The sequence below is a fragment of the Phycisphaeraceae bacterium genome (genome assembly GCA_019636675.1).
Classification (GTDB): domain Bacteria; phylum Planctomycetota; class Phycisphaerae; order Phycisphaerales; family UBA1924; genus JAHBXC01.
Window position 1 is genome coordinate 1 of sequence record JAHBXC010000006.1, and the last position, 98243, is coordinate 98243.

A 98243-nucleotide genomic window follows, 5' to 3' on the forward strand; every position below is an offset into this window, starting at 1 on the left:
GCGCAGGGCGTGCACAACAACCAGTACCTGCAGTTCACGCAGGCCCACGGCATGACCTTCAGCACGATCCGCGGGCCGGTGAACCCGATCAGTCTGGAGCCGAATGTGCCGTTTATCGGCAACAGCGTCATCCGCAGCGTGGCGTACGACTACCGCATCTCGACCACCGAACTCACGGTGAGCCAGTACTTCCGGTTCGTCGAGGCCGTCGCGCCCCACATCCAGGCGCTGGGAGGGACCCCCGGTCGGCTCGCCGGCAGCAACACGCTGTTGTACCTGGGCATGTCGGGCGGCATCCCTCGCTACCAGATGCTCGCCGGCTCGGCGAACATCCCGGCCCGCAACACCATCGAGTACTTCGCGCTGATGGCCAACTGGATGCACAACGGCTCGCCCGGCGTGAACGAGGCGACGATGGCCGACTTTCAGAGCGGGGCGTACGCCGACTGGCGCAACCCCGTGCGCAGCGAGGGGGCGCAGGTCTGGATCCCCTCGCGCGACGAGTGGAACAAGGCGGTGTACTGGGACCCCAACCGCGACGGCCCGGGTCAGGGCGGGTACTGGCTGTATCCGAACGCGAGCAACGAGCCCCTGAACCCCGGCGATCCGGCGCTGGGGGGCGAGACCAACGCGGGGACGCAGCAGCAGTGGCCCGCGGGCCACGACCGCATGCCGTGGGATGTGGGCAGTTACCCGGATGTGCAGACGCCGTGGGGGCTCCTGGACGCGTCGGGGGGCGGGCGGGAATGGACGGACACGAAGCGCAGCCTCAACACCTATTTCGTGGAATCGACGGGGCGGGGGGAAACGGATTATTCGGGGACACCGATTCTCGGCTACGGCGACTCGGTGCTGGATGACAGGATGCACCGGCCCTTCACCAGCGGCTACGGGGGATTTGCACAGCCGATCACGGTCCGTTTCGCCGCGGCGATCCCCGCGCCGGGTGTTCCGGCGTTGCTTGGCGTCGCGGCGTTCACCTGTTTGCGAAGGAGACGATGATGCGAAAGACACTGGGGGCGTTATGCCCGCGTGTGCACGCGTGATCGCCTCGCACGGTCAGACCTCGTTTGACCATGCCACCCGCTGAGGAAGGTGAACGCAGCGCACCGGCAAGCGTTGCTTGCCGGCGCCACCCGAGAGATGTTGCGTGCAAATGAACGGTCGTTCGGAGAAGTCGCCGTTCAGCGCTGAATCACGCCGACGCGGGCGCCCCCGACGACGCGCCGACCAGGTCGGCGTTGGTCGGGAAGCGTTCGAGGGCTTTGAGCAGCTGCTCGACCTGCATGTGGGGCTGCATGCTCATCAGGCGCCGGCGCAGGGCGGTCACCGTCTTGAGCGTGGGGTCGTCCAGCAGCAGGTGCTCCTTGCGCGTGCCCGACGACGCGAGGTTGATCGCCGGGAACACGCGCCGCTCCGAGATCTTGCGATCCAGGATCAGTTCCATGTTGCCCGAGCCCTTGAACTCTTCGAAGATCACCTGATCGGCCGCCGAGCCCGTGTCGACCAGGCAGGTCGCGAGAATCGTCAGCGAGCCGGCCTCTTCGGTGTTGCGGGCGGCGCCGAAGATCTGTCGCGGCATCTCGAGAGCGCGCGAGTCGAGCCCGCCCGACATGGTGCGCCCCGACCCGGCGAAGCGGCGCGACGCGTTGAAGGCGCGACCGAGGCGCGTCAGCGAGTCGAGCAGGTACACGACATGCTTGCCCGTCTCGACCATGCGCTTGGCGCGCTCGAGGGCGTAGAGCGCCAGTTCGATGTGGCGCTCGTTGTCGTTGTCGTTGGAACTCGCGAGGACGCGCGCCGGGACATTGCGCTTGAAGTCGGTGACCTCTTCGGGGCGCTCGTCGATGAGGATCGCGAAGACCTCGAGCTCGGGGTGGTTGTGCTTGAGGCCCGAGGCGATGTCCTTGAGGAGCGTGGTCTTGCCGGCCTTGGGGGGCGAGACGATGAGGCCGCGCGTGCCGCGACCGATGGGGCAGAACAGGTCGATGAGGCGGCATGAGGGCGAGCAGCCCCGGTGCTCGAGAGTGAGCCGGGGCTGGGGGTCGAGACTGGTGAGCTCGTGGAAGGCCTTGGTCTTGGCGAAGTCGTCGGGGGGGAGGCCCTCGATGGAGAGGAAGCTGGAGACGACGGGCATGGGCTTGCCGCCGCGCCCGCCCTTGCGTTTGCGCGACTTCTTCTCGCCGATCTCGACGATGACCTCGAGCCCGTTGCGCAGGCGGTACTTGTCGGAGAGTTCTTCGGGGATGAGGGGCGAGTCGATCTTGCCGGTGGAGACGGCGCCCGGTGTGGGGAAGGGGTTGAAGGAGGGCGGCGCGCCGTCCGCGGTCTCGGGGACGATGCGGACGCGCCCGCGGAAGCCGCCTTCGGCGCGATCGGGCAGATCGAGGATGCCAATCTGGGTTGTCATGCGTTCACGGTGGTGCACGGCCCGCGCATGCGAAAGGCGCGAGGAACCGTTAAGGATCGGGCGATGCCAAGGCCGCTCGTTGCTGGCCGCGTCTCACGCGGCTGTGGCCGACGCCCCCTCGTACGCCTTGCACAGGCCGGAGGGGACATCCGCACGATTGGAGCATGCCGGGCCCGGGCGGTCAAGCGCCCCTGCGCACATCCCTTGCATGCCGCGTCGGTCGCATATGCAGGCCAGACGGGTCGGCGCGTGTTCGGCTAGTATCCGGCCCTCGTTCTCGGACGCGTCGGCGATCCCCTCCGACGGGCGTGAACGAGACCTCCTGCCCCGCGGCTCTGGTTCCGGGCTCGCCGCGGCTGTCACGAGAAGGGTTCGGATGGAGATCTTCAAAGGCATCCCGGTGTCGGCGGGCGTGGCGATCGGTCGCGTGCTCGTGCTCGACGACGCGCGCGTGCGCATCCCCCGACGCACCGTCGATTCCAACGAGGTGAAGGGCGAGCTGACCAAGCTCGAGAGCGCTCTCGAGATGTCCCGCGCCGAGCTGCTCGACCTTGAGAGCCGCGCCCACCAGCGCCTGGGCGACGACGCGGCCCAGATCTTCGCGTTCCACCGGGGCATGCTGGGCGACCCCTCGCTCACCGGCCCGATCCGCGAGCGCATCGAGCGCGAGCGCGTGACGGCGGAGTTCTCCGTCGTGCAGGCCTTCGGCGACCTGGCCGAGTGGTTCCGCTCTCTCGACGACCCGAGTTTCAGCGCCAAGGTCGACGACGTGTGGGACCTGGAGCGCCGCGTGCTGCGCCACCTCATCGGCGAGCAGAAGACACGCCTCGCGCGACTCACCGAGCCGGCCGTCGTCGTGAGCCACGAGCTGACCCCCAGCGAGGCGGCGTCGTTCACGCCCGAGACGGTGATGGCGTTCGTGACCGATGTGGGCGGGCGCACCAGCCACACCGCGATCATGGCGCACGCGATGGGCATCCCGGCGGTCGTCGGCGCGGGCCGGCTCACCGCCGCCGCCCAGGACGGGGACCTGATCATCGTCGACGGCGACCGGGGCGTGATCGTCCTGAACCCCGACGAGGAGACGGTCCAGGAGCATCGCGCGTACATCGAGCGCCAGCGCCTGTTCCGCACCTCGCTGGCCGATCTGGCCAGCGAAGAGGCCACGACGACCTGCGGCGAGCACATCACGCTGATGGGGAACATCGAGTTCCCGCGCGAGGCGGCGGCGGTCATCGAGATGGGCGGCGAGGGCGTGGGGTTGTACCGGACCGAGTTCCTGTTCCTCACCAAAGACGACGAGCCCACCGAGGAAGAACAGTTCGAGACCTACGCCGAGGCGGTGCGATCGCTGGGGGGCCGGCCCATCACCTTCCGCACCTTCGACCTGGGTGCCGACAAGTACACGAGCAAGCAGGCGAAGGACCCCGAGCGCAACCCGTTCCTGGGGCTGCGCAGCATCCGCTACTGCATGCAGAACCTCCCGATGTTCCGCACGCAGCTGCGAGCCATCCTTCGCGCCAGCGCGCTGGGGCCGGCGCGGATCATGTTCCCCCTCATCACGACCCTCACCGAGCTCCGCCAGGCGCGCATGGTGCTGCGCGATGTCATGGAGGACCTCGAGGACGAGGGCGTGCCCTTCGACCGGGGGCTGAAGGTCGGGATGATGGTCGAGTCCCCGGCGGCGGCGGTGATGGCGTCGGCCTTCGCGCGCGAGGTCGATTTCTTCTCGATCGGCACCAACGACCTGGTGCAGTATGTCCTGGCGGTCGATCGCACCAACGAGCACGTCGCGTCGCTCTATACCCCCAGCCACCCGGCGGTGCTGCGCCTGGTCAAGGACGTGATCCGGGCGGCGCGTCGCCAGGGGGTCGAGGTGTCGATCTGCGGCGAGATCGCCGGCGATGTCGAATACACCATGTTGCTGCTCGGGATGGGATTGCGTACCCTCTCAGCGTCGCCCGGCGCGATCCCCCAGCTCAAGAGGGTGATCCGCAGCGTCGATATTGAGACCTGCGAACGGCTCGCCCGAAAGGTCGGCTCGCTCGATTCCGAACGCCTCGTCGCGGCACAACTCCGCGATGCGGCGAGGAAAGTCATCCCCGAAGCGTTCGACGGTCGGTCCGTCGAAGACTGAACGGACAGCGGCGCAAACCCTGTCTGAACAGACACTTCGGAAAGAAATCACCCCCCGGACGCCTCGGTGCGCGCCCCTCACGGGCCGCCGCGACCGGACCCGGGGGATCGCCGCTCGCCGGTCGCACGGCAGCGCGCCGCTCGGAGAGCGTCCCTCTCCTGCGTGTCGAGAGAGCTTCCCCCCGGGGCGGCGCCGGACGCGCGGACGACGGACCCTCCGACCAGCCGCGGGTGCGACCCCACGACGCGCGCGACCCGCCTCGAGGGCGCTCCGGAGCGCCCCCGGGCGATCAGCCCATGGAAGGGGCTTGTGTGTCCGCCAAAGCCAAGATGATCGTGAACTATGTGCCCGGCGAGGAGTGCCGGGTCGCGGTTCTTCAGGACGGGGCGCTCGAAGAGCTCCACGCCGAGCGCTCCGACAGCGCCAGTCATGTCGGAAACATCTATCTCGGGCGCGTCCAGAACGTCGAGGCCGGCATCCAGGCCGCGTTCGTCGACTTCGGCCTGGGCGAGAACGGGTTCCTCCATGTCTCCGACCTGCACCCTCGCTACTTCCCGGGCGCTGACGACGACGAGGCCGAGCGCGTGGGCAAGAAGACGCCCCGGCGCGAGAGGCCCCCGATCCAGGCCTGCCTGAAGCGAGGCCAGGAAGTCATCGTGCAGGTCCTCAAGGAGGGCATCGGCACCAAGGGCCCCACGCTCACCAGCTACCTGTCCATCCCGGGCAAGTACCTCGTGATGATGCCCCACATGGACAACGTCGGCGTCTCGCGACGCATCGACGACGAGGAGACCCGGCGCACGATGCGCGCCACCCTCGACCAGCTCGACCTGCCCGAGGGGTTCGGCTTCATCCTGCGCACCGCCGGCTTCGAGCGCACCAAGATCGAACTGAAGCGCGACCTCGCGTATCTGCAGCGACTCTGGAAGGACATGGAGACCCGGCTCAAGAAGGGGGGCAAGCCGCGCCTGCTCTACGCCGAGTCCGACCTCCTCCTGCGCTGTCTGCGCGACGTGCCCACCACCGAGGTCGACGAGATCGTCATCGACGACGAGGCCGCCCTCCGGCGCGCCGCACGCTTCCTCAAGATCATCGCCCCGCGCAGCGCCACCAAACTCTTCAACTACAAGGACCCGGCGCCGATCTTCCACGCCTACGGCGTCGAGGACCAGATCAAGCAGATGCACTTGCGCGAGGTGCCCATGAAGTCCGGCGGGTCCATCGTCATCGACGAGGCCGAAGCCCTCGTCGCGATCGATGTCAACTCCGGCAAGATGCGCGACAACAAGGACGCCGAGACAACGGCGCTCAAGACCAACATCGAGGCCGCCGACGAGATCTGTCGCCAGCTCAAACTCCGTGAGCTGGGCGGCGTGGTCATCATCGACTTCATCGATATGCGCAAGATCCAGCACCGCAAGCAGCTGGAGCAGCGCGTCCGCGACAACCTCAAGCGCGACCGCGCCAACACCAAGACGCTGACCATCTCCGAGTTCGGCATCATGGAGATGACCCGCCAGCGCATGCGAGGGAGCCATCGCAAGACGCACTTCACCGGCTGCCCCACCTGCAGCGGGCGCGGGCTGGTTCAGCGCCCCGGCTCGGTCACGGGCGAGGCCCTGCGCGAGGTCGCCGCCCTCCTGGCGCGCGAGAAGATCGCCAAGGTCGAGATGGTCGTGTCCCCTCGCGTCGCGGGCGAATTGCTCAGCGCCGGGCGTCATCGCCTCTCGCGCATGGAGCGCATCTCGGGCAAGCAGGTGCTGGTGCGCGTCAGCAACAACATCGGCCTCGACGAGCTGCAGTTCTTCGTCTACGACCACATGGGCGCCGACCTCGAACTCGACCGCCTGCCGGCGCTGCGCCCCCCCGAGACGCTCGAGCCCTACACCGACACGGTCAAGGCCGGCGCCGAGTGGATGCTCGACCCGCTCGAAGAGGCCGCCGAGCTCGCCCGCCTCGAGGCGGACGCCGAGCACAAGGCGCTCGACGAGATGCGCCAGATGGAGCTCACCGCCGCCGAGGGCCCCATCGCCGGCATCGACGAGATGCCCTCCGAAGAGGGCGAGGGCGGCAAGAAGAAGCGCCGACGCCGCCGGCGTCGCAAGGGCAAGGGCGCCGACGCCGAGCAAGGCGCGCCCCAGCAGCGCCAGCAGCCCGGCTCGCAGCGCGACGAGGACGAGGACGACGACGACTCGGACGAACCCGCCGATCGCGAGCAGGGCGCCCAGGAAGGCGGCGCGCCCTCCGGCGAGGGCGGCAAGAAGAAGCGCCGACGCCGCCGGCGTCGCAAGGGCAAGTCGGGCGTCGGCCCCGACGGCGCGCCGTTCGAGGGCGACGAGCCCCGGCGCGACGAGACGCCGCACGTCGAGCCCAAGCCCGGCTCGCGCGACGATCACGACGGCGACGACGACGAGCCCGAGTCCCGCGAACCGGGCGAGAGCGCCGGCGTTGGTCCGAAGAAGAAGCGCCGTCGCCGCGGCAAGAAGGCCGCGTCGCCCAGCGCCGTCGTCGAGATCAACGCGACGCCCCGTCCGGCGCCGGCGGCCAAGCCCGCGCCGGCCCCAGCGCCGGCCCCGGTCGCGAAAGCGCCCGTGAAGAAGGCGCCTCGCACCCTCTACGCCAGCCACCGCAAGGTGAAGCCCTCCGAGGTCCCGCAGCGCGAGGATTGACGACCCGCGCCCTTTCGTGACGAAAGAGTGCTTTGCACCATGGCCCGTGCGACACGCGTGATTGTGTTGGGTTCGACCGGCTCCATCGGGCGTCAGACGCTCGAAGTGGTGTCGTCGCTCAACCGGCTCGCCTTCGAGGATCGCTTCCCCCGGCGCGTCGAGATCGTCGGCCTCGCCGCCGGCAACGACCTGAACCTGCTCGCCGAGCAGGCCGCGGCCCACGGGGTGGGCGATGTCGCCATCGCGCGCGACGACGATCAGGCGAAGGACCGGCTCGACCCCTTCCGCGCCCGCCACGGCGCCGACGCCGCCGAACGCCTCGTGCGCGAGGTCGACTGCGACATCGTCGTCTCGGCGATCGTCGGCTTCGCCGGGCTGCGCGCGACGCTCGCCGCCGTCGAGAAGGGCGCGCATGTCGCGCTGGCCAACAAAGAGACGCTCGTCGCCGCCGGCAGCGTGGTCACCGACGCGGCCCGACGCTCGGGCGCGCGGCTGCTCCCGGTCGACAGCGAGCACTCCGGCGTGTGGCAGTGCCTGATGGGCGTGCCTTTCGACACCCCTCCCGCGAGCGGGAGGGGGCAGGGGGAGGGCCTCGTCCCACCCTGCGCGCTGCCCGAGGCCGTGTCGCGCGTCACGCTCACCGCGTCGGGCGGCGCGCTGCGCGACTGGCCCCTCGAGAAACTCGAGCTCGCGACGGCGAAGGACGCGCTCGCGCACCCCACCTGGGCCATGGGGCCCAAGGTCACCATCGACTGCGCCTCGCTCATGAACAAGGCGTTCGAACTCATCGAGGCGCACTGGCTCTTCGGGCTGCGCTCCGACCGGCTGGGCGCGATCCTGCACCCTCAGTCGATCGTGCACGCGATGGTGGAGACCGCCGACGGCTCGGTGCTGGCGCAGATGGGCTCGCCCGACATGCGCACGCCCATCCAGATCGCGCTGACCTGGCCCGACCGCGCGCCCGTCGCGCACACGCCCCTCGACCTGGCGAAACTCTCGACGCTGGAGTTCCGCCCCATCGACGAGCGCCGCTACCCGGCCTACGCCCTCGCGCGCGAGGTCATGGACGCCCCCGAGGACAAGGGCACGCTGGGCGCGATCATGAACGCCGCTAACGAAGAGGCCGTCGCGGCGTTCATGGACGGGAAGATCCCCTTTGGCGCGATCGTCCGGCTGGTGCGCCAGGCGATGGACTCGGTCGGCGCCCGCCCGGCGCGCACCCTCGACGATGTGCTCGCCGCCGACGCGTCGGCGCGCATGTTCGTGCGCAAGGCGATGGGGTGAGGGAAGAAGGGAGTGGGGAGCAGGCAGCGGGAGCACGAAGAACAAAGCCGGGGTGGCGTGGTACGGCGTAGCCGTGCCACGGGATCTGACCGACCGCCTCGGGGGCGAGCGAGCGCACGCTTCCCCTAGAATCCCCCGATGCTCTCCACCCTCTCGTCCGCCTTCGATATGTTGCTCGTCATCCTCGGGTTCGGGTTCGTGATCCTCATTCACGAGCTGGGCCACTTCCTGGCGGCGCGCTGGGCGGGCATCCGCGTGCACGCGTTCGCGATCGGCTTCGGGCCGGCGATCTGCTCCTACCGCAAGGGGTTGGGCTTCCGCATGGGCTCGAGCGAGCAGGAGCTCGCGCGGCGCTACGGCGAGAAACGCGTCACCTCGCTCGACGACGCCGGCGCCGTCATCGGCGAGGACATCGAGACCGAGCCGCGCGTCCCCGACACCATCTCGCCCACCGAGTACCGGCTGAACTGGTTGCCCTTCGGGGGCTATGTGAAGATGCTGGGCCAGGACGACATGGACCCGCGCGGAGCGTCGAAGAAGTCCGCGCCCGATTCGTTCATGGCCAAGACCGTCCCCCAGCGCATGGTCGTCATCAGCGCCGGCGTGATCATGAATGTGATCCTCGCGGCGATCCTGTTCGTCATCGTCTTCATGGTGGGGCTGAAGCAGGAAGCGCCGGTCGTGGGCTACATCGCGCCGGGATCGCCCGCCGCCAGCGCGCAGACCGCCACCCCGGGCGTCGAGCCCGGCCTGAGAACCGGCGACCGGATCGTGTCGATCAACGGCGGCGCAACGCCTTCTTTCCAGTATGTCGCGACGAACGTCGCGATGGCCCGCGCGCACAAGCCCCTCACCATGGTCGTCGAGCGCGAGGGCGTCGACGAGGCGATGGTCTTCACCGCCACGCCACGCGTCGGCGCACAGACGCGCCTGCTCGAGGTCGGGCTCGCGCCCGCCTTCAGCACCACGCTCGCGCGCGTCAGCGAGTACGCCCCCGACATCCGCTCGCTCGTGCGCAACGAGCGCGACGCGAACGGGCTGGGCGACATCCCCGAGGGATCGGTCCTCCTGCGCGTCGACGGCGTCGACGCCGCCTCGCCCGACGCGATCAGCCGCGCCGCCAGACAGACCGGCGGCGCGCCCGTCGTCGCGACCTTCCGCCTCCCGGGCGGCGCGGAGCGCGACGCGACCATCATCCCCTCGGCGCGGTTCCCCGAGGTCGGCGTCCAGCCCGACAACGGCGGCCCGCCACGGGCAACGCCCCATGTCCTGGGCTTCACGCCCCCCATGCGCGTGCTCGACCCCGGCGTGCGCGGCGGGGCCGCGGGCCTGCGCGCCGGCGATGTCTTCGCGCGCATCGGCCCCACCGACTGGCCCGACATCGCCTCGGGCGTCAACGCCATCCGCGCCGCGTCCGGCAGCGCGATCGATCTGGTCGTCCTGCGCGACGGCGCGTTCGTGACCCTGCGCGCGCCCGTCTCGCGCGAGGGCTCGATCGGTTTCAGCATCGCGCCCGCCACCGAGACGAAGATCCTCGCCGCGACAGCGCCCGGCGCGCGCCCCGGCACGCGCCTGGCCCCGGTCGAGCGCGTCGAGGGCCAGCCCGAGCCCGCCCAGCCCGTCTTCGCCGCACGATCACTGAACCTCCCCCCCGGCGCGGTCCTCGAGTCGATCGACGCCCGGCCCATCGCGTCCTTCGTTGATATCCACCGGGCGCTCGCCGACGCGCGCGAGCGCAGCGAGGGCGAGACGATCACGCTCTCGCTCGTCGTGCGCCTGCCGCTGGGCGCGTCCTTCGGCGAGGGGCCGACCGAAACCCACGAGTGGACCGTGTCGCGCGCCGACCTGGCCCAGGCGGGCGCGCTGTCGTGGGCGTCGTCCATCAACGAGTTCCACTTCGAGCCCCTGATGGTCACGCGCAAGGCGGGCAACCCCATCAGCGCCATGGCGATGGGCGTGCAGGAAACCCATCGCGTGATGATGAGCGCCTACCTCACCATCGCGCGACTCTTCCAGGGCAGCGTCAAGGTCGAACACCTCAAGGGACCGGTCGGCATCGCGCACATCGGCGCCGTCGTCGCGAAGCGCGGCATCATCGATCTCATCTTCTTCATGGCGATCATCAGCGTGAACCTCGCGGTGCTGAATTTCCTGCCCCTGCCCATCGTCGACGGCGGGCTCTTCGTCTTCCTGCTGTGGGAGGGGATCACGGGCAAGCCCGTCTCGCCCACCGTGCAGGGCGCTACAGCGATGATCGGCCTGCTCCTCATCGGCGCGCTGTTCCTGCTGGTGACCTTCAACGACATCACCAACCTCTTCGGCGGGGGCTGATCGCTTGACGAGGAAGACCCTCCCCCCGCCCCCTCCCGGCCCCCGGCACGGGAGGGGTGACGCATGAACTGGCTCGGGCTCGCGACGATCCTTGCGCAGGGACTGGTCATCGCGTTCGCCCTGAGCGTGTGGTGGGTCGCGCGCCGCATACGAAGGCCGCCCAGGCGCACCTACGCGAGCGCGCTGGCGCGAGGGAAGCCGGGCGATCCGAGCGAACTCCTCTCGCCGCGTGAATTCACCGAGTGGTCCCTCGACTGGCGCGGCGTGCGCCTGCCGGTGTGGGATATCCCCGGCGACGCGCCCTCCGGCCCCGTCATCGTCTGCACGCCCGGCTGGGCCGATTCGCGACTCGGCGCGCTCTCGCGACTGCCGGCGCTCCTGCCCCACGCGTCACGCGTGATCGCGTGGGACCCGCCCGGTCTCGGTGACGCCCCCAACTGGCCGCGAGGCCCGCTTAGCGGCTGGCCCATGGGCACGCGCGAACACGAGATGATCCACGCGATGCTCGAACGCCTCGGCGACGAGCGACCCGTCGTCCTGTTCGGCTGGTCCGCGGGCGGCGGGATCAGCATCGTCGCCGCGGCGGATCACCCGTCGATCACCGGCGTCATCGCCGAAGCGCCCTACCGGCTCGCGTGGACACCCGCGTTCCGCGTGCTGCGCATGATGAAGCTGCCCTGGCGTGTCAACGGCCCCGTCGCCTTCGCGCTCATGGGCATACGCCTCGGCGTCGGCCCGCGCTGGCGCGCCTTCGATCGCGCCGAGCACGCGTCGCGACTGCGCTGCCCGCTGCTCGTCCTCCACGGCGATCAGGACGAGGTCTGCCCCATCGACGACGGCAGGGCCATCGCGAACGCGGCGCCGCGCGGCACACTCGCGATCATCGCCGGCGGCCATCACAACGATCTGTGGACAGACGAGACACTCGCGCAGCGATGCGCCGACGCGATCGACCGATTCCTTTCCGCCCCACTCTCCCCCGAGGGGAGAGCGCCGGAGTGAGGGGTTCGGAACCGGGAGATGCGCTGCGTGCGCCTCATCAACCGCGCATCAGCCAGCGCCCGTGGCACGGCGGCGCCGTACCACGCCACCCTTCTCGTTCTTGCTGTTCACCGCTCCCTATTCCCTGCTCCCATCCCACTTGTGCCTCTTGCCCCGTGCCCCGTGCCTTCCCCTTACATTCTCTCCAGCGCCGTGATGCCCAGCAGCGAGAGCCCGTCTTCGAGGATCTTGCCGGTGAGGGCGCAGAGGCGCAGGCGTGAATCGCGCGTCGCGTCGTCGGGCGCCTGCAGCACCGGGCACGCGGTGAAGAAGGTGCTGAACGCGCCGGCGAGTTCGGAGAGATAGCCGCAGAGACGGTGGGGCTCCAGCGCGTCGGCGGCGCTTTCGACCACCGACGGGTAGCGCAGGATCGCGAGGGCGAGGCGCTTCTCTTCGGGGGTGTCGACGCGGAAGGCGCTGTTCCCGCCCGTCGCGACGCCCTGCTCGCGCGCCTTGCGCAGGATGCTCTTCACGCGCACCAGCGCGTAGAGCAGGTAGGGGCCCGTGTCGCCCTCGAACGCGAGCATGCGATCGAAGGAGAACACATAGTCCTTCACCCGGTCGCCGCTGAGGTCGGCGTACTTGATCGCGCCGATGCCCACGGCGTGCGCGATCGTCTCGCGCTCCTCGCTCGAAAGGTCGGGGTTGCGCTCCGCGACGGCGCGACCGGCGCGCTCGACCGCCTCGTCCAGCAGCGCCGCAAGTTTCACATTCTCGCCCGAGCGCGTCTTGAAGGGCCTGCCGTCCTCGCCCAGGATCGTGCCGAACGCGGCGTGCTCGAGGCGCGCCGCGCTCCCGTCGGGGCGCTTCGTGTACCCCGCCTTGTGCGCGCCGGCGAAGACCTGCTTGAAGTGCAGCGACTGGCGCGCGTCCACGCAATAGACGACCTCGTCGGCGCCGAACTCCTGCACGCGCCGCCTGATCGCCGCGAGGTCGGTCGTCGCGTACAGGAAACCGCCGTCGGACTTGCGGATAAGCAGCGGCTCGCTGATCCCCGCGTCGCTGACATCAACGACGAGCGCGCCCTGGCTCTCGGTCGCGACCTTGCGAGATTCGAGATCGCGCACGACCCCGGCGAGTTCCTCGCGATACGACGACTCGCCCGCGGTGTGCTCGGGCAGCACGATCGCGCCCATGCGCGCGCAGATCCGCACGCACTCGTCGATGGTGATCTGGGCGATGCGCTCCCACGCAGCGACGGTCGCGCCGTCCCCCGACTGGAGTTTGATCAGCGTCTGCTTCGCGCGGGCGAGGGCGTCCTCGGCGCTGGCGACCTGCTCTTCGAGTTCCGCGAGCGCCTTGGGCCCCAGGCCGTATTTCTTCACGGCCGCAAGCCCGCGCGCGTCGGCCTTGCACTCGCGCTGCGCCGCCCGGTACGCGCTGTCGAGGTCGTCGAGCGTGAGCGTGTTCGGGTCCATACGACCCGCGGCGGTCTCGCGCATCACCAGTTCGGTCACCATCGCGATGGGCAGGCCCCAGTCGCCCAGGTGGTTCTGGCGGATGACGGTGTGCCCGAGGCGCGCGAAGAGACGCGAGATCGCGTCGCCGATGATCGTCGAGCGCAGATGCCCGACATGCATCTGCTTGGCGAGGTTCACGCCGCAGAGGTCGACGACGATGGTTTTGGGATCGGCGGCGGGTGCGATGCCCAGATACGCCCCCTCTCCCCTCTGGGGAGAGGGTGTCTGCGCAGCAGACGGGTGAGGGGAGGAAGTCTCTGCGTGATCGCCCGGACCCTCCCCCCGCCCCCTCCCGCGAGCGGGAGGGGAGGAATCCATCGCGTCGAGCGCGCTCGCGAGCGCGTCGCGCGAGAGGAACAGGTTGAGGAAGCCCGGGCCGGCGATGCTCTGCTCGTTGAGTGGCTCTGCGACGCCCGACACATCGAGGTGCTTCGCGATCGCCGCCGCCAGGTCGCGCGGGTTCTTCCCGGCCGCCTTCGCGAGGGGCATCGCCGCGTTGGACTGGAAGTCCCCGAGTTTCGGCTGGCGCGAGGGCGTCAGGATCGGGTCGATGGTCTCGGGCGCGTCGATGCCCAGGTCGGCGAGGGCCGAACGGATCGCGCTGACGAGGCGCTCGCGCAGGATGGCCGCGGGGTCGTGGGTCATGGGGGCGATGGTAGGGGAGCGGCGGGTGGGATTGTGCGCGTGTCAAAAACGGAAAGCCCGGGTCAGCGTCTCGCGCCGGCCCGGGCATTGGTTCATTGCAAACGCTCGGGGGAGCGGACTCAGAGCTTCAGATCGCCCAGCCCCATGCCGCCGATCTGGCCGAGGCCCGACTTCAGCGGCTTGGCGCCGTGCTTCTTCTTGGCTTCCTCGCGCATGCGGCGCAGGGCGGGGGTTTCCTTCTTGATCTCTTCCACCGTGGAGGCCATCTTCTTGTCGCGCTCCGTGACCGGGCGCTCGGTAGTCTGCTTGATCGACAGCGACACGCGGCGCTTGGCCTTGTCGACGCCCAGCACCATGACCTGCACGACCTGATCGACCTTGACGGCGTCGCCGACCTGGTTGATCCGCTTCCACGACAGTTCGCTGATGTGCGCCAGGCCCTCGACGCCCGGCGCGACCTCGATGAGCGCGCCGAAGTCGAGGAGTTTCGTGACGCGACCGCTCACGATCTCGCCTTCCTTCACCTCGGAGGCGGCGGTCGAGAACGGGTCGGACTGCGTCTGCTTCATGCCCAGGGAGATGCGATCCTTCTCCCAGTCGACCTTGAGCACCTTGACGGTGACGCTGTCGCCCGGCTTGACGACCTGCTCGGGGCGGTTGACGCGATCGTGCGACATGTCGGAGATGTGCACGAGACCGTCGACGCCGCCGATGTCGACGAACGCGCCGAACGGCATGAGTTTCTTGACGACGCCCTGCATGACGTCGCCTTCCTTGAGCGTTTCGCGGATCTTGCCGCGCTCGCGCTCGCGCTCCTCGGCGAGGATGTCGCGCCGGGAAAGGACGATGTTGCCCTTGCCCGAGCGGTCGATGCGCTGCACGACGCAGGTGAGCTTCTCGCCCACGAAGACCGAGAGGTCGTCGATGCGATGCAGGTCGACCTGGCTGGCGGGCATGAAGGCCTGATGGTGGGCGACCTCGAGCTCGAGCCCGCCCTTGTTCATGCCGGTGACGCGCGCCTCGACGACCTGGCCGGGCTGGAGGAGTTCCCACTCGGCCTTCTGCACCGCGCCGGGGCGCGAGCACAGGAAGAGCTGCTCTTCGGCGTTGAAGCGGTCGATGACGACCTCGAGTTCGCCGCCCACGACGGGCAGGTCGGCCTCGTCGGGGTACTGCGTGCGCGCGACGACGCCGAGCTCCTTGGGGCCGAACTCGACGAAGATGTCGGTGGGGCCGACGGAGACGACGCGTCCCTTGCGATGCTCGCGCCCGCCCTCGATGACGCGAGGCCCGCGGATCGCCGGCTTGGCGCCCGGGGCGGTTGCGCCCACGCCGCCAGCGGCGGCCTTGGCTTCGGCGCCGGCTTCGGCGAACGCGCCCGAGCGCATCGCCTTGTCGAGCTCCGCCTGCATCGTGTCGGGCATCTGCGCCTCGCTGCGCGACGGCGTCGCCGGCGTGCGCGTCTCGGTCGGCGCAGGCGAGGGCGAGCCCTGAACGGCCGCCTGCATCAGGCGCTCCGCGTCGTCGGGGCGCCGAGCGCCGGGGGAGTGAGTGTCGGCGTGACGGGCCTGCTGATCCATCGAATCCATCGCTACCGGTCCTTTGTCAACGGCACAACGCAGGAGGCGAACCCGCCTCGAGACGCGCTCCCGCGCGCGAACGCCCTTCGCGTGGCGGGAGACACGGGCAAGCCCAAGTGTACCGCGCCGCGACGCTCAGGCGACGCGCCCGCAGCGCCCTTGTGCGAGACGATCCGAACGCGCCCCGCGTCGCCCGACCACAACGCCCCGATGCCCCCGAAATCCCTGACGCCCCCGATGCCCCCGACCCGCTCGAAACCAGCGCCCCAGCGCGTGCGTACCCCACCGGTGCGGGACGCGTCTCCGACGCTATCCTTCCCGTCCCGCGAGCCGGCGAGCAGCGCCGGAGCGCGGCGATCGCGCCCGTCCAGGGCCCCGTCGCGCCGCGTCGCGGCGTGTCGTGTGTCGTTCACCTTTCTCTGATCGCGCCCGAGGAGCCCTATGCCCTCATCCAATCTTTGCTGGGGAATCGAGATCGGCGCAGGCGCCGTGAAGGCCCTGAAGCTCGAACGCGACGGCGACCAGGTCCGCCTGGTCGACTTCATCGTGATCCCGCACAAAAAGGTCCTCTCGACCCCCGACCTCGACCAGGCCGACGCGATCCGCGTCGCCCTGGGACAGCTCGTCAGCCAGCGAGACCTCTCCGGGGCGCGCGTCGCCGTCTCCATCCCCGGGCACCAGTCCTTCGCCCGGTTCGCGAAGCTCCCCCCGGTCGACCCCAAAAAGGCCCCCGACCTCATCAAGTTCGAGGCCGCCCAGCAGATCCCCTTCCCCATCGAACAGGTCGAGTGGGACTACCAGACCTTCGTGAGCGAGGACTCCCCCGAGGTCGAGGTCGGCATCTTCGCCGTCACCCGCGACAAGATCGGCGAACGCCTCGCCCTCCTGAGCGACGCTGGCATTTCCCCTGATCTGGTGACTGTCGGGCCCGTCGCGGTCTACAACGCCATCGCGTATGACCTGAACTTCACCGAGAAGGTCACCGGCGCGATCCTGCTCGACATCGGCACGGTCTCCTCGGACCTCATCATCGCCGACGCCGGTCGCGTCTGGATCCGAACCTTCCCACTGGGCGGGCACGCCTTCACCGACGCGATCGCCCGGGCCTTCAAGCTCGACTACACCAAGGCCGAGAAGCTGAAGCGCGATTTTGAGTCCAGCCAGCACCGCAAGCAGGTCTTCCAGGCCATGAAGCCGGCCTTCGAGGACCTGCTTCAGGACATCCAGCGCTCGATCCAGTACTACAAGCAGCTCCACCCCGAGGCGAACATCAGCCGCATGCTGGGCATCGGCGCGACCTTCCAGCTCCCCGGGCTGCGCAAGTTCCTCTCGCAGCGTCTGGGCATGGATGTCGTCCGGCTCGACCAGTTCCACAAGATCGGGGTCGAGGGCCCGATGGGCGCCGAGTTCGCCTCCGCCGCGATGCAGCTCACGACCGCTTACGGCCTGTCGCTCCAGGGGCTCGGGCAGGCCCCCATCAGCGCGAACATCATCCCCACAACCGTCGTGCGCGAGAAGGTCTGGAAGTCCAAGACCCCCTGGGTCGCCGCGGCGGCAGGGCTCTCGATCATCGCCGGGGCCGCGACCTTCGTCCGCCCGATCCTCGATCGCGGCGCGATCGTCCAGCCCAGCCAGCAGGCCAAGACCGCCGTCGCCAACGCCAAGCGCGAGGGCCAGGCCCTCAAGACCGCGTGGGAAGAGGTCGGTCGCTCGCAGCGCATCGGCGCGACCGTCGTGAACTTCCAGCGACTGCTCGAGGGACGCGAGTTCCTCCCCCAGCTCGTGCGAGACGTGGGCGACATGCTCGCGTCCGCCCAGCCCCAGCCCGAGATCCTCCGCGGCGACGCCTCGTCCATCCCGCCCTCCCAGTGGCGCGTCTTCGAGCTTCGCTCCATGCAGGTCGATTCCGTCTCCAGCGTCGCTGGGCCGCCCTCGTCCGCGACCACCGCCCAGCCGATCCCCGGGCGCGGCGGCGTGCAGCCCGGCGAACGACCCGGACGCGGCGCCCCGCCGCAACGCGGCGCCGCCGGCGGCTCCGGTGGCTCCTGGTCCGGCGGCGGCGGGGGCGACTCGGGCCTGCCCCCCATCGAGGTCACCCTCGTCGTCGACACCCCCAACGCCGAGGGCATCCCCTTTGTCACGCGCACCATCGGGCAGTGGCTCATCGCCAACGCCTCGCGACCGGGCGTGCCCTATCGCATCGCCGAGTTCAACCCGAGCGAGATCGTCAGCACTCAGGTCGTCGCGAGCCCCGCTGCCCTGGAGCGCGGCCAGACCGACGCCGCAGGGCGCGGGACCGGCGCCGCCACCGGCCCCTCGCCGCTGCTCACCCCCAACGCGCCGATCAACGAGATCGCCACGCTGCCCGGCGCCACGACGGCGTTCCCGCGCAACGCGTCGGTGAGCCGCTTCACCATCCGATTCCAACTGATCCCCTACGAGCCGGGGCGCGAGCCCGCCAACGAGCAGCAGGGCGACCAGGCCGCCGACGCACACCCACGCACCGGGCCGGCAGTCGCCCACGCTGGCATGGAGGGTCGCTGACATGAAGAAGGTACTCGCGTGGGTGCGCAAGCACCTCGTCATCGTCATCCTCGGGGTCGTCGCGGTCGTCGCGTTCCCCGTGATGTTCGTCATCAGCAGCGGCATGAACGCGAAGGTCCGCGCGACCGTCGAGAACGAGATCCGCACGCAGTCGCGCGATCTCAACGCGCTGTCGGTGAATTACGCCTTCGAGCCGGTGGTCCCCGGCTCGCAGGGGTTCAGCGCGTCGCGCGCCCCCAACGCCGCCACGACCGAGGCGCTGCGTGAGCTCATGCGCCGCTCCGCCGAGCAGGTCGCGTCCGGGCGCGAGGCGATCGTGCGGTTCAACCGAAACGAGTTCCAGCCCATCGTCGAGGGGTTGTTCCCTCGCCCCGCCAGCGAGCAGGATCGCATCGAGAAGTCGACGCGCCTGGCGCGCGAGTGGGTGCGATGGAACCAGGACATGCTGCGCGACAAGGGCGCCGGGTCTCCCCCTCGCGCCGAAGAGGTCGCGCGCCGGATCGAGGAGAAGCGCCTGCGCGAAGAGAGCCGCCTCCTGGGCGAGGGCGCCGACGCGTCGGCCCTCACCCCGGAGATCGAGGCCGAGTTCCGCGAGGCGCTCGTGCAGGAGCGCGTGCGCGCCTACGCCGCCCCAGCGCAGAACACGATCCTCTTCTATGCCTCCAACGACGCCCTCGCGAGCGTCGCGCCGTTCTCCGGCGCCGCCGTCCCGCCCATCGAGCTGTGCTGGGAATGGCAGTGGGTCTCGTGGACCAACCAGATGGTCCTCGAGGCGATCCGCAACGCCAACCTGCCCGATCTGGTCGTCGCCGACGCGCCCATCAAGCGCGTCGAGCGCCTCGAGATCGAGCCCTTCCCCTACCCCTCGCAGGGCAGGGAGCCCGTTTCGGACTACACCGCCGAGATCACGCGGAACTTCGCCGAGTCGCTCTCGGGCCGCGTCTTCAACCCCGAGCAGCCCAACGCGCTCTTCGACATCCGCTTCGCGCGCGTCACGATGATCGTCTCCAGCGCGCGCCTCACCGAGGTCCTCGACGCCTTCGCGCGTACCAACCTCATCACCGTCCTCGACCTCGACATCGCGTCGGTCGACGACCTGGGCGCCCTCGCCAACCAGGGCTTCTATTTCGGGCCCGAGCACGTGGTGCGAGTCGCCGTCCGGCTCGAGACGCTCTGGCTGCGCGACTGGACGCGCGAGTACATGCCCCCGACGGTCCGCGCCGCCCTGGGCGTCGCGCCCCCCGAGGGGCAGCAGAACGAAGACCCCGCCGCCGCCGGCGCCCCCGCGGGCCCGGGCGGCGCGCCCGGCTTCGGAGCGCCCCCCCAGGGGCGTCGCGGCGGACGCAACGACTGATCGCGCCGCTCGCGTGACACTCTCTCACCACCGACCAGATCCACTCGCAAAGGCCGAGACACAGTGAAGACCAAAGGCATCTCCATCATCGAGAAGCACGGCGAGAAGGCCGTCGTCGGCGCGTTCGCGCTCCTCGCGCTGGGCGTCGTCGCGTGGCAGTTCGTCGGTTCGGGCAACCGCGTCGCGGTCGAGTCCAACCAGCGCGTCGAGCCGGACCGCGCGTACGAGAGCATCGTCCGACGCGCCCAGCAGATCACCGGCCAGCTCAACGACCCCAACCCCGCCGCCGGCATCCCCGAAGAACTCCCCGACGCCGCCGAACTGGTGCGCCGCCGCATCGAGCAGGGGCTTCGCACGCCGGCCGATCGCGTGACCGCCTTCGGCCCGCTGGTCAGCCCCTTCGGACGCACCGATGATCGGACGCCCCCACCCGAAGACGCGCGCTACGCCGCCGTCCTGCCGCCGGCGCCCACCAACCCCGTCGTGGCGCAGTACCTTCTCACGCTCGACCCGCTCACCGTCGCGTCCGTGCCATCCCTCGCCGCCGTCGCCCCTGCGACGCAGCCCCACGACCTCCGCGCCGTCAGCGTGCAGGCCACCTTCCCGGCCAGCGCCTTCCGCGCCGCGCTCGAGAGCGACCCCGACGGTCCCGGCCCGCTCGCGGCCCTGCCCCGAACCTTCTGGCTCAACCGCACCGCGATCCTGGGCCTCAAACTCGAACGCCAGCGCCTCAACGCCGACGGCACGCTCGGACCCATCGAGCGCGTGCCCGAATCGCCCGGCTCCTTCTCTCTGCTCGAGCGACTCTCGCAGGGCATGAGCCCCGGAGAGTTCCAGACCGTCACGCGCGACGCGCGCCAGAACATCGCCGCGATCGTCCAGCCCGCGTTCCCGCCCTCCATCGCCGGCGACGCCTGGATCCCCCCGGCCCAGAAGGCCAGCGCCACCCCGGTCGCCGTCCAGAGCGACGAGATCAGCCGCCTCCTCAACCAGCGCACCAACCTCGAGCGAAACCTCGAGATCGAGAAGGGGCGCCAGTCCGCCGCCGTCAACGAGCAGGCGCGCCAGTCGATCACGACGCGCATCCAGCGACTCGAGGCCGACATCCAGACCATCAACCAGCGCCTCGCGGACCTGGGCTACGGCGGCGCGCCCGTCGTCGCGTCGCCGCAGACCACGCAGGCCACGCCCCTGCCCGAGGCCCGCAACATCGAGAGCGCCGACGCGATCGTTCTGCTCGCGCACGACATGACCGCGACGCCCGGCGAGACCTATCGCTATCGCGTCAGCGTGGGCGTCGCCAACCCGCTCTTCCCCTGGGCGTCCTCGATCCAGGAAGACCAGCGCGCCATCGCCGCCCAGCCCATCGCGTTCTCCGAGCCCTCGCCCTGGTCCGAGCCCATCCGCGTCGCCCCGGACGCGCAGGCCTTCGTGACCCGCGCAGGAGGCGGGCAGGAAGCCGCCGCCGTGGGCGGCTATCGCATCGGCGACATCACCGCCGAGGTCTTCGGGCTGTTTTATGGGCACTGGCGCGGCGCCAGCGTGCGCCTGAACCCCGGCGACGCCCTGGCCGCGACCGTCTCCATGCCGCAGGGCCTCCAACTCTTCGAGATCATCCAGGAAGAGGGTCAGGCCCCGGCACTGGGCGCTGCGAGCCCGGTGCCCGAGACGCTGCAGGTCGCGATGGGCGGCGCCATGCTGCTCGACGTCATCGACCGCTCGTCGGGCGCCGAGGGCCGGGCCTCGTACCTGGCCGTCCTGCGCCTGCCAGACGGCCGTCTGGTGCTGCGCGACCCTGCCGTCGACCTTCAGAGCCCTGCACTCCAGACCGCTCGCAGGTCGGCCCAGGCGGGCCAGAGCTCGACCCCGACAGCCCCGTCGGCAGGCGTGACCCCCCCGGGCGGCGCAACGCGACCGGCGGCCCCTGCGGCGCGTCCCCAGCAGCCGAGCGCCCCATCGGGAGGGATGCCCGGCGATCGCCGGGATTAACGCGGGAGTTGTTTCGCGCTAAACGCTTGTTTTCAAGGCGTTTAGAGGCCCTTTGGCGGCGTGTGTGAAGTTTCCGCGAGAATCTTGGAGGCCTCGGGCTTGACACCTCGGGGCGCCCCGCTAACCTTCCGCCACGTTGTCCGAAGGGCGTTTGGACAGCGGGCTGGTGAAAGCGACAAGCAGACAGCAGCAGGAGACCCAGACCTGACGGTCGACGGTATCCACGCTCTTTGGCATCCGAGAAGCACGCAAGCAAGGCGTTCGCCGCATGGGCCGGAATACCGGGATCATGCGGGGAACGAGCCGAGTGATCGAGCACCTAAAAGAAGATGGTGACGCAAGGAGCGTAGCGGGCATGGCCCGGCGTTCTGAAGCGTAAAAATCGTTCAAATCATTCGAGTTGATCGCAGCGGGTCGTCGTCCGAGGAATCGGCGTCGGGTCGGTGCGATCAAGCTACGAAGAGCACACGGCGGATGCCTTGGCGTCGAGAGGCGACGAAGGACGCGGATACCTGCGATAAGCCCAAGGGAGCCGGAATCAGGCAGCGATCTTGGGATCTCCGAATGGGGAAACCCGGCCAGCAATGGTCATCACACCCTGAATGTATAGGGGTGTGAAGCGAACCTGGGGAACTGAAACATCTCAGTACTCAGAGGAAAGGAAAGCAACAGCGACTCCGTAAGTAGCGGCGAGCGAAAGCGGATAAACTGGCAGTGTGGTGAACTACCTGGAAAGGTAGGCCGCAGAAGGTGATAGCCCTGTACTTACACAGCCAGCCAGCCCTCGAGTAGATTCGGGCTCGTGGAACCCGGATCGAACATGGGGGGACCACCCTCCAAGGCTAAGTACTCCTCGACGACCGATAGTGAATCAGTAAGGCGACTGAATGGTGAAAACCTCCGCGACGAGCGGAGTGAAAGAGAAGCTGAAACCGTGTGCTTACACAGCGGTCGGAGCCCCGCAAGGGGTGACGGCGTGCCTTTTGCATAATGAGCCGGCGAGTTACTCTGTGCGGCGAGGCTAAGGACTTACGGTCCGGAGCCGGAGCGAAAGCGAGTCTGAAGAGGGCGTGAAGTCGCACGGGGTAGACGCGAAACCTAAGTGATCTACCCATGGCCAGGTTGAAGGGCGGGTAACACCGCCTGGAGGACCGAACCCGTTAACGTTGAAAAGTTATGGGATGAGCTGTGGGGAGGAGTGAAAGTCTTATCAAACTGGGAGATAGCTCGTTCTCTCCGAAATGCCTTTAGGGGCAGCCTCGCGTGGCAGCTGTTGGGGGTAGAGCTACTGGATGAGGATGGGGCTCGCAAGGGTACCCACTTCAACCAAACTCCGAATACCAACAGCCAAGGCGCGGGAGTGAGACGGCGAGTGACAATATTCGTCGTCAAAAGGGAAAACAGCCCGAACCACCGGTTAAGGCCCCCAATCTACGCTGAGTTCAGAAGGAAGTTGAAGTGCCGTGACATCCAGGATGTTGGCTTAGAAGCAGCCACCATTTAAAGAGTGCGTAACAGCTCACTGGACGAGGACTTCAGCGCCGAAAATGATCGGGAATAAGCGTAGAGCCGAAGCCGTGGACTCGAAAGAGTGGTAGGAGAGCGTTCCTGTCAGCTGCGAAGCGGTTCCGGAAGGATCCGTGGAGCGTCAGGAAGTGAATATGCCGGCTTGAGTAACGATAAAGCAGGTGAGAATCCTGCTCGCCGTAAGCCCAAGGGTTCCTGGGGAAGGGAAATCCGCCCAGGGTTAGTCGGGACCTAAGGCGAGGCCGAAAGGCGTAGTCGATGGACAACAGGTGAATATTCCTGTACCCGTGTGGAGATCAATCCGTGGTGCGGCGAGGGTAGTTTCGCAGAAGCGTCAGCATGCTGAGGCCTTCGGGCCGACGCGAGACGAACCTCGTCCTAGAAAAGCCACGGTGGCAAGACACGGCCCGTACCACAACTGACACAGGTGGGCGAGGCGAATAGCCTCAGGCGCTCGAGATAACGGAAGCGAAGGAACTAGGCAAATTAACCCCGTACGTTCGCAATAAGGGGGCCCTACCCAGCAATGGGAGGGCGCAGAGAAAAGGCTCTGGGAACTGTTTATCAAAAACACAGCTCTGTGCTAACACGCAAGTGGATGTATACAGAGTGACGCTTGCCCGGTGCTGGAATGTCACGGAAGCGGGTCAGCTTCGGCGAAGCTCGCGACCTAAGCACCAGTAAACGGCGGCCGTAACTATGACGGTCCTAAGGTAGCGAAATTCCTTGTCGGGTAAGTTCCGACGCGCATGAATAGCGTAATCACTGGAGCACTGTCTCCGCTTCCGACTCGGTGAAATAGTAGTGGCGGTGAGGATGCCGCCTACCCGCGGCAAGACGGAAAGACCCCGTGGACCTTTACTGTAGGCATCCATTGGTCACGATCCTGAACTGCGTAGCATAGGTGGGAGGCTTTGAGTCCCCGGTTCCGGCCGGGGAGGAGCCATCGGTGAAATACCACCCTGTTCCGAGTTGTGGCCTAACCCAGACTCCCGTGAAACCGGGCTGGGGACCGTTGGTGCTGGGCAGTTTGACTGGGGCGGTCTCCTCCAAAAAAGTAACGGAGGAGTGCAAAGGTTGGCTCAACGCGGATGGAAACCGCGTGTCGAGTGCAAGAGCACAAGCCAGCTTTACTGCGAGTGCGACGGCACAAGCAGTCACGAAAGTGGGTTCTAGTGATCCTGCGATCCCGTGTGGAAGGGTCGTAGCTCATCGGATAAAAGGTACCCCGGGGATAACAGGCTGATCGCGCCCGAGCGTCCATAGCGGCGGCGCGGTTTGGCACCTCGATGTCGGCTCTTCGCATCCTGGGGCTGAAGGCGGTCCCAAGGGTTCGGCTGTTCGCCGATTAAAGCGGAACGCGAGCTGGGTTCAGACCGGCGTGAGCCAGGTCGGTCCCTATCTGCCGTGGGCGTTGCAAGCTTGAGAGGAGTTCTCCCTAGTACGAGAGGATTGGGAGGGACCCACCCCTGGTGCTCCTGTTGGCACGCTTGTGCCACCGCAGGGTAGCTAAGTGGGGCAGGGATAACCGCTGAAAGCATCTAAGCGGGAAGCCCCCCTCGAGATAAGGCTTGCTAGGACTTCGGTCCGGAAGACCCCTGGAAGACTACCAGGTTGATAGGCCGCATGTGTAAGGGCAGAGATGTCCTCAGCAGAGCGGTACTAACGGTCGAACGCTTGATCGCTCCGACCGGGCGCCGATCCAATCGGCTCCCCGTCGAGCAACTCGAATCGAATGATTCACATCATCCTCTTCTTGCCTCGACACAAGGCCTCGTCAAACGAGCGCCACTTGCGTGCTTCCGGCAACCCATTGCCGGGCTTCCGCGGAAACGCGGCCGCTCCGGTTTGTCGGTGACCATAGGTCTGGTGAAACACCTGTTCCCATCCCGAACACAGCAGTTAAGCCCAGGCCGCCGATGATACTGCTTTGCGGGAAAGTAGGTCGTCGCCGATTTCTTGAGCCCTGTCCAGGTAAACCCTGGCAGGGCTCTTTTCATTTTTGCTATACTCCTCTCCTCACCAACCACCAGATCTGGAGGAGCACATGAACGACCACCGAGCCCCAACCATCTACCAGGGCGACGGCGACCGCCTCATGGCTTCCCTCGACGCCGATCGCGTCACCCTCCTCCCCTCCGACAACCAACGCTCTGAGCAGCGCATCCGCATCATGTGGGGACACCCCATGCTCCCCGACATACTCGCGGGTCGCTACCGAACCGTCGTCTGCGGCGTCAACGCTCGCGACAACGCCAAGGGCATCATCGCCCAGATCGTCGAGCTCCTCCCCGCCTCCCAGTGGTCCGCAAAGACCGTTACCAACCACGCCCGCACCTTCGCCGAGTCCATTCTCGAGCGTGGCGGCGCCGGCGACACCACCGCCCCGGGCGACCGTGAGCCCTACGTCCTCAAGTACGACCTCGACACCGTTGAGGTCTTCGCGATGCTCCGCCCCCTCTCACGCGACCACTTCACCCTCAAGGACCTCTCCCGCGGCTTCAAGCAGGTCGCCCAGATGCTCGAGGGCCGGCGCGCCAGGCACCCTGTCGCGTCCGTCTCCTTCCTCGGCGCACGCAGCAACCGGCTCATCGATCCGTCCACAGGCCACGAGCCCACCCTCGAGGCCGTCCTCGCCACCATGTTCAAGGCCGGCTTCCGCGGCGATGTCTACCCGCCGCACGACCTCTGGCGCGCCGGCCAGGTCGGCGTCTTCCCCAGCTACCCCTTCCCCAGCGCCCTCGATCGCATGCGCGAGGGCGGGCACTGAAACGCGCCGACGCCCGCCGCCACCATGAACACCTCGGAGAGGCGCCCGTGACACCGCCGAACCATCCGGAACGTGTGTTCGATCGTCTCGCGGCGTTCCCGCCCGCGCTCCGTGCGGCGTGCGCGATCGTCACCGAGGACGACGCGCGATGGTCGCCACCGGGGGGCCCGGCCTGGTCGATCGCCCAGATCGCCCTGCACCTGCTCCTCGAAGAGCGCCAGGACTTCCGACCCCGCCTGCTCTCGACCCTCGCCGACCCGGACGGCGCCTGGGCGCCGATCGACCCAGAAGCCGCCGTCGCCGAGCGGTGGGGGACAGATGTGACGCTCGGCTCGATCCTCGACGACTTCGCGCGCGAGCGTGCGAACTCGATGGTGCTCCTGCGTGCGTTGCCTCGCGAGGACGAGTCGCTCTGGGCGCGCGCGCACCATCACCCGAAACTCGGCCCGATCAGCGCCGGGCAGCTGCTCTCGTGCTGGGCGGCGCACGACGCGCTGCACCTGCGTCAGATCGCGAAGCGCCTGCACCAGCTCACGGCGCGCGACGCGGCTGGGCTCGACCTGTCCTACGCCGGGTCGCTCTGACGAGCCGTCAGTTGCCCCCGCTGATCCGCAATGGCTGCACGGTCACGCGCGGGTTGCCGATTGTCCCGCGCACGCGATACGACGCGATTTGATCCGTGATCGCGCCCAGCGCCCGCCCGACGCCCCCGAGCATGCCCTGGATGCGTTCGAGGGGGCCCGCGTTGACCGTGAGGTCGAGCGCGCCGTCATAGCCGATGGTGCCCACGTTGTTGCGCCGGCCTCGCACCGTCGCGACCTGCGTGACCACGTCCAGGTTGGTCACGAAGATGTGCTCGGGTCGGACGTCGAACTCCATCGCCGCCTGATCGGTGAAGTCCGACCGGCCGGTGATGCGGTCGAGCACGCCGAAGGTGCTCATGATGCCCGTGATCAGCGGGATGGACACCAGCCGCCCGTCGCGGATCGAGACCACGCCCGAGCCGTGCAGCGTCTCGCGCATCGCGACGGTGCTGGCGCTGATGCTGCCGTGGCTTTCCAGGATCCCCGCCACCCGCGGCGGCCTCCCCTCCGTGGGTCGCGCGCGCAGCGCCTGCTGGATGTCGATCTTCTCGACTCGCCACTCCGCCTTCCCGGGGCGCGACTCGTTCGCGAAGTCCATCCACGCGTTCTCGACCGTGATGCGCCCGCCCAGTGTGTTCACGACGACGATGGGCAGCTCGCCGACCCCGTCGGCCAGGCGCGCGCCCAGCTGCGCGCTGCTGATGGGGAAGGTGTATTCGCCAAAGGCGATGTTGAACTTCTCGAGGTCCATGCGCCCGTTGAGGCGCGACGAGGCGAAGTCCCGGATCGGCACGAGCCCCGACGCGGTGATCTTCAGGTCGCCGCGCGCGTCGTACCTCCGAAGGAAGGTCTGGAGCTGCGGCGCCAGCGTCGGATAACTCTCGTCGTCCAGACGCGTCTCGAAGGTCAGCCGGCGGAAATCCGCGACGAAGTTGTCCAGGTCGAATCGCCCGTCGAGCGCGAGGTTGAACACCGGGGCGCGGTTCGCCTGCAGCGCGATGGCGTACCACGCTCCGGTCTCGCCCTCCTCGTTCGCCGGCTCGATGTCCAGGTCCATCGACAGCCCGCGCAGCTCCATCGGCGGGTCATCGCTCGCGGGCGTGAACAGCACGCTCCCGTTCTGCAGACGAAGCTCGCGCAGCCGGAGCACATTGCTCAGTTTCACCTCGCTCGGCGCGCTGTCCTGCTCCTGAATCCGCTGCTGTCGCACGAACGGAACCAGGCCCTTGAACCCGCCCGACTCGTCCTGCACCAGATTCAGTTCCGGATCGATCAGCGTGATGGTCGTGATCTCGAGGGGCTGGCCCATCCGGGGCGTGCGCGCCAGATCGATCTGGATCGTCGGCGCGTCCACCACGCGCGTCCCGTCGGGCGCCGTCAGCGTCGCCTGATGCAGGATCAGCGTGCCCGGCGCACGGAACTCGAACCGTCGGAACTCGATCCGCGGCACGAGGTAGTAGTTCGAGATCGTCACCACCTGCTGCGCGATCCAGTTGTCCAGCCCCGACCCGCCCCTCACCAGCAGGAACACCGCGGCGCCCACGCCGATCACCACGAGCAGCGCCACGGCGGCCAACGCTTTGAGCACGACTTTCATGCCGATGGGTCTCTCTCTCGCGAGTCGGGGGTCCGGGTCTCTCGTATTGAACGCGTGGGACGCCCCGCGGTTCGGGGGACGCGATCAACAGCCGCCCCCCGCTGCCCGGGGCGGAGAAAGACACTACGATCGGCCCATGTCACGCGGCCAGACCACCCCGACGATCGAACCCGCTCCCTCCGTCCCGAACGCGACGCGCAACGGCGCGCTCCACCGAGAGGCGCCCCTCGTCACCGTCACCACCGGAGCCACAGTGCCTACCCGATCCCGACTCCTCAAGAAGCCCGTGAAGCGAGCCAAGGCCGATCGGGCCGCCCTCGTCGTCAGCAAGCCACCCATGGCCGCCTCAGCAGACCGCCATGTCCTCTACGAGCACGCCGTCCAGTGCGTCGAGGCAGAGATCGACTTCGTCGACGACACCTTCAAGGACCTCCGCGGCCGACGCGCCAAGCTCATCCGCGAGGACTTCTGCGGCACCGCCAACACCTCCTGCGAATGGGTCCGCCGGCGCCCCACCAACCGCGCCATCGGCGTCGACCTCGACCAGAGCGTCCTCGAGTGGGGACTCGCCAACAAGGTCGGCAAACTCAAGCCAGCCCAGCGCGAACGCGTCGAGCTCATCCACGCCGATGTCCTCAGCGTCAAGACAGAGCCAGTCGACGCCGTCCTCGCCATGAACTTCTCCTACTGGCTCTTCACCACCCGCGACGCGCTCCGGGGCTATTTCAAAAAGGTCCGCGACTCCCTCGCCCCCGGCGGCATGTTCTTTCTCGACTGCTACGGCGGCTCCGACGCCCATAAAGAACTCCGCGAGAAGCGACCCATCGAGTATCCCGGCGGCGAATTCACCTACGTCTGGGACCAGGCGCGCTTCGACCCCATCACGCACCTGATGGAGTGCCACATCCACTTCCACTTCGCCGACGGCTCCAAGATGAACCGCGCCTTCTCCTACAAGTGGCGCCTCTGGAGTCTCCCCGAGCTCCGCGAACTCCTCGCCGAGGCCGGCTTTGCGCGCTCCACCGTCTACTGGGAAGGCACCGACGACGACACCGGCGAGGGCGACGGCAACTTCGAGCCCGCCGAGCGGGGCGACGCCGACCCGGCCTGGATCTGCTACCTCGTCGCCGAGCGTTAATCCGGCCCGAATCGCTCAAAAATCCCTTGCGTCGCCGCCGGGACCGGGTATTCTGGATTCTGGACTGTCCCGTCCACCAGCCGGAGGTTCCGCATGCGCATATCGACCAAGCCGTTCCTCGCCGCCCTCGCCCTCGCCGCGTGCACGAGCGCCGCGTTGTCGCAGGTCCGCGTGACCCTCGTTCGCATCGACAACGGCTACCTGGTGCCGGCGAACGATCCGGCCTTCAACCCCGCGCAGTGGGAAACTTACGAGGTCTGGTTCACCAGCGAGGAGCCCGGGCTGCGCCTGGTCGGCGTCCACCTCGACCTGAACGCGCAGTTCTACCAGCACCCCACGAACGACTCGATGTTCCCCCAGGACGAGACGGTGTACGCCGCCGTCCCGAGCGCGCGCTTCGACTCGTTCATCGACATCCCGGGCCTGACCCCGGCGCAGATCACCCCGGTCGGCCTCTTCTGGACGCCCACGGTGTTCAACGGCAGCTGGTTCGGCCTCGCGCCCGCGTCCTCGTACCCGCTCCTCACGCAGAGCCAGGTGCGCGTCGCGCAGTTCACCGTTGCGCCGGGCACGCTCAGCCGCATCGATGTCGTCACCCAGGGCAACGCGACGGTGCGCCGACAGGACAACTCGCAGACCATCTACTCCCTTGAGACCTCGCTCTCGCTCCCGCCCGGCTCGGTCGTCGTCCGCGAGACCGGCGATCACGCCGACTCCGCGCTGACCCTCGACGTGAACTGGCTCTGGGAGGGCGGGCCCCTCGGCTTCGACGGCGACGGCAGGCTCCGCGTCTTCTTCCCGGCGTCGCGCGTGCAGTCCATCGACGCCGTCACCGGCCCGTGGACCGCGCGAAAGGTCTATCTCAACGGCGTCTTCGGCGTCCTCGCCGAGTCCACCTTCACCATCGACGACGACGCCATCGGTTCATTCTCACTCGCCTTCACCAGCGGGTCGTCGCAGCGCGACCTCCGCTACACCAGCGGCCTGGGCGAGTCTGACTTCCGCCCCTTCGGATACTGGGCCCCCGTCGCCTCGGCGCTCCTCGCGGGCGACACCAACGACGACGGCGTCGTCGACTTCGCCGACCTCAACAACATCCTCTCCGATTTCGGCGCCGCCCCGTCCTCGTGGCGCACCGACTTCGACGCGTCAGGAACCGTCGATTTCGCCGACCTCAACGCGGTGCTCTCCGCGTTCGGGTCCTCGGACTGACCAGTACACACTCAGCAAAGTGCGGTTCGCTCCGGAGGTAGCACCATGAGGAAACCACTGTCACTCCCCGCTATCGCGGTGGGTCTGGGCTCGCTCGCGGCGCCCGCCACACTCGCCGGCGATCCGGACTTGTATCTGATTCCCACCTGGGTCTCGATCGACAACACCTTCCGCGTGCCCCAGGGCGCCGGCTTCGATCCGGCCGAATGGCGTACCGTCGAGTTCTTTATCTCCGGCGCTAACTGCTCGGTCACCGGACTGCAGTTCAATATCGCGAATGTGCCGACCTACCAATCGCCCGGCGGCAGTGCGTCGCCATTCCCGCTGCCAGTCAGCGGCTACGACGACAATCCGCTCTCTCGCTACGACAGCGCGCTGCGACTCCCCACCGTCAATCCCTCTAACACGCTGCTCGTCGGGTCCTTCAACTGGACCGCGACGAGCATCAACGGGTTCATGTCGATCGCTGTTCCCGTCGAGCCCCCGGCGCTCAACGGCGCCCGCTCGATCGGGCGCCTGACCATTCCCGCGCAGGGCAACGTGTTCAGTTACTTCTTCAACACCATCGAAGGCATCACCTGCTTCTGCGGGCTCGGCGGCGCAACGAGTCCGCTGTCTGTGCTGCTCATTCCGAACTACAGCATCTCGATGACGATGCGCGAGATCAACGACCAGCACGACGAGTTTATGGACCTCGAGCTCTCGTTCCAGGATTTCGTCAACGATCCCAAGTTCGTGCCGCAGGTCCCCGTCGATCTCTTCATCCCCGCCTCGCGCGTCGTCTCTGCCTCTATGCTCGCCGCCCCCGCCGGGTGGTCAGTCCAGAAGGTCTACCGCGAAGGCGAGTTCGGCCTGCGCCTCCGCTCCAGCGAGCCGGTCCCGAGCGCCCAGCCCGTGGTCGTCGTCCTCCGCGCGACCCTCGCCAACGCCGGCATCACGCGCGATGTCCGCTACCCCGACACGCTCAGCGACTTCGCGGTCTACGCACCCTCCTTCGGATACTGGGCGCCGGTCGCCGACTCGCTCCTCGCGGGCGACACCAACGACGACGGCGTCGTCGACTTCACCGACCTCAACAACATCCTGATCGACTTCGGGGGCCCCGCGTCCTCGTGGAGGACCGATTTCGACGCGTCCGGAACCGTGGACTTCGGCGATCTCAACGCCGTGCTCGCCGCCTTCGGGACCTCCGGCTGACCGGCGCCGACCGCGCTCTCGACCAGCCCCCAGCGCCCTCCCCATCCGGAGGGCGCTTTCGTTCCGGCATCGTTCGCCCGGCTCCGGGCTATGATGCCCCGGTCGCGGCACGAAACCCCTGATGACCGTCTCCACCAGCCCTTTCGACGCCTTCCATCACTTGCTCCGCCCCGAGCACGCCACTGTTGCCGCGCTCGTCCAGGACGCCCTCTCGCGCGTCGAAGACCTCTTCGCGAAGCAGATCTCCTCGCGCCTCGAGCCCGTCCAGACACTCTGCCGCCACGTCGAGCGGTACCGGGGCAAGATGCTCCGTCCCACGATGGTCATCCTCTCGGGCCTGGCCTGTCGCCCCGACGACGACGCCTCCCTCCCGGTCGGCGAGGTCCCACTCCCGGGGCGCGTGAGCGACGAGCACATCACCATCGCCGCCGTCGTCGAGATGATCCATGTCGCCACGCTCGTGCACGACGACGTACTCGACGAAGCGGCCACCCGTCGCGGCGGGCCCACGGTCAACAACCTGCGAGGCAACGAGGCCGCGGTGATCCTCGGGGATTACCTCATCTCCAACGCCTTCCACCTCTGCAGCCAGCTCGACTCGCAGACCAGCTCGCTGCTGATCGGCGCCGTCACCACGCGCCTCTGCGAGGGCGAGCTCCTCCAGCTCTACCACCGCGACGACTTCGCCCTCGACGAGAAGACCTATTACGAGATCGTCGAGCGCAAGACCGCGGAGCTGATCGGCGTGGCGACCGAGCTGGGCGCGAAGTTCGCCGGCGCCTCGGCGCGCACCCGTCGCCGGATGCGCGACTTCGGCATCAAGCTGGGCGTCGCGTTCCAGATCCAGGACGACCTCCTCGACCTCACCGGGCGCGAGGATGTCGTGGGCAAGTCCGTCGGCAAGGACCTCGAGAAGGGCAAGCTCACCCTGCCCCTCATCCACCACCTGACCGTCGCCGACGCGCCCACGCGCGAGCGGGCCCTCGCCAACCTCCGCTTCGCCGCCCGGGGCGACCACGACCAGGGCCGCGAGGCCGACCTGCTGGCAGCCCTCCACGCCACCGGGTCCATCGAGTACGCCCGCCAGACCGCCCAGCGACTCGTCGACGAGGCCAAGACCCTCCTCGAGGGCTCCGCGTTCGGTCCGGCGGCCACCCTGCTGGTCGCGATGGCCGATTCCGTCGTCGCTCGGGCCCGCTGAGCAACCCCTGCTCGCCCCCGACCACCCCCCCGGGGCCCCTTCGAACGAGACAACCGCCCCGGTCCGGGCCTATGCTCCGGCCCCTGTCGCCCGCCGGCTTGTCTCGCTCGGCGGGCCCAATGTCCACGACGGAGACACCAGCATGAGCCGTTTCTCCCGCTTCGGCGGCCCCTCGTCCAACAAGATCGTCCGCAAGTCCGGCAAGGGCAAGTTCTACGTCGACTACAAGGACGTCGACGAGCTCCGCCGCCTGATGTCCCCCAACGGCAAGATCCTGGCGCGCAAGCGCATCGGCGCGTCCGCCGCCGAGCAGCGCATGATCTCTCAGGCCATCAAGCGCGCCCGCTACGTCGGCCTCCTGCCCTACACCTCCGCGACGCTCTGATCTCCCGACGCGAACGCGTCTGACCGACAAACAACAACGCCCGGCCCCTTTCGAGGCCGGGCGTTTGTGCTTTTCAGCGTTGGATCCGCCGGCTCAGTTGCAGTCGACGCCGAAGTTGGAGAGGACCTCGTTGAGGTCGGAGAAGTTGACCACGCCGTCGCCGTTGAGGTCGCCCGCGAGGCCCATGCCCGACTGGCCGAACTGAGACAGGACGGTGTTGAGGTCGGTGAAGTTGATGACGCCGTCGCCGTTGGTGTCGCCGTCGCAGGGGGTCATCCCGGCGATGATCTCGAACGCCCCGACGAGACTCGCCGACCCGTCGAAGTTCGCGACGCTGATCGTGCGGAGCCCGACAGGGGCGCCCGGGGCGATGGTGAGCGACAGGCCCGTGACCGAGGTCCCGCGCGGGTTGGGGATCGGCGCGCCCGACACGGTGACGCCCGTGCCCGACACGGTGAACTCGCTGGGGCTGACGACGTTCTTGAGGTTCGTGCCCGTGATCGTGATCGGGACGACCATGCCCTGGCTGCCGCTGCCGGGCGTCACGCCGTCGAGGGTGGTGGTGGCGCCGAAGACCACGACGTTGATCGTGTCGGTCGCCGACTGCCCGTTCGAGTCGGTCAGGCGCATCGTGAGGGGGTAGGTGCCGTTGGACACATAGGTGAAGTTCGTCGACGCGGTCGCGAGCAGGTCATAGATCCCGTCGCCGTCGACGTCCCAGTCGTAGCCGGTGGTGAACAGCGTCGCGCCGACCTCGTTCGCGCGCGAGTTGACGTTGCCGATGAAGAAGCAGGGCTTGTTGGCCTCGCAGCGCTTGTTGATGCCGGCGATGGGGAAGGGGGGCGCCAGCGAGCTGGCGACGCGGATCGTCATGTCGTACAGCTGCACGACCTGGTTGACGAGCAGGTTGGGCCCGACGTCCACCACGCGAACCGTGTACTCACCGGCAGGCAGCGAGGGGATCGTGATGACCTCGGACTGGCCGGCCGGCTGCGAGTTCGCCTGGAACAGGATCGTGTTCCCCGTCGAGTCGCGCAGCTCGACGTCGAGGTTGCCCGCCTCGTTCGCGTTGACGCTCGAGGTGGAGCCGCTGCAGCCCGAGGACTGCTGGCCGTTGGTGTAGATGCCGCCGGTGGGCGTCACGGTGATCGTCACCGGCTGCGCCGACGAGAGCGTGAAGCGGAACCAGTCGTTGTTCGTGCCGTTGGCGATGTTGAAGCTGTTGGTCGACAGGCGGCGCTCGATGACCGAACGCAGCGCGGGCGAGGTGAGGTTGCCGAAGTTGCGCGCGTTGGCGGCGTTGATGTTGCCGGCGAAGCGGTCGCCGTAGTTGCGCTGCCCGAAGCGGATGTCGTCGATGAGCTGCTGGTCAGAGCCGGTGAAGATCGACGGCTCCATCAGCTTCGTGCTGTTGCAGGGCACGCTGTGGATGGCGCCCAGCCCGTGGCCGTGCTCGTGCGCCATCGTGTTGCGGAAGAAGCGCCAGTTGCTGCCCGAGTTGTTGAACGAGTTGATGAACGAGGTGTTGACCGCCATGTCGCCGCCGCCAACGCCCGCGAGGGCGGCGGTGGGGAAAGCGTTGTACGCGAGCACGCCGAAGGTCGTGCCGTAGGGGTACCCGCCGATGCGGATGTCGCCGCGCGTCGCCACGCGGAAGCTGGTCTGGTTCATCGCCACGTTGTCGTCAGCGACCTCGGTGTAGCGCAGACCCGTGTTCGCGCGCCACCCGGCGAGCGCCTGGCGGATGAGTTCGCGCCCGAAGTCGAGCCGGTTCGGGTTGCCCTGGCCGATCGTGCTCGCGTTGATGAGCATCGCGTTCAGCGCGTTGGGGCCCGTGCCGAAGCCGACCGACGAAAGCCCCCATGTCGTCCCGTCGGCAGGGAACGAGTACGTCAGGTTCGCAGGAACGGCCTGACGCGCCGGGCCCGTCACGCCCTCGCCGACCCACACCGTGTTGTCGGTGAAGAACTGGGGGATCGCGAAGCCCTGCTGCGTCGGGGGCAGCAGGCCCGTCATCTCGATGATGTCGTTGAGCTGCTCCTCCGTCACGTCCGGCGTGTAACAGAAGATCGTGTGCGCCGCGGCGTTCATCATGAGCGCGTTCTTGCGAAGCAGCACCCAGTCGCCCACGTTGGCGACATCCGCGACCGCCACCGGCGCGCTCCCGGTGACGGCGCCGGCCCCGGCGAGCCCGGCCGCCTGAGCCACGCCGACCGAGCCGCACGCGGCGAGAATCGCCAGAATCACGACACGACGCCCACCGGGGGCGGTATTCACGCACTGATTCATTGCTTTGCCGTTCCTTGCTTTGAGGCGGAGAGCCGGCGCCTTGGGGCACGGACGCACACTCCGCGCAGACAGAAAATCGAGACCTCCGCTCGGGCGGCTCGGTCGCCGCCCTCTCCAATCTAAATCATGCGCCAAGACTCGCCAAGCGAATTCCCGGGGAAATTCCGAGATTGCGAAGATCGCGCGTCAGATTCGGGTTATGGGCGGGTCCGGTCACGACGCCGCCGACACGCGATCGACCTCTTCCAGCGTCGTCGCCCCCCGCGCCACCAGCACCCAGCCCGACTGCGTCAGCGTCGTGAAGTGCCCCTGCTCAATGATCCGCTTGATGTCCGCGATCGTCGGCTTGGTCAGGATGATGTCGCGCAGCTCGTCGCTGACCTCCAGCACCTCGAAGATCGCGCGCCGCCCGCGGTACCCCGTCCGCAGGCACTTCGCGCACCCCGTCGCGCTGAAGATCTCGTTCTTGCCCTCGAGGTACTTGCCGATGCGCGTCGACTGCCCGGGCGTCACGCGCACCGGACGCTTGCAGTGGTCGCACAGCACGCGCACCAGACGCTGCGCCACGACCAGATCCAGCGCGTTCGCCACCAGATAGGGCTCCAGCCCGAGGTCGATAAGACGGAACACCGCGCCGATCGTGTCCTTGCTGTGCACCGTGCTGAACACCACGTGGCCCGTCATCGACGCCTGCATCGCCACGCGCGCCGTCTCTTCGTCGCGGATCTCGCCCACCAGGATCACGTCCGGGTCCTGGCGCAGCACGCTCCTCAGGATCGACCCGAACGTCGCGCCCTTGCCCATGTCCAGCGGGATCTGCGTCACCTTGTCGAGCTGGTACTCCACCGGGTCTTCGATCGTGATCACGTTCCGACGGTCGCGGTCGATCTCGCGCAACGCGTTGTACAGCGTCGTCGTCTTGCCCGAACCCGTCGGGCCGCACGCCAGCAGCAGCCCCGAATCCTGACGGCACACACGCTTCACACGCTCCAGCATGTAGGGCGGGATGCCCAGATCATCCAGCGACCGCGGCGTGTCGCGCGTGTCCAGCACGCGCAGCACGAGTTTCTGCCCGTGCACGCTCGGCGTCAGACTCGCGCGGTAATCCACGCGGCGATCCGGGAAACGCGCCGCGAAGTGGCCGTCGTGCACCGCGTCCCGACCCGCGGTCTTCATGTGGCACGCCGCCTTCACCACGCCCGTCGCCAGCTCGCCGATCTGGGGAGGCAGCGCCGCGATGTTCACCATCTGCCCGTCCACACGGAAACGCACCGAAGAGCTGTCGCCCTTGGGCTCGATGTGCACGTCCGTCGCGCGCGACTTGCTCACCGCCTGCAGGATCAGGCGAACCGCCAGAGACCCGCCCGTCTCGGTCTTCAGGGCGTCCGAGCCCTTGCCCCGCGCGTCGATGATCGCCACGCGCTCCATCGCGTTGGTGTTCCCGGTCAGCGTCTCGATCAGCTTCACCAGGTCCTTCGCCCACGCCGGCAGCATCCCCGGGCGCAGCAGCACGTCGTCGCCCGAACCGGACTCCGTCTCGGTCGCGACCACGCCCTCCGACGCGGCACGCTCCCGCTCGCGCGCCGCCTTCGCCGGGCGCACGGCCTCTCGCGCCGACTCTCGCAACGCCGGGGTGTGCGTCTCGTCCATCGACGAGGAGTCCAGCCCGCCAGCCGACTCCATCACGAAGACGTGCCGGCCGATCTGGATCCGGTCGCCCTGCTTCAGGGTCCGGTCCTCAGCCGGCTGGTCGTTCACGCGCGTCCCGTTCCGCGATCCCAGATCCCGGGCCCGGTACCCGCCCTTCCCGTCCGGCTCGACCGTGCAGTGGAAGCGGCTGGCCAGCTCGTCCTTGATGGGGACATCGTTGTCCGGGTGGCGACCGATGGTGATCGCCTTCGCCCCCAGACGCAGCCGCTGGGAGAGGGACCCGTTCGGATCGAAGATTGCCAGTTCGAAGCCAGACATACGCAAGCCCCCTCGCCCACAGGCCGGAGGGACCCGTCCCTCGTCGTTCGACCCTGAGCCGCAGGAAAAAACCGCCGACAACCGCCGGGCGACCGTGCCCGAGCATACTCCAGACTACCAGTACGCCCGGAAGGGTCAAGGCGATCCTCCGTCGAACCCAGTTTCTACATACCTGCGAGCATGCCGCGGGCCTCGGCTCAGACTCCACGGCGCCCTCGCCCCGGGAACTCGGTCCGTCCCGCGGCGGGGCCTCTGCCATTCCCGTGATCAGTGTGCGTCGTCGTTCCAACACAGCTCTGTGAACACGCTCGGAGGACGACGCCTTCGGATACCTTGAACGGATGAACACGATGACCAGGAGCCCCGGCAGCGCGGCGTCCGCCATGCTTCTCGTCGCATGCTGCGGGCTCGGCGCGTGCAGCGCCCCGCGCAGCTCGAATCATCAATGGCCCCAGCATCTGGACGCGGTTGTCGCGGCGCCGCGGCACCATCGCCTGCTGCTCGAGAACGATCGGGTGCGCGTACTCGACACGATCATCAACCCGGGCGAGGTCGTGCCGCTCCACACGCATCGCTGGCCGGCCGCGTACTACATCCTCTCCAGCGGAGACTTCGTGCGACGGGATGCATCGGGGGTGGTGACGCTCGATTCGCGCGAGTTGTCCGAGCAAGCAGCGCCGGGAAGCGCTCTCTGGTCGTCAGCGCTCGGTCCACACACGCTCGAGAACGTCGGACAGTCGGTGATCCATGTCATCAGCGTTGAAGTCAAGGATCCTGAGTGATCGGGACGCCGCACCCGCCGGGTGCAACTCAGAAACGACAACCCGCGTCGTGCGATCCGGGGGTTCTCGACGACCGGAGCACAGTGGCTGGTGATTCCGCGGCCGAAACCGTCCGTGCTATCGACAGGACACGTGGCGCAAGTCTTTGCTGACCAATCAGTGCGCGATGTCGCAGCCGGGTTGCCCTGACCCGTACGTTGGCGAAACGCCGCGAAGCGCCGCCGCGTCGTTCGCGCCTGCCGCTGGGATATACAGCAACCGTGAATACCGGGGAAACCCCTGAACGCATCGACGGTCAACGCCGCCGACCTGGAGTAACCCCGGGAAAGTGCTGGGTACGGCGACGCGCCGCGATAGTGACGCTGAGACTCACTCTCTCTTCTTGCAGAGCACCGAACAAACGCGTTCTTGTAGGTGCAGAATCGATACAATAAAGCGAGAAACGCTTCGGTGATATGAGCAATGTCTTTGCACATGGACACCCCTTTGAGAGGAAAAGCAATGCGCGCATTCAAGGCACTCATGTTGGTGACGCTCCTCCCGTTCCTGTCGCTGCAGTTCGGCTGCGCGTCGACGCCCGACCTGCCCCCGGCGGCGCGCGAAGGGCTCTCCGACATCTCCGGCTCGCTCGATGACGCGGGCGCGAGCGTCAGGGCCGTCGTCGACACGCTCCGCAGGATGGAGAACGCCAGCGGCGACGCGAGCGCGCTCCTCAAGGAGTACTCCGATCGAGTCGTGGCCATGGATCGCACGCTCGACGCGACCCGCTCGCGTCTCTCCAACATCCGCGGCCCGGAGAGCTTCTTCGAGTCGTGGAAGGCAGACATCGCCGCGATCTCGAACACGCAGCTCCGTCGTGAAGGCGAAGATCGATACGATGCCGTCCGCACCGAACTCGACCGGGTCAACGCCAAGATCGACGACCTGCGCGATTCCTTCGCCCCGATGCATCGCAACATCACCGAACTCGCCAAGTACCTGAAGGATGACCCGACTCTCTCAGGGCTCGAGCGCTCAGCGACCACCATCCGGCGCACGCTCGGCCAGCACCGCGAGGTCAAGGCCAAGTTCGACGATGTCCAGCGAACGATCGCCAGGCTGATGTAAACGAACCCGCAACCCATCCAGACTCGACCAGCGCCCGGCAAAGCCGGGCGTTTTTTTTCGGCTTCGTCGCCGCAGCCGTCGTCGCATTCCACAAGACTGAACCGAGGAGCGAAGACGCCGAGATGGCCGGTGAGGCCGCCCGCGCGAACCCCGGCGAGCGCCGCGAGGGCGCGCCGGCGCGCGGGCGTGTAGAACCCGCGCGTCCGATGAACAAGGCCCGCGTCCCAACGGGACCGGGCCTTGACATGCTGCGCAGATCTCATGAAAGCGGGTGACCGGAATCGAACCGGCGACATTCAGCTTGGGAACCAGAATGCACCCCCCAAAAAACCCTCAAGAAACGAGTGCTTCGTTACCACCCCCAGCAGTATTCCCAGCGGTCAGGCCGGGAACCCAGCCCACGACCTGCGCCGCTTGGCCGAGATTTGGCCCCATCTCTCCCCGGCCGTTCGAGCCGCCCTCTTGGGGGCAGCGGAGGCGGCCCAGCGAGTTCCATGACAAGTGCCGCTGCCCACCCATAACGAAAAGGCCGGTTCTCGGGGTCGCCTGCTCGGGTCTGAGTCCAGTCTGGCCCGATTCCGCTCCCGGTAAAGACGCAATCCAGGACGCGATGTCCGCGGGCCGAAGCTTGATGCCGCCGCGAGTCCCGCAGCGTTGGGAACTCTCGTTCGGGAGAGGACAAAGCCTTGAAACGGGGAACCTACGCCGACAACCACCGACGCCAAGCGTCACGGCGATCGATCCGTCTGTCGATATTGCCTGACTCTGCGAGAGGCTGCTCGTGGGGGTGGAGCGTGAGGATTAGAGCGGGAGAAGGGCGCACGTCCCGCTTCATCAGGGGGCACTGACTACCCCGTTTTGACAAACGCACGGCTATCGGAGTCGGCACCCCTCCGGCCTACGCCCGCCACTCCATCGAAGGTGCGGAGGGCGGGGGCATACCGAACAGGTCTCAAGGGTTGGACGCTGCGATACGGCGCTCATGGCAGCGTGTGAATGGATGTTGCACTGACGACGACCGCCTTCCCGTCGGCCGATGCGACCTTGCCCACCACGACCATTTCCGAAAGCTCCTTCAACCCGCGCCGCCCCTTCATGTCGGTGCGGAGGATCTGGCCCTTCGCGTCCACAACCTGCACCGTCACGGAGTTGGCGAGGATGTCGGTCTTGGTTTCGCAGCAGTAATCCCAGGGCTTGGAGCACTTATCGTCCGGGTTTTCGTTGCACGCCTTGAGGTCCCGGCCCATAAGCGTGAAGACCGCGCGGCCAACGACAAACGGCTCCTTGCTGCCGCCGACGCGCCCACGGAGCACGACCTCGTCACCGACCTTGAGGGTCCCGGCCTTGCGGGCCTCCGACACATCCTTGGCGGTCTCCGGCAGCTTCTCGACGAAGAAACCGCTCGGCAGCGGGGCCTTGGGCACATGCATCGAGACCGCCGTGAGCACCAGCGCGTCGTTCCCGTTGGCGGTCTCGACCTTGGCGGTCAGGAACACCTCGGCACCCGGCTTAAGTCCGTGCTGGCCGTTGAGCCCGGCGCGTAGGGGCCTGCCGTTGGCATCCACAATCTGCACCGTCGCCCGCCCTTCGGCTGGAATATCGCACGCGGTGTCGGGGAGTGTGTCCGAGGGTGGGCAGCAGCCCTTGCGGGTGGACTCGTCCACCAGCGTGAACATCGAGCGGTTCTCAACAAACGCGTCCTTGGACATCGCCACGTTGCCGCGGACCGTGATCGTCTCACCGACCTTTGCGGACTTCATCGCGGCGGTGATCTCCAGCGCGTTGGCAGGAAGTTCGGGCTTGAGCATCGTCTTCACGTCCGCGACGCTCTTGACCTGCGCCATCGCCGCCGCAGGCGTGAACACACCCAGCCCCGCCGCGCCGCCCAGCAGCATGGCCGCGAGCGACATCGCCCGCACAACACCCGTCACGTTCATCTTCGCCGTCTTCATATCAAAGCTCCTTGAACACACTGTTGCACTCTACTCGCCTCGCGACACGCGCCGCGCGGGCATCTCGCTTGCCATCACACCGCCTTGAGCGCGACGGGAATCGTCGGCTTCAGGCAACGGATCGCCGGGGGCAACGCACCCACGACGCCCAGGGCCAGGCCCGTCAGCAGCCCCAGCCCGATCACCGTCTCATCGATCATCAGCCCAAATGCCCCCATTGAGAACCGCACCGCCAGCCCGTCGAGCATGAACACACCCACCGCGCACGCGATCAGCCCGCCGGCCGCCGTCGCCAGAGTCGATTCCTGGATCATCGACCAGACGATCGCCAGCCGTCGGTAGCCGATGGATTGCAGCGTGCCCAGCTCGCGGATACGCGAAGCGAATGCGGCGTACATCGTGTTCAGCCCGCCAAAGAGCCCGCCCACGGCGATCAGCCCCGCCGTCACCCAAGCGACGATTTTGATCGGGCCGAAGAAGTTGGCGAGTTTGCCGTAGTACTCGCGCTCGGTCATGGGCACGAGTTCGAGGTCGGGCCGCGTTTTGGTGAAGGCCGCGATGTCCCCGAAATCCGCACCCTCGCCCGTCTCCTCGTTGTAGGGGTCGAGCGTGAGGACGACGCATGAGATGGTCTCTCGCTTGGTGGCCGTCATGAGATCCGCCAGCGGCAGCCACACCTCCGCCTCGACGACCGTCCCCGGCGCGCTGAAGCGCCCGACGACTTCCCACGGTCTGCCGTCGATCATCACTGCTTTGCCGACCTGCACGTCGATCTCGGCAACCCCAAGCACAGTCGCCGCCATCCGCCCAACCAAGACTTCATCGGCTCCGGATACGGGCCAGCGTCCCTCGGTGAGCGATACCGATTCGTGGACGAGGGCCGCGGCGGGGGTGACTCCACGCATCATGACTTGTCGTCCCTTCGGCCTGGGCATCGAGGATGTGTTCGAGCCCCGAGCGGCAGCAGACTGCTCGCCGCTTGATTGGGTCGTGGTGCTCGCCGCGGCACCCACTCGGACAGGCAGCATCACATGCACCTCGGGCGAGACATACGCCACACCCGCGCGGGTCCGCACGCCCGCGACGCTCGCCGCGAGCACCCCGGGCACGCCCGCCTCGATCTCGGAGCGCTCGACGCTCTCCTCGCTCCCCGCGCCCATGAGGATGACGTTGTGCTCGCCGCCGGTTGCCCGCAGCGCGCGGCTCATGCCGTTGACAAACCCGCCCGCGACCAGGATGAGCAGGACGACCATCGCAGCCCCGGCGACGGAGAGGAACAGCCGCGAGGGCGAGCGCCCCAGGTTGCGGACGGCATAGGCAAAGGGAAGAAGTCTCATGAAGTCCTTTCTCACACTGCCCGGAAGCAGGACGCGATCTCACGCCGTCCGGCTCGCCACGCGGGCACCAGGCCCGCCACGATGCCCACGCCCGCCGAGATGATGAGGCCCCAAACCAAGACTGACCACGACGCGCTCACGCCGATCGACAGTCCCTCCTGCGAGAGACTGAAGTTGCCGAAGTGGACCACCGACAGGGCGATGACTGTGCCGATCGCGCCCCCGAGCACGCCGATGAGCATTCCTTCGCTGACAATCAACCGGGCGATGAGGCTGGAGCGGAACCCCAGCGTCTGCAAGACCGCGTGCTCCTTGATGCGGTCCTGCACGCTGAGAACGATGGCGTTGGCCACCAGCGCGAGCACGGCGGCCAGGCACCCCCAGCCCAGCCACTGCGTGAACTTCACGATCTCCACGATGTCGGCCCCGGCCTGCGCGACAAAGGCCTTCTCGGGGCTGGTCATGGTCGGGTCGGCCTCAGTGCGGAACTCGGCGTCGATCGCCTCGGCCACCTGCTCCATCTTCGCCGGGTCATCGACGCGGACGGTGAACTGCGTGACGCTGCCAAGCCCGCCGCCCTTGCCCGCGGCCTGCTGGAGGAAGTCGAGATGGACGTAGGCGACGTTCTGGTCTTGTGCCTCGGGCGAGCGGATGATGCCCGCGACGGTGACGGTGATACCCGAGGCATCAAAGGACTGGCCGACCTGGAAGCCGCGTCGCGCGGCGAGCGTCTCGCCCACAAGGGCCGAGTCCGAGCGCTTCTCCCACTCGGCCACGGAGCCGGCGATGAGTTGCCACTTGCTGGCCCAGCCCTTCGGCCCGGCTAACTCTTCGCGTGGCACGCCCCGGAACGTGACGACATCCAGCGAGGCACGGCAATTGTTCACCACGATCTTGACCGGCACTGCGCTGACCACGCCCGGGATCTTCTCGATGCGGTCCACGTAGAACTGCGGCAGACGGCTGGCGGCGGGGCAGAAGCGGTTCTCGCGGTAGACCACCAGCGTGGTGTCCCCTGCGGCGGCCTGCGTCGAGCGGCGCACGCCTTCCTGCAGCGTCTGCACCGCGATGAACAGGAACATGGCGATGGCGACGCCGGAGAGCGTGAGCACGCTGCGGACGCGGTGCCGCCAGAGCTGCTTGACGACGACGGGGATGAACTTGGGCGCGATCATGGCTCAGGCCTCCTGCGGGACAAGGGGTGCGCGGCGGGCGGCGAGTTCGGCGGATTCAATGAGGCGGCCCTTCTCCAGGTGCAGCGTTCGCTTCGCGTACGCCGCACTCTTCGCGTCGTGGGTCACGATGATGAGTGTCTTGCCCAGGTCCTCGCAGAGCCGGACCATGAGGTCCATGATCGCCTGCGCCGACTCCTGGTCGAGGTCGCCGGTGGGTTCGTCGCCGACGATGATGGTAGGGTCGGTCACGATCGCACGGGCGATGGCGACGCGCTGCTCCTGGCCGCCCGAGAGTTGGCGCGGATAGTGGTCGTGCCGATCGGCGATGCCGACGAGTTGCAGCGCGGTCTGCACCTTCTCGTGGCGGTCTTTGGCGGACATGCTGTGCAGCAGCAGCGGCAGTTCGACGTTCTCGTAGGCCGTGAGCACGGGCACGAGGTTGTAGAGCTGAAAGACGTAGCCCACGTTCACGCTCCGCCAATCGGCGAGCTTCGACCGTGACAGCGTGGAGATGTCCGTGCCGCCGATGATGAGGTTGCCCCCGCTGGGACGGTCGATCCCGGCGATGAGGTTGAGGAGCGTGGTCTTGCCGCTGCCCGATGGTCCCATCAAGGCGAGAAAGTCGCCCGCGGGAACGTCGAGGTCGAGCTCCTGCAAGGGCGTGATGGTGTTGTCGCCCTTCTTGTACGTCTTGGTGAGCCGGCGGCACTGAATGAGTGGCGGGCCGGAGGCATTTGTTCGATGGTTCGTGTGGTTGGTGGTCATGGTCGGTTCTTTCGGGCGGCGAGCCAGTTGCCGGTGTGGTCGGGAGTGGTGCGTTACGGGGTGGTCGGACTGCGCGCCGCCGTCGCGCCGGTTCGTTCACCAAGCACCTTGAGGCGCGTCCCGTCTTGAATGGCGGGCGACGGAGGCGGGTCGAGGATGACGCGGTCGGTGAGGCGGAGCCCGCTGGTCACGACGACGAACTCCTCATCGGCCGAGGGTGCAGTGGAGATGTCCCGCCGTCTTGCGACGGAGCTGCCGCCGCTGATGTCCACCACCCAGACTTGGCCATTGCCCTCACCCGTTGTGGTAACGGCAGCAGTCGGCACCAGCAGCGTCATGTTGCCGCGGTCGCCGTGATTAGAGCCTGCACCGCCCCCTGCGCTCGAGCCCAGCCGCTGTGCGGCGGCGGCGGGCGCGTGGAGTTTGACGCGGGTAAGCATTTCCGGCTTGAGAATGGGCGAGGGATCATCAATCGCGACCTTAAACTGCACGGTGTTCCGCTGGATGTTGGCCTCGTGCACGACCCGCGACACCACGCCGCTGAACGTCTGGTCCGCCAATGCTTCGGTGCTGACCGTGGCCCGCGTGCCGACGTTCACCTTGGCAGCGTCCGCCAATGGCACATCCACACGCACCTGCAAATTCGCCGGGTCGTAGACGCGGAGTACCGCTCCCATCATGGCCCCGCTTGGCCCCGCGTCCCCGCCCTTGCCGCTCATGCTGATCCGCGAACCCGGCTCGACCAACCTGGCGAGCACCACGCCCGCGACGGGCGAAAGCACCTCCATCCGCGCCAGCCGCAGCTCGGCCTCGTCGCGCAGCACGTGGGCCGCGGCATGGGCCGCCTTCGCTTGCGCGAGGGCGGCTCGGGCCTCGCTCACCATCTTCTCCGCTGTGGCGACCTTGGCCTCCAACCCGCCCAAGCGGATCTCCATCCGGCGGAACGTGCCCTCGCTCAGTCCGCCGACCGGGACCAGCTCACGCTTGCGAGTTACCTCGTCGCGCAGTTCAGCGGCGGCAGTTCTCTCCACTTCGACCTGTGACTCAACGGTCGCGAGCGACGCGTGAGCGCGTGCAACGTCGGTGTCGCGCTCCGCGACGGTCGCCTCGGCGGCGCGGAGCAAGAGTCGGGCATCGTCGTCGATCAGCCGAGCGATTACCTGCCCGGCCTCGACACGCTCGCCCTCTAGAACCAGAACCTCCTTGACCACCCCCTCCGCGAGCGCAGGCACACTGACGGCATAGGGCGCGGGCTCGATCCACCCGGGTGCCTGCACTGCGACCGGCCCCAACGGTGCGTTGGCAGGCGCCTCCGCCAGCTCTGATGTTGCGTTCACGCCGTCAACGGGCGGGACTGCGACAGGGCCTTCCTTCGGGATGGTCGCGGCGACATACACCTCCAGCCGTGGCTGGATCGCATCGCGGGCGGCGTACGCGAGGAGCCCGCCGGTCGCGAGCAGCACGGCACCCGGAACCAGAAGTCTCGTGGCCCATCTCGCCTTTGGGCGCGCGATCACCGCGGTATTCCCGGGCGATGTGGCTGGCGATTGGCCTTGTTGTTGTTCTGTGGGCCGCGGAGCTCGACGGAGCGCCCGCAGATCGGTCTGCGCTGGAGTCATGGGTCTTCCCTGTAAAGCGGCGGGTGCCTGTGACGTACCCTCGCGCGCGTGCAACACTTAATCGCTCGCGCGGGGACAGTTCGGACGGCGTGCGTCCGTTGCAGGGATGTACTAGATGAGCAGCGCGCAGTGCCACCGCAGCGCTTCGCGGTTGGCCTTTACGAACGGCGGGTCCGCCGCCCAGCCGGGCGGTGCCGGCGCATCGTGAACTTCCCGCGGCGGCAGACTCCAGAGCACCGCGAGCGCGATCTTCGCCAACCCGTTCGAAAGCTCCTCAAACACCGGAAGGCTTGCTTCGGCCTTCGCGCCCGTGCCTACCGCTGTGCCCTGGCACGACGGGCACGAGGGACACTCATCGGGCGGCCCAGGATGATCGTTGGTTGGTGCGTCCTGCTGTTGATCGGGAGCCGGGTCGCCCGGGCATTCGTGGCAGCACGAATCCGCATTGGACACCGCTGAGTGGCGACCATCGCAGATGCTCCCCGCCAACGCCATCGCCTGGCAGCAGCACAGCGGCGTGACCACGCCGATGAGCAGGGCGACCAAGATGCGGAGCAGGGGGTGACGCATGGTGTCCATCAGTGTATCGGCCAAACGAACGCCAGATTCACTTTAGGCGGGGCTCCCACCTTTGTTCGACCCAAGAGTGTCCGCCAGACCCGTCCGCCACCCAAACAACCGCAGCCCGTTCCCGACGACCAGGAGGCTGGCCCCCACGTCCGCGATCACGGCCATCCACATCGTGCCCCACCCGGCCAGGGTGAGGGCGAAGAAGACCGCCTTGATTCCAATCGCGAGCGTGATGTTCTGAGTAAGGATCGCGCCCGTGCGGCGCGAGAGCGCGATGAACTCGGGCAGCCCGCGCAGGTCATCCTGCATGAGGGCTACGTCGGCGGTTTCGAGTGCGGTGTCGGTCCCCGCCGCGCCCATAGCAAAGCCAATGGTGGACTTGGCCAGTGCCGGGGCATCGTTCACCCCGTCGCCGACCATGCCGATGGCATCCCCATGCCCCTTCGTAAGACGCTCGATCTCGGCGAGTTTGTCTTCGGGAAGCATCCCGCCCTTGGCCTCGTCGATGCCAACCGCCTTGGCGATGGCCGAAGCGGTGGACTGATTGTCGCCCGAAAGCATGAGCGTCTTAATGCCCATGTCGTGCAGCGACTTGATCGCCTCCACGCTGCTTTCGCGGGGCGTGTCGGCGACCGCGATGACGCCCAGCACGCGCGAGACGGATGCGACCACCACCGCCGTCTTGCCCTGCACTTCGAACCCGCTCAGCACCGCCTCGACTTCGGGCGAGCAGACCCTCCGCTCTTCCGCGAGCCGGTGGTTGCCGACGAAGTACATCTCGCCCGCGATCATCCCCTCAACCCCCCGGCCCGTGAGCGACTTGAACCCCTCGACGCTCGCCCGCTCGCCGCTCCATGCGGCGACAACCGCAATCGCCACCGGGTGCTGCGAGAGCGCATCCAGATTCGCGGCGACCCGCAGCACTTCGTCCTCGCTCGCGCTGCCAACGGGCTGCACGTCCGTCACACGTGGCTCGCCCTCGGTGATGGTCCCCGTCTTGTCGAGCGCGACAACTTTGAGCTTGCGGCCGTTCTCCAGATACACGCCGCCCTTGATGAGAATCCCCCGCCGGGCCGCCGCCGTCAGGCCGCTCACCACCGTCACTGGCGTCGAGATCACCAGGGCGCACGGGCACGCGATCACCAGCAGCACCAGCGCCTTGTAGAGCCACGGGTAGAACGGCTGGTTGAACGCCAACCAAGGCACCACCGCGACCAGCACGGCGACGACGCAGACGATCGGCGTGTAGACCCGGGCGAAGTTGTCTACGAATCGCTGCGTCGGCGCGCGGCTTCCCTGTGCTTCTTGCACGGTCCGGATGATCTTGGCCAGCGTAGTCTCGTCCTTGCCGCCCGAAGTCTTGAACTCCAGCACGCCCGACTCGTTGATGGTCCCTGCGAAGACCTTGTCGCCGATCTTCTTCTCCACCGGCACGGATTCGCCCGTGACCGGAGCCTGGTTCACGCTCGACTCGCCCGCGACCACCACGCCGTCGAGCGCCAGCCGCTCACCGGGCTTCACCTGGACGACCGCGCCGACGGGCACCGCGCCCGCATTGGTTGTGCGCCACGAACCATCCGGCTGCTTGACGCTCACCTCGTCAGGGGCCATCGCCATCAGGCCGCGCACCGAATCGCGGGCGCGGTCCAGGGCCTTCTTCTCGATCAGTTCGGCGAGGCCGAAGAGGAATACCACCAGCGCGATCTCCGGCCACGCGCCGATCACCGCCCCGCCGATCACCGCCACGCACATCAGAAAATTGATGTTGAGCGTGAAGGTCTTGAGCGCGATCCAGCCCTTGAAGAACGTCTCGCGGCCCCCCAGAAGCATCGACGCGACCGATGCGGCGATGATCGGCCACGAGGTCTCCTCGACGCCCGCGAAGTACGCCGCTTCGCACCCCGCCGCGAGCACTCCCGAGAGGATGAACGGCCCGTACCTGATCCACCACGGTCGCGTGTCGTATGCCGGTCCCGCGTGCACGGCGTCGGACGCGCACGCGGCCCCTCCGCAGTCGGCCCCGGCGGTCGCGCCGTGCGCGTGTGTTCCCGAGCCGTGTGTGCCCGCCGCTTCGCCGTCCGCGCCCGAAGCCGTGATGATCGTCGGCGTCATCCCCACCGAGCGCACCCTCGCCGCGAGCGCCTCGCCCGTCACGCTCGCCGCATCGTGCGTCACGCTCATCCGACGCGTCACCACGTTGCACTCCACGATCGCGACCCCCGGCATCCCGCCCACCGCCTTCTGGAGCACCTGCTCCTCGGCGGCGCAGTCGAGTTGGTCAATGGCGAGGATGGTCTTGACGGTGGGCATGAACCAATCTTTCCCAGCGGCCCGCGCCGCCGTCTTTCAACTCAGCCCGGTGTGAGTCCAAGCCGTCGGGAACACATTCCAATCCGTCTGGAATGCGTTCCGAGTCGCCCGGAGCGTCTCCCAATCCCCCGGGAGCGTGTTCCCACGCGCCGGGAGTGCGCTTCAGAACATGCGCAACTGATTCCAACCGGTCTGGAATGAACTCCAGCCAGTTCGGAATCGAGCGGCGTGCTTCCCCTCCGGCCCGACGTCGCGCGCCGGCGGCGTGGAGCCGCGCCCACGCCCACCATTACTTCTTGATCGCGAACCCGCCGACGGACTTGTTGCCCTTGCCGTCGTCGATCTCGATCCAGAGCTGAGCGCCCGCGGGGATGGGGTTGGGCACGTCGGCGTGGGCGTGGAACTCCGCGCCGCCCCCGTCGGCCTTCTGCTTCATCGCCCCTTTGCCATCCTGTGAGCCGATCCACACGCGCACGGCTGCGGGGCGGGCCGTGCTCCCCGAAAGATTGATGTCCAGGTGGGCCTCGCTCCCGGCCTTCACTTCGCCCGAGACCGACACGGTCCACACGCCGATGGTGGCCGTGCCGATCGCGCCGCCTTCGCCATGCCCGTGATCGCCGTGGTCGTGCCCGGTGTTCCCGGCTCCGCCCGCGGGCGCTGCGGCGGCGGGCTTGGCGTGGTCGTGCCCGTCGCCCTCCTTGTGGTCGTGGTCGTCGTGGTCCTTGCCCTTGCACTCGCCGCACTCGCCGTGCGCGACGAACTTGAGGGTGTTGCCTTCGCGGAGCCACAGGTGCGCCTCGCCGTCGTCGGCGGTGACAAAGTACTGCGTGTCGGCGGGGGCGCGCTGCGCGGCCCCCTGGCCCATCATCGTTGCCGCGGCGGCGGTGAGCGCCGCGCCGGCGATGAGCCCAAGGACGATGGACGAGCGATTCGGATTCTTCATAGTGTTGCTCCAAAGCAAGGCGGCCGGGCGCGTGCCGCCGGGACGTGTCTTCGGTATTCCGCCCGGCCGCGCCGCCGGGACGGTGTGCGACGAGCGCACGGTCTACGACTTGAGGTCGAACCCGGTAACGTGCTTCTCACCCGTGGAGGTTTCGACCTCGACCCAGAGTTTGCTCCCGGAGGGCAGCGGCTTGGGCACCTCGGCGTGCGCGTGCCAGCCGTCACCCTCGGCCTCGGCCTTGGCTTTGATCGAGCCCTTGCCGTCCTCCGTGCCGACCCACACACGCACCGCCGCGGGTTTGCCCGCGCCGCCGGTGACGCCGATGTCGAACGTCGCCTCGCCGCCCGGGGTCACATCGCCCTCGCGTGCGGCCATGATGGTCATGCCGCCCGCCGACTGGCTGCCCAGTTCGGTCCTGGGTCCGTGCCCATGACCGTGGTCGTGGTCGTCACCGTCTTTGTGGTCGTGCCCGTCGGCCTTTGTAGTGCCGGTTGTTCCGGCGGCAGGCTTGGCGGGCGTCTCGGACTTCTTCTCGCACGCGCTCATCGACAGGGCAAGCGCGAAGGCGGGAAGGGCGAGCAGGAGTTGGATCGTGCGAACGGTGTTCATAGGAGATTCTCCGTGCGATCAGGTTGAGGGAACGGACTTCTTGGCGGAACGACGCAGCAGGCGGGCGAGCAGCCCCGGACGATCCGGCGCATCTCGCTTCACCCTGAACGCCAGCGCGTAGCCAGCGGGGACAACGAACAGGTTGAGGAACGTGGACGAGACCAGCCCGCCCAGCACGACGATCGCCAGCGGGGCGAGCAGTTCGCTGCCGGGCTTGCCCTTGGCGAGCGCGAGCGGCACCAGGCCGAGCATCGCGGCCAGAGCCGTCATCAGGATCGGGACCAAGCGTTCCAAGGACCCCTGGATGATCGAGTCCCCGATCGACTTGCCCTCGCGCTCCTGGAGATGGTCGTAGTGGTTGACGAGCAGGATGCCATTGCGGACGGCGATGCCAAAGAGCGTTACGAAGCCCACCATGCTGGCGATGGAGATAACCGGCGCGATGTAGCGTGAGGACGACAGCCCGAAGAGTGCCAAGGCGTTGCCCGCGATCGACGGGCTCTCGGTCAGAAAGATCGCGACGATGCCTCCAATGAGCGCCAGCGGCAGGTTGAGCATGACCAGCAGGGCCACGCGGGCCTTGCCCGTGGACAGTTGCAAGAGCAGGAACATGAACACGGCCACGCCCGCCCCCATGATGAGGATCGTGCGGCTGGCGGACTGCTGGGCCTCGAACTGCCCGCCGTAGTGGACGGTGTACCCCGCCTTCTGCACGATCGGGTCCACCTTGGCCTGCACCTGCGCCACCAGCTGCCCGAGGTTGTAGCCGTCGGCGACGTTGGTCGAGATCACGGCCTTGCGCTGGGCGTTCTCGCGGGCGATGAGGTTGCTGGTCTTCTCCGGCCCGATGTCGGCCACCTCGCGCAAGCGCACGATCGCACCGCCCGCGCCGCGCAGTTGCAGGTCCATGATCTGGTCGATCCGGTCCCGCTCGCTCTCGGCCAGGCGCACGACCATTTCGTACCTCCGCACGCCCTGGTTCACCTCCGCGACAGTCTCGCCGTAGAGCGCCTGCTGAACCTGCTCGGCCGCCGCCGCGGGAGAGAGCCCCGCGGCGACAAGGTCCTGCGGGCGGTAGCGGATCGGCAGCGAGGTAATCAGAATCTCGCGGTTGGCGGCGACATCGCGCGTGCCGGGGATCGGCTTGATCGCCGACTCGATCTCCTTGGCGAGCGAGCGCAGCACGTTGAGGTCTTCACCGTACACGTTGATCGCGATGGCCGCGGGCGTGCCCGACAAGACGTGACTGAGCCGGTGCTCAATGGGCTGGCCCACCATCGTGGTGATGCCGGGGATGTTGGCGATGATGCGGTCGATCGCGGCGCGGACCATGTCCTGGTCCACACCCGCCTTCATCGTCACCTCGATCTCGGAGCTGCTCACGGGCTCGGCATGCTCATCGCGCTCGGCCCGGCCCGTGCGCCGCGTGACGCTCGACACGCCCTCGATCTGGACGAACTGAGCCTCAACTCCCACGGCCAGGCGGTTGCTTTCGACCAGCGATGTGCCCGGGGGGGCGAGCAGGAAGACCGTAAACGTGCCCTCCTTGAATGCGGGCAGGAACGATGTGCCGAAGGTGGACATGAGCACCAGCGAGGCGACGGTGAGCAACCCCGCGCCCCCAAGCACCACGCCGCGATTGCGGACGCTCGCGCGTAGGGCCGGTTCGTAGCGGCGTTTGAGCTTGCGCACGAGCCACCCGTCATGCTCTCCGTGCCCGCCCGCGGCATGCCCGTCTTTGGACTTCTTGCCGAACGAGCCCGCAAAGAGCCACTTGCACAGCGCGGGCGTGACCGTGAGCGCCACCAGAAGCGACGCCATGATCGAGATGATGTAGGCGATACCCAGCGGCTGGAAGAAGCGTCCCTCAAGACCCTGCAGGAACAGCAGCGGGACGAACACCATGCAGATGATGATGGTTGCGAAGACCACCGAGGAGCGGATCTCGTTGCTGGCGTTGTAGATGACCTCCACCAGCCCCTTGCGCTCACCCTCGGGCAGCCCATCGTTCTCCTTGAGCCGCCGCAGGACGTTTTCCACGTCGATGATGGCGTCGTCCACCAGTTCGCCGATAGCGACCGCCAGTCCGCCCAGCGTCATGACATTGATCGACAGCCCCCACGCCCAGAGCAGCAGGATCGCCACGGCGAGCGAGAGTGGCAGGGCCGTGAGCGTCACAATCGTGGCCCGCACGTTGAGCAAGAAAAGGATGAGGATGACCCCGACGATGACGCTCGCCTCGATCAAGACCTTGACGACGTTGTTGATGCTCCGTTCGATGAAACGCGAGGCCCGGAAGGGGTCGCGGTTCAGGACCATCCCCTTGGGCATGGCCTTCTCCATCTGGTCCAGCACGCCGTCGATCTGCGTCGTCAGGTTGAGTGTGTTGGTCCCGGGGCTCTTCTGCACGCTGATGACTACGCCCGGCAGCGCCCGGTCGGACGCGGTACCGCGCTTGGGCGAGGGGCCGAGCTGCACGTCGGCCACCTGCCCGATCGTCACCGCGGCGCCGTTGTGAATCCGGACCAGCGTGTTCTTGATGTCCTCGGCGCTGGTCACGCGGGCGGTCTGGCGGATGGGCAGTTCCTGGTTCTCCCAGTTGGGGACGTACCCGGCGCTGGCCGTCGAGTGTGCCCCCTTGGCGGCGTCGACCACATCGGAGATAGTTAGGCCGTACAGGGCGAGCTGGTCCTGCTTCACGTTGATCTGGTACTGCGGCAGTTCGCCGCCGATGGCGACGACCTGGGCCACGCCCGGCACGGCGAGGATCTTGTTCCGCAGGTCAAACTCCGCGAACGAGCGCATGTCGAGGGGGCTGACCGAGCCGTCGGGCGACGACAAGGCCATGAGCATGATCTCGCCGGTGATGCTGGTGACGGGTGTAATCTCTGCGTGAGTGTCCGGCGGCAGGCTTTCCCGAACCGCGCTCAGCCGTTCCGATACCAGTTGCCTCGCGCGGTAGATGTCCGTGCCCCAGTCAAACTCGACCCACACGATCGACAGGCTGGTGGCCGATGCGCTTCGGACGCGCCGCGTGCCCGGCAGACCGTTGACAGCCGTCTCGATGGGAAAGGTGACGTTGAGCTCCACCTCGTCGGCGGCCAGGCCCCCGGCCTCAGTCATCACGACCACCGTGGGAGCGTTGAGTTCGGGGAAGACGTCCACCGGCATGTCCTTGACCTTGACGCCGGCGAACACAAGCAGCAATCCCGCCAGTACGACGACGAGCGATGACTGCCGCAGAGAGAATGCAATGAGTCTGGCGAGCATGGCTTAGTGGCTCCCCTCGTGAAAGGTCCCGTCGGAGTGGAAATGACCGGCTTTCTCCGACGCGCCGCTCGTCGCCAGCATCAACTGGAAGTTGCCGCCGAGCACGATCTCGTCACCCTCCTTGACTCCGCTGGCGATCACGACCCATCGGCCGTCGGAGAGGCCGAGGTCGGCCTCCATGCGGATCACCTTGTCGGGATCGGCCGGGTCGCGTCGGAAGATGATCCCCCGAGCGCCGTCGCGCACAACGGCCGATTGCGGGATCGCCAGCTCCTCAGTTCCTCCGGCGAGCGTCACCTCCAGGTGTGCCGACACTCCAGTGCGTGCCCACGGAGCGAGCGTCTCAGGGACCACGACAAGATCCACAGTTCGCTCGTCCGCATCAGCGGCGAGACCGATCTGAAGCACGCCGCTCATCGCGTCTTGCAGCGGCAGACTTCCGCCTTGCGGAGCCGCGATCCTGGCCGGCAGGCCGTCACGCAATCGTCCGAGGTCGGACTGCAAGCCGCGGGCGCGGAACCTGATTTGGTCCGGCTGCACCAGTGTCACGATGTGGCCGTTCTCTTCGGCCAGGCCACCCGGTGTGATGCCGACCGATTCAACGACTCCCTCAGCAACAGCGCACACCGTGTATCCGCTTCCTGCATCGAGGCCTTCGTGACGATCGCCGCAGTTGCCGCCCCGAACGAGGAGTTCATGCCGCGAGGTCAGCGACCGAAGCTCGGCCTCGGCCTGCTTCTTCTGTGCGGCGAGCTCCGCGCTCCTGCCGCGGGCAACGGACAGTTCACTCTGGCTCGCATTGAGCGTCGCCCGAGCTTCGGTGAACTGCGTCGCACTTCCACCTCCGGCGTCTCGGAGGGTGTCCAGTTGATCCAGCCGCTCCTGCCAGAGAGCCACTTTCTCGGTAAGACTTCTCTCGTGCTCAGCCTGCGCTGCCAAGAGCGGAGCCATTGACTCGACTCTTGCCGATGTTGCGGCAATCTGTTCATGCAGGTCACGCCACGCGGCGGCATCGACTCGGTAGAGCGGCGTTCCGGGTTCGACCTTCTGGTACTGGCTCACCAGGATGTCGACTCGGCCCGATAGCGGCGTGCGATACTCGCGCCGGGCCGTGGGCAAGAGCTCGAACCGTCCCGGGACGCGGAGCGTCTGCTCCACGTTCCGAGACTCGACCTTGGCGAACGTGATGCCGAGGTTCTGCCGGACCGAGGCGGGGATGTCGACCCGGTTGGAAGGAGCGGACTCGCCATCGGTGCTCGCGCCCGACCCCGTACCGCCTCCTTCGCTTCCGTGGTCGTGCCCGTCGTCCGTGCCGTGCGCCGTTTCCTTCTTCTCGCAGCCGGTGAGGGCAAATGCGAGCGGCATGGACAGGGCCAGCCCACCGACGAGCAGCATCTTCGAGAATGTGCAGAGTATGTTCTTCATGGTGTGTTCCTTGTGCGGAGGCGATCAGCGCGCGGCCGCGCCGGCGGGGTTCGTGGGGGTGCTTTCGGAAGCTGGCGTGCCGCCCGAAGGAGCAGCAGCTCCCGGAGCAACGGGAATCGCGGTCGGCCCACCCGGAGACGTCAACGCTTCGGGGCCGAGAAGCTCGTCCAGATCAACTCCGGCGAGCGCCTCATCGCGTACCGCTTCAACGAGCCCGACTTTGGCTTCTTGTTGCCGCGTCAGGCTCTCCAAAAGCACCAGAGTGTTCACTTCGCCCAGCCGGGCCACCTGGCGGGCATCGGCGTATTGCGCGTCGACAAGCGGGACGATCTCCGATTCCAGGGTCGAGCGGCGCTGCGCCGCAGCCATGAGCCGCACCTCGGCCGAGCGAACGGCAGCGATGGTCTGCTCCAGCGTGGCCTCGGCCGCGGCACGGGTGACTTCGCGCTGCGCTCGCGCCTCGGCGATGCCGCGACGGTTGGCGTTCAAGATCGGAATTGGCACGGACAGCCCCAGCAGCACCTGGTCTTGGCCGTCCTCGTTCCCATAGCCAGGACCGATGTGCAAGTCCGGGTACTGCTTGCGGACTTCGAGTTCGAGGGCCTTCTCGGCGGCCTCGTACTCGGCGGTCGCGACCAGCATCGCCGGGTTCCGGCGTTGGAGCTCGGCGGTGTCCGTCCCGGAGTGCACGCTCGACCGGGCCGGCCCGACGCCGTCGGCGTGCAACCGAAGCGGGGCGTCGGGTGACATCCCCATGAGCTGGCGTAGCCGAAGGTCCGCCTCGCGAACTCGGGACTCAAGAACGGCGAGGTCCGCTGCCTTGGTTGCCTTCTCGATACGGAAGAGCCGCGCCTCGGTCCTGGCCATCTCCCCCGCCTGCTCCATCTTGTCGACGACCGATAGGATCTGGTCCACGCGGGACAGGAAGTCGCGCGTGACCGCGAGCTGCGCGTCCAGCGCCGACCACTCGCTCCATGCTCGGCGGACCGACGTCCGCACCATCCACTCGCGCTGGGCAACCCGTGCGAGTTCTGCGGCGTGTTCCACGCCGGCCCGCTGCTTCTCGATCTCTAGCCGCCCTGAGATCGGAATCGTGAGTCCCACGCTCGTGAAGACCTTCCACGGCTCAGGAGTGCTCTCGATGATGCGAGTGAGGTCAACGCCGATCGTTGGGTCTTCCCAAAGCCCTGCGTTCTCCGCGTTCGCCTGCGTGACTCCCGCCCGGAGGCGAGCGACTCGGAGGTCGGCGTTGAACACGAGGGCGATGACCTCGGCTTCCTCGCACGTGATGCCGTCGCCGGGGTCGAACGCCACCATCCCGTCAGCGGGCGATGGTGACCTCGCCGCGAGGCTTTCCGCGAACGTCCTGACTTCTGGACTTTCCGGCGTGCGTGCCAGAAACGCGGCTTGGTGTCCGGTCATGTCGAGCGGCCGTCGCTCGTACGACTGGCAGCCTCCCGCGGCGAGAGCGACGAGTGCAGCCAGCGAAAGCCCCGCGAATCGCCGGCGCAGTCCGCCTTCGGACCGGTCTTCGTGTGATCTGACCATTAAGGAGTCTCCAAACAGGTGGAAGCTCTGCCCATCAGGACCGTCCGCAACGCGGAACCGCGGCGAACACCGCTAAGCGAGATCCAGCCCAAGTTGTGGTGGGAACAACGCCAAGACCTGCGTGGATGCCGAAAGGCCCACAGCAGGAAAGCGACATCGCCCGCCAATCGAGACAATCGTCCGAAAGGCGGCGGGCGGGAACGTCGGCGCTAGATGAGGAGACGGGTCGTCTTCAGTGCCAACACCTGATCGGAGGCGCTGAAATCGGGGGGCTGGACACGAGGCGGCACGGCAATCGGGGGATCGAAATCCCAAGCCATGACGACGGCAACAAGCAGGGGAACGACCAAAAGCCTCAGGTCTTGCCCATCTCCCTTGGGGTTGTTGGGAACCTGCTCTTCGCCCGGGACCGGCACATGAAGGTGGCAGCCGCACTCGTCGTCGGGGTGAAACGCGGTGCTGTACGGTCCCTCGTCGTGGCCCGGGGCGCCAACGCCGCTTCCCGCGTGAGCCATGCCCTGCGTGTCACAATGCGAGCACACTTCGGCAGTTTCCGATTCGTGCGTTCCGCAGTCTCCGACCGGAATGCAAAGCACCCGCCCCGAAGCCGACGCGATCACCCCCTGCACGACGAGCAGGAGCATGGCGACGAGTTTGACTAGGGCTGGGGACATCTGGTGTGGTGTATCGGCTGGGCAGAGTATACCGCTTCAGTCAGGCTTCGGTTCGCTCGTTTCCTGGGTTGCGCCGCGCGTTAACCGCCCAAGACTTGGCTGCTTGTGCTGCTGGACCGCCGAGAACCCGTTTGTCGGGGTTGCGGATACAAAGCTTGCCAGGCCCGTGCCCACAGCACTCGCGCCAGTTCACTTACTGGCTGGGAGACCGGATGGCACCGCTTGGGGCATCCGCAGCGGGGTGCGGCGATCTCGGGTTCGCCATCGCCCAAAGGCGGGTCATGGGGGGCAGCACGCACACGCGAGCCTCGGAAGAGTCGCTGATGCGGAGACTCTGCTTTCGACCGTCGCCGAGGCGCGTCCGGTCAAGGCTTGAGGGCAGGTGCTCTGAACGGGGAGTACTGATCCTCCAACCTGCCGTACTTCGTAGCCGCCATTACTCGACCGGAGGTGCCACGTGTGTCTGCTTGTCCAACATCGGCGCGAACATCCTTGTCGAACGCGATGAGACGTTGACGGCTCGCGTCTGTGCAGCACGATTGAGTGGCGCGGTCTAAGTGTCGACGATGATTGTGGTGAGTGGTTGGTTCTGGATGCACGACACTGAAGTGCGTCACAGCATCACCCGAAGCCGCGGCCGATGGCGGTTCAGTTCGCCGAGGGATGACTCCCTCACCTGCGTGCCGCGGAGATCCAGGACCCGCAGGGCGGGGAACATGTCCGGGAACAGCATCCTCCGAAGCACGTGGTCGGTCAGGTCGTTCCGCCGCAGCGAGAGGCGGGTGATCGCCGTCAGGTTCTGGCCTGGCCCCTCCAGCAGATCGAACATCTCGTCGCTGACGCGCGGCGAGTCGCTCACATCCAGGTGCGTGATTCGCTTCACCAACGGTGTGCCCGAGGCCGCGAAGCAGGCCAGGTCCTCGTCCGAGATCTGGTTGCCGGCCAGACCGATGCGGTGCAGGCTCGGGAGCGCCCGGTCGCCGTGCGCGAGGTCCATCAACGCCCGATGGTTGAGCCCGCAGAAGCCGAGGTTCAGGGCCTCAAGGTTGACCAATGCCGAGTCCTCGTGCCGCAGGAACTCGGTCGCGGCGGGGCCGAGGTAGTTCTGCGCGACACAGAGCCTGACGAGATGGCAGAGGCCCGTGCCGCGACCGAGCAGTAGGCGGAGTGATTCGCCCGAGAGCCAGTTTTGACGGAGGTTCAGGTCATTGAGGATCGGCATCGCGTCGGGCTCGCAGAGCATCCGAACGCCCTCGTCGGTGACCTCCGACCAGCGGACCCACAGCTTCATGAGCCGGCTCAGGTAGGAGTCCGGCCGCGTGATGATCTCGACCGCCGAGTCATCCAACAGGGCGCTGTCGATGACCAGAGACCGCAACGCTTCCAGCGGGCGTCCGTCGTTCAGGAGCCGGAGTGTCTGGTTGCCGACGGAGTAGAAGAAGTACGGATCGCAGAGCCGGAGATCCTCGACGAAGGCCCAGTGCTCCAACTCCCAGCTCTCATCGACAGCGAACCCCGCCGCCTCGCGGCCCATCCCCTCCAGGAATCCTTCATGAGTCCAGTACTGCTGGGGTTCCACGACCGCACCTCCCGTTCCACGCCCGCCCGGCCTCGTGCCGGGTTCCGGTCGTGCACTCGGTTCGCCGGCCGAGTGATGAGGGATCACTCCGCCGGCACACCTCGTGAAAAAATCCTCCGGAGCCCCTCGGACTCATGCCGTCCGGCGGGGTGTGTGGTGGGGGGCGGGGGAAGCCGGCCCGCAAGCACCGGGTGGGGGCAGCGTGCGGGCAGCCGGCGCTGCGCTCGTCATCGGGGGCCCCCTTGCGAGCCCCGACGACGACCGCCGAGCCGGCAGGAACACCCAGCGAGGGAATCCAACCCACTGGGGATCTGGTCCCTGGAATCGCCTATGAGCGTGTGCGTCGCACCCGGCCACTCCTCCCGTCCGTACCGCTGTACATGCTGGAGATCACCATCGACAAGCTCCCGGGCGGCGATTCGGGCCGCAGGCAGTGCCTCGCACGCGTCACGCTCACCAACACCGGCCAGGGAACCGGCGGCGTCAAGACCTACGACGTGCGCATCACGCACTCCGTTGGGCAAGACCGTGCGGGCCTCCCGACCGATTCGTGCCGCACCTTCGGGAACGACCACGAGGATGTGATCCGCCTCGTCCATCGGGCCCTCGGCCGGCTGCTGGGTCCGACCGACCAGGAGCGGTGAGACTCCCGCGGCTCGGGTCCACCGACGCGAGTGACCGCCGCACCAGCTCGCGGACCCGTTCGGCCGGGAGCTCCTCTTTGCGATCGTGTCGTCGTTGATCAGCTTCATCACCAGGCCGCGAGGCGGGTTGGCTGACCATCCGCCAGACCGCCCGGGCCGCTGCGCGGGCCCGGTTCTCATCCTCACCCGAAATGAACCGCCACAGCCCGCCCCGCACCACCGTGGCGAACAGCCCGCCCGCGTTGCTCGACGCCACCCGCCGGGCGTGGGCCGCGGCGGAGACGAACGCCATCGCTCCCGACTCGCTCCGCGTCGCGAGTCCCGCAGCCACAGCCCGCGAATACAACCGGGCCAGGCCCCCCACGCTCCGCAGGTCCTCGCCCCTCACGTGCCCGAGGCCCCGAGGATGTCCGCCCGCTCGCGGCCTGTCCCACGGCGAGGCACGAGCACCATCGGAGTTGCACCGCGTGCCCGGTCGCCGCACCGCGTTCGCCGTCGGTTGATGGTTTTCAGATCCCGCAAGGGAGTTGCACGTGTCTCTAAGGGGTGACACGCCGCCGCCGCCGGCGAGCACTGGGGGTGACAGGCGGAAGCACTGCACGCGAACACCAGCCCGCATTCGCACGAGTCCCGCCCCGGGCGTCGATTGCCACCGCAGGTTCCACGCCGACCACCCGCCGTGCCGGTTCATCACCCGCTGGGGTGCACGCTCACGCCGGAGCACGCCCGCCGTCGACAGCGTCGCCCGCGAACGCTTCACGCTCCGCCCGCTGATGCCGAACACCTCGGCCACCCAGGACGCCTTGCACAGCCCGCCCGAGGAGCACGCCTTCCGCCGGTTGAACAGGCACCGCAGCAGGTGCCCGAACGATGTCGCCAGCAGAGTCGGTGACTTCGACAAGCACAGCTCACGCACCAGCCGCCGCGGCACCGGCACTCGCCGCGACGGCGTCGCGACCTGTGCCATCGCATCGAGCATCGGCCCTGGCCTCGACAGCACGACCTCCTCGACCGCTCCCGCGAGGTGCAGACTCTCTCGCGACCAGGCGACCAATCCAACCCGGCTCAGCCGCCGCAGGCTCTCGCGGACCGACCGGTCCGACCCCGCCCCCGTCAACACCCGCAGCTCGCCTGTCGTGTACGCCGCACGGCACCCTTTGCGAGCGCCGCATCGCCTCGCCACGGCCTCGAAACTCGCCAGCCAGACCCGGACGTCCAGTGGCCGCAGATCACCCGTCCTGCAGGCCCACCACGCCGCCAGAAACGCCCACGCCGGAATCAACACGAACCCGCCCACCGGCTTCGTCGCCAGTTCCGGCGCCAGCCGCGTGCCGGTCCGCTCTTGAATGTTCGCTCCCATGCTCACCCTCCCGAACGCGGGCCATCCTCGGCGCCCGCGGGCCGGCAGTCGGGAGAACGGTGTTTCAGGCTGGCGGGCTGGCCCGCACACCGGAGCGTCAGCGGCTGTGCCAGCCCACGCTCCATTCCTCGCTCTGATTGGGGTTTGACTTGGGTGCTCGATCCGATCTAGGTTCGATGCACCACGGCCGCCGGACACGGCTCAGTGAACGCGTGCGCAGCACCCGTTCGACCAAGTCCGGCCGGTCCGTCCCGCGAATCGCCAAGACGCGGCACGAGGATTCACCCCCTCACGCCCGTCCGAATGACTCGCTGTTCCCCGTTCTCCTTCTGCTCCAGTCACAAGATGACCACGCCGCGGCCCGCGATTCGACGAATCGCGGCGGGTCATCGCTCCTGGACTTCCTCTCGCACAGGCGACGCAGTGCCGCAAGTTATGATCTCGGCCCGAGTGCCTGGACGCCAGTGCCTCGCCGGGAAACCGTGCCGCCGACCATCTGTGCCGGGCTCACGCCGATACAAGCGGCACTGCCAACCCGCTACATGCTCTGCCTAGTCAACGCTCGCGGCCGCAACGGGGCTGTGGTCGGAAGCCGAGAATGGGACGGTGGCGGCGTCGGGCGTTCTTTCCATTCACGCGGATGAACGGATGAAACACCGGCTTATGTTGTTGACACACCAGCGCGAGCCGATACACTCTCCGCCCCTCCAGTACCTTAACTATTCCCGTGGTGTTGCTCCGCGCGTCTGCCATTACGGCAGATCGGTTAGTGAGCGTTCACGCGCTGGCAGGGTTTTGGCAGGACGGGGCAGTCGCCACATGCCGTTTTGAGCCCGATGAGCCACATTTCTGGCTGCGCCGTTCGTTTGCGAAGTTTGGCATTCCCCTTGCCCAAACCCGGGGAATATGCCAAACCCCACCTCCACGCTCATCGACCCACCCATCGCCCACGCCGACGTCCGCCGCTTCGCGGAGGACAAGGTCAACCTGCCCGCTGACATCGCCAAGGAGCGCCGCCAGAAGGTCAACGACCTGCGCGAGCGCCTTGGGAAGTGGATGAAGGACCATCCCGATTGCGGTCTCGCCAAGTCGTATCTGTCCGGGAGCCTGGCAAAGGGCACGGCACTCCGCACCTCCAGCGATGTCGATATCGCGCTCTACATCACGTATGACGGGGAGCGAAAAGCCAACCGTCAACTCTCCAACTGGATTGCGGAACGCCTCCGGAAGGCCTATCCGCAGATGAGCCCTGACCAGATCGAGCCGCAGGAGTTCTCGGTCAAGATCAAGTTCAAGGAGGCCGGGGTGGACGTGGACATCGTCCCGGTGTTCTACGAGGGCGACCCGCAGGACAAGGGCTGGCTGGTGTCGAAGAAGACGGGCCGGTTGATGCTCACCAGCATCCCTATGCACATTGCGTTCACCCGCAAGCGCAAGGACGCCCAGCCGCAGCACTTCGCCCAGGTCGTGCGCCTCATCAAGTGGTGGGCCGCCGAGCAGAAGGCGAAGGATGCGAACTTCCGGTTCAAGTCGTTCATGGTCGAACTGATCTGCGCTCACCTCGCCGACGGCGGGCAGGACTTCTCCGATTACCGCAAGGGGATGGAGGCTTTCTTCAACTACATCGTCTCGACCGGCCTCAAGAGTCGGATCGCGTTCAAGGACTATTACCCCGCGTCGGACCTGCCGGGGTCGTTGCCGGACGTGGTGCAGATCTTCGACCCGGTGAACGCCAAGAACAACGTCGCTTCGCAGTACACCGAAGCCAATCGCAAACTCATCGTGGAAGCCGCGCAGGACGCGCTCAACGCCCTGATCGAAGCCCACACCGCCTCGACCAAAGCCGATGCCGTCGCCATGTGGCGGGTGGTGTTGGGGACTTCGTTCAGAGGGTAACTCATGACGCACAGTTACACGACCACTTCGACTTTCACCACCTCCGATGCCCGCCGGGTCGGCGGTAAGGTGGCCGCCGACCTCCGCCAGATGCAGATGGCGTACGGCTGCCCGTCGGATCAGGAGATTGAAAAGTACTTGGGCGAACTTGTCACGCTTCTGGGCGACGGCTACTTGGACACCGTCATGTACGGGTTCAAGAAGGACGGCGCGTGGCTGCCGGCGACGCTGAGGTACACCGCCCTGTCGCTTGGCACGACCGGCGAAGGCGACCGATCCGGCACGGTCAAGCGAGGAGTGGAGACCGCTGGTGCGTACTTCACGTCCTACCTCACGTACTCGCAGAAGTGGTGGAGCATCGGGGAAGACGCTCGCGCCCGGTACAAGGCGGGCTTGCCTATCCAGCGAGTGTCCGGCGAGGAACCGAAAGCCCCGGGTGGGTGGATCGAGGACAAGTCGTACATCTCGGGTGGGGGCGGCGTTCGCCGTGCCGTGCTCGGGGGTGTCTCTTGAATCAGACTGATCTGTTCGAGGATGTCATCACGCTCCCAGACCCTCGCGGGCAGACCGACTACGACCGGCTTGTCGGTCTGGATGAGCACAAGGCCCGGCTCGTCAAGGAGACCCTTCTTCTCGTCGATCCGGGACAGTTGCGTGACTGGAACAAGACGCACCACAAAGGCGAACTGGCCGCCGTGGAGTACTTCCACTCGCGCCCACCCCTCTTCCTTCTGGCCGGCGATGTGGGCACTGGCAAGACTGCTCTTGCTCGATCGTTCGGGAACGAAGTAGCAAAGCGAGCAAGGGTGCGGGTCGAGTTGTACGCCCTGAGCCTGAACACGCGCGGTAGCGGCGCGGTCGGCGAGATGACCCGGCTTATCTCCGGCGCGTTCAAGCAGGTTCGCGAAGCAGTCGGCAAGACCCGAGGCAGTGACGGCAAGGCAGGGCGCGGCATCATTCTTCTCATCGACGAGGCCGATGCGTTGGCTCAATCCCGCGAAGCGGCCCAAATGCACCACGAGGACCGCGCGGGCGTGAACGCCCTGATCCGCGGCGTCGACGACCTCGCCGCCGAGCGGCTTCCGGTTGCTGTGGTCATGTGTACGAATCGCTTGGATGCCATCGACCCCGCTATCCGCCGTCGCGCCGCCGCCGTATTCGAATTTGCACGTCCTAGCCGCGAGCAACGCCTGTATGTCCTCAAGGACGGCCTCGTGGGAAGCGGCATCACCGACCGCGAACTCGGTCACCTCGCCGACGCAACCGGCGAGGCAGACGGTCGCGCCTACGGCTTCACCTATTCCGACCTGACCCAACGCCTCATCCCGACGCTCGTGCTCGATGCGTTCCCAGAACGGGCCGTTATCGGCAAGCGAGCGGTTGAGATCGCGATGGGGTTGAAGCCCACGCCGCCGTTCCGGGAGCAAGCGCCCGCCGCACAGCATGGAGCTCATCATGGCCGGTAAACCCTGCCTGAACGATTTGTTCTTAGCCCTGCACGATCGGCTCGCGTGCGAACTGGGCATTACGCGCCGCACGGTGGGACATACCGGTACGATGGGCACCGTTTCCGAAGGCCAGTGGATCAAGATGCTCTACGAGCATCTACCCAAACGCTACAAGGTCAACCGTGCGTTCGTCATCGACTCGAAAGGCGCGTGCAGCGACCAGATTGACATCGTGATCCACGACCGGCAGTACTCGCCGTTCGTGCTGAACTATGGCGATGCCCTCTATGTACCGGCCGAGAGTGTGTACGCGGTGTTCGAGGTCAAGCAGGGAATGAACGCGGAGCAGGTGAGGTACGCGGCAAACAAGATTGCAAGCGTGAGAGTCTTGCACAGAACGAGCATCGACATTCCGACGGCAAGCGGGCTCCTGAAAGCAAAGCCGCTTCACGAGATCATCGGCGGATTGCTGACCGTGGACTGTGATTGGTGCCCACCGTTCGATTCCCCGTTCGCGTCGGCCATCAACACGACCTCCAAGGAAGGCCGGCTTGACATCGGATGCTCGGCCCAGCAGGGAATGTTCGAGGTCAGGTACACTGAGCCGGATTCCGCCGCGATCGATGCTCAGCACTCGAACGCCGCTCTCGCGTTGTTTCTCTTGCGGCTAATTGACCGGCTTCGCAGCATTGCGACCGTGCCCGCGATCGACATACTCGCATATGCGAAGAACGGGATCACAACCAGCCAAGCCTGAAGCGCCGGAGCTACCGCCCCCGGCACCCCCGCTCAAGGCAGTTGGAATGCACGATGATCGCGGCCGGCGGTTCCCTTCCGGGAAGTCATCGGTCGGCGACGAGACCGCCCACCGGTGCCAGCGGTCGGACGGCACGGGCCGTCCGGTGACTCCGAGCCGACGGTGCAAGTACCCGCTTGCGCGATGGCGGGAGATCGGCTATCGCTGCAGCGAGGCCACCAGCAGTGTGCCCATATCACGGAGGACTATGAACGTCACAGCACCAGCCGCCACCACCATCGCCATCGGCAACCAGAAGGGCGGCACCGGTAAGTCCACCATCACCGTTCACCTCGCCGCGGCACTCGGTCTCTCGGGCAAGCGGTGCCTGATCATCGACCTCGACCCGGCGGCCGGAGCGACCAAGCACCTCGGTGTTCCCACCGACCGATTCGCCGGCAGCCTGGAGCTCCTCACCACCGATGAGCCTGTGGAGGCGTTGGTCGTCCGCAAGGGCATGCCCAGCAACGTGGACCTCATCCCGTCGCGTCCGCAGTTGTCGGAGATCGAGACGTCGCTCTCCAGGTTCATCGACCGCAGCCGATTGCTCGAACGTCCGCTCGCGGAGGCGAGGGGCAGTTACGACTTCGTTCTGCTCGACACCGGCCCCTCCGCCGCGTTCGCGACAACCGTGTCGGCGTACTCCGAGGCGGAGTGGTTCCTGCTGAGTGCGTTCCCGCACCCGCTCTCACTCGCCGGGCTGGATGAAGCGCTCCGCGATATCGCGGATGTCCGCCGGCTCCGCAACCCGTCTCTGGAGGTTCTCGGCGTCGTCCTTACCAACGTCGACCGACGGGCTCGACGGCTCCGCTCGCAGGTTAAATCCTCGCTCGCCGCGACCGCCCCGGGCCGACTCTTCCAGACGTGCATCACCCAGGCGGTCGCGATCCCGGAGGCGTCGGGGCAAGGGTGCACGGTCTTCCAGCTTCCTCACGGCGAGCAACTTGTCCCCGCCGGCCAGTTCATCGGCCTCGCCGGAGAAGTAATGCACCGCATCAACCACCGCTCGGAGTTCCTCAGCGGCACGCTGCAGCCGGTTGCATCCACAGGCCATCTCGCCGAGTCTCATCTGCTTGTGGCGTGAGGGAGGACTCATGGCCAAACCCCTCCACACGACTCCGCCGACTTCATCAGTTGCCCGCTTGCTCGACCACTCCGGCACGGCCGCGGACACTGGTCCCGGACCGAAGGCCAGCGACGACCCGAACGCCCGCTCCGAACGGCCCGACGTTCGGCCGGTTCGGGGCAGGATGGTGAAACGCGAACTGGTCCTCACCCTGCAGGCCGAGGCGACATTCCAGGCCTTGGTCGACGCCCTTCGGAGCGGCACGGCGTGCAGGCTTACCGCAAGCCATGCTTTCCGAGCGCTGATGCGTGCCCTTGAGCCAGCGATGAAGCACATCAATCGGGCCGCCAGATCCCGCGGGCCGCTCTCGCTCCCAAGCAACGCACCGGGCTACGAGAAGGAGCGTTCGGAGTTCGAAGCCGCTCTCGCCGACATCCTGCGGACCGGGTGGACTCAGAGCAACTGACCGCTCACGTCCACGGACCGTCGTCGGGCATCAACTCAGACCCGGTGGGCCGTATGGTGCGTTTCGGCAGGAACGCTTCGGCGTCGAGCGGGAGACCGACAACCACCCGATCAGCGAGAAGCGGGAACAACTCCAGCACCTTCCAGCCGATGATGCGGTCGAAGCCACTCACCACACCAAGTTGCTCCCGTCGCTGCACGAGCCAGACCACCCAGCCCGCGAGCGTCGCGTCCGCGGTCACATCCCTGAGCAACCGGCGACCATCTTCCAGCGTGCCATCATCGAGCACGTGATCGATGGCCGCGAGTGTCCATCCCGAGCGTGAAGCAGGCAGCTCCGACATGGCCCATCCTACGCATGATCCTGTTTCCGGATCACGGAATGGAATCGGCGACTTGCCGCCGCGGGCAGGCCTTGGAGCACACGGCCAGCCGGGATCGCCATAACCGACTTCGTCGGCAGGGACACTGAAGGTTCCGAAACACAAAGGAGGTTCGCATGCAGAACGGAAGACACGGCGGCACGGCCGCCAACGCATCCAGCAACGGTCAGGCCCAGCAGAACAAGCAGGCCGGGAAGAGACCCATCCACACTGTCCGGTTCGGGGCTCTCAAGGCCGCGGTCTGGCTCAACGAGACGTCGGTGGGCCCCATCCACAACGTCACGGTCAGCCGGTCGTACAAGGATGGCGACAGTTGGAAAGACTCGGGGAGCTTCGGGTACGACGACCTGCTCCCCTTGGCCAAGGCCCTCAACGCCGCTCACTCGTTCATCAACGAGCAGCGGCAGCGATCGACCGAGGCCAGGAACGAGGACGCGATGAACGAGGACCAGACCCCTGTCTGAGCCCGTTCCCCCGCGTAGCGTTCAATGATGTCACCAGGAAGGTTCCGCGTTCGTAGGGTGTGTCCCCGCCGACACCCTTTGTCGTGAGTAAGTGTCTCCCGGAGTGTGGACCATGAACGACCCGACGCTGGGCCCTCGACACGCCGCACATCCGGACCGGCCCAACGGCGGCGAGCCCGCGACCTCATTCCCGGCCCACACGCACCGGGCCAATGCACCAATCATCATCGCCATCGACGGGCCCTCGGGCTCCGGCAAGTCCACGCTGGCTCGCACGCTTGCCGAACGCCTCGGCGGCGTTGCACTGCACACTGGACGGCACTACCGAGCCGTTGCACTGATGGTCGCTATGGCCGGCGTAGATGCTGACAACCCGAGCGAGGTCGAAGCACTGCTCGTTACCGAGTCTCCGAGGCTTGACGACGCGGGCAATCTGGTTGTGAGCGGCCGCTCCTTTAGTCTGTATGAACTGGAGTCGGCGGTGGTGGACAGGGCCGTCAGCGCCGTCAGCAACAACGACGCTGTTCGATGGCAGCTGCTGAACCTGCAACGTGCTTGGATCGAGGCACAAGTCCAGACGGGCCTGTCCGTGATCGTGGAGGGACGTGACGCCTGCACTCAAGTCGCTCCCGCGGCCCGTCACCGGTTCTACCTCAATGCCTCGATTGAAGAGCGTGCAGCCCGTCGCTGCAACCAACGCGACAGCTCGTCCATGACCCGCCCAGAAACCCGTGCAGACATCATCCGTCGCGATACCGCCGACCAGGGCCACGGCCGGACGACCCCCGACACCCCGGGTATCACGATCGTTGACACCGACCACATCACCCAGTCTGAGGTGCTGGAGCGGCTCTGGCAGAGCCTCGCATCCGATGGGCCCGTCCCCACCATCGTCACGATGCAAGGTCACACACCGGCCCCTCCGAGCCATAACAGGGGCTGACACGACTGGTCAGGGGTAGACGCTCACTCTTCCGGTCACTCGCCGGCGGCGACCCATGCCGCGGGCGAGAGACCGGTGGTGCAATCGAGAAGGTTCTCTCGTTTACGAAGTGCTGTGCGCGTTGCACAGCTGGTTTTTCCATGCAATCCATTTCACGAGGTATCCCATGACCAAGCAGGTTCTGACCCGCGGACACCGCGAACTGTTCCGCCGCACGCCCGATGAATCCTTCGACTCGCTCGACGCTCTGTGGCAGCACTGCCAGAGGCAGAAGTCCGAGTCTCAGGACATCTGGGAGCAGCCCGAGGCCCTCCGTCCCGTTGTCGTCGACAATCGGTTGGAGCTTGGTGTCGCTGGCGGCTCGACGCGGAGGCTGAACAGCTGGAGTTTTACGCAGCTCTGCCAGCTCGCCGGCGTGAGCCGCGAGACGGTGAATCGACTGACGCCGCAGACGGCGGCCACGGTGTTCGAGGAGACCATGCCCCCCAAGGGCAAGCCTCTTCAGGTCCACGTCCAGGGGCCGCTTGCCCGTTCGGTGCACGCCGCCTCATACACGAGGCTGCACAACATCGAGCTGCTCTCGGTCGTCCGCGAGTTCGCGACGGACTTCCAGCCTCCCCAGCAGGCGGGAGGCGAGGAGAGCTCCGGCGGCACCGGTCTGTACTGCGGAGAGCAGGACATGTTCTGCTTCCTGGTGGACCCGGCCGGCTGGACGGAGATCGGCGGCGAAGCGTTCGCCCCCGGCCTCTTCCTGTGGAACTCAGAGGTCGGCAAACGATCCGTCGGCATCCAGACGTTCTGGTTCCAGGCGATCTGCCGCAACCACATCGTCTGGGATGCGGTGGAGGTCATCGACTTCTCCCGCAAGCACACGGCCAACGTGGGTGAGGCGGTCGGCGAGATCCGCCGGCTCATCCATCGGCTCGTGGAGCGACGCGACGAACGCCGCGACCGATTCGCGGAAGTTCTGGCGAAGGCCATGCAGTCCTCACTCGGTCATGACGAGGAGGAGGTGTCGAAGGTGCTCAGCCGCCACGGCATCACCAGAGCACTGGCCAAGGAAGCCCTCACGATCGCGAGGCAGTCCGGACGCTTCACCATCTTCTCGGTGGTGGACGCTCTGACCCGTCTCTCCGGGCAGATCGTCAACGCCGGCGACCGCACGGAGGCTGACCAGGCCGCATCGAGCCTGCTCGCACTCGCCAAGTGAAGCGAGGTTTGTTCCCAAGGTTGAGAGACAAGCACCACCGGCTCTCAACCCTCACCACTTCGTCTACCGCATGCCTTGAACGCCACGCCTGCACTCACGCACCCGCTCAAGACGCACCGGACCGGCATCGTTGCATGGCCGCATTCAGAAGACTCAATAAGCACTCGACATCTTCGACGTTTCGTGCGAGTCTCGGGCTCATCGCCGTACGGCGCAAGCGACTTCTGCGGGAGGTAGGTCAGCAATGGTCAACACACTTAGCCATAACCACGAACCACTGTCCGAGCGTGACACCGAGTCGCTCGTAGACGAACGACCAGAAGCACGCGTGTCCTTCACACGCCGCGCGAACTTGCGGCTTGAATACGTCGCCAACAACATGGACCTCGAGCTCATGGCCCACATCCAGATCGAGACACTGCTCCCAGTCTTCCACCGTCGGCCATTGCTGCACAAGCTGCTGCTCCGGTTTGGATACAGCACGACGCTGGTCGCTCGATTCAGAGACCCGGGCATCGACGTGCAGTACATCGAGGTGGACGGACGATTCCTGGTCCTGGACGTGTGGAGCGTCGGAAGCACCCGCGGCCGCCCCGTAACGTGCGTGATCCCACTGGTGGAACTGCCATGGACACACATCCCGCTGTATCGGACTCACGACAACTAACCGCTGCGGTTCCTGAGGGTCTGGCCTTGCCGAGAGTCCAAAAGAGCAACGACCTCACACGGAGACTGAAAGGCCGGTGCCTCCGGCAGGGTTCGCCGGACGACCACTAAAGCAGCTTTGCTGGGACAGAGTATCGTGGGTCCCAAACAGTGCGTACTGAGGTGTAGCTCGGCGAGTCCGAGCTCCGGAGAGAGCGATACGCCTCTCTTGGAATGGCTCTAGAATGACCGCAGAAGAAGCGAGCCAGAGGCACCGTGAGCGCAAAGTACCCTGCCATCCTGGGTGACCGTGACACGGCGATCCTCACGGTCCTGACGCGACGTGTCCGGGTGCTCGCGGAGTTTCAGCTTGCCAGACAGTGGTGGTCGCACGCCACCAACCCACCCGCGAGTGCGAGGAAGAGCTTGCGTCGTTTGGTTGATGCCCAACTGCTAGCGGAGGGGATCGGAATGGCCCATCCGATGCTGCCGATGAACTCCCCCGTGCTCTCATGGTCACCGGGAACTCCGATGCCGGATGCGGAGTCAGGTTCGTACCGTCTGCAATCGCGGTGGACACTTCGCCCTCGGAGTATCCGCTGGTACACCGCCACGCAGTCCGCCGGCTCATTGATGGGCGGGTTTGGGGGCAGAGCTCCCAGGGACAGTGAACTCACCCACGACATCCATCTCGCGGAACTCTACTTACGGCTCTGTGCACGGGACGCCGCACAGGCCGCATCCTGGGCCAGCGAAACCGACCTCTTCAAGATCGGTCTCGGCCGGAGTCAGCGGTTGCCCGATGCCATTGTCCGGAACGGCGATTCGTGGCTGGTGTTGGAGTTCGGCGGGGCCTACCCGGCACCAAAGCTGCGAGAGTTTCACGGGTTCTGCGAGTACCATGGGCTCGCGTACGAGATCTGGTAATGACCGAGCGGGACCTTCGAATCCTGAAGCACATCGGGCTCTACCGGATCACGCTCCGGCCGGTTCTCGCGCGGCTGTACTTCGACGACAACGAGTCGGCGATGGCGAATGTCCTCAAACGGCTCAAGGGCCCGGGGCCCCGCAAGACGAGCAACGGTGATGCCTCCGTTAAGAAGTCCGGACTCATCGAGATCCAAAGCGGGCTTCCGGGGAATGTCAGCTATTACCAGCTCACAAAGCTCGGGACCAGAGAGGCCGGTGTTCCCGAGGATCGGTCCGAGGCTTTCGGCAACCAGGCGCTCAACCTCCATCTCGCCATGCTTTGGTTCTGCTGCGCTCAACGCAAGCGACGGTTCAGAGTCTCGTCGGAGGACTTCCCGGCAGTTCCAACGGGCGACTACTGCGTTCTCGGTGAGGGGCAGAAGCGTTTGCTTCGCGTCTACTCCCCGGCGGAGACAGCTAAACGGTCCAGCATCCACCGGGCCATTGCTGAGCATGTGGACTTGCTCACGTCCCACCCCGGCACAACCCAGGCGGTGACTGACCGCTGCGTCGGCCTGGCCATCTTGGTTCACAGCGAAGGGCAAGCCCGAGAGCTCAAGCAGGCCATGCGGTCGGGAAAGGGCTCGTTCGGAAAGCTGCACTCAAGAGTCTTTTTGGTGATCGAAGTTGTTCCGTCCATTTCCACCCTCAGCCGGATGATCTATGAACTCAGGAACGGCAGTCCAGTCTGAACCATCCTCCGGAGTCACGACGCTCGCCTTTCGCTCGCAGAATCTGAGCCACTCAGAGAGAGAGCTGCTGGAGGCGGCCCAACGACGCCAGGTTTACTTGCTCATGGCCGTGCCCGTGACTCTGGGTATCGGGTACCTCCTGAGCATCTTCTCGCTCGGCATGGTCATGCCGATCCTGACGCTGCTCTCGATTGTCGCGATCGCAATGGGCGTTCTGTTCTTCAAGCGGTGGACGCTTTGGCTCGTCATCCTGCCGCTCTGGCTCATCGGCGGCGTTCTGTTATCGAGCATCGCGGCTTGGCTTTTCGTCAGCCGCACAACAACGACCTCAGTGCTCTCCGTCGTGGTGATCTTGCTCTTCGCGGCCCAAGGGTCCATGCCACTTGCGTTCTACCGGGAGTGGCTGCTCACCGACCCCCGGATGGATGACCAAGCCAGACAGGACGGCTCGCTTCCGCGCCCACATCCGCAGTGGCTCGTGCTCTTGGGCGTGCTCGCTTTGGTGCTCTTCGTGCCGCTTCGGCACTCGACCTCGCTGGCGATCATACTCGTCATCGTGCTGAGCCTTGGTGTCCTTGCATACACGTCCATCAGGCACCCGCTCGGCGTGCGTGCCGGATTTCGTGCGTTGGTAGGCGAAGGGAGGTTCATGCAGCACTTGTTCCTCGCCTACCCCGATGCATCCGACACCGAGCCCGGCTGCTGGAAGCCCCGATGGAGCCGCACCAGACGCAAGGTCTGGTCCACTCTGTTCATGGGTTCAACTGCGATGGTCCTCATCGTCGGTCTGTCGTTCTGCTGTCCCTGGGAACTAGTGGCTTCGCTCACGTCAGGTGAGGAATGGTGGCAGGTTCCGCCCGAGGCGGAACGTCGCCACGGCTGGCTCACGCTGCCGTTCTGGCCGCTTGGTGACGGGGGTGCCCCGTACGTGTGGGTCTTCGTGGTGGGATTTGTCCTGATCTTCACTCTCCCGTCCCTAGTGCTCCTTGCCGTGTACGCGCCGGCACTACTTCGTTTGCGGCAGGCCTTCGAGGAGACTGTGGGCTCGGGGGACAGGGACCGCACCGACTGGGATGTTTACGTCGACCGCCTTCGCCACTCGACCCACGCCGTGGAGGATCCCGAGACCGGCGACGTTCTCCGCGAGTCGGACCATCTATTCATGGGCGTCTACAGGAGAACGAAGGGCCCCGTTCTGCTCCACAAGCGGATCCTCGACGAGCACATGTACATCGCCGGACAGACAGGTGCCGGGAAGACTTCGCTCGGGATCATCCCCATCCTCACCCAACTCATCCGTTCAGGCAGCGAGCGTCCGTGCCCGATTGTGATTCTGGACCTCAAGGGAGACTTGACACTATTCAACACGGCACGCGAGGAGGCGGCGACCCGCACCGCCAACGGACAGCCTGCGCCGCAGGAGCTCATGCTGTTCCGCACAGACCAGGGCTATGCGACGCACTACTTCAACCCGTTCCGCGACTTCGACAGCACGTCGCATCCCCGCAGGCCCATCGAGACCGCCGAGCTGTTCATCCAAGCGTTGAGCCTCTTCCACGGCGACTTCTACGGTGCCAGCTACTACTCCAAGCAGCACCGCGACGTTCTTCTTTCCGCTCTCCACGCCGCCAAGAAGCGGAAAGCCGAACTCAAGACGTTCGACGATCTCTACGAAGCCGTGAAAACCTACGTAGCGTCCGCCGGCGAACGGGGTCGAGACGCGGTCGAACTGCTCGCCACGATCCACGCTGTAGGACAATACGAGCAGCTTGGACCTGCTCCTGACGGAGTCGCCAGCATCCACATGCCCGAGCTCATCCGCAAGGGTCAGCTCGCGTATTTCTGGCTCCCGTCGCAGTTGACAGGCATGACCGTGCGAGAAACAGGCAAGCTTGCCCTGTACGCGTTTCTCACGGCGATGCAGGAGTATCGGCAGTCCGGCGACGCCGCAGGCGACGAGCGAAGGGGCTACCTGATCATCGACGAGTTCCAGCGGATCGCCGCCGAGAACATCCGCGTCATCCTCCAGCAGGCCCGCAGCTTCGGGATCTCGGTAATCCTCGCCAATCAGGACCCCTCCGACCTGAAACTCCCAAGCGTCGACCTTCGGTCCACGGTGTACACGAACACCCGCGTGAAGCAGTTCTTTTCACTCACCGACCCGCGCGAGCTCGAAACTCTCTCAAAGCTCTCAGGCGAGGAGACGGATTGGCTTGATCAAGAGTCGGAAACGTCGGACGGCACTTGGCGGAACACCATGCTCACCAAGACCACTGGCCGCAAGCAGATCCTTCGCGCCCGTTTCCGAGCTGACGAAGCACGACTCGCAACCGACGCCCCGAATGACTCGGTGCTGTACGTTTCGCGAGGTCGCGGCTACACGCAGCTCCAAGGAGTTCCACAGTCCATCACCACTCCTTGGCCCACGACGCATGAGGTATACGTCCGTCGGCTGGAGACGCCGTGGCCACGCGTCGAGAAGATGCCGGGCACGGCGGCCAACACGTCCTCACCGGATGACCACGAGGTCAAGGCGGCGAAGCGGAGCAGTGAGTTCATGACACAACTCGAAGCGGTGGTCGGCCGCCTTGAACAGGAGCTGTTCGGCACCCAGCCAGGAGGACCGCCACCTCGACCGGGTTCGAAGGCACGGGATCGCGGACGGGGTAAACGGGACAACTCTGGTACTCAGCCACCACCGGAGCAGGAGGATGACCGCGATGAGCCATAGATTCAGTTCGTCCCAAAAAAGACAACAGGCCCAAGGGCCCGTGTCTTCCGAACATCTCGGAACATACACGCCTCCATCAATACTCCCTCTCGTCTTGAGAGGTACGGTTGTTTGTCGCTCAATGTCCTGTCGGACAATCAGAGACAGACACTCCGTGCGAGGGTGCACGTCTCGGGATGTGGGCCGCCACTTTGACCTGACGGGCGGCTGGAAGGGTTTGACAGATTATACGTCTCCGAATGCGCCGAGGTTGCCGAAGGAGCCCACCGCATGAGCACCGACCTCGCGTCGAGCCAGCCCGTCCCCGATCCGTCGGAGCCCAAGCCGGACACGGCGACACCGGATCGCAACCGGCGGAACTGGGTGGGTTGGCTTCTTGCCGCCACGTTCGTCGCCCTGTTGTTTGTGGAACTGGGCCCATGGCCGGGGTTGATCACCAATACGCTTGGCCTGTCAGTGTCATCGCGAACAGCGTGGAGAGACGACGCCGGCGTCTCCGTACCGACGAGCCCCAGGGCTCCGACCTACCGAACCGGTCGCAGACTCTCGTTCAACGACGCTGAGCTGGCCGAGTTTGCCCGGCACTGCGACGCGGTCCTGCAGACCTTCCAGCATCTTGACAACCAGAACGCCGGCGACTATTCGGCCGTCCGGAGGTTCTATGGCGATCGGGTGCCGGAGCTGTTCACTTCCCTGACGGCACAGCTGTTCCCAGAGGCGAACGCCATCCGCTGGAAGACGTTTTTGGAGCTTGACGTTCCACCTCGCATGAAGAGACCGTCTGATTTCATCCCCTTCTACGAGGACCTCATGCTCGCCGGTGTGACACGGCAGCTCACCACGGGACACCTGTCCGAAGTGGTTCGGTACATCGATTGGTGGAAAGCGGCCGCAGTCAAAGAGGACGCCTATCGACGGTCGGCACTCTCACTGGCCGACTACATGCCTGTTGGGCTTCGTCCCCAGACGGATCTCCGGCCACGTTGGCAACTGTCAGGACTCGACGGAGCCCGGCAGTTCATGGTCGACAAGCTGGAACGGGGCAACGTCGCGGGGCCAGGCCTAGGGGAGGATGCACAGAGAGTCCCGACTCCAGGTGAACCAAGTGGCTCGCAGTCTCCGCCTTGAACCGCCCACGGTACGAGCTGATCCCCGAATCGCAGACTACGGGCCTCCAGCCGGAGGAGTGTGGACGGCGGTTCGGAGGCAAGTCGCTTGCACAAGGGACGACGAAGTGCCGTCCGCTACCCACTCGACGACCCACCTGACCGTTGGGTCGGGCCAGGTCGACCGCCGGGTGGGTCAGATCGCTCGCAAGTGCCGGAAGAGCCATTGGTTAGAACGCGACGTCTGGCGCACTCCGCATCCCTTCCAAGACAGCTCCCTTGTGCCCCGGGCACGCATCCACCACACGACTCAGGCTCATGGTCAAGCGGCTTCCGTGGCTAGGAGCGGAGAGTCGGAAGCGCTCTTGAGACGGGAGTTGTGCAACGCGGAGGATGGGTCCATAAAGGACGTTATGGTGCACCAGAGGGAGGGGGTCGCGGGTCCGGTGGGTCCGTCGCCGTCCGGAGACCTGATACGTCTTGACAACCGTGCCGAATCGTGTGTCGGGGAGCCCGGGATGCGGCCGCGGGCGGAGTTGCCCGTGGCGATTCGATCCGCCGGGCCAGCCGCCGCGACCCGGTTCGTCGAGTTCTTTGTGGCGACTATCCGAAATCCAAACACTCGCGAGGCGTATGCCCGGGCCGTGAGGTCGTTTTTCGGGTGGGCTGAGTGCCTCGGAATCGCCCGACTAGACCAGATCCAGCCCCTCACCGTGGCCGCCTATATCGAGTCGACGGGGAAGACTCACTCTCGCCCTACGGTCAAGCAGCACCTCGCCGCGCTGACTGGACTGTTTGATTGGCTGGTCGTCGGTGGACACTTGTCGAGCAATCCGGCCGCGTCAGTCCGCGGACCGGCCCACGTCGTCCGCCGAGGTCTGACCCCGGTTCTCACCGCCGTCGAGGCCAGAAGTCTGCTCGACTCGATTCCCCTTAAGGGGGCTACGTCCATTCGGGACCGCGCCCTCATCGCAGTTATGGTCTTCAGCTTTGCCAGGGTCTCTGCCGCGGTAGGAATGCGCGTCGCCGACTACTTCCCGGAGGGAAAGCGATGGAAGCTCCGATTGCGAGAGAAGGGCGGCAAGCAGCACATCGTGCCATGCCATCACACCGCGGAGGCGTATGTGGACCAGTACATCGACGCGGCCGGAATCGCCGGTGAGCCCACGAGTCCGCTCTTCCGGACCACCGACCGGCGGGGTTGTTTCACCGACCGTTCGATGACGAGGAACGATGCGCTCAGGATGGTCAAGCGTCGAGCCCGAGCTGTTGGACTTCCGGCGTCAATTTGCTGCCACACCTTTCGGGCGACGGGCATCACGTCCTACCTGGAGAACGGCGGAACCATCGAGAACGCGCAGGCGATCGCGGCCCACGAATCTCCCCGCACCACCAAGCTGTACGACCGAAGGAATGACGAGATCACGCTCGACGAGATCGAGCGGATCCGGATTTGAGCGGAAGGAGAACGCCGTGGTGACCCACGGCGCCCTCGCGTGGGCCGCGGCTACTTCACTACGCCCTCTTCCTCGCTTTCATCTTGGGGGTGCTTACCGACGTCCCAGCTCGAATCATCATCGTCCGGGCTGGATTCGGGTTCGGTGTTGTCGGCTTGGGCTGCGACTTGCACTGGCTTGAGGGATGATGCTTGCCGTTCGTCACTTTCAGACTCCTTCCGCATGGTGCCCAGGAGCAGAGTGCCCCCGTTGTAGTACTTCCGCAGGGCATCACGCGAGCCCGCGGCGAACACAACCGTCAGCGTGAGCAGCAGAGCCTCGACCCAGCCGAGTCCGGCAGAGGCCGCGTGCGGAGAACACCGCCACATGGCGTACGCGGCCGTAAGGGCGACAAGGCTGTTCCCGTAGAACTGGTAGTAGCGGTAGTGCTGCTCAACGAGGTAGTCGAAGGCGTCGAGCCGCTCCGTCAGGCGCGACTCGTCCAGTGTGGGGCGGACCAGCCCCGTGAAGTGATGGGCCGTATCCAGCACGGCCCAGCGGATGACGCTCGCGGTCATGCCCGACCCGATCGATGCGAGCCCGACGTACAGGACGCTCGCCACCGTCGGCCCATTCGTGCCGGAGTCGCCAGCACCAACAAGCCACACATGCACCGAGTCCGACAGGCTCCCCACTCCGAGCAGCACCACGAAGCCGGGCAAGACGTAGGCGATCAGCAGTCCAAAGTTGCGGGTGTTGAAGATGTCCATGCTCCCCCAAGGTCTTCCCGAAGACGACCAAGGGGGCGGGCCCGCACGCGGGACCCCGACCCCCTAGTATGTCCTGAAACTGAATCAGGATCAAGCAATCTGACACGGAAATCGGATCAATGCCCCAGAAGGCCCATCGCACCGACAACTACCAGCCCGTTCCCGAGCTCCTCCGGCACATGCGGTCAGAGGCCGGGCTCACCCAGCGTTCTCTCGCCGAGCTGCTGGACCGGCCGCAGTCCTGGGTTCACAACTGTGAAGCCGGCGACCGGCGTGTCGACTTGGCCGAGTTCGTCTCGTGGACCCGGGCGTGCGGCCGAACACCGCGTTCCGCACTGGAGCACTATCTCCGAGCGTTGGACCCTTGAGCCGACCGCTGCGTGCGTGAAGATCGGGCCGACCGTGCGTCTGAGCGTCAGGACCTCGTGTCCGATGGTCCTCTGTCCTCTGGCTTTGAGTTCTCGGTTCACCACGCGGAGCAGGTTGAGAAGCTGGCGACGGATCGGGGCGTACGGCTCGACCGCGACCGCCCGGAGTGCTTCACGAACGCCGGCCGGACCACGGTGCGCCGCCACATCGAGTAGCCAGGCACGGACCTCCAGGTACTCCCGCCGTTCGATGCGGACGTGCGGGTGGCCGTCCCGGTAGCTCACCGCATACCCCGCGTACTTCACCGGGACCCGCCGCACATCACGGATCACGTGACGTTCGTCTTCGAAGAAAGCATGACGGCCGTGCGTGGCCAGCAGCACAAAGAACCGCCCATGGCGGATGTACTGCATGTTCGCGATCCCCAGCTTCTTCCGTCGGGCCCTGGCCCACTTGGAGATATCGATCCCATACCGCTCCACAAGCTTGGCGTCCACGCGAAGTGGATCCTTGCCGTCCGGAACGCGGCCTGACACATAGAACCAGTAGCCCCGCCCGACATAGGACACGGCGAGTTGCTGGATGAACCCTGCGATACTTTTGGTCACACATCGGTACTCCGTCATGCTGCATCCGTTATGGAGCATCGGCCCACGCGTGTTGCACAAGGAAGCCGGGTGTTTGAGGGCACACCCGGCAAAGCCCGTCGAACCGTGCTCGTCCATGGTCGAACGGTGAGTGCAGCGGCCCTGGAGGGACGCATCACTCCCTTCTCGCCATGCACATCGTGAACCTTCGCCCGGTTCGCACCTTCGCCGCTCGAACCTCCTTTCCGCTCCCACCAGGGCACGGACGCTGGTTTCCCAGATCGTCCGTGCCCAATACATGGTGGTAGCGCAGCAACAACCTCGACTCGCACAGCGGCGTACTCCGGGTACACCTGTCCTGTGCATCGTCGAAACGCCGCCAAAGCGGGCCCGTCCTCCCGGACGAGTCCGCTTTGGCCGCTCATGCTTCCAACCAAGGAGCCGGAGCAAGGGCGGGAGAGTGCTCCCCCGCCCCCGCTCCGACGCGTGCATCCAGACGGGCGCCTCGTGTGAGGCTTCGGCCCGTCAGCCCTTTCGTCGTCTTCTGACCCGAAGGTCCGTGCCCGGCACCACCCGTCAGCACATGAAGAACGGGACGCGACGGCCTTGCCGCGTCTCCGCCCGGCTCCCGCCGGCTTCTACTCAGGCCACACTCCTCCTCTGCGAGGTTTGAATCACCGGAGCGTCGCCGCTCCGGCACCGGGGACCTACCCGGCCCACGCAGAGGTTCCCGCGTTAGCAATGGACTTCGCTCGACCGATCACGTCGGTAGCCGGTGTGACCCGGCGGTCCTGTCGTCGCACGTCTGACGCTTCCGCATCAGCGCAGTCACCGTGCCCCAGATGGAGCACGCTTTCGAGGGGTAGAAACCAGAAGCTCCCCTCTATCCATCGACGGCAGGCTTTCCCTGTTCGGCATCGTCTTCGGTCGAACTCACCGGCAAGCCCTTGACGCCATGACGGCTCGGGCCTCTCGTGGTTGAGCTTTTCGCGTTCCGAGTCTTGCTCGGATACCCGGTGCTGATAGGCACCGGCCTTGTGCGTCGCCGCACTCGGGCTCCCCACGCCGGGCAGGTTGAACGGGCCACGTCCTCACGGACGCTCGGCCACGGACCCCCTGCACGGGATTCGGACACGCTCGTGTCCACACCCGCTTTGAACCATTGCGGCTCGGCAGAACGCCGAGACTTTCCGCGTCGCCCGACTTCTGCCGGTGCGAAAAACCATCGGATAGAACGCACGGATTACTCACGGCCATCATGGCCGGTGGATTACTCGTGCGAGCCTCCGTCGAGCTGGGCGAGCCACTCTCATGGCAACCCAGCTCTACGGGCGTGACACTCGCCGGATGGTCAGTCCGGCCCCTTCGCCTGGTTGGTGGCCAGGCTCGGGGTGCATCACCCCATCTGGAGCACGCCGAGCACGCGTTGTGCGTGAGTCGACGACCGCAGGGCGGAGCCCTGCGGAATGTGTTATGGCATCCGAGCCATCGAGTGTGCTCTAGCCGTCGATGCCAAGGGCTTTGACTGTGACGAACATCCGTGATACTGCCCAGACATGCGATACCGCCCGTTCCTTGCGCCACACGAAGACCCCAATGACGGGGAGCCAGCCGCTCGGGGCGGGTGGCGCCTGTGGTTGGCCGAGGGTGGACCGCCATTCGTCGTGTGCACGGTCTTCGGTGTGTTCGCCGGCGGCGACCTGCGTGCCAAATACGGGGTGGAAGCAGATCACTTTCTCGACCAGGTGTTGCTGGTTGTGGGGGCGGTGCTCCTGGTGTGTGTGCTCATCGGAGCATGGTCTGCCAAAAAAAGAAAGGGACGGACTTGATCCGTCCCTTTGGCGGGTGCTTACTGGAGCAGGAACCAGAGTCTCGTTGCTCCGACTCCTACCCAGAAACCACCGAGGGCACCCACGATGGCTCGCCACGGCCCTTCGTAGATTCGTCTCTCGATATAGCGCTCGTACCGTTGCACGATCACTTCTCTCTCTCTTGCCGGCTTTTTCATACGTTTTCCTCCATCAAAATCCCAGTTTCGGTCCTCAAACGAACCGACACGGCCTTTGGATGGGGAGCCGGCCTGCGAGACGCGACAGGTCACCTCTTTGACGAGACGGGTGACGGAACGATTTGTTCTGGTAGCTGGGGGGCCCTCCGCGCGGAAGTGCTTCAATCCCACAAATTCTGCTGGACACCAACGGAACCGGCGTTAGCATATACGCGAACAGACTGGAGAGGTTTCGCGTGGCGAAGAAAAAAAACGGCTTGGACATCCCGATCGGTGAGAGGCTTCGCACGCAGCGGATCGAGGTCGTCAAGAAGGGCCTCCGCGAGATGGCCGGCCTGCTCGGCATCTCACCCCCGCACCTGACCGACATCGAAAAAGGCAATCGCTCCCCTTCCGAGGACCTACTCGTCAGGATCAGCAAGCTATACAACATGGATGAGATCGAACTACGCACCGCCTGGGAGAAGGTGGACACCGTGGTCAACAACGTCGCCAAGAAGAACTCGACGACGATGCGGCGGGTGCCGGAGTTCCTCCGTACCGCCAGCGACCTCACGGATGAACAGTGGCAGGATGCCATTCGGCACGTGCAGAACCTCAAACGCAAGAAGTGACGGAGTAACCCGTGGCGACTGGCGAGTCCCCCATCCTGAGGCTGCGGCCATCCGTCAAGCGAGTCGAGTCCGCCGCGTGGAGGACGCTGCAGGATTGCCGCGAGAGACTCGGGTTGGATCGATTGCCCGTACCAGTTCCGGTCGAGCATTGGATCGAGCACCCGCTTGGGTACCGGTTCGGCGTGGTCCGGCTGGAGAAGGGCATTCTCGGCCAGGCGTTCATCAAGGACCGCGAGATTCTGGTGAGCGATCGGATCTCTCATGAGGGGCGGTTTCGGTTCACTTGTGCGCACGAACTCGGCCATCAGGTGCTGCACCGAAGCAGACGCGGAGCGTACACGGACGCGAACGTCATGCACTCGGGCCCCAAGCAGCGTGTGGAGTGGGAAGCAGACCGGTTTGCTGCGGCGTTCCTGATGCCGATTCCGCTTGTCATTGAGCACTTGTTCCTTCTGCGCGATGAACTCGGGGTTCCGCGCGAGCAGATGGCCACGCTCCTTCAGTCCGGTGAGGCCTCGCTGTCATTGTGGCGTGACACGTTCCTGCCAGCGATTGCCGCTCGATTCGGCGTCTCACGCGAGTCGGCGGTGTATCGATTCGGTGAGATCGAACTGATCGACGGCTCGCCGTTCATGGTCCACGAACATCGGCCGCGGCTCTTGGCCGGCCGGCCAAGGCCCGGCGCGCGAGCCGGTGGCGAGCCGAGCCTGTTCCAATAGCCCCTTTTTCGGGAGTATGTTCGCATGCGTGCAAACAGGGTAACAACAGGGTTCTCGGCGCCAAATCCGCACCATCCACGCGCCCCCGCGACCCCGCCGCCATTCGCCGCTGCGTCAACTGCAGCGAGTAGCGACACGAGCACCACCCGATTCGCCCCCACGCCGTGGCCAGCATGAACGATCACTTGCCAACTCTGTTCGTCTCTGGCGCGGAGATCCATCGGTCCCGTCAGTCGCTGCAGTCGGATTCGCGGTCATCCCTCGTGCACCGACAAACCAAATCGCTTCTCGTGTCTGGAGGCGCAAGCCATGATGCCATCGCGTGACTGGTTCTCCGATGACGAAGTCTCAGCTCTGTTCGCCGCAGTCCGCACGCCGTGGTGGAAGGCGTTCCTCTCGCTCGGTGTCGATGTGGGGCTTCGACCGGTTGAGTCGCTCAACATGCTGTGGGAAGACATCGATCCGACCACGCTGAGTGTTCGTGTTCAGCCGAGGCGATCTGAAGAGCTCCGCTTGGATGATGGAGCGGTCGTCCCCGTGCTCGCGTTCTCTCCGAGCGTGAGCTGCAACCGTACCGTCCCGGCACCGTCGTACACCATCAACGCTCTGCGCCGCCTTCGACGAACGTGCGAGTGGGGATCTCCTTACGTGTTTGTCCCAGCTGAGAGGTTGTGCCGACTCTTCCCGCTATTGGACTCAGGCCGATCCGCCACCACTGACCTTGCGCCGGGAATTGGGCGGGTCTTCGTGTCTGTGCAGCGTGAGGCCCGCGTCGAGCTATCGAAGCGATTCCGGCGGTCGCTCGCCGAAACTCCTTGGCGACAGCGGACTCTCGCAGCACTCCGTAACACGTTCGCACAACGCGCCGCGGAAGCGATGCGTCCCGCGGATTTGGCGGCACACATGGGCTTTGCGCGCAGCACGGCCGTCCTGGCGCACTACGACCGCAACTTCCGTGACCGTCGAGGTGAGGCATGAACCCGGAACCTGGTACCAGACCGAACCGAGAAGCCCGCCTCACGGTCAATCGGCGAGAGGCGGCACAGATGCTCGGGATCAGCGAGCGGCTGCTCTGGACGCTGACGAACGCGGGTGAGGTCCCGCACATCCGGCTTGGTGCCCGGGTGCTCTATCCCGTGAAGGCTCTCAACGAGTGGATCGAAGAGCGCACCAGCGGCTCCGACCGCTGATCGACTTGGACTCGGCGGCAGGTATGATCGCGCCGCGGATTGGAGGCCACCATGGCGACCGTTTTCAAGCGTGGAGGCAAGGGACCATGGATCATCCAGTGGTATGACCACAAGGGTGACCGTCGCGAGATGTCCAGCCGAACCACGGACAAGCGACGCGCGGAGCAGCTCGCACAGAAGCTCGAATCCGACAAGCTGCTCCGCAAGACGGGCATCATCGACGCCGCCACAGATGGCTTCGTGCAGCACCGAAAGAGCCCCCTCGGCGAACACCTCACCGACTACCTCGCCGACCTGCGCCACCGTGGGTGCAATCCGCGTCACGTGCGGACCGTTGAGATCCAGCTCAACCGCATGATCGATGACATCAGTGCCAAGCACCTGACCGACCTTGAGCCCATCAAGGTCGCTCGCCATCTCCGTGCGCTCAGGTCGGTGCCCGTGAAGCAGTTGCGTGAGGAGGCGAGCGAGGAGAAGCAGCGGACGATCGGGCCCCGAACCGTGAACGCGGTCCGGTCCGCCGTCATCGCCTTCCTCAACTGGTGTGTGCGGACTGGGAGATTGCCCCACAACCCCTGCCAGTACCTGCCCAAAGTCGACGAGACCAAGGACCAGCGTGTGAAGCGCCGGGCGCTCACGACCGAGGAACTCACCCGGCTCGTGCAGACCTCGGACCGACGCGGGCTCGTCTACCTGGTGGCCGCTATGACCGGGCTTCGGATGAAGGAGATGCGATCGATCACCTGGGGCGATGTGGACCTTCACAACGCCGCGATGCTGGTCCGCGCGAGTATCGGCAAGGCCAAGCGGGACGACTGGATCGCGCTCACAGCGGAGGTGGTGCAGGCCCTGACAGCGGCCAAGCCCAAAGGCGCATCGCCCGCGGACACTGTCTTCCCGACGCTCCCCACAACCCGGACGTTCTCATCGGACTTGGCCGCTGCCAAGATTCCCGAGTACGACGCCGCCGGCCGGCGGGTGGACCGCCACGCCCTGCGGACAACCGCCGGCACGATGCTCGCCCGGGCGGGCGTCATGCCCCAGGAAGCTCAGCGGCAGATGCGGCACGCGGACATCAAGACCACGCTCCGCCACTACACCGACCTGCGACTTGCCGACCAGGCACGAGCGGTCGCGAAGCTTCCGACCATCACCCCAGTCGGGGTTGATCTGGCGGCCACGGGCACGTGCGGACCGACCCCCAGCACCTCCAGCAACCCCCAGCAGTATTCCCAGCAGTCGGTGCGCCAAACGGCACCAAACGACGCCTCGGCGTGCCAGCCGGTGCGAAAACCCGGCCGAGAGACCGGAGTCGCGAAACCCTCAAATTCTGCGGGAAAAAGCGCGTCTTTGCGAGGGCGTGCGACGCGTTACACGAAAGCGGGCGACCGGAATCGAACCGGCGACATTCAGCTTGGGAAGCTGACGTTCTACCGCTGAACTACACCCGCGTGAACAGGGGCTCGGGGGCCGCCCCGTGTCGGATCAGAATAGGCCGGTCGGGGCCCGTCGGCTCAGGCCTTGACCCACTGCCCGCGACCGACGGCCTTGGCCACCCCGTCGCGTTTGAGCATGTGGAGCTGCGTGGTGATGCTCACCTTCTGGCCGACCTTCTTGCTCACCTTGTCCGCCAGCTCGGCGGGGCTCTGGGGCGTCGAGGTCAGGGACTCCTGAAGCGTCTGCTTCACGCCCTGCACGCGCTGGCCGCCGGCCTTCTTGCCGCGAGCGGTGCGCTTCTTGGCGGTCTTCTTCTTCGAGGCCTTCTTCTTCGATCCGGCCTTCTTGCGACCGGGCTTCTTCTTGTTCTTCGAGCCGCGAGGGCGACCGGGCCCGCGACGGGCCTCGCCGCCGGTCTCGGGGTCGATGCCGAACCGGGCGAACACCGCGTCGATCTCGGAGACCGCGGCGAGATGATGATTACGCTCGGTGTGCAGCTTGCGCAGGAGCGACGACAACTGAACCATAGTTTCCTGTTTCATTGTCTGAACAGTAGTCGTGCTGAAACGCCCCCGCAAGGAAACTTCCAAAGACTGAATTCTCCTCTCCGAGTTGTATACCCGGTTCGGGCTGCGTTCGGAATGTTTCGTGACCGCAGAAACCGCGGCGTGCGGACGCGGTACCCTTTGCGCATGAGCATGATCCCCGCGAGAATCAACGCGCTCCGCGAGCGCATGAGAAACGCCGCGCACGCCCTGGGCGTGGGCGTCGACGCCTACATCGTTCCTTCCTCCGACGCGCACCAGAGCGAATACGTGCCCGAGTGCTGGCTTCGGCGCGAGTACCTCACCGGTTTCGACGGCTCCGCCGGCGACGCAGTGGTCACGCTCGATCGCGCCGGGCTCTGGACCGACGGGCGCTACTGGACCCAGGCCGGCGCGCAGCTCCGCGGGACCGGGGTCGAGCTCTTCCGCCAGGGCGCGCACGGCGTGCCCACCTGGCAGAAGTGGCTCAGCGAGCTGCCCGAGGGCGCTCGCGTCGGCGTCGACCCGCGCACGCTGACCGCCGGTGCGTTCGACGCGCTGCGCGCCGACCTCGCGCGCCGTCGTATCCACCTGCTCGAAGTCGATCGCAACCTCGTCGACGAGTCGCGCGACGATCGCCCCGCCCTGCCGCGAGAGCCGATCCGCGTCCACCCGCCAGAGTTCGCCGGTAAAGCCGCGTCCGACAAGCTCGCCGAGCTGCGCGCCGAGATGAAGAAGCACGGCGCCGACGCGCACCCCGTCGCGTCCCTCGACGCCGTCGCGTGGCTCTTCAACCTCCGCGGCGCCGACGTGCCCTGCAACCCCGTGTTCGTCGCCTACGCGCTCGTCACTCTCGACGGCGCGACCCTCTTCGTCGACGACTCCCGACTCGGCGCCGAGGCGAAGCGCGCCCTGCAGGGGGTGGCGCGCGTCATGCCCTACGACGCGTTCGAGGCCGAGGTGCGCCGGCTGAGCGCCGCCGGCGCACGATTCTGGATCGACGAGCAGTCCACCAGCGCCTGGATCGTCTCCCTCGCCGGCGATCGCGTCGTCGAGCGTTCGCGCAGCCCGATTTTCCTCGCCAAAGGCATCAAGAACGAGGCCGAGCTCCGCGGCATGCGCGACGCGCACCGGCGCGACGGCGTCGCCATGGTCCGGTTCCTCAAGTGGCTCGAGACCGCCTGCCGCGAAGGCAGGCACGACGAGGTCGCGGTCTCCGAGAAACTCCGCTCCATCCGCGCTCAGCAGGACCGTTTCGTCGGCGTGTCGTTCGAGAGCATCATCGGCTTCGGCCCGCACGGCGCGATCATCCACTACCGCCCTACGCCCGACGCCGCGCTCAAGGTCTCGGACACCGACATGCTTCTCATCGACTCCGGGGGTCAGTACCTCGACGGCACGACCGACATCACCCGAACCGTGCACCTCGGAGAGCCCACGCCCGAGCACCGGGCGCGCTTCACCGCGGTTCTCAAGGCCCATATCGCCCTCGACCTCCAGCGCTTCCCGCGCGGCGCGAAGGGCGTGGCCCTCGACGCGGTCGCGCGATCGCGGATGTGGGCGCTCGGGCTCGACTACCAGCACGGGACGGGCCACGGCGTGGGCGCCGCGATGAATGTGCACGAAGAGCCGCCGCGCATCAACGCGACGCCGACCGGCTTCTTCCCGCTCCACCCCGGCATGGTCTTCTCGAACGAGCCCGGCTTCTACGCCGAGGGCCGCTTCGGCGTACGCATCGAAAACCTCGTCGAGATCGTGCGCGACGACCGCCCCGTCGAGGGCGAGACCGAGTTCCTCTGCGTGCGATCGCTGACTCTCTGCCCGATACAGCTCAAGCTGGTCGACGGCGCGATGCTCGACGAGCGAGAGGTCGAATGGCTCGACGCCTACCACGCGAGGGTGCGCGACGAGCTCACGCCCCTGCTCGACGACGAGCACGCGCGGTGGCTCGCGAGCGCGACCGCGCCGCTGCGCGACGGCGCATCAGCCCGCTGACTCGCGCCGCTCGATCTCGCGCGCGAACGCGTCGAGCGTCGCCTTGCTGCAGTGGTGCTCGATGCCCTCGGCGTCCAGGTGCGCCTGTTCCTCGCGCACCCCGAGCATCATGAGAAACCGCACGACCAGGTCGTGGCGCGCGCGGCACGCCCGGGCCAGCGCCGCGCCCTTGGGCGTGAGCGTCACCGGCTGCTGGGGCTCGCTGTCGACCAGCCCGGCGTCGCGCAGGCGCGAGATCGTGCGGGAAACCGCCACATGGGTCACGCCCAGCGCCTGCGCCAACTCGCCCACGCGCGCCTCGCCGCGGCGCTCGATCAGGTCGGCGATCAGCTCGGCGTAATCCTCCGCGAGCTCGGTCTCGTGGTCGCGCCGCGTGCGCTCGAAGCGCCTGGTGTGTGCGTGCTGGGGCTGCATCGGGCGATCTTAGGGGATCGACGACCCGTGCGGGTCGGTCGGGGGCGAGCCGGTGCGTCTGGCGAGCTCGTCGCGCATCGCGTCGTCGGTGACGTGCTCGAGACGCTCGGCAGGGGAGTGCAGATGATCGGTGGGAAGATCGACGCGCTCCGCGAGGTAGGACTCCCACAGCCGGTGCGATCGCACGAGGTCGCGCGCCCGCGAGGCGCCCCGCTCGGTCAGCGAGAACCCGCTGTCAGACCCGTCGATCTCGGCGCGTGCGCGCATCGAGCGCAGCGCGAGACGCGCCCGCCACCCGTCGCCGGCGCGATCGATCAGCGCGCCGCGCGAGAGGGTCGCCTGGCCACGCTCGCCCGAGCGGTGCAGGGCCGCGAGCATGTCCTCGCGGCGCACGCGCACCGACAGGCGGGCCCGTCGCACGGCGCGAGACACCATCCCGCTGCGAGGCGAGAACGCGACTCCCGCCGCCAGCGCGAGCCCGAGCAGCACGCCGATCCCGCCCGCCGCCGACACCGAGTGCTCGAAGCCCATCGCCGCCGGCGCCGCGTGCGACGCGTACACGCCAAGCGCGCCCAGCGCGACAGCGATCAGCCCCGACAGCGCCAGCATCGGCGCGAGCCGGTCGGTGAGCAGCCGGGCGATCATCGCCGGCACGATGAGCATCGCGATGACTACGATCGACCCGACCGCCTCGAACGACGCGACGCAGACGATCGCCGTCATCGACATCAGCGCGTAACGAACCAGACCGCTGCGGAAACCCAGCGTCCGCGCCAGCGCAGGGTCGAAGGAGGTGATGCGGAGTTCCTTGAACAGCGCGACAACGAACCCGAGCGTCAGCGCGCTCACCAGCCCGAGCGTGCGCACCTCGCGGGGCAGGGTCGCGAGCGAGGGCGCGTCGAACCACAGGATCCCCTCGATCTGCCCGTACAGCACGCAGTCCGCGTCCAGATGGATCCTCGAACCGGCGTAGCGCTCGAGCAGCAGCACGCCGATCGCGAAGAGCGTGACGAAGACGACCCCCATCGCGGCGCTCTCCTCGACCCGCGCCGCTTTGTGCACCAGCTCGATCAGCGCCGTCGTGACCAGCGCCACGCACGCCGCGCCGGCGAGCATCGCGAGCGAGCTGGTCGTCCCCGTCACCAGGTACGCGAGCACGAGCCCCGGCAGCACGGCGTGGGCGATCGCGTCGCCCATCAGGCTCATCCGACGCAGCACCAGGAAGCACCCGATCAGCGCGCACGACAGCCCGGCGAGCGCGCCCGCCAGCATCGCCGGCAGCATGATGGCCAGGAACTCGTCGCCGATCACCGCGTTCCCTCCTCGGGGAGCGTGCGCAGCGCCAGGATCGCGCGCCTCGCGCTCGCGCGGCGCAGCGCGTCGGCCACGACGCCCCTGCGCGGCGCCAGCAGCGCGCTGACCACGAACAGCGCCGCTTCCGCCAGCACGATCGCCGGGCCCGTGGGCGTGTCGGGCGACGACGCGGACCACGACGCCCCGACCCACGCGCTCGCGAAGCCGAACACGCCCGCCAGCGCGAGAAGCACGCCGAAACGGTCGGTCCAGAACCGCGCCGCCGCCGCCGGGACGATGAGCATCGCGACGATCAGCAGCGCCCCGGCCGCCTGCAGGCCCAGCGCGACGACGACGCCCGTCGCCGTCAGCGCGAGCGAGTCGATCAGCCCGGCGCGCAGCCCGATGGAGCGAGCGAAGGGCTCGTCGAAGCACACGGCCCGGAGCGATCGCACGAACACGAACGACGCGCCCCCGATGATCGCGGCGGCCGCCAGCATCGCCCACGCGTCCGAGGGGCGCATCGCCGACGCCTGACCGAAGATGAAACGCGAGATCCCCGCCTGATTCCCACCGGGCAGGCGCTGGATCACGCTCAGGAGCACGATGCCGACCGCGAAGAACACCGCCAGCGTGGCGCCGATCGCGGCGTCGCGCCTGATGTGGGGCGTGCGCTCGAGCGCGCGCACGCAGGCCACGCTCAGCAGCCCCGTCGCGCCCGCGCCGATCACGAGCAGCGCCAGCGAGCGCTGATCAAGACCCAGCGCGCCGGCGAGCAGGAACGCGACGCACACGCCCGGCAGGGCCGCGTGGCTGATCGAGTCGCCCAGCAGCGCGCGCCGGCGCAGCAGCAGGTACACGCCGCACACCCCGGCGACGGCGCCCATGGCGCTCACGCCGGGCACGACGACGCGCGCCGTCGAACCGCCCTGCAGCGTGACGGCCTCGACGAACTCTCGCAGCGCGTCGATCACGAGGGCTGCCCCCGCGCCGCGACGCCCAGCCGCTCCGAGGCCTGATCCAGCAGCGTCAGACGCCCGCCGTAGGTGCGCCGGAGGTTCTCGTCGGTGAAGACCACGCTCGTCGGCCCGGCCGCGACGACGCGCGTGTTGAGCAGCAGCGCGTGGTCGAAGTACTCACGCACCGTCTGAACGTCGTGGTGCACCACGAGGCAGGTCTTGCCCTCGGCGCGCAGCGTGCGGAGCACGTCCACGATCGCCTTCTCGGTGGCGGCGTCGACGCTCGCGAACGGCTCGTCCATGAAATAGACCTCGGCGCGCTGCGCGAGCGCCCGCGCGAGGAAGACGCGCTGCTGCTGGCCTCCCGACAGGCGGCTGATCTGGCGCTGCGCGAAGTCCGCGAGGCCCACCCGCTCCAGGCATTCCATCGCATCACGCCTCTGCGCGCGGCCCACGGGGCGCAGCCACCCCAGCGCGCCATAGGTCCCCATCGTCACCACGTCGAGCGCGCTCACCGGGAAGTCCCAGTCCACGCTTTCCCGCTGGGGCACATAGCCGATCCGCTTCCGCTGCGCGCGGTACGGCCTGCCGAAGAACTGCACCTCGCCCGACAGGCGCGGCAGCAGGTCCAGGCACGCCTTGATGAAGGTCGACTTGCCCGCGCCGTTTGGCCCGACGATGCCCACCAGCGCGCCGCGCGGGGCCTCGAATTCCACATTCCACAGCACCGGCCTGCGATCGTACGCGACCGTCATGTCGTGCACCGACAGCGGCGCGTCGGGCGAGTGTTCGGCGCGACCGATCAGCGTCGTGTCGTCTCGAAGGGATGGGTTCACTCCCGGGCCCCGGCCCGCGGCGCGCCCAGACGCCCCGCCATGCCCCGCTCGGGCGCCGTCCCGCCCAGCGCTCGCGCGATGGTCGTCACGTTGTGGTCGATCATTCCAAGGTAGGTGCCCTCGTAGGTCCCGGCCGGGCCCATCGCGTCGGAGAAGAGCGTGCCCCCGATCGCGACGCTGTGGCCCTTCGCCCTGGCGCCCTCGATGATCGCGCGGATGCTCCGATCGCTCACGGTGCTCTCGGTGAACACCGCCGGGACCTTGCGCTCGACGATCATGTCGACGATGCGCTGGATGTCGCGAAGCCCGGCCTCGCTCTCGGTGCTGATGCCCTGGATGCCGACGACCTCGAAGCCGTACCGGGCGCCGAAGTACCCGAACGCGTCGTGCGAGGTGACCAGCACGCGCCGATCGGGGGGCACGGTGGAAAGCACGCCCTTCGCGTACTCGTGGAGCGCGCGCACCTTCTCGGTGTACTCGTCCGCGTGGCGCGTGTAGGTGGGGCTGCCGATGCGATCAAAATCGCCCAGCGCGTCGCGCGCCGCGGCGGTCACCGCGACCCACGCCAGCGGGTCCATCCACAGGTGCGGGTCGGGGGGCGAATCGGCCGACTCGCCGTCGCGCATCACGAGCGCCGGGTTCACGCGCTCCGCGAGGAAATAGACCTTCTTCCCGCTCTCGGCGATCTTCGCGAAGGTCTCGAGCATCTTGCCCTCGAGCTGCAGGCCGTTGGCGAACACCACGTCGGCGCGCAGCAGTCGCTGCATGTCGGTCGAGGTCGGGCGGAACAAGTGCGGATCGACGCCCGGGCCGATGAGGGACTCGACCTCGACGTCATCGCCGGCGACGGCGCGCACCGCGTCGCCGATCATCGCGACCGTCGCGACGGCGCGGAACCTCGGCTCGGCGGCGGCTGGCGCGTCGGAAGCGGGGGCGCCCGCACGCTCGCGCTCACCGCAGCCGACAAGCGCGGCCGCGAACAGGGTCAGTGCCAGCGATATTCGGAGAGTCTGTCGGAGCATGGTCGCCTCGCAGGGGGTCCGGTGACGGTGCGCATTGTAACCGGAGTTACATATCGGTCAAGCGAGGGCCCGCCCTGAGGGGCGTCCGGGGGTTATCCGCTCCGGGTGGGGGTCTGGTCGAAGACGCGCCGGCGCGCGGCACAGAGAGCGATCGCGATCGCGTCGGCGACGTCGGGGGGCTCGGGCATCGCGGGGAGTCGGAGCTGCCCCTGCACCGCCCGCTGGACCTGTTCCTTGCTGGCGCGTCCGGCGCCGGTCAGCGATTTCTTGACCGTTGCCGGTTCGAGTTCGTGCAGGGCGAGCCCGGCCCGCTGGATGGTCAGCAGGATGACGCCGCGCGCGTGCCCCATGACCACGGCGGTGGTGGGTCGCTTGTAATGCGAGAAGAGCGTTTCGACGGCGGCGGCGTCTGGTCGCAGGCGTTCGATCGCGTCGGCGAGGTCGTGCTCGAGCTCGACCAGGCGCTGCGCGACGCTGGCGCCGCGCGTCAGCCGGAACACGCCCGCTTCGATGACCGTGGGGGTGAGCGATCCGTCGGCGCAGTCGAGACAGGCGTAGCCGGTGCGCAGCAGTCCGGGATCGACGCCGAGGATCCGCATGGGCGGATGGTACTCGATCCCGAGGCGTGCGCTCAGGCGGCGCCGGGTTTGTTGTCGGGGTGCCCGCCGCCCTTGATGTCGTACTCGAGCACGCCGTCCTTGAGGCGGACGATGCGCTCGCAGCGGTTGGCGATCTTGTTGTCGTGGGTGACCATGACGATGGTCATGCCCTGCGCGTGGAGGTTCTCGATGATCTGGAGGATGGCCTCGCCGGTGGTCGAGTCGAGGTTGCCGGTGGGCTCGTCCGCCATGAGGATCACTGGCTCGGTGACGAGCGCACGCGCGATCGCGGCGCGCTGCTGCTGCCCGCCCGACAGTTCACTCGGGCGGTGCCCCACGCGGTTGCCCAGCCCGACGAGGTCGAGCTTCTGGAGCGAGCGCTCGCGACGGGTGATCTTGGGGATTCCCTGATAGAACAGCGGGACCTCGACGTTCTCTTCGATCGAGAGTTGCGGGATCAGGTTGAACGCCTGGAAGACGAAGCCGATCGTCTTGCCGCGAAACTCGGAGAGCTCGGTGTCGGAGAGTTCCTCGATGGGCGTGCCCGAGAGCAGGTACTGCCCCCCGGTGGGCTGGTCGAGGCAGCCCAGGATGTTCATGAGCGTGCTCTTGCCCGAGCCGGACGCGCCCATGATCGCGACATACTGGCCCTTGTAGATGGTCAGATCGAGGTCCTTGAGGGCCTCGACGAGGACCGAGCCGTCGGGCTTGTAATAGACCTTGCGGATCTGGCGCAGCTCGGCGACCGGGGTCGCGTTGGGGGGGACGGGGCAGGGCTCCCGCTGGGCGGTCGGCATGGCATCGAGCATGGTCATCGCGTCCGAGTCTACCGGCGCGACGCCCCCCGGTCGCATCGGAGCAACCCTCAGAACCGGCGCCCTCGCGAGGTCAGCGACGCCGGGAACCCGAACACGGGGATGAGCAGGCGCAGGATCGGCCCCGCCAGGAGCGCGAGAACCGCGGTGTAGACCGACGATCCCAGGCGCGCGCCCACCTCGTGAGAGAAAGTGATCAAAAGGTCGTCATAGCTCGCGCGCACACGCAGCAGCGTCACGACCACCGCGTGCATCACCACGCACAGCACCAGCGCGACGAAGCCGAACGACAGCGGGTTCTGCTTGATGAGCAGCCCGCGCGAGGTGACGGCGGCGTAGGCCCCGGCCAGGCACCCGAGCGCGTAGGGGCCGATCACCACCACCGACGACGCGCCGCTCGCCAGCATCGGGGGGTGCGTCAGGTCCAGCAGCACGCCCACCGTGATGGCCGCGACATACACCGCGACCGGGGCGGCCCACATCGCGACGAACGCCAGCAGGATCAGCGCGAACGACGGGGCCACGCTCGTCTGGCCCAGCGCGAGCGCCGGCTTCAGACCAAGCTCGGCGCCCAGGGCGATCCACGCGGCCAGCGCGAAGGCGATGCGGTTCATCGCTGGCCCTCCTGCGCGCCCGACGGCGCGTCGGCGATCCAGACATACACCTGGCTGACGCGCGTGGGATCGATCTTGGGCTTCACGGTGATCACGGTGCGCAGCGGCTGCGAGTCCTTCGGCGCGACCTCGACGATCTCGCCCAGCACCATGCTGCGCGCGCTCGCGGGCCAGGTGTCGTCCGCGAGGCGCACGACCTGCCCGACGCGCACCGGCGGCGAGTCGGCGTCGAGCTCGCCGCGAAGCATCCCGCGCGCGCTCGGGCCCGCCGGCTGGATCTGCGCGATCGGCAGCGCGCCCGGCTCGTCGGTGTCCACCACGACGCGAACCCAGCGCGTCGCCGGGTGGGTGATCGGCAGCACCTCGCAGGTGCGCGCGTTGACGGCGACCACGCGCCCCACCAGGTGCACGCCCGAGGCGCTCACGACCGCGCCGGGGTTGACGCCGCGATCGCGACCGCCGCGAACCACGAGCTGCCCCGACGACGGGTCGGTGGCGCGCCCGATGACCGGCGCCGCGAAGGGCGTGTACCCCACGTCGGCGATGAGCGCCCGCCCGCCCTGCAGCTCCGCGAGCAGACGCTCCAGCTCGCCCACGCGCTGCTCGGCGCTGCGCCACCGGCGCTGATACTCGTCGCGCGCGTTCTCGACCTCACGGATCGCCGGGTCGTCGGCCAGCCCTCGCACGCGCGTCGGACGCAGGAAATCCGCGACCAGCGTGAACACCCGCGAGGGCGGGGCCAGCGCGATCAGCGCCGGCTCCGCCGCGAACGAGGTCGCCACCCGCGTGAACCGCGAGGGCAGCAGCGCGAGCACAGCCAGCGCCGCGGCGGCGATGACAAGCGTTCGGCGGGGGTTGGTTCTTCCTCGTGCCATTCGTGAGAGGGAGCAGGGAGTGGGGAGCAGGGAGCAGGAAAGAAGTCAGAGTGCGGGGCGTTCGATGCTCCGGATCAGGCCGGCGAGAATGCGCTTGGTTTCTTCGATGGAGCGGAGGAGTTCATTCGTCGTCGATTCGGACGCGTACTTCAGTTCAATCGCGAAGAGCATCTGGGTTTCGAGTTCACACAAGGAGCCACGAGAGATCTTGAGGTACCGAAGGTACTCCACGCGGCTTCCCCGGCCATACCCCTCGGCGATGTTGCTCGGAACGGAGACCGCGCTGCGGCGCATCTGCTGGGTGAGCGAGAATCGCTCACGGTCGGGAAACATGTCGGTCACCCGGTACACATCCAACCCGACAGCGAACGCTTTCTGCCAGGCCAACAGATCGCGATAACTGGTGATCGTCGCGCCCATTGGCCCTTCTTCCTGTTCCCCTCTTCCTGCTCCCTGCTGCCCGCTCCCCACTGCCTTCCCAATCACATCTCCATATCCTGCTCCAGCGTGTGCTTCCATTCCTCGAGGTGTTCGAGGTAGATCGCCGTGCCGCGGGCCACGCAGGTGAGGGGGTCGTCGGCGATGCGGACCTCGAGGCCCGTCGCGTTGTGGATGACCTTGTCGATCCCGCGCAGCAGCGCGCCGCCGCCGGCGAGGCAGATGCCGTTGTCGACCAGGTCGGCCGCCAGTTCGGGCTCGGCGCGCTCGAGGGTGCGCGTGACCGCTTCGATGATCGCCGTCACCGGCTCCTGCAGCGCCTCGCGGATCTCTTCGCTGGTGATGCTGATCTTGCGCGGCAGGCCGCTGACCATGTCGCGCCCGCGCACATCCAGCGTCATCTCCTGCTCGAGGGGGAACGCGCTGCCGATGTCGATCTTGACGCGCTCGGCGGTCTGCTCGCCGACCATCAGGTTGTAGGTCTTCTTGAGGTAACTGATGATCGACTCGTCGAAGTCGTCGCCCGCGACGCGGATCGACTCGCAGGTCGCGATGTCGGCCAGCGACATGATCGCCACCTCGGTCGTGCCGCCCCCGATGTCCACGATCATGCTCGCCGTCGGCTCGACGATGGGCAGCCCGGCGCCGATGCCGGCGGCCATGGGCTCTTCGACCAGGAACACCTTGCGCGCGCCGGCGCGCTCGGCAGAGTCCAGCACGGCGCGCTTCTCGACCGCCGTGATGCCCGAGGGCACCGCGATGACCACGCGCGGCCCGTAGAACCGGGTCTTCCCGTTCACCTTGCGGATGAAGTACGCCAGCATCGCCTCGGTGATCTCGAAGTCGGAGATCACGCCGTCCTTCAGAGGACGCACGGCGGTGATGGTGCCGGGGGTCTTGCCCAGCATCTCCTTGGCCATCCAGCCCACGGCGTTGCCGTCGGCCAGCACCTGGTTCGTGCCCTTGCGCACCGCGACCACGGAGGGTTCATTCAGAACGATGCCCTCCCCGCGCACCGCAACAAGGGTGTTGCAGGTGCCCAGGTCGATTCCCATGTCAACGCTGAAAAGACTGAGGAGCGAGTCGAGAAGGGGCACGGTTGGCCCTCGCAGGCAGGGGAAGGGGCGGGTCGAGACGGACACGAGCGGGCGCGGCCTGGGCGCACGATCATGTCCGGCGGCAAGACGCCGCCGACGCTGGGCGACGCCCGGCAAGTCCGGACGCCGCAGAGGTTATCGGAAAGATAGGGGGCTCGCCTGACGCGAAGGGCCGAGAAAAATGGTCGGGGGAGGGAGCAGGGAGGGCTGAGCGGGCAGCAGGGGAGGGGCAATGGGCAGTCGGCAATGGGCAATGGGGGGAGAAGGGGAGCGTCGGGTGGCGTGGTGCACGCGCAACCGTGCCACGGCGAGAAGAGATTCAACGCTGAGGACGCAGCGTGCGCAGAGGGAAAAACGGGCAGGCGTGCTCCGGTCCCCCTCCCGCTCGCGGGAGGGGTTAGGGGAGGGTCTTCAGAAGGTTGACGCTTGCTCGTTCGCTCTCCCCCTGCCCCCTCCCGCGAGCGGGAGGGGGGGACGGGAGTTCAGCGCCGCCTGCGCGCCGCAAACACCATCGCGCCGACGATCACCGCGCCCGCCGGCGGGGCCGGGATGACGGTCGCGATGCGGAAACCAAACAGAGAGCCAGACGCTGCGCCTCCGCCCATCCAGCCGAGCCGGTCGAACTGCTCACTCCCGTTGGCCGATGAACCCGCCCAGCTGCCCGCGGCAGGCTTCAGATTGAAGGTCTCTGGCGGGAATTGATCACCGAGACGCTCCAGCCACTCGCGCGCCGCCTGACGCGTCGAGCAAACCCCACGGCGTCTCCACCCCGTAGGCCCCAACCGGGGGCGGCGCAATCCCGCCCCACGCGTAGCCCCCGCTCGTCTCGCCGTGGCCGTCCGGGGGAGGCGGGCCCTGCACCAGCGGCGTGTTGCTGCCGTCGGGGAAGGTCCAGTACCCACCCTGGCCCTCGCCGAAGCGGTTGGGGTCGTAGTACACCGCCTTGGTCCACTCGTCGTAGTCCATCATGAAGAAGCGCGCGCCCTCCTGACGGACCACCGGCGTCGTGGTGCCGAAGTCGTTCATGTTGTACGCGCCGGTGTGGAAGTCGTCGAAGGTCGCCTCGTGGATGGGCTTGGCGCCGTTGTGCATCCAGTTCATAAAGCGCGCGACATAAGTCCACGAGGGCGTCACCGGGAGGTTCGCGAGCTGTGGCGAGAGCACTTGATACTGCGGTAGGCCGTCGGGGCCGATCCCGGCGTACTGCGCGGCTCCGCCAGTGAACTGCATGCCGCCGAAGTCGCCGAGCGTCAAATGTGGCCGGTATGCGTCCATGAAGCCCAGCCACTGGCCGCGGGTCACCTCGTTGCGTGTGACGCGGAAGGCCCGATCGACGGCCCCGATGGGCGTCAGCGGCCCGATCCCGTTGATCTGCGGCAGAACGATCGCCGCGTTGCCCGGCGCGCCCACCGTGACGAACTCATGCCCGTGGATCGTGGTGACGGGGTGGGACGCGAGCGCGCTCGCGCACACCACCGCCGCGGCGGACAACGCGATGACACCTTCACGGATACGCATGCGGATCTCCTCCGGGACTTCGGCCCCTTGTGCTCAGAAGAAGGTACCGCAGGAACGGAGGATCTCCAAACACTTTCTGGGAAGGGAGTGGGGAGCAGGGAGTAGGGAGCAGGAAGATGGGAAGATGGGTGGCGTGGTACGGCGCAGCCGTGCCACGGGAGGTCCGATCGGAATCATCACACCAGTCAGTTCCGAACCCCTCACCCCAGCCCTCTCCCCTCAGGGGAGAGGGGGCCGGAAAGAGAGATGCGCATCGCTCCCGCCTCCTCGCCCCGCTCGCGGGGAGAGGACGGCGAGCAGCCCGCAGGGCTGCGAGCCA

General features: G+C 67.0%; 73 protein-coding genes, 1 tRNA gene, 2 rRNA genes and 1 pseudogene. 41 read left to right on the forward strand and 36 right to left on the reverse strand.

Annotated elements, in window-relative coordinates:
- On the forward strand, positions 1 to 1002 hold a 1002-nt coding region (locus tag KF684_13335; GenBank protein MBX3353910.1), incomplete at its 5' end, for an SUMF1/EgtB/PvdO family nonheme iron enzyme.
- A 193-nt stretch (positions 1003 to 1195) separates the two neighbouring features.
- On the opposite strand, the gene rho is transcribed toward KF684_13335, so the two are convergent.
- Positions 1196 to 2410 (reverse strand): transcription termination factor Rho, encoded by a 1215-nt coding sequence (rho, locus tag KF684_13340; GenBank protein ID MBX3353911.1) that lies wholly within the window; start codon positions 2408 to 2410, stop codon positions 1196 to 1198.
- Positions 2411 to 2786: 376 nt separating this feature from the next.
- On the opposite strand from rho, the gene ptsP reads away from it, so the two are divergent.
- The 5 genes from ptsP to KF684_13365 all read left to right on the forward strand — a co-directional run bounded on the left by ptsP (position 2787) and on the right by KF684_13365 (position 11833).
- A complete protein-coding gene (ptsP, locus tag KF684_13345) occupies positions 2787 to 4547 on the forward strand; it encodes a phosphoenolpyruvate--protein phosphotransferase (protein MBX3353912.1) in 1761 nt (586 codons plus the stop codon).
- Between the two features lie 311 nt (positions 4548 to 4858).
- A complete protein-coding gene (locus tag KF684_13350; protein MBX3353913.1) occupies positions 4859 to 7216 on the forward strand; it encodes an Rne/Rng family ribonuclease in 2358 nt (785 codons plus the stop codon).
- 39 nt (positions 7217 to 7255) lie between these two features.
- Positions 7256 to 8500, forward strand: coding sequence for a 1-deoxy-D-xylulose-5-phosphate reductoisomerase (gene dxr, locus KF684_13355; protein ID MBX3353914.1), 1245 nt, complete (start codon positions 7256 to 7258; stop codon positions 8498 to 8500).
- Positions 8501 to 8638: 138 nt separating this feature from the next.
- The gene (locus KF684_13360) at positions 8639 to 10831 is read left to right on the forward strand and encodes a site-2 protease family protein (GenBank protein ID MBX3353915.1); all 2193 of its coding nucleotides are present in this window, start codon (positions 8639 to 8641) and stop codon (positions 10829 to 10831) included.
- Between the two features lie 63 nt (positions 10832 to 10894).
- Entirely contained in the window at positions 10895 to 11833 is a 939-nt protein-coding gene (locus tag KF684_13365) for an alpha/beta fold hydrolase (protein MBX3353916.1), read from the forward strand.
- A 173-nt stretch (positions 11834 to 12006) separates the two neighbouring features.
- Here the strand turns inward: KF684_13365 and argS are convergent, their stop codons facing one another.
- Together argS and KF684_13375 are read right to left on the reverse strand one after the other, a co-directional pair.
- Positions 12007 to 13977, reverse strand: a complete 1971-nt coding sequence (gene argS, locus KF684_13370; GenBank protein ID MBX3353917.1) for an arginine--tRNA ligase — start codon at positions 13975 to 13977, stop codon at positions 12007 to 12009.
- A 119-nt stretch (positions 13978 to 14096) separates the two neighbouring features.
- Positions 14097 to 15566 carry a S1 RNA-binding domain-containing protein gene (locus KF684_13375; protein MBX3353918.1) on the reverse strand — a complete coding sequence of 490 codons (1470 nt, stop codon included), beginning with the start codon at positions 15564 to 15566 and terminating at the stop codon, positions 14097 to 14099.
- Between the two features lie 432 nt (positions 15567 to 15998).
- On the opposite strand from KF684_13375, the gene pilM reads away from it, so the two are divergent.
- The 7 genes from pilM to KF684_13410 all read left to right on the forward strand — a co-directional run bounded on the left by pilM (position 15999) and on the right by KF684_13410 (position 26325).
- Positions 15999 to 18101: a type IV pilus assembly protein PilM gene (gene pilM / locus KF684_13380; protein MBX3353919.1), complete on the forward strand. Its 2103-nt coding sequence runs from the start codon at positions 15999 to 16001 to the stop codon at positions 18099 to 18101.
- A 1-nt stretch (position 18102) separates the two neighbouring features.
- On the forward strand, positions 18103 to 19455 hold the full coding sequence (locus KF684_13385; protein ID MBX3353920.1) for a hypothetical protein: 1353 nt from the start codon (positions 18103 to 18105) through the stop codon (positions 19453 to 19455).
- Between the two features lie 63 nt (positions 19456 to 19518).
- A complete protein-coding gene (locus tag KF684_13390; GenBank protein MBX3353921.1) occupies positions 19519 to 21444 on the forward strand; it encodes a hypothetical protein in 1926 nt (641 codons plus the stop codon).
- Positions 21445 to 21891: 447 nt separating this feature from the next.
- Positions 21892 to 24656, forward strand: a 23S ribosomal RNA gene (locus tag KF684_13395).
- Between the two features lie 165 nt (positions 24657 to 24821).
- Positions 24822 to 24928 (forward strand): 5S ribosomal RNA (gene rrf / locus KF684_13400).
- Positions 24929 to 25018: 90 nt separating this feature from the next.
- On the forward strand, positions 25019 to 25741 hold the full coding sequence (locus tag KF684_13405; protein MBX3353922.1) for a hypothetical protein: 723 nt from the start codon (positions 25019 to 25021) through the stop codon (positions 25739 to 25741).
- Between the two features lie 74 nt (positions 25742 to 25815).
- Entirely contained in the window at positions 25816 to 26325 is a 510-nt protein-coding gene (locus KF684_13410) for a DinB family protein (GenBank protein ID MBX3353923.1), read from the forward strand.
- 7 nt (positions 26326 to 26332) lie between these two features.
- Here the strand turns inward: KF684_13410 and KF684_13415 are convergent, their stop codons facing one another.
- Positions 26333 to 27922 (reverse strand): hypothetical protein, encoded by a 1590-nt coding sequence (locus KF684_13415; protein MBX3353924.1) that lies wholly within the window; start codon positions 27920 to 27922, stop codon positions 26333 to 26335.
- A 136-nt stretch (positions 27923 to 28058) separates the two neighbouring features.
- Between KF684_13415 and KF684_13420 the strand changes: the two genes are divergently transcribed.
- From KF684_13420 to rpsR, 5 genes are all read left to right on the forward strand, one after another.
- Positions 28059 to 29060 (forward strand): methyltransferase domain-containing protein, encoded by a 1002-nt coding sequence (locus KF684_13420; protein MBX3353925.1) that lies wholly within the window; start codon positions 28059 to 28061, stop codon positions 29058 to 29060.
- A 93-nt stretch (positions 29061 to 29153) separates the two neighbouring features.
- A complete protein-coding gene (locus tag KF684_13425; protein ID MBX3353926.1) occupies positions 29154 to 30272 on the forward strand; it encodes a hypothetical protein in 1119 nt (372 codons plus the stop codon).
- Between the two features lie 45 nt (positions 30273 to 30317).
- A complete protein-coding gene (locus tag KF684_13430; GenBank protein ID MBX3353927.1) occupies positions 30318 to 31469 on the forward strand; it encodes a hypothetical protein in 1152 nt (383 codons plus the stop codon).
- A 121-nt stretch (positions 31470 to 31590) separates the two neighbouring features.
- Complete coding sequence (locus tag KF684_13435) at positions 31591 to 32670, forward strand: polyprenyl synthetase family protein (protein ID MBX3353928.1); 1080 nt, start codon at positions 31591 to 31593, stop codon at positions 32668 to 32670.
- Between the two features lie 142 nt (positions 32671 to 32812).
- The gene (gene rpsR / locus KF684_13440) at positions 32813 to 33055 is read left to right on the forward strand and encodes a 30S ribosomal protein S18 (GenBank protein MBX3353929.1); all 243 of its coding nucleotides are present in this window, start codon (positions 32813 to 32815) and stop codon (positions 33053 to 33055) included.
- 93 nt (positions 33056 to 33148) lie between these two features.
- On the opposite strand, the gene KF684_13445 is transcribed toward rpsR, so the two are convergent.
- Both KF684_13445 and tadA read right to left on the reverse strand, forming a co-directional pair.
- Positions 33149 to 35332: a pre-peptidase C-terminal domain-containing protein gene (locus KF684_13445; GenBank protein MBX3353930.1), complete on the reverse strand. Its 2184-nt coding sequence runs from the start codon at positions 35330 to 35332 to the stop codon at positions 33149 to 33151.
- Between the two features lie 225 nt (positions 35333 to 35557).
- Positions 35558 to 37312 (reverse strand): Flp pilus assembly complex ATPase component TadA, encoded by a 1755-nt coding sequence (tadA, locus tag KF684_13450; protein ID MBX3353931.1) that lies wholly within the window; start codon positions 37310 to 37312, stop codon positions 35558 to 35560.
- Positions 37313 to 37653: 341 nt separating this feature from the next.
- Here tadA and KF684_13455 point away from each other — a divergent pair, with 341 nt between their 5' ends.
- Complete coding sequence (locus tag KF684_13455; protein MBX3353932.1) at positions 37654 to 38094, forward strand: hypothetical protein; 441 nt, start codon at positions 37654 to 37656, stop codon at positions 38092 to 38094.
- Positions 38095 to 38595: 501 nt separating this feature from the next.
- Positions 38596 to 39201 (forward strand): DUF2959 family protein, encoded by a 606-nt coding sequence (locus KF684_13460; protein ID MBX3353933.1) that lies wholly within the window; start codon positions 38596 to 38598, stop codon positions 39199 to 39201.
- Positions 39202 to 40181: 980 nt separating this feature from the next.
- On the opposite strand, the gene KF684_13465 is transcribed toward KF684_13460, so the two are convergent.
- The 14 genes from KF684_13465 to KF684_13530 form a co-directional block, all read right to left on the reverse strand.
- The gene (locus KF684_13465) at positions 40182 to 41153 is read right to left on the reverse strand and encodes a hypothetical protein (GenBank protein ID MBX3353934.1); all 972 of its coding nucleotides are present in this window, start codon (positions 41151 to 41153) and stop codon (positions 40182 to 40184) included.
- A 74-nt stretch (positions 41154 to 41227) separates the two neighbouring features.
- Positions 41228 to 42490 (reverse strand): ABC transporter permease, encoded by a 1263-nt coding sequence (locus tag KF684_13470; GenBank protein ID MBX3353935.1) that lies wholly within the window; start codon positions 42488 to 42490, stop codon positions 41228 to 41230.
- Positions 42491 to 42501: 11 nt separating this feature from the next.
- The gene (locus KF684_13475; protein MBX3353936.1) at positions 42502 to 43665 is read right to left on the reverse strand and encodes an ABC transporter permease; all 1164 of its coding nucleotides are present in this window, start codon (positions 43663 to 43665) and stop codon (positions 42502 to 42504) included.
- Between the two features lie 3 nt (positions 43666 to 43668).
- Positions 43669 to 44430, reverse strand: a complete 762-nt coding sequence (locus KF684_13480) for an ABC transporter ATP-binding protein (GenBank protein MBX3353937.1) — start codon at positions 44428 to 44430, stop codon at positions 43669 to 43671.
- Positions 44431 to 44483: 53 nt separating this feature from the next.
- A complete protein-coding gene (locus KF684_13485; protein MBX3353938.1) occupies positions 44484 to 45893 on the reverse strand; it encodes an efflux RND transporter periplasmic adaptor subunit in 1410 nt (469 codons plus the stop codon).
- Between the two features lie 267 nt (positions 45894 to 46160).
- Positions 46161 to 46619, reverse strand: a complete 459-nt coding sequence (locus tag KF684_13490) for a hypothetical protein (protein ID MBX3353939.1) — start codon at positions 46617 to 46619, stop codon at positions 46161 to 46163.
- 42 nt (positions 46620 to 46661) lie between these two features.
- A complete protein-coding gene (locus tag KF684_13495; protein MBX3353940.1) occupies positions 46662 to 48929 on the reverse strand; it encodes a heavy metal translocating P-type ATPase in 2268 nt (755 codons plus the stop codon).
- Between the two features lie 289 nt (positions 48930 to 49218).
- The gene (locus KF684_13500; GenBank protein ID MBX3353941.1) at positions 49219 to 49872 is read right to left on the reverse strand and encodes a hypothetical protein; all 654 of its coding nucleotides are present in this window, start codon (positions 49870 to 49872) and stop codon (positions 49219 to 49221) included.
- A gap of 102 nt (positions 49873 to 49974) precedes the next feature.
- A complete protein-coding gene (locus tag KF684_13505) occupies positions 49975 to 50481 on the reverse strand; it encodes a hypothetical protein (protein ID MBX3353942.1) in 507 nt (168 codons plus the stop codon).
- Between the two features lie 18 nt (positions 50482 to 50499).
- Positions 50500 to 53751 (reverse strand): efflux RND transporter permease subunit, encoded by a 3252-nt coding sequence (locus KF684_13510; GenBank protein ID MBX3353943.1) that lies wholly within the window; start codon positions 53749 to 53751, stop codon positions 50500 to 50502.
- Positions 53752 to 53754: 3 nt separating this feature from the next.
- Entirely contained in the window at positions 53755 to 55176 is a 1422-nt protein-coding gene (locus tag KF684_13515) for a hypothetical protein (GenBank protein MBX3353944.1), read from the reverse strand.
- Between the two features lie 24 nt (positions 55177 to 55200).
- Positions 55201 to 56724: a TolC family protein gene (locus KF684_13520; protein ID MBX3353945.1), complete on the reverse strand. Its 1524-nt coding sequence runs from the start codon at positions 56722 to 56724 to the stop codon at positions 55201 to 55203.
- Between the two features lie 209 nt (positions 56725 to 56933).
- Complete coding sequence (locus KF684_13525) at positions 56934 to 57368, reverse strand: hypothetical protein (protein MBX3353946.1); 435 nt, start codon at positions 57366 to 57368, stop codon at positions 56934 to 56936.
- A gap of 643 nt (positions 57369 to 58011) precedes the next feature.
- Positions 58012 to 58977, reverse strand: coding sequence for a hypothetical protein (locus KF684_13530; GenBank protein ID MBX3353947.1), 966 nt, complete (start codon positions 58975 to 58977; stop codon positions 58012 to 58014).
- 380 nt (positions 58978 to 59357) lie between these two features.
- On the opposite strand from KF684_13530, the gene KF684_13535 reads away from it, so the two are divergent.
- The 7 genes from KF684_13535 (at position 59358) to KF684_13565 (ending at position 66653) form a co-directional block, all read left to right on the forward strand.
- Positions 59358 to 59621: a hypothetical protein gene (locus KF684_13535; protein ID MBX3353948.1), complete on the forward strand. Its 264-nt coding sequence runs from the start codon at positions 59358 to 59360 to the stop codon at positions 59619 to 59621.
- A 2266-nt stretch (positions 59622 to 61887) separates the two neighbouring features.
- A complete protein-coding gene (locus KF684_13540) occupies positions 61888 to 62877 on the forward strand; it encodes a nucleotidyltransferase (protein MBX3353949.1) in 990 nt (329 codons plus the stop codon).
- 3 nt (positions 62878 to 62880) lie between these two features.
- Complete coding sequence (locus KF684_13545) at positions 62881 to 63390, forward strand: hypothetical protein (protein ID MBX3353950.1); 510 nt, start codon at positions 62881 to 62883, stop codon at positions 63388 to 63390.
- Positions 63387 to 64343 (forward strand): AAA family ATPase, encoded by a 957-nt coding sequence (locus KF684_13550; protein MBX3353951.1) that lies wholly within the window; start codon positions 63387 to 63389, stop codon positions 64341 to 64343. Before KF684_13545 ends, KF684_13550 begins: the two co-directional genes overlap by 4 nt.
- Positions 64333 to 65082, forward strand: a complete 750-nt coding sequence (locus KF684_13555) for a hypothetical protein (GenBank protein ID MBX3353952.1) — start codon at positions 64333 to 64335, stop codon at positions 65080 to 65082. The genes KF684_13550 and KF684_13555 overlap by 11 nt, the downstream gene beginning before the upstream one ends.
- A 247-nt stretch (positions 65083 to 65329) precedes the next feature.
- Positions 65330 to 66205 carry a ParA family protein gene (locus KF684_13560; protein ID MBX3353953.1) on the forward strand — a complete coding sequence of 292 codons (876 nt, stop codon included), beginning with the start codon at positions 65330 to 65332 and terminating at the stop codon, positions 66203 to 66205.
- 10 nt (positions 66206 to 66215) lie between these two features.
- Positions 66216 to 66653 carry a hypothetical protein gene (locus KF684_13565; protein MBX3353954.1) on the forward strand — a complete coding sequence of 146 codons (438 nt, stop codon included), beginning with the start codon at positions 66216 to 66218 and terminating at the stop codon, positions 66651 to 66653.
- A gap of 4 nt (positions 66654 to 66657) precedes the next feature.
- On the opposite strand, the gene KF684_13570 is transcribed toward KF684_13565, so the two are convergent.
- Positions 66658 to 66996 carry a hypothetical protein gene (locus tag KF684_13570; GenBank protein ID MBX3353955.1) on the reverse strand — a complete coding sequence of 113 codons (339 nt, stop codon included), beginning with the start codon at positions 66994 to 66996 and terminating at the stop codon, positions 66658 to 66660.
- Between the two features lie 155 nt (positions 66997 to 67151).
- Between KF684_13570 and KF684_13575 the strand changes: the two genes are divergently transcribed.
- The 8 genes from KF684_13575 to KF684_13610 all read left to right on the forward strand — a co-directional run bounded on the left by KF684_13575 (position 67152) and on the right by KF684_13610 (position 77252).
- The gene (locus tag KF684_13575) at positions 67152 to 67499 is read left to right on the forward strand and encodes a hypothetical protein (protein ID MBX3353956.1); all 348 of its coding nucleotides are present in this window, start codon (positions 67152 to 67154) and stop codon (positions 67497 to 67499) included.
- Positions 67500 to 67611: 112 nt separating this feature from the next.
- Positions 67612 to 68442: a (d)CMP kinase gene (locus KF684_13580; protein ID MBX3353957.1), complete on the forward strand. Its 831-nt coding sequence runs from the start codon at positions 67612 to 67614 to the stop codon at positions 68440 to 68442.
- 166 nt (positions 68443 to 68608) lie between these two features.
- Entirely contained in the window at positions 68609 to 69652 is a 1044-nt protein-coding gene (locus tag KF684_13585) for a DUF932 domain-containing protein (protein ID MBX3353958.1), read from the forward strand.
- Positions 69653 to 69896: 244 nt separating this feature from the next.
- On the forward strand, positions 69897 to 70319 hold the full coding sequence (locus KF684_13590) for a hypothetical protein (protein ID MBX3353959.1): 423 nt from the start codon (positions 69897 to 69899) through the stop codon (positions 70317 to 70319).
- Positions 70320 to 71223: 904 nt separating this feature from the next.
- Complete coding sequence (locus tag KF684_13595) at positions 71224 to 71958, forward strand: hypothetical protein (GenBank protein ID MBX3353960.1); 735 nt, start codon at positions 71224 to 71226, stop codon at positions 71956 to 71958.
- Positions 71930 to 74689: a type IV secretion system DNA-binding domain-containing protein gene (locus tag KF684_13600; protein ID MBX3353961.1), complete on the forward strand. Its 2760-nt coding sequence runs from the start codon at positions 71930 to 71932 to the stop codon at positions 74687 to 74689. The genes KF684_13595 and KF684_13600 overlap by 29 nt, the downstream gene beginning before the upstream one ends.
- Before the next feature lie 270 nt (positions 74690 to 74959).
- Positions 74960 to 75817, forward strand: a complete 858-nt coding sequence (locus KF684_13605; protein MBX3353962.1) for a hypothetical protein — start codon at positions 74960 to 74962, stop codon at positions 75815 to 75817.
- 520 nt (positions 75818 to 76337) lie between these two features.
- Positions 76338 to 77252 (forward strand): tyrosine-type recombinase/integrase, encoded by a 915-nt coding sequence (locus KF684_13610; protein MBX3353963.1) that lies wholly within the window; start codon positions 76338 to 76340, stop codon positions 77250 to 77252.
- A gap of 50 nt (positions 77253 to 77302) precedes the next feature.
- Here KF684_13610 and KF684_13615 read toward each other — a convergent pair whose 3' ends face one another.
- Positions 77303 to 78001, reverse strand: coding sequence for a hypothetical protein (locus KF684_13615; GenBank protein ID MBX3353964.1), 699 nt, complete (start codon positions 77999 to 78001; stop codon positions 77303 to 77305).
- 119 nt (positions 78002 to 78120) lie between these two features.
- On the opposite strand from KF684_13615, the gene KF684_13620 reads away from it, so the two are divergent.
- The 5 genes and pseudogenes from KF684_13620 (at position 78121) to KF684_13640 (ending at position 84595) form a co-directional block, all read left to right on the forward strand.
- Entirely contained in the window at positions 78121 to 78369 is a 249-nt protein-coding gene (locus KF684_13620) for a helix-turn-helix transcriptional regulator (GenBank protein ID MBX3353965.1), read from the forward strand.
- 2832 nt (positions 78370 to 81201) lie between these two features.
- Positions 81202 to 81579 carry a helix-turn-helix transcriptional regulator gene (locus tag KF684_13625; GenBank protein MBX3353966.1) on the forward strand — a complete coding sequence of 126 codons (378 nt, stop codon included), beginning with the start codon at positions 81202 to 81204 and terminating at the stop codon, positions 81577 to 81579.
- Positions 81580 to 81590: 11 nt separating this feature from the next.
- Positions 81591 to 82298 carry an ImmA/IrrE family metallo-endopeptidase gene (locus KF684_13630; protein ID MBX3353967.1) on the forward strand — a complete coding sequence of 236 codons (708 nt, stop codon included), beginning with the start codon at positions 81591 to 81593 and terminating at the stop codon, positions 82296 to 82298.
- A 1046-nt stretch (positions 82299 to 83344) separates the two neighbouring features.
- Positions 83345 to 83488: a helix-turn-helix domain-containing protein gene (locus tag KF684_13635; protein MBX3353968.1), complete on the forward strand. Its 144-nt coding sequence runs from the start codon at positions 83345 to 83347 to the stop codon at positions 83486 to 83488.
- 51 nt (positions 83489 to 83539) lie between these two features.
- Positions 83540 to 84595: pseudogene (locus KF684_13640) on the forward strand (tyrosine-type recombinase/integrase).
- Positions 84596 to 84867: 272 nt separating this feature from the next.
- On the opposite strand, the gene KF684_13645 reads toward KF684_13640, so the two are convergent.
- Positions 84868 to 84939, reverse strand: a tRNA-Gly gene (locus KF684_13645).
- A gap of 63 nt (positions 84940 to 85002) precedes the next feature.
- Positions 85003 to 85467, reverse strand: coding sequence for a hypothetical protein (locus KF684_13650; GenBank protein ID MBX3353969.1), 465 nt, complete (start codon positions 85465 to 85467; stop codon positions 85003 to 85005).
- A 150-nt stretch (positions 85468 to 85617) separates the two neighbouring features.
- Between KF684_13650 and KF684_13655 the strand changes: the two genes are divergently transcribed.
- Entirely contained in the window at positions 85618 to 87444 is a 1827-nt protein-coding gene (locus tag KF684_13655) for an aminopeptidase P family protein (protein ID MBX3353970.1), read from the forward strand.
- Here the strand turns inward: KF684_13655 and mntR are convergent.
- The 12 genes from mntR to KF684_13715 form a co-directional block, all read right to left on the reverse strand.
- Positions 87433 to 87858: a manganese-binding transcriptional regulator MntR gene (mntR, locus tag KF684_13660; protein MBX3353971.1), complete on the reverse strand. Its 426-nt coding sequence runs from the start codon at positions 87856 to 87858 to the stop codon at positions 87433 to 87435. The two genes, KF684_13655 and mntR, sit on opposite strands and share 12 nt — an antisense overlap.
- A gap of 9 nt (positions 87859 to 87867) precedes the next feature.
- The gene (locus tag KF684_13665; GenBank protein MBX3353972.1) at positions 87868 to 89169 is read right to left on the reverse strand and encodes a metal ABC transporter permease; all 1302 of its coding nucleotides are present in this window, start codon (positions 89167 to 89169) and stop codon (positions 87868 to 87870) included.
- Positions 89166 to 90125: a metal ABC transporter permease gene (locus tag KF684_13670; protein MBX3353973.1), complete on the reverse strand. Its 960-nt coding sequence runs from the start codon at positions 90123 to 90125 to the stop codon at positions 89166 to 89168. Before KF684_13670 ends, KF684_13665 begins: the two co-directional genes overlap by 4 nt.
- Positions 90122 to 90865 carry an ABC transporter ATP-binding protein gene (locus tag KF684_13675; protein MBX3353974.1) on the reverse strand — a complete coding sequence of 248 codons (744 nt, stop codon included), beginning with the start codon at positions 90863 to 90865 and terminating at the stop codon, positions 90122 to 90124. Before KF684_13675 ends, KF684_13670 begins: the two co-directional genes overlap by 4 nt.
- A gap of 77 nt (positions 90866 to 90942) precedes the next feature.
- Positions 90943 to 91968, reverse strand: coding sequence for a zinc ABC transporter substrate-binding protein (locus KF684_13680; protein ID MBX3353975.1), 1026 nt, complete (start codon positions 91966 to 91968; stop codon positions 90943 to 90945).
- Between the two features lie 92 nt (positions 91969 to 92060).
- Positions 92061 to 92567 (reverse strand): crossover junction endodeoxyribonuclease RuvC, encoded by a 507-nt coding sequence (locus tag KF684_13685; protein MBX3353976.1) that lies wholly within the window; start codon positions 92565 to 92567, stop codon positions 92061 to 92063.
- A 32-nt stretch (positions 92568 to 92599) separates the two neighbouring features.
- The gene (locus KF684_13690; protein MBX3353977.1) at positions 92600 to 93364 is read right to left on the reverse strand and encodes an ABC transporter ATP-binding protein; all 765 of its coding nucleotides are present in this window, start codon (positions 93362 to 93364) and stop codon (positions 92600 to 92602) included.
- Positions 93365 to 93432: 68 nt separating this feature from the next.
- Positions 93433 to 93996, reverse strand: a complete 564-nt coding sequence (locus KF684_13695; GenBank protein MBX3353978.1) for a hypothetical protein — start codon at positions 93994 to 93996, stop codon at positions 93433 to 93435.
- The gene (locus tag KF684_13700) at positions 93993 to 94871 is read right to left on the reverse strand and encodes a hypothetical protein (protein MBX3353979.1); all 879 of its coding nucleotides are present in this window, start codon (positions 94869 to 94871) and stop codon (positions 93993 to 93995) included. The genes KF684_13695 and KF684_13700 overlap by 4 nt, the downstream gene beginning before the upstream one ends.
- A gap of 45 nt (positions 94872 to 94916) precedes the next feature.
- Complete coding sequence (locus KF684_13705) at positions 94917 to 95291, reverse strand: four helix bundle protein (protein ID MBX3353980.1); 375 nt, start codon at positions 95289 to 95291, stop codon at positions 94917 to 94919.
- 62 nt (positions 95292 to 95353) lie between these two features.
- Complete coding sequence (locus KF684_13710; protein ID MBX3353981.1) at positions 95354 to 96364, reverse strand: rod shape-determining protein; 1011 nt, start codon at positions 96362 to 96364, stop codon at positions 95354 to 95356.
- 744 nt (positions 96365 to 97108) lie between these two features.
- Positions 97109 to 97924 (reverse strand): hypothetical protein, encoded by an 816-nt coding sequence (locus KF684_13715; protein ID MBX3353982.1) that lies wholly within the window; start codon positions 97922 to 97924, stop codon positions 97109 to 97111.
- Positions 97925 to 98243: the final 319 nt, after the last annotated feature.

What these genes read in the sequence shown, in the direction of transcription:
- rho (MBX3353911.1), bottom strand. Translation starts at nt 2,410, where the DNA reads ATGACAACCCAGATTGGCATCCTCGATCTGCCCGATCGCGCCGAAGGC.
- ptsP (MBX3353912.1), top strand. Translation starts at nt 2,787, where the DNA reads ATGGAGATCTTCAAAGGCATCCCGGTGTCGGCGGGCGTGGCGATCGGT.
- dxr (MBX3353914.1), top strand. Translation starts at nt 7,256, where the DNA reads ATGGCCCGTGCGACACGCGTGATTGTGTTGGGTTCGACCGGCTCCATC.
- KF684_13360 (MBX3353915.1), top strand. Translation starts at nt 8,639, where the DNA reads ATGCTCTCCACCCTCTCGTCCGCCTTCGATATGTTGCTCGTCATCCTC.
- KF684_13365 (MBX3353916.1), top strand. Translation starts at nt 10,895, where the DNA reads ATGAACTGGCTCGGGCTCGCGACGATCCTTGCGCAGGGACTGGTCATC.
- argS (MBX3353917.1), bottom strand. Translation starts at nt 13,977, where the DNA reads ATGACCCACGACCCCGCGGCCATCCTGCGCGAGCGCCTCGTCAGCGCG.
- KF684_13375 (MBX3353918.1), bottom strand. Translation starts at nt 15,566, where the DNA reads ATGGATTCGATGGATCAGCAGGCCCGTCACGCCGACACTCACTCCCCC.
- pilM (MBX3353919.1), top strand. Translation starts at nt 15,999, where the DNA reads ATGCCCTCATCCAATCTTTGCTGGGGAATCGAGATCGGCGCAGGCGCC.
- KF684_13385 (MBX3353920.1), top strand. Translation starts at nt 18,103, where the DNA reads ATGAAGAAGGTACTCGCGTGGGTGCGCAAGCACCTCGTCATCGTCATC.
- KF684_13405 (MBX3353922.1), top strand. Translation starts at nt 25,019, where the DNA reads ATGAACGACCACCGAGCCCCAACCATCTACCAGGGCGACGGCGACCGC.
- KF684_13415 (MBX3353924.1), bottom strand. Translation starts at nt 27,922, where the DNA reads ATGAAAGTCGTGCTCAAAGCGTTGGCCGCCGTGGCGCTGCTCGTGGTG.
- KF684_13420 (MBX3353925.1), top strand. Translation starts at nt 28,059, where the DNA reads ATGTCACGCGGCCAGACCACCCCGACGATCGAACCCGCTCCCTCCGTC.
- KF684_13425 (MBX3353926.1), top strand. Translation starts at nt 29,154, where the DNA reads ATGCGCATATCGACCAAGCCGTTCCTCGCCGCCCTCGCCCTCGCCGCG.
- KF684_13430 (MBX3353927.1), top strand. Translation starts at nt 30,318, where the DNA reads ATGAGGAAACCACTGTCACTCCCCGCTATCGCGGTGGGTCTGGGCTCG.
- KF684_13435 (MBX3353928.1), top strand. Translation starts at nt 31,591, where the DNA reads ATGACCGTCTCCACCAGCCCTTTCGACGCCTTCCATCACTTGCTCCGC.
- rpsR (MBX3353929.1), top strand. Translation starts at nt 32,813, where the DNA reads ATGAGCCGTTTCTCCCGCTTCGGCGGCCCCTCGTCCAACAAGATCGTC.
- tadA (MBX3353931.1), bottom strand. Translation starts at nt 37,312, where the DNA reads ATGTCTGGCTTCGAACTGGCAATCTTCGATCCGAACGGGTCCCTCTCC.
- KF684_13455 (MBX3353932.1), top strand. Translation starts at nt 37,654, where the DNA reads ATGAACACGATGACCAGGAGCCCCGGCAGCGCGGCGTCCGCCATGCTT.
- KF684_13460 (MBX3353933.1), top strand. Translation starts at nt 38,596, where the DNA reads ATGCGCGCATTCAAGGCACTCATGTTGGTGACGCTCCTCCCGTTCCTG.
- KF684_13465 (MBX3353934.1), bottom strand. Translation starts at nt 41,153, where the DNA reads ATGAAGACGGCGAAGATGAACGTGACGGGTGTTGTGCGGGCGATGTCG.
- KF684_13470 (MBX3353935.1), bottom strand. Translation starts at nt 42,490, where the DNA reads ATGAGACTTCTTCCCTTTGCCTATGCCGTCCGCAACCTGGGGCGCTCG.
- KF684_13475 (MBX3353936.1), bottom strand. Translation starts at nt 43,665, where the DNA reads ATGATCGCGCCCAAGTTCATCCCCGTCGTCGTCAAGCAGCTCTGGCGG.
- KF684_13480 (MBX3353937.1), bottom strand. Translation starts at nt 44,430, where the DNA reads ATGACCACCAACCACACGAACCATCGAACAAATGCCTCCGGCCCGCCA.
- KF684_13490 (MBX3353939.1), bottom strand. Translation starts at nt 46,619, where the DNA reads ATGCGTCACCCCCTGCTCCGCATCTTGGTCGCCCTGCTCATCGGCGTG.
- KF684_13495 (MBX3353940.1), bottom strand. Translation starts at nt 48,929, where the DNA reads ATGCCCACCGTCAAGACCATCCTCGCCATTGACCAACTCGACTGCGCC.
- KF684_13500 (MBX3353941.1), bottom strand. Translation starts at nt 49,872, where the DNA reads ATGAAGAATCCGAATCGCTCGTCCATCGTCCTTGGGCTCATCGCCGGC.
- KF684_13505 (MBX3353942.1), bottom strand. Translation starts at nt 50,481, where the DNA reads ATGAACACCGTTCGCACGATCCAACTCCTGCTCGCCCTTCCCGCCTTC.
- KF684_13510 (MBX3353943.1), bottom strand. Translation starts at nt 53,751, where the DNA reads ATGCTCGCCAGACTCATTGCATTCTCTCTGCGGCAGTCATCGCTCGTC.
- KF684_13515 (MBX3353944.1), bottom strand. Translation starts at nt 55,176, where the DNA reads ATGAAGAACATACTCTGCACATTCTCGAAGATGCTGCTCGTCGGTGGG.
- KF684_13520 (MBX3353945.1), bottom strand. Translation starts at nt 56,724, where the DNA reads ATGGTCAGATCACACGAAGACCGGTCCGAAGGCGGACTGCGCCGGCGA.
- KF684_13525 (MBX3353946.1), bottom strand. Translation starts at nt 57,368, where the DNA reads ATGCTCCTGCTCGTCGTGCAGGGGGTGATCGCGTCGGCTTCGGGGCGG.
- KF684_13535 (MBX3353948.1), top strand. Translation starts at nt 59,358, where the DNA reads ATGCTGGAGATCACCATCGACAAGCTCCCGGGCGGCGATTCGGGCCGC.
- KF684_13540 (MBX3353949.1), top strand. Translation starts at nt 61,888, where the DNA reads ATGCCAAACCCCACCTCCACGCTCATCGACCCACCCATCGCCCACGCC.
- KF684_13545 (MBX3353950.1), top strand. Translation starts at nt 62,881, where the DNA reads ATGACGCACAGTTACACGACCACTTCGACTTTCACCACCTCCGATGCC.
- KF684_13555 (MBX3353952.1), top strand. Translation starts at nt 64,333, where the DNA reads ATGGCCGGTAAACCCTGCCTGAACGATTTGTTCTTAGCCCTGCACGAT.
- KF684_13560 (MBX3353953.1), top strand. Translation starts at nt 65,330, where the DNA reads ATGAACGTCACAGCACCAGCCGCCACCACCATCGCCATCGGCAACCAG.
- KF684_13565 (MBX3353954.1), top strand. Translation starts at nt 66,216, where the DNA reads ATGGCCAAACCCCTCCACACGACTCCGCCGACTTCATCAGTTGCCCGC.
- KF684_13570 (MBX3353955.1), bottom strand. Translation starts at nt 66,996, where the DNA reads ATGTCGGAGCTGCCTGCTTCACGCTCGGGATGGACACTCGCGGCCATC.
- KF684_13575 (MBX3353956.1), top strand. Translation starts at nt 67,152, where the DNA reads ATGCAGAACGGAAGACACGGCGGCACGGCCGCCAACGCATCCAGCAAC.
- KF684_13580 (MBX3353957.1), top strand. Translation starts at nt 67,612, where the DNA reads ATGAACGACCCGACGCTGGGCCCTCGACACGCCGCACATCCGGACCGG.
- KF684_13585 (MBX3353958.1), top strand. Translation starts at nt 68,609, where the DNA reads ATGACCAAGCAGGTTCTGACCCGCGGACACCGCGAACTGTTCCGCCGC.
- KF684_13590 (MBX3353959.1), top strand. Translation starts at nt 69,897, where the DNA reads ATGGTCAACACACTTAGCCATAACCACGAACCACTGTCCGAGCGTGAC.
- KF684_13595 (MBX3353960.1), top strand. Translation starts at nt 71,224, where the DNA reads ATGACCGAGCGGGACCTTCGAATCCTGAAGCACATCGGGCTCTACCGG.
- KF684_13600 (MBX3353961.1), top strand. Translation starts at nt 71,930, where the DNA reads ATGAACTCAGGAACGGCAGTCCAGTCTGAACCATCCTCCGGAGTCACG.
- KF684_13605 (MBX3353962.1), top strand. Translation starts at nt 74,960, where the DNA reads ATGAGCACCGACCTCGCGTCGAGCCAGCCCGTCCCCGATCCGTCGGAG.
- KF684_13615 (MBX3353964.1), bottom strand. Translation starts at nt 78,001, where the DNA reads ATGGACATCTTCAACACCCGCAACTTTGGACTGCTGATCGCCTACGTC.
- KF684_13620 (MBX3353965.1), top strand. Translation starts at nt 78,121, where the DNA reads ATGCCCCAGAAGGCCCATCGCACCGACAACTACCAGCCCGTTCCCGAG.
- KF684_13635 (MBX3353968.1), top strand. Translation starts at nt 83,345, where the DNA reads ATGCTCGGGATCAGCGAGCGGCTGCTCTGGACGCTGACGAACGCGGGT.
- KF684_13650 (MBX3353969.1), bottom strand. Translation starts at nt 85,467, where the DNA reads ATGAAACAGGAAACTATGGTTCAGTTGTCGTCGCTCCTGCGCAAGCTG.
- KF684_13655 (MBX3353970.1), top strand. Translation starts at nt 85,618, where the DNA reads ATGAGCATGATCCCCGCGAGAATCAACGCGCTCCGCGAGCGCATGAGA.
- mntR (MBX3353971.1), bottom strand. Translation starts at nt 87,858, where the DNA reads ATGCAGCCCCAGCACGCACACACCAGGCGCTTCGAGCGCACGCGGCGC.
- KF684_13675 (MBX3353974.1), bottom strand. Translation starts at nt 90,865, where the DNA reads ATGACGGTCGCGTACGATCGCAGGCCGGTGCTGTGGAATGTGGAATTC.
- KF684_13680 (MBX3353975.1), bottom strand. Translation starts at nt 91,968, where the DNA reads ATGCTCCGACAGACTCTCCGAATATCGCTGGCACTGACCCTGTTCGCG.
- KF684_13685 (MBX3353976.1), bottom strand. Translation starts at nt 92,567, where the DNA reads ATGCGGATCCTCGGCGTCGATCCCGGACTGCTGCGCACCGGCTACGCC.
- KF684_13690 (MBX3353977.1), bottom strand. Translation starts at nt 93,364, where the DNA reads ATGCCGACCGCCCAGCGGGAGCCCTGCCCCGTCCCCCCCAACGCGACC.
- KF684_13695 (MBX3353978.1), bottom strand. Translation starts at nt 93,996, where the DNA reads ATGAACCGCATCGCCTTCGCGCTGGCCGCGTGGATCGCCCTGGGCGCC.
- KF684_13700 (MBX3353979.1), bottom strand. Translation starts at nt 94,871, where the DNA reads ATGGCACGAGGAAGAACCAACCCCCGCCGAACGCTTGTCATCGCCGCC.
- KF684_13705 (MBX3353980.1), bottom strand. Translation starts at nt 95,291, where the DNA reads ATGGGCGCGACGATCACCAGTTATCGCGATCTGTTGGCCTGGCAGAAA.
- KF684_13710 (MBX3353981.1), bottom strand. Translation starts at nt 96,364, where the DNA reads ATGGGAATCGACCTGGGCACCTGCAACACCCTTGTTGCGGTGCGCGGG.
- KF684_13715 (MBX3353982.1), bottom strand. Translation starts at nt 97,924, where the DNA reads ATGCGTATCCGTGAAGGTGTCATCGCGTTGTCCGCCGCGGCGGTGGTG.